The sequence below is a fragment of the Pseudomonas asiatica genome (assembly GCF_009932335.1).
Classification (GTDB): Bacteria; Pseudomonadota; Gammaproteobacteria; order Pseudomonadales; family Pseudomonadaceae; genus Aquipseudomonas; species Aquipseudomonas asiatica.
This window is the reverse complement of record NZ_BLJF01000001.1, coordinates 2945184-3060161: the sequence shown is the minus strand read 5'-3', so window position 1 is coordinate 3060161 and position 114978 is coordinate 2945184. Positions and strand designations below refer to the sequence as shown.

Here is a 114978-nt window from a genome sequence, read left to right as displayed (position 1 = left end):
CCGAAGCGTTCAAGATCATTCTGTCCGACAGCAATGTCGCGGCCGTTCTGGTCAACATCTTCGGAGGCATCGTTCGCTGCGACATGATTGCCGAAGGCATCATCGGTGCAGTGAAAGAAGTCGGCGTGAAAGTTCCGGTTGTCGTTCGCCTTGAAGGCAACAACGCCGAACTGGGCGCTAAAGTACTGGCAGAAAGCGGTTTGAACATCATTGCGGCAACCAGCCTGACCGACGCTGCTCAACAAGTTGTCAAAGCTGCGGAGGGCAAGTAATGAGCGTCCTGATCAATAAAGACACCAAAGTCATCTGCCAGGGCTTCACTGGCTCGCAGGGTACTTTCCACTCCGAACAGGCCATCGCCTACGGCACCAAGATGGTCGGCGGCGTAACCCCAGGCAAGGGTGGCACCACCCACCTGGGCCTGCCAGTGTTCAACACTGTGAAAGAAGCTGTGGAAGCTACCGGCGCCGACGCTTCGGTGATCTACGTTCCGGCTCCTTTCTGCAAGGACTCGATCCTGGAGGCTGCCTTCGGCGGCATCAAGCTGATCGTGTGCATCACCGAAGGCATTCCTACCCTGGACATGCTGGATGCCAAGGTCAAGTGCGACGAGCTGGGCGTGACCCTGATCGGCCCTAACTGCCCAGGTGTCATCACCCCGGGCGAGTGCAAGATCGGCATCATGCCTGGCCACATCCACCTGCCAGGCAAGGTCGGTATCGTTTCGCGTTCCGGCACCCTGACCTACGAAGCTGTGAAGCAGACCACCGACGCCGGCTTCGGCCAGTCGACCTGCGTCGGCATCGGCGGTGACCCGATCCCGGGCTCCAACTTCATCGACATCCTGAAGCTGTTCCAGGAAGACCCGAAGACCGAAGCGATCGTCATGATCGGTGAGATCGGCGGTTCGGCTGAAGAAGAAGCTGCGGCCTACATCAAGGCCAACGTCACCAAGCCTGTCGTTTCCTACATCGCTGGTGTTACCGCACCTGCGGGCAAGCGCATGGGCCACGCTGGCGCCATCATCTCCGGCGGCAAGGGTACTGCGGACGAGAAGTTCGCGGCCCTGCAGGACGCTGGTGTGAAGACCGTGCGTTCCCTGGCTGACATCGGCAAGGCCCTGGCCGAGCTGACTGGCTGGGAAGTCAAGAAGTAATACTGCTACACCCCCCACGCGCACAGAGGCCACCTCGGGTGGCCTTTGTCGTTTCTGGGGCTTGGGTAATCCTGCACTGGCCCTATCGCCGGCAAGCCAGCTCCCACAGGAGATCACCACAGGCCCTGATTGTGAAGGTCTCCTGTGGGAGCTGGCTTGCCGGCGATAGGGCCAGTGCAAACTGCGAAGAACTTTCGATGGGTTTGATAGGGATTTTCACGCAGACAAACTTCCCAATATCGGGATAATTCTCGCTGTCCTCGGTTGCACAGACGACAAACATGTACGCACATCGGACAAGCAGCACTGTGCCAGTGCGTTTGCCTGACAAAACAGTTACATTACGCGCTCACTCTGTGCCCGTACCCCAAAAGGGAACGACACGCTAAACGGGTCTGGCCTATCAAGCCGGGCAGCATTTCCCCTCATCCAAAGGGAAATCCCCTCTCGAATCCCGATTTCAGCAGTGTGGTACTACCTTAAATGAAAGTTCTCAAAGGCCAGGATATCCTGGCGCTTGGCTTTATGACGTTTGCGCTTTTCGTGGGCGCTGGCAACATCATCTTCCCGCCTATCGTCGGTCTGCAGTCTGGCCCGCACGTATGGATGGCGGCCCTTGGCTTCCTGGTTACCGCCGTGGGCCTGCCGGTCATCACCGTGGTCGCCCTGGCCAAGGTCGGCGGCGGCATGGATGCCCTGAGCAGCCCGATCGGCAAGTTCTTCGGTGGCCTGCTGGCGGCCGTGTGCTACCTGTCGGTCGGCCCGCTGTTCGCCACCCCGCGCACCGCGACCGTATCGTTCGAAGTGGGCGTTGCGCCGCTGACCGGCGAAAGCCCGCTGGCGCTGTTCATCTACAGCCTGGTGTACTTCCTCGTGGTACTGGCCGTGTCGATGTACCCGGGCAAGCTGCTCGACACCGTGGGCCGCTTCCTGGCGCCGCTGAAGATCATCGCCCTGGCGGTGCTGGGCATCGCCGCCTTCGCGCTGCCTGCCGGCACCATTGGTGAAGCGCAGCCGGCCTATGCCGCCGCAGCGTTCTCCAAGGGCTTCTCCGATGGTTACCTGACCATGGACACCCTGGGTGCCCTGGTGTTCGGTATCGTCATCGTCAACGCCATCCGCTCGCGCGGTGTCGAGTCGCCGAAACTGATCACCCGCTATGCCATCATTGCCGGCCTGATCGCAGGCGTCGGTCTGGCCCTGGTGTATATCAGCCTGTTCCGACTGGGTGCAACCAGCCACGAGATCGCGGCTGACGCTACCAACGGTGCGGCGGTACTGCATGCCTACGTGCAGCATACCTTCGGTTCGCTGGGCAGCGGTTTCCTCGCCGTGCTGATCGCGCTGGCCTGCCTGGTGACCGCCGTTGGCCTGACCTGTGCTTGCGCCGAGTACTTCAGCCAGATCCTTCCGCTGTCGTACCGCGCTCTGGTGGTGATTCTGGCGGGCTTCTCGCTGTTGATCTCCAATCTCGGCCTGACCAAGCTGATCATGTTCTCGATCCCGGTGCTTACGGCGATCTACCCGCCGTGCATCGTGGTGGTCGGGCTGAGCTTCGTGAAGGACCTGTGGAACTCGCCGACCCGCATCCTGGCACCAGTGATGCTGGTATCGCTGCTGTTCGGCATGGTCGATGCGATCAAGGGCAGCAGCATTGCCCACGTGCTGCCGGACTTCATGGCTCACCTGCCGCTGAGCGACCAGGGCCTGGCCTGGCTGGTGCCTTCGGTGGTGACCCTGGTTGGCGCCGTGGCCTGCGACCGCATGCTCGGCAAGCCGCGCGAAGCGCTGGCCTGATAGTCGAAGCCTGAGGGCGGCACCGGCCACAAGCCGAAGGGTGCTCGCCAAGGGTGGAAACTCAAGAGCCCCGTATCCGAAAGGATGCGGGGCTTTTTCTTTGCCTGCACTGGCCTCTTCGCAGCACAAGGCTGCTCCTACAAGTGCAGTGCCGTACCTGTAGGAGCAGCCTTGTGCTGCGAAGAGGCCAGAACAGGCAGTGCGGATTTCTGGGTGGATGTGTGCCTTTTACCGCTTGCCAGCGTCGAAATCCGGTCCCTATCCTTCAGGTATCTGGCCCTCCCGGGAACCGTGCATGAACTTCATCCAAAGCAACTTCAACAATCTTTTGGCCATCATCTGGTTCGCCCTGTGCTGGGGCGGTTACACCCGTTATGCCATCTGGAAGGGCCGCGACACCGCGTGCCTGGCCAGCGTGCTGCACCTGTACCGCGAAGACTGGATGCGCCGCATGCTGCTGCGCGACAACCGCATTGCCGATGCGAGCGTGATCGGCAACCTCGAGCGCAACGCCTCGTTCTTCGCCTCCAGCACCCTGATCATCCTCGCCGGTATCCTCACCGTGCTCGGGGCTTCCGACCGGGCGCTGTCGCTGCTGGCCGATCTGCCGCTGGTGCAGCAGACCTCCCAGGGCATGTCGGAGATCAAGCTGCTGTGCCTGGCCATGGTCTTCGTCTATGCCTTTTTCACCTTCAGCTGGTGCATGCGCCAATACAACTTCGCGGCAGTACTGGTGGGGTCGGCGCCGATGATCGGTGAACGGCTGGTCAATGAGCTTGAACGCAAGGCATTCGCCTCGCGGGCGGCGCGGGTGCTGTCGCTTGCCGCCAACCAGTTCAACCTGGGCCTGCGTTCCTATTACTTCGGCATGGCCATGTTGAGCTGGTTCATCAGCCCATGGTTATTCATGGTCATGAGTGTCGGGGTGGTGCTGATTCTGTACCGCCGCGAGTTCCATTCGGATGTATTGGATGTGATGGTGTTCACACCTACCGAAAGTGTTTCGATCGAACCCGCCAAGGAAAACACCGCTCCTGGTACCTGAAACGTTTAATCCATAAGTTTCAGGCACAAAAAAACCCGACAATGTCGGGTTTTTTTGTTTTAGCCGATTACTGCTTGGCAGGTTCGGCTGGAGCAGCTGGGGTAGCTGGAGCGGCTTCCGGAGCCGGAGTAGCCGGAGCGGCTTCTTCGGCGGCCTTCTGCTCGGCTTCGGCCTGATCTTTGGCGGCTTCGGCGTTTTCCTTGGCAGCCTCGTTCATTTTATCCTGAGCTTCGCCCGCTTTTTCCTGGGCTTGCTCGGCGTGTTGCTGTGCGTCCTGGGCTTTGTCTTCGCTCGCTTTATCGCAAGCGGCCAGGCCCATGGCAGCGGCCAGCATCAGAGCAAAAGCAAAAGGTTTACGCATGGGGGTGTTTCTCCTTGGTGGAATAAGTGACTTGTTCCTTCGAGTGCAACTACGCGGAATAAGTTCCGCGAAGATTACACATATATAACGTCCCGTTCTATATAGACTTTTTAACGATTTTATGCCGCTGCGGCAATGCGCAGGGAAACAGCCAATGAGTGATTCAACCTTGATGGCCATGGCCGAGCGTTTTCTCTCGGCCCTGAAACATTGTCAGTTGTTGCAAATGCGTGTGGTGCAAACCAATGCCGATGGCATGACCCTGGTGCTGCCCTGGTCTGCGGCCATTGTCGGCAACCCGCAGACCGGCGCCGTGCATGGCGGCGCGCTGACCACGCTGATGGACACCACTTGCGGCATGGCCACGCTGTGCGTGCTGCCGCGCTTCGAAGTGTGCCCGACACTGGACCTGCGCATCGACTATATGCATCCGGCCAAGGCCGGCAAAGACATCTACGGCCATGCCCAATGCTACCGGGTCACCCGCGATGTGATCTTCACCCGTGGCACGGCCTACCAGGATGACCCCGCTCAGCCTATCTGCCAGGTGGTGGGCACGTTCATGCGCCTGGGCCAGGAGATCAAGGGTGGCATCCGCTTCGGCAACAGCCTGAAGGAGGGCGGAGCATGATTCCGCACAATGTTCGCCAACAGCTCAACGCTGCTCATGCGGTGGGAGACTATCGGCCCTTGCTGGCGCTGATCCCCTATGCCGGCCTGATCGGCATTGAATGCGAGCGTCAGGGCGATGACCTGCTGTTCCGCCTGCCGGCCAACCAGGACAACATCGGCAACCCGCTGCTGCCGGCCATCCACGGCGGGGTGATCGCGGGCTTCATGGAACTGTCGGCAGCGCTGTACCTGCTGATATTCAGCGAGAGCGCAAGCATTCCGAAGATCATCGACTTTTCCATCGATTACCTGCGCGCCGGGCACTTTCGCGATACCTACGCCCAGTGCCAGCTTTGGCGCCAGGGTCGGCGGGTGACCAATGTGGCCATCACCGCCTGGCAGGGGGACAGGCAGTCGCCGATCGCCACGGCTCGGGCCCATTTCAAGATCGAACCGGAAAAGCCCTTGAAATCATCCGGGCAGCCCCCATCTGCATGACATCCGCCGCTAAACGCTGGCCAACCTGGCCGCCAGGCGTCAACTGCCATCAGATCGGAGTTTTGAAGACCATGAGTGTGGAGACTCAAAAAGAAACGCTGGGCTTCCAGACCGAGGTAAAGCAGCTGCTGCACCTCATGATCCATTCCCTGTATTCGAACAAGGAGATCTTCCTGCGTGAATTGATCTCCAACGCCTCCGACGCCGCCGACAAGCTGCGTTTCGAGGCCCTGGCCAAGCCAGAGCTGTTCGAAGGCGACGCCGACCTGAAGATTCGCCTGAGCTTCGACAAGGACGCCGGTACCGTGACCCTCGAGGACAACGGCATCGGCATGAGCCGCGAAGACGTCATCACCCACCTGGGTACCATCGCCAAGTCCGGCACTGCCGACTTCATGAAGAACCTCACCGGTGACCAGAAGAAGGACTCGCACCTGATCGGTCAGTTCGGTGTGGGCTTCTACTCCGCGTTCATCGTTGCCGACAAGGTCGACGTGTACAGCCGCCGTGCCGGCCAGCCGGCCGCTGAAGGCGTGCACTGGTCGTCGAAGGGCGAAGGTGAGTTCGAAGTCGCCACCATCGACAAGCCACAGCGCGGCACCCGCATCGTCCTGCACCTGAAGAAGGGCGAGCAGGAGTTCGCCGATGGCTGGCGCCTGCGCAATGTGGTCAAGAAGTACTCCGACCACATCGCCATGCCGATCCAGCTGCTGAAAGAGCAAGCTACCGCCGAAGGCGAAGAGCAGCCGGCCGAAGAGTGGGAAACCGTCAACCGTGCCAGCGCCCTGTGGACCCGTCCGCGTACCGAAATCAAGGACGAGGAATATCAGGAGTTCTACAAGCACATCGGCCATGACTTCGAAAACCCGCTGGCCTGGAGCCACAACAAGGTAGAAGGCAAGCTCGAATACAACTCGCTGCTGTACGTGCCCGCCCGCGCGCCGTTCGACCTGTACCAGCGCGAAGCGCCACGCGGCCTGAAGCTGTACGTGCAGCGCGTGTTCATCATGGACCAGGCCGAATCGTTCCTGCCGCTGTACCTGCGCTTCATCAAGGGTGTGGTCGACTCCAACGACCTGTCGCTGAACGTGTCGCGTGAAATCCTGCAGAAAGACCCGATCATCGACTCGATGAAGACCGCGCTGACCAAGCGCGTGCTGGACATGCTGGAGAAGCTGGCGAAGAACGAGCCCGAGCAGTACAAGGGCTTCTGGAAGAACTTCGGTCAGGTGCTGAAGGAAGGCCCGGCCGAAGACTTCGCCAACAAGGAAAAGATCGCCGGCCTGCTGCGCTTCGCTTCCACCCAGGACGACAGCGGCGAGCAGAGCGTCGCCCTGGCCGACTACCTGGCTCGCGTCAAGGAAGGCCAGGACAAGATCTACTACCTCACCGGCGAGTCGTACGCGCAGGTCAAGAACAGCCCGCACCTGGAAGTCTTCCGCAAGAAAGGCATCGAAGTGCTGCTGCTGACCGACCGTATCGACGAGTGGCTGATGAGCTACCTGAACGAGTTCGACGGCAAGGCCTTTGTCGACGTCGCCCGTGGCGACCTGGACCTGGGCAAGCTGGACTCGGAAGAAGACAAGAAGGCCCAGGAAGAAGTCGCCAAGGACAAGGAAGGCCTGGTCGAGCGCCTGAAGGGCGCGCTGGGTGACAGCGTGGCCGAAGTGCGCGTATCGCACCGCCTGACCGACTCGCCGGCGATCCTGGCCATCGGTGAGCAGGACCTGGGCCTGCAGATGCGCCAGATCCTCGAAGCCAGCGGGCAGAAGGTGCCGGAGTCCAAGCCGATCTTCGAGTTCAACCCGACCCACCCGCTGATCGAGAAGCTGGACAACGAGCAGAGCGAAGACCGCTTCGCCGAGCTGTCGCACATCCTGTTCGATCAGGCAGCCCTCGCGGCCGGTGACAGCTTGAAGGACCCGGCGGCTTACGTTCGTCGCCTGAACAAGCTGCTGGTCGAACTGTCTGCTTGAGTTGATGCATAGGAAAGCCCGCTTCGGCGGGCTTTTTTCATGGCGAGCATATTGATGACGAGTGCCAAAGGAGTGCTTGATGAGCAAAGTAATCGTCGAATCGCTGGTCTATCACCTGTCCGGCAAGGCGTATGAAAGCCGCCTGGTATACGAGCCGGGCGCGCTGGGGCGGCCAGGTCTGGTGATGGCGCCGAACTGGATGGGTATAGGCGAAGGTGCCGAGCGCATCGCCAAGGAAGTGGCCGAGAAGGGCTATGTAGTGCTGATTGCCGACCTGTACGGGCAATCGGTGCGTCCGTCCAATGCCGACGAGGCCGGCGCGGCGATGATGCCGTTGAAGAATGACCGAGGCGAGCTGCGCAAGCGCATGCAGGAAGCCCTGGCGCAACTGTTGGGGCAGTCGAAGGCGCTGCTGGAACCGGGCAAGGTCGGCACGTTTGGTTTCTGCTTTGGTGGCTGCTGTGCACTGGAGCTGGCCCGTACTGGCGCCGATTTGCGTGCGGCGGTGTCGTTCCATGGCACCCTGGATACCCCGAACCCGGAAGATGCCAAGCGCATCAAGGGCTCGGTGCTGGTGCTGCACGGCGCTTCCGATCCACTGGTGCCGAAGGAGCAGTTGCCGGCGTTCGAGGAGGAGATGAACGCGGCCAAGGTTGACTGGCAATTGCTGAGCTATGGCGGCGCGGTGCACTCGTTTACCGACCCGAGTGCCAATGTGCCGGGCAAGATGCAGTATGATCGGCGTACCTCGGAGCGGGCGTTCCGCTCGATGCATAACCTGCTGACCGAAGTGTTCCAGCGCTGATGGCGCATTGGGGCTGCTGCGCAGCCCTTCGCGGGCTTGCCCGCTCCCACAGGTACGGAACTGCCCGTAAGTGCAACGCCGTCCCAGTGGGAGCGGGCAAGCCCGCGAAGGGTCGCAAAGCGGCCCCAATTACCGCGGCAACTCGATTCTGGAGGTTTCCCCCGGCACCACCGGCCATTCCCCAGCAGCCCACTTGGCCCGGGCCTGTTCGATCAGCTCCACATCACTGGCGACAAAGTTCCAGTTCATCCGCCGCGGCCCATCCAGTGGTGCGCCACCAATCAGCACCAGCTGGCACTCACCCTCCGCATACAGCGTCACCTCTTTACCCTCGGGCAGGACCACCAGGCTGCAGGGTTCCACATCCTCATCGTTCATCACCAGCTCACCATCGAGCAGGTACAGCGCCCGCTGCGCATGCTCGTTCGGCACCAATAGCGTGGTTGCCGGTTGCATCTGTACATGCGCGTACAGGGTAGGGGAGAGCACCGGCACCGGCGATTCCAGGCAGAACCCGCTGCCGGCGATCATGCAGATGCGTACTCCCAGGCTGTCGCTGACCGGCAGGCTCGCCGCCGGGTGATGGCTGTAGCTTGCCGGGCCTTGTTCCTGCTCGCGTGGCGATGCCAGCCATACCTGCAGCCCGTGCAGGCGTGAGCCATGGGCCAGGGCATCTTCAGGAGTACGCTCGACATGGGCCACACCGCTGCCTGCGGTCATCCAGCTGACGTCGCCCGGCAGCACCCGCTGCACCGAGCCGAGGCTGTCCTTGTGCAGGATTGCCCCTTCGAACAGGTAGGTAAGGGTCGACAGGCCGATATGCGGGTGCTGGCGGATGTCCATACCATGCCCCGGGGCATAGTCGGTTTCGAGCATGTGGTCGAAAAACACGAACGGGCCGACGCTGCGACACTGGGCCGATGGCAGCGGGCGCAGGATCGGCTGGCCCTCGACCGATTCGGCACGTGGGCGGATGACCAGGGGGCTGCTCATGGGAAGGCTCCAGGCAAGGTGGAAATGCCCCAAGCATAGCGGTTTGCCCGCCCCGGCTGAACCGTCTCGTAGGCCGGCCGGTCTAGAGATCTGATACCCGGAAAAGGAAGCTTCATCATGATCGTGAGAGCGTTGGCCTGCGTGCTGTTATCCACCTGGCTGTGCCAAGCGGCGCAGGCACGCGACTACCGCTACAGTGATGCCCACCTGCACTACGTCGACTTCTTCCAGGAAAGCGAAGGCATGCCTGCGCTGATCAAGGCCATGGATGCCGCCGGTATCGAGCAGTCGATGATTTCCGGCGTCCCGGTGGCCAAGAAGTGGCATGAAGACGAGCCCAAGCGCCCACGCTATTACGCTGGGGATGACGCCGAAGCCTACTGGTACAGCGCCACCGATACCTACGTGGCGGCGGCGCTACAGCAACTGCCCGACGAGCAGCGCAAGCGCTTTCATCCGTTCCTGGCCGGCTTCAATCCGGTGGACAAGAACGCCGCCAGCCATATCGAGCGCATGCTCGATCTGCATCCGGGGCTGTGGCAGGGCATTGGCGAGGTGTTCACCCGCCACGATGACCTGACTGCTCTGACCAGCGGTGACACGCCGCGCGCCAACAACGAAGCCATGGCGCGTATCTACCACCTGGCGGCCGAGCGCGACCTGCCGGTGCTGCTGCATTCCAACATCACCTCCAAGCGCGAGCGCAACCCGCTGTACCTGGCGGAGATCGAACAGCCGCTGCGCAATCACCCGCACACGCGGTTCATCTGGGCGCATGCAGGCAGCAGCATGGAGATTCACCGGCACCAGACGCAGATGGACTTTCTGCTGCCGGTGCTGACGCGGTTGCTGGAGGATTACCCGAACCTGTATGTCGATTTGTCGTGGAGCGTGCTGAAACCCTATCTGCTGGATGACCGGGGTGTGCCGCGCAAGGCGTGGCTGGCACTGGTCGAGAGGTTCCCGGAACGGTTCATGCTGGGTTCGGATGTGGTGGGGCGGTTTGGCAGCCTTGGGGAGCAGATGCATGGGTTCAGGCCGTTTCTGGACGCATTGCCGGAACAAGTTGCCAACAAGGTGGCCAGGGAGAATTTTCTGGCTGTACTGCCCAGGCGGAAATAAGGGTTTTCCTGTGCCGGCGATAGGGCCGGTACAGGCAATACAAATGAAAACGCCCCGAATCAGTCGGGGCGTTTTCGTTTACCGCAGCAGCGTCTTACTTGCCTTCCCAGCGCTTGAGCACCAGGGTGGCGTTGGTGCCGCCGAAGCCGAAGCTGTTGCTCATGACCGTGTCGATCTTGGCGTTTTCTTCGGTCTTGCGCAGGATCGGCAGGTCGGCGACTTCCGGGTCCAGCTCGTCGATGTTGGCGGAGCCGGCGATGAAGTTGTTTTCCATCATCAGCAGGCAGTAGATCGCCTCGTGTACGCCGGCAGCGCCCAGCGAGTGGCCCGACAGGCTCTTGGTCGAGCTGATCTTCGGCGCCTTGTCGCCGAACACGGCGCGAACGCCCTTGATCTCGGCAACGTCACCGACCGGGGTCGAGGTGCCGTGGGTGTTCAGGTAATCGATCGGAGTGTCGACGGTCGACAGCGCCTGCTGCATGCAGCGGATAGCACCTTCGCCGCTCGGGGCAACCATGTCGTAGCCGTCGGAAGTGGCGCCGTAGCCGACGATTTCCGCGTAGATCTTGGCGCCACGGGCCAGGGCGTGTTCCAGCTCCTCGACCACCACCATGCCGCCACCGCCAGCGATGACGAAGCCATCACGGTCGGCGTCGTAGGCGCGCGAGGCCTGTTCCGGGGTTTCGTTGCGCTTGGTCGACAGGGCGCCCATGGCATCGAACAGGAACGACTGGCTCCAGTGCTCTTCTTCACCGCCACCGGCGAAGACGATGTCCTGCTTGCCCCACTGGATCTGCTCCAGGGCGGTGCCGATGCAGTGTGCCGAAGTGGCGCAGGCCGAGGAGATCGAGTAGTTGATGCCCTTGATCTTGAACGGGGTGGCCAGGCACGCCGAAACGGTGCTGCCCATGGTGCGGGTAACGCGGTACGGGCCGACGCGCTTGACGCCTTTCTCACGCAGGGTGTCCAGCGCTTCCATCTGGTTCAGGGTCGAGGCGCCGCCGGAGCCCGCCACCAGGCCGGTACGCGGGTTGGAAACCTGCTCTTCGGTCAGGCCGGCGTCCTTGATCGCATCCTGCATCGCCAGGTAGGCGTAGGCAGCAGCGTGGCCGACGAAGCGGTAGACCTTGCGGTCGATCAGTTCTTCGAGGTTGAGGTCGATGGACCCGGAAACCTGGCTACGCAGCCCCATTTCCTTGTATTCCGGGTTGTAACGGATACCCGGACGGCTGTTGCGCAGGTTTTCGGTGACGGTAGCTTTGTCATTGCCCAGGCACGATACGATGCCCAGACCAGTGATAACGACGCGGCGCATGCGAATAACCCTTAGAAATTGTCAGTGGAGGTGAACACGCCGACCCGCAGGCCTTCGGCAGTGTAGATCTCGCGGCCGTCGACGCTGACCGAGCCATCGGCGATGGCCATGTTCAGCTTGCCCTTCAGGACGCGCTTGATGTGAATGTTGTAAGTGACTTTCTTGGCTTCCGGCAGTACCTGGCCGAAGAACTTCACCTCGCCCGAACCCAGGGCGCGCCCGCGGCCTGGCAGGCCCTGCCAGCCGAGGAAGAAACCTACCAGCTGCCACATGGCATCAAGCCCCAGGCAGCCCGGCATTACCGGGTCGCCTTCGAAGTGGCAGGCGAAGAACCACAGGTCCGGATTGATATCCAGCTCGGCGACCAATTCACCTTTGCCGTACTTGCCGCCTTCTTCGCTGATATGGGTGATGCGATCGACCATCAGCATGTTCGGCGCGGGCAGTTGCGCATTACCTGGGCCGAACAGCTCACCGCGACTGCAGCGCAGCAGGTCTTCCCGAGTAAAGGCGTGTTGTTTGGTCATGCGAGCTCCTCAATAACCCCCTGCGGCAGGGGATGAATCTTCCCGGCCGGCCCGATACGCATCGCGTTCGGGGCGGCAGCCTACAGGTAGACTATTGCGTTGTGGTGAAAGTCACAGTGCACCCGGTGAAAGAAGTACAGGTGTGCACTGAAACGTCTATTTTCAGGTCCGATGAAGGTCCTGTCCAGTGTTTAAGACTGCCGCACTTTAGCATTTATCGCCAGTCGCGGTTGTCTGACCGGGTAGCCAGCGCTGCAGCACGCGCTGCAGTTCAGTGCGGCGCAAGGGTTTGCTCAGGTAGTCGTCCATGCCGGCCGCCATGCAACGCTCGCGGTCGCCCTGCAAGGCGTTGGCGGTCAGGGCGATGATCGGTAGCCTGGCGCCGTTGGGCAGCTGGCGGATACGCCGGGTGGCTTCATAGCCGTCCAGGTGCGGCAGGCGGCAGTCCATCAGCACGGCGGCAAAACGCTGCTGGCTGACCCGTTCGACCGCCTCCAGGCCGTCCTCGGCCGTGCATACCGCCAGCCCCAGGCTACGCAGCATGGCCTCGATGACACTTTGGTTGACCGGATTGTCCTCTACCAGCAGCACCTGATCATTGTCGGCCACCGCCGGTGGCGCAGCGCTTGGTTGCGTCAGCGAGAGCGGGGCAGGGCTGGCCAGGGCCAGAGGCATCTCCAGGGTAAAGGTCGAGCCCAGGCCCTCACGGCTTTCGCCACGCAGCTTGCCGCCCATGCGTTCGGCCAGGGTGCGGGCGATCGACAGTCCCAGCCCGGTGCCGCCATAGCGGCGGGAAATCGAGCTGTCGGCCTGCTGGAAGGCGACGAACATCATTTCCAGGCGTTCGTTGTCGATGCCGATACCGGTGTCGCGCACACTGCAGGTCAGCCAGATCAGTTGGCGGTCCAGCACCTGCCAGCGCGCCTCGACCTGAACCTGGCCGCGTTCGGTGAATTTCAGCGCGTTGCCGACCAGGTTCAGCAGGATCTGGCGGATGCGCGTGGGGTCGCCGTTCACCTGCAGCTGCTCGATACCCGCCGGCATTTGCAGGTGCAGGGCAAGGCCGCGCTGTTGGGCGCTGTGCTGGAACGACTGGACGCTGCTGGTGATCAGTTCGCCCAGGTTGAAGTCGATGTGTTCCAGTTGCAGCGCGGCGCGTTCGATGCGCGAGAAGTCGAGGATGTCATTGATGACCTTGAGCAGGTGCCCGGTGGATTCGCTGGCCACCGCGGTGTACTCGGCCTGCTCGCTGTTCAGCTGCGTGGTTTCCAGCAACTGCAGCATGCCCAGTACGCCATTCATCGGCGTGCGCAGTTCGTGGCTCATCATCGCCAGGAAATCCGATTTGGTGCGGTTGGCCTGTTCGGCCTCCTCGCGGGCCTGGATAAGCTCGGCAATCGCCTGCTTCTGTTCATTGCTGGCCTGCGCCAGGCCATGGGCCAGGTTATTGATGTGGCGTGCCAGATGGCCCAGTTCGCTGTCATCGACCACCGGCAACAGGGTGTGGTACTCGCCCTGCTGGATGGCCTTGACCGCGTGCCCCATGTCGCTGATCGGCTTGGCGAGGCTAAGGGCCAGGCGGCGCGCCAGCAGGAAAGTGAACAGCAGGGCGAACAGCGCGAGGATACCGGCCTTGATCACGATTTCCTGCTGGCGCTGGCTGAAGGCGTCATCGGACATGCCGACGATGACCCTGCCCAGGTAATCGTCGCCAATGGCCGGGCTGGTGGCCTTGCCCTGTTGCAGGAAGTCGCTGTCCAGGCGGATCTGCTGCAGGCGGATGGGCGCCTGGAACACTTCGACGCGCTGCGCGCGGTTGGCGCTTTCGTCGGACTGCTCCACATAAACCAGTATGTGGTTGCGGCTGTCCTGCACCTCGAGGAAGCGCACGTGGGGGATGCTGAGCGTGGCGCGCATCAGGCCCTCGAGCACTTCGTTGTTGCCCGAGATCACCCCGTATTCCGAGGCTGGCGCCAACTGGTTGGCGATCAGTTGCCCGGTGTGGTTCAGTTCCTGGCGCAGGTCCTGGATACGCACGAAGGTGAAGAAGCTGATCAGCAGCAAGGTCAGCAGCAGGGCAGGGCCGAGGCTGATGATCTGGGTGCGGGTGTGAATGTCCCAGCTCAGGCGCTTGCTCATGGGGTGGGTTCTCCTTCGGCCAGGGCCTTGGCGGCGGCGTTCGGATCGATCGGTTCAAGGCCCAGGGCGCGCGCCACCTGCTGGTTGCCGCTGACGCCGAAGCGTACCGGGTACAGGCTGCGTGGCCAGCGCGCCGGTGGCTGGTCGAGCAACTGGTCGAGCACAGCCAGCCAATCGTCCTGGTCGCTGAAGGTGCTGGCCAGGGCGCCGGCGCGGACGAACCCGGCGTTCGGGCCGATCAGCGCCATCTGCCGGCCATAGCTGCTCAACAGCAGGTTTTTCGCAGTCTTGGAGTTGTACAGGTCGGCATCGTCCAGGCCCAGCAGCACGTCACTGTTGGCCAACAAGTGTTGCAAAGGGCGGCTGTCGCGCGGGTCGGGCCAGTCCTGGGCAATGATCTCCAGGCCCAGCGGGCGGGCGGCGTGGCGCAGCTCTTCGAGCAGAAAGCTGCTGTGCTCACCGTACAGCACACCAATGCGCTGGGCCTGCGGCAGCAGGTAGCGCGCCAGGCGCAACTGCCGGCCCAGCGGCGGATCGCTCCACAGCAGCGTGAGGAACGCGGGCCGCGACTTTCCCAGGCGCTGTTCAGCCTGCACCCGGCTGACCCTCATGGCCAGGGCCGGCGGGCCGGCAGTTTCCCCGAGGCGCCATTCCAGTGCGGCGTTGTCCAGCAGGATCAGGCGCTGGTCAGCCTTGAGCTTGCCCGGGGGTGGCAGGTCGGCGGTGGTCTGGAAATGTACATGGTCGTGCGGCCGGCGGCTTTCCAGCGCGGCGACGAAACTGCGAATGCCAGGCTGGTCTTCCGCGCCTACCAACAGGATTTCGCTGGCGAACAGTGGCCCCATCGGCCACAGGCACAACAGCAACAGGCGCAGCAGCAGGGCCATCAGAACTCCAGCTCCGCGCTGATGCTCAGGCGGTGGCGGCTGTCGTAGCGGTTCTGAATTGCCGTGGTCGGCTCATCGTCCAGGCGCTGTTGCCACAGCGCCGCCAGCTCCAGGTTGCTGCCATGCACCCGGAAACGTTTGGCCAGGCGCAGGTCCAGGCGCTCGTAGCGATACTGGTTGAGTGCATCGTCACCGTAATAGAACAGCGCGCTCGACCAACCGGCACCCCACTCGCGCATCCATCCGGCCGAGCCGCTGTTGCGCGCGCTGAGGCGGCGGTCGGCGGGGTTGCTGGCCCAGGCATCCACGTAGGCGTAGGTCACCCGCAGGCGGTCGCGCAGGGTCGGGCGCCAGTCCAGTTGCGCCTCGCTGCCGCTGAAACGGGCCTTGTTGGCATTGCTGGCGATGTACTGGTTGTTCTTCAGGGGCTCGCTGATCATGCCGGTGATCTCGTCATAGAACAGCTTCACATCCATGTTCAGGTCGATGTCGCTGAAGTAGCCGTTGTAGCCGAGTTCGCGCGAGCGCATGCGTTCCTGGTCGAGGTCGCCCGGGCCGCGGGTCTTGACGAAGTATTCGCCGTTTTGCAGGCCAAAAGCGTTGGGGGTCAGGTTCTTGACCGTGTAGCTCCAGTTGACGTTGTTCTCGAACATGTCTGGCGAGCGCACTGCCTCGGAATACACTGCACGCAGGCCATGGCGCGGGGTGATCAGGTAGTTGACCGCCACGCGTGGGGTCAGCGAGCTGCCGGACAGGCGCGAGTCCTCGAACATGGCACCACCCTGCAGGATCCAGTGTTCGTCGGCGCGCCACTCCAGCTGGCCGAACAGGCGCCAGGTCTGGTCGTCGATGCTGCCATTGAAGTAGGTCTGCGAGTCGGCACGATCATAGCGGTAGTTCATGCCGCTGAGCAGGCGCAGGCTGTCGGTCAGGCTCAGGGTGTCCTGGATTTCCAGGTCGTAGCGGGTTTCGCGGGTGCTCTGGTCGACGTCGCCGCAGACCTGCTGGTTGCCACCGTTCGCCCATTGCTGCTGGACCTTCTCCAGAAGCCCTCTCATGACGGGATCGTTGGTCGAAAGTGGCGCGCCGGTAGCAATGCCGCGTGCCACTTTTTCGGCGAAATCGGGGTTCATTTGCCAGAGCTGGGTCAATTCCGGGCTGAACGACTGCAAAGCGTCACAGGCACGCCACACCTGCTGACGGTCGAAATGTTGGGCAGAGCCTTGGATATACAGGCTGTGCTCAGAACTGAAGTCCTTGGTCCAGCGCAATGAGCCGGCGTAGTCCTTGGCACTGACGTCAGCGTTGTTACCGGCTTCGTATTTGGCGAACACCGGCTGGTAGGTATAAGGCCGCTGGTTGCTGCCTTCCTTCGCAGCAAGTTGCCATTCCAGGGTCTGGTCGTGTGCCAGGCTGTGGCTGGCGTTGATATTGAAGCGGGTCAGCCGGCGGCTGTCGCGGTAGTCCTGGCCGAACTGGTTCTCGTCGAAGCCATCGTCCTGCTGGCCTGACAGCGACAGGCGCATGTCGCCACTCTCCCAACCGAAGCCGTGGCTGGCGTAGAAATCGTTGATGCCGTCCTGGCCGCGGGTCATCTTCAGCCGCGTGCCATGGCTGTCGGCAGGGTTGCGGGTAAGGATGTTGACCACCGCCATCAGCGCGTTGGCGCCATAGCTGACCGTGTTGGGGCCGCGGAACACCTCGATGCGCTCGATATCCTCCATGGCCAGGGGGATGTCGCTCCAGTCCACCGTGGCCAGGCCGGCGCGGTACACCGAACGGCCATCGATCAGCACCTGCATGCGTCGGGCATCGTTGACGTTGCTGCCGTGGTAGTTGACCGTGGGTTGGTTGCCGGCGTTGTAGCCCACCATCATGCCCGGCACCAGGCGCAGCAGCTCGGGGATGTCACGGGCACCGCTGGCCCGGATCAGCTCGCTGTCGAGCACGGTCATGCTGCCCGGTACTGCGGCGGGGGATTGTTTCAGGCGCGTGGCGGTCAGAACCTGCGGCAGGTCCGTGTTGTCGATGAACAGGTCATCGGCCACGGCCGGGCCGCCGAGCAGGGCAGTCAGTATGAGCAGGCGCGGGTACGAGGGCGTGCCAGGGAACACAAAGCGGCCTTGTATCAGGATTGAAACAGGCATGGTAACTGACCGTGGGGGTTTTGCCAGTGATCTGCTTGCCAGTGAAGCCCGATCTAAGGACATGCACGGTACCTGTAGGAGCAGCCTTGCGCTGCGAAAGGGCCGGTACTGACACTGGTTCTGTAGCAGGCGAGCCGTATAATGGCTGGGTCGCCACTTAACTTTTGGCTTTAACGGATTGGATATGACTGAACAGCAACCTGTTGCAGTTCTGGGAGGCGGCAGCTTCGGCACCGCCGTGGCGAACCTGCTGGCAGAAAACGGTGTGCCGGTGCGCCAATGGATGCGCGATCCGGAACAGGCCGAGGCCATGCGGGTCAATCGCGAGAATCCCCGCTACCTCAAGGGCATCCGCTTGCACGACGGCGTCGAGCCGGTCAGCGACCTGCTGGCCACACTGCAGGCCAGCGAGCTGATTTTCGTCGCCCTGCCATCGAGCGCCTTGCGTAGCGTGCTGGCTCCGCATGCCGAGTTGCTGCGCGGCAAGGGCCTGGTCAGCCTGACCAAGGGCATCGAAGCGCAAAGCTTCAAGCTGATGAGCCAGATCCTCGAGGAAATCGCCCCCGAGGCGCGCATCGGCGTGCTGTCCGGCCCCAACCTGGCCCGTGAAATCGCCGAACATGCGCTGACCGCCACGGTGGTCGCCAGCGAGGACGAAAAACTGTGCCAGCAGGTGCAGGCCGTGCTGCATGGGCGTACCTTCCGCGTCTACGCCAGTGCCGACCGCTTTGGCGTCGAGCTGGGCGGGGCGCTGAAGAACGTCTACGCCATCATTGCTGGCATGGCGGTGGCCCTGGGCATGGGCGAGAACACCAAGAGCATGCTGATTACCCGCGCCCTGGCCGAGATGACCCGCTTCGCCGTCAGCCAGGGGGCCAACCCCATGACTTTCCTCGGCCTGGCCGGTGTCGGTGACCTGATCGTCACCTGCTCCTCGCCAAAGAGCCGCAACTACCAGGTCGGCCACGCGCTGGGCCAGGGCCTGAGCCTGGAGCAGGCGGTCAGCCGCCTGGGCGAAGTAGCCGAAGGCGTCAACACCCTCAAGGTGCTCAAGGCCAAGGCGCAGGAAGTGCAGGTATACATGCCGCTGGTGGCAGGCCTGCATGCCATCCTGTTCGAAGGCCGCACGCTGAACCAGGTGATCGAGCACCTGATGCGTGCCGAGCCGAAGACCGATGTCGATTTCATTTCCATCAGCGGTTTCAACTGAGCCTTCAGCGGCTCTGACAACAGCAAGGAGCAACACATGAACGATACGCCCGAACGCGCCCAGCGCGAGTCGATCATCCTGCGGGCCCTGTGGATGCTGGTGTTCCTGGTGGTCTGGCAGCTGGCCGAGCTGCTGCTCGGTGGCCTGGTGCTGGTACAATTGATCTACCGCCTGGTGTACGGCGCCCCCAGCGCCAGCCTGATGAACTTCGGTGACAGCCTGAGCCAGTACCTGGCGCAGATCGGCCGCTTCGGCAGCTTCCACAGCGACCAGAAGCCCTGGCCGTTCGCCGACTGGCCGGCACCGCGTGCCCCGGAAGGCGAGGCGCCGCATGCGGTGGCCCCGGCCCCGCACCCGGTGCGTGACGAGGAGCCCAAACTGTGAAGCTGTGGGTTCTGCGCCACGGCGAAGCGGAGCCGCGCGCCAACAGCGATGCCGAGCGCCGGCTGACCGCCCATGGTCGCGAACAGGTGCTGCATAGCGCCGCCCGCCTGCTGGGCCAGCCGCTGCAGGCGATCATCGCCAGCCCTTACGTACGCGCCCAGCAAACGGCTGCCCTGGTGCATGACACCCTGGGCTTCGCCGAACCGGTGCGCACCGTGCCCTGGCTGACGCCTGACAGTGATGTGCAGCAGGTTATCGGTGAAATCGAGCGCCTGGGCCTGGAGCATGTGCTGCTGGTCAGCCACCAGCCGCTGGTGGGTACCTTGGTAGGGGCGTTGCAGCATGGCCACCAGCAGCAACCAGCGGGCATGAGCACTGCAAGCCTGGCGGAGCTGGAAGGGGACTGGCCGCTGGCTGGGTTGATGACCCTTCGGGCGATCAACTCGCCGGCCTGAGTTCTCAGGCTATCTAGGTTTCCTGTAGGAGCAGCCTTGTGCTGCGAAGAGGCCAGTAGGGCAATAGCTCTTCTCCGGCAGTTATGGCCTCTTCGCAGCACAAGGCTGCTCCTGCAGGCAGTGCCCGCGCCCACAAGCCTGACCTGATAGCCCTCGCCGATGACCTTTCCGGACGTTGCCGAACCGCCCCGCGATACCGACAATGGGCCATCATCTCGCATCCGGACCCGGCGCCATGTCGCAGCAGATCTTCTTCGCCCATGCCAACGGTTTCCCGTCGGCCACCTACGGCAAGCTGTTCGCCGCCCTGGCACCGGACTACCAGGTGCAGCACCTGGCCCAGCACGGCCACGATCCGCGTTTTCCGGTGGACGACAACTGGCAGAGCCTGGTCGATGAACTGCTGCACCACCTGGCTCGGCAAGACCAGCCAGTATGGGGCGTCGGCCATTCGCTGGGCGGCGTGTTGCACCTGCACGCAGCCTTGCGCTGCCCCGAGTATTATCGCGGCGTGGTGATGCTCGACTCTCCGGTGCTCACCCGCGCCGACCAGTGGCTGCTGCGCACCGCCAAGCGCTTCGGCTTCATTGACCGTATCACCCCGGCTGGCCGCACCCTGGGGCGCCGCGAAACCTTCAATGACCGCGACAGTGCCCGGGACTATTTCGCCGGCAAGTCACTGTTCCGCCATTTCGACCCCGACTGCCTCGATGCCTACATAGAGCACGGCCTGCAGGCGATGGAGCAGGGGCTGCAGTTGCGCTTCGACCCGGCCACGGAAATCAGCATCTACCGCAGCATCCCGCATACCAGCCCTGCGCCCGCGCGGCAATTGCAGGTGCCGCTGGCCATGGTCCGCGGCGAGCGCAGCAACGTCATTCGCCGCCACCACACGCTGGCCGTGCGTGGCATGCCCAGGGGCGAATACCACAGCGTGCCGGGTGGGCACATGTTCCCGCTGGAGCGGCCAACCGACACCGCCAGCCTGATCAAGGGCCTGTTCGACCGCTGGAGCCAGGCATGAGCGCGCAGGTCGAGGAAATCCGACTGAGTCTGGGCCATATCGAACTGGCGGCGCACCTGTTCGGCCCGGAGCAGGGGCTGCCGGTGATCGCCCTGCATGGCTGGCTGGATAACGCCAACAGCTTCGCCCGCCTGGCGCCGCAGCTGAAAGGCCTGCGCATCGTCGCCCTGGACCTGGCCGGGCATGGTTACTCCGAGCACCGGCCGCTCGGTGCCGGCTATGCTCTGGCCGACTACGCCCATGACGTGCTGCGGGTGGCCGAGCAGCTGGGTTGGCAACGTTTTGCTCTGCTGGGCCATTCGCTGGGGGCAATCATTTCCGTGCAACTGGCTGGCGCGCTGCCGGATCGGGTCAGCCATCTGGCCCTGATTGACGGCGTCATCCCGCCGACCGGCGCCGAGCAGGATGCCGGTGAGCGGCTGGGCATGGCACTGCAGGCCCAGTTGCGCCTGGATGGCAAGCGCAAGTCGGTATACACCACACTGGAGCAGGGCGTGCAGGCACGCATGAAAGGCATGGTCGCAGTCAGCCGTGAGGCGGCCGAGCTGTTGGCCCAGCGTGGCCTGATGCCGGTGCCCGGCGGTTACAGCTGGCGCAGCGACAGCCGCCTGACCCTGCCTTCGCCAGTGCGCCTGAGCGAGGCCCAGGCCATGGCCTATGTGCACCGGGTGAGTTGCCCGACGCGCCTGGTCGTGGCCGCCGACGGCATGCTGGCGCGCCACACCGGGTTGCTGGAGCAGCTACCCTTTGAGCAGGTGACGCTGCCCGGTGGCCATCACCTGCACCTGAACGATGAGCAGGGCGCGGCCCTTGTCGCAGACTGTTTCAATCGCTTCTTTGGCTTTGCTTGACTTGCATCGGACAAGTGTCGAGGCTTGGCGGGTTGAACAGGGAGACAACCATGCAACTGCCAGACATCCTGGAGCTTCATCTCGGCGCTGAGCGCCGTCTGGTTCGCCAATGAGCGCGCCTGTTGCCATCCGTAATGCCTTCGCGGCCTGCCTGGTGTTCGCCAGCCCCGTTTTGTGGGCCGGCAGCCTGCCGGTACCGGTGGACGCCAAGGTGGTCGACCAGCGCCCGGCCGTGGAGCAGGAGCGCGTCTACCCCATGGGCCCACTGCGCAAGATCAGCGGCCGCCTGAGGGTCGAGGACAAGGTCGAAAGCCGTGGCCAGGTCAGCTCGGTAACCTACGAACTGCCGGTCGAGCGTACTGCTCGCGAAGTCTTCACCAGCGCTCGCGAAGCACTGCAGCGCGACGGCGGCTACCCGCTGTTCTGGTGCCAGGGCCGCGATTGCGGCGAGGCCAGCCTGTGGGCCAATGATGTGTTCGGCAATGCCCGCCTCAACGGCGGCGACGAGCAGCAGGCGTTCATCCTGCTGCGCCGCTCGGCGGAGCAGGCCGACACCCTGGTCGCGCTGTACAGTGTCACCCGCGGCAACCGCCGCGCCTACTTGCACGTGGAAGAGTTCGTCGCCGGCAGCCCGCTGGGCGAACTGCTGCCGACCGCCGCCACGGTGCTGCGCGAAATGCGCGACACCGGCAAGCTCGACTACCCTGACCTGGCCGCGCCGCAAGACGCCTGGGCGAACCTGCTGGCCCGCAGCCTGAACCTCGACAGCACCCTGCGTGCCAGCCTCAGTGGGGCCCAGGCTGAAGCCTGGCGCGAGGCGCTGGTCAAGGCGGGCGTGCGCAATGGCCGCCTCGAAGTCGGTAGTGCACCTACCGACGGCCTGCACCTTGAACTGATCCGTTGAACGGGCACCACCATGGCTAACAATGACCGCTTGCTGGTCCAGATTCTGCTACTGGCGCTGCTGGGTGCCGGCCTGTGGGTAATGGCACCTTTCATTTCAGCGCTGTTGTGGGGAGCCATCCTGGCCTTTGCCAGCTGGCCCTTGATGCGCTTGCTGACGCGAGCGCTGGGCGGGCGCGAAACCCTGGCGGCAAGCCTGCTGACCACTGCCTGGATCCTGATCGTGGCGCTGCCGCTGGTGTGGCTGGGGTTCAACCTGGCCGATCATATTCGCGACGCGACGGCGTTCGTGCGTGACGTGCAGGTGGACGGCCTGCCCGACGCTCCGGCGTGGCTGGGTGGCATCCCGGTGGTTGGCGAGCGCCTGGTCAGCTGGTGGCAATCGCTGGACCAGCAGGGCGCGGCCTTGCTGGCCTCGGTCAAGCCGCACCTGGGGCAGGTGGGCAACTGGTTGCTGGCGCGCAGCGCGCAGATCGGCAGCGGCGTGCTGGAACTGACCCTTAGCCTGGTGTTCGTGTTCTTCTTCTACCGCGATGGCCCGCGCTTGTCGGCGTTCGTCCTGCGCTTGCTGCACCGCCTGATGGGCGACCGTGCCGAGTACTACCTGGAGCTGGTCGCCGGTACGGTGCAGCGGGTGGTCAACGGGGTGATCGGTACGGCCGCAGCGCAGGGCGTGCTGGCGTTGATCGGCTTCCTGATTGCCGGTGTGCCCGGGGCCATTGTGCTGGGCCTGGTGACCTTCATGCTCAGCCTGATCCCCATGGGCCCGCCACTGGCATGGATTCCGGCCACCGGCTGGCTGGTATGGAAAGGCGAATACGGCATGGCGGTGTTCCTGGGAGCCTGGGGCACCTTCATCATCAGTGGCGTGGACAACGTACTCAAACCGTACCTGATCAGCCGTGGCGGCAACCTGCCGTTGGTGATCGTGCTTCTGGGCGTGTTCGGCGGCCTGATCGCCTTTGGCTTCATTGGCCTGTTCATCGGGCCGACCTTGCTGGCGGTCGGCTACAGCCTGCTGCTGGACTGGAGCCGCAACGCCGTCCCGCAGCCGCCTCAGCAGTAAACCTGTACTGGCCTCTTCGCGGGTGAACCCGCTCCCACAAGGATCTCCACAGCCCGGGAGAGCGGTGCGGTCCCTGTAGTAGCGGGTTTACCCGCGAAGAGGCCGGTTCAGGCAACCTCAACTCCCGATCTTTACGCCTTCTTTATCGCCATCCCCACCTCCCAGTCTCGCCCCTTTACGCCCCTCGCTCGGACAATTTCCCCAAAGCGGCCCAAGCCGCACCACGGGGAGAACCACACATGAACATGCTCGACGGGCTGTCACTGCTGCTGGCAGTGGCATTGGCGTTTTATCTGCTGGTGGCGCTGCTGCGCGCCGATCGCAGCTAGGGAGTGGCCATGCACAGTTACGATTTCGCCTTGCTGTTGGCATTTTTCGCCATCGTGCTGCTACCGGCACCCTGGCTCGGGCGGTTCTACTTCAAGGTCATGGAAGGCCAGCGGACCTGGCTGTCGCCCGTGCTGGGCCCGGTCGAGCAAGCCTGCTACCGGCTGGCGGGCGTGCGCGCCAGCCAGGAACAGAACTGGCAGCAGTACACCCTGGCCCTGCTGGCCTTCAACCTGGCCGGGTTCCTGCTGCTGTTCGCCGTGCTGCTGTTGCAGGGCTACCTGCCATTCAACCCGCAGCATCTGCCCGGCCAGGAATGGTCGCTGGCGTTCAACACCGCGGTCAGCTTCGTCACCAACACCAACTGGCAGGCCTACAGTGGTGAAGCGTCGGTCAGCTACCTGAGCCAGATGCTCGGCCTGACCGTGCAGAACTTCGTCAGCGCCGCCACCGGCCTGGCCGTGCTGGTCGCCCTGTGCCGCGGCATCGCACGGCGCAGCGCCACGACGCTGGGCAACTTCTGGGTCGACATGACCCGCGCCACCCTCTACGGCCTGCTGCCGCTGTGCCTGCTGCTGGCGTTGCTGCTGGTATGGCAGGGCGTACCGCAAACCTTGGCCGACTACGCTCATGCGCTCACCCTGCAGGGCACCGAGCAGACCATCCCGCTGGGCCCGGCCGCCAGCCAGATCGCCATCAAGCAATTGGGTACCAACGGCGGTGGCTTCTTCGGAGTCAACTCGGCGCACCCGTTCGAAAACCCCACGGCCTGGAGCAACCTGTTCGAGGTGGCTTCGATCATCCTCATTCCGGTGGCGCTGGTGTTCACCTTTGGCCACTACGTGAAGGACCTGCGCCAGAGCCGCGCCATCCTCGCCTGCATGCTTGCGCTGTTCCTGATCGGCGGCAGCACGGCGTTGTGGTCCGAGTACCAGCCCAACCCGGCCCTCGAGAGCGCGCAGGTACAGCAAAGCGCCCCGATGGAGGGCAAGGAAACCCGCTTCGGCACCACCGGTTCGGTGCTGTGGACAGTGACTACCACCTCTGCCTCCAACGGTTCGGTCAATGCCATGCACGACAGCCTCAACCCGCTGACCGGCATGGTGGCAATGGTCAACATGATGGTCGGTGAGGTGATCTTCGGCGGCGTCGGTGCAGGGCTTTACGGCATGCTGCTGTTCGTGCTGATCGCGGTGTTCCTGGCCGGGCTGATGATCGGCCGCACCCCGGAATACCTGGGCAAGAAACTGCAGGCCCGCGAGGTGCAGTTGCTGGTGGCGACCCTGCTGGTGATGCCGGTCGGCGTGTTGGTGCTCGGCGCCATTGCCGCCAGCCTGCCAGGCCCGGCAGGTGCAGTCAGCAACCCGGGTGCGCATGGCTTCAGCCAGCTGCTGTATGCCTACACCTCGGGCACGGCCAACAACGGCTCGGCCTTTGCCGGCTTTGGTGCCAACACGGTGTACCACAACCTGATGATCGGCCTGGCCATGCTCATCGGCCGCTTCGGCTACATCCTGCCGGTACTGGCGCTGGCTGGCAGCCTGGCGGCGAAGAAAAGCGCGCCCCAGGGGCTTAACAGCTTCCCCACCCATGGCCCGCTGTTCACCAGCCTGCTGCTGGTCACCATCCTGCTGGTCGGTGGCCTGACCTTCCTGCCGACCCTGGCCCTTGGGCCGATCGCCGAACATTTGAGTCTGGGTTTTTGAGGACCGACCATGAACATGCCCATTGCTGAAGTAAAAGCCCGGCAAAGTGCCAAGGATCAGACCCGTTTCGCCGCATTGTGGCGCCCGGCGCTGGTGCAGGCATTCGTCAAGCTCGACCCGCGCCAACTCAAGCGCTCGCCGGTGATGCTGGTGGTCGCCCTGACTGCGGTACTGACCACCGTCCTGTGTTTCGCTCCCGGCAGCGGTGTGAGTACCGGTGTGGCCGTGCAGATCGCCCTGTGGCTGTGGTTCACCGTGCTGTTCGCCAACTTTGCCGAGGCTCTGGCCGAAGGCCGTGGCAAGGCCCGAGCCGACAGCCTCAAGGCTGGCAGCCAAGGGCTTACCGCGCAGCGTCGCAAGCGCGATGGCAGCTACGAAACCGTAGCGGCCAGCGCGCTGCGCAAGGACGATGTGGTGCGCGTGGTAGCTGGTGAAATGATTCCCGGTGACGGCGAGGTGCTTGAAGGTATCGCTGCGGTCAACGAGGCCGCCATTACCGGCGAGTCCGCGCCGGTGATCCGCGAGTCCGGCGGCGATCGCTCAGCGGTGACCGGCAATACCCGGCTGGTCTCAGACTGGTTGTTGATCCGCATCACCAGCAACCCGGGCGAATCGACCCTCGACCGCATGATTGCCCTGGTCGAAGGCGCCAAGCGGCAGAAGACGCCCAACGAGATCGCCCTCGACATCCTGCTGATCGGCCTGACCCTGATCTTCCTGATCGTGGTGGTGACCCTGCAGCCGTTCGCCCACTTTGTCGGTGGCAGCCTGCCGCTGATCTTTCTCGCCGCATTACTGGTAACGCTGATCCCCACCACCATCGGCGGCCTGCTGTCGGCCATCGGCATTGCCGGCATGGACCGGCTGGTGCGGCTGAACGTCATCGCCCGCTCGGGCCGGGCGGTGGAGGCGGCCGGTGACGTGCACACGCTGATGCTCGACAAGACTGGCACCATTACCTTCGGCAACCGCCGCTGCAGTGCGCTGCACGCGGCACCGGGCATCACTGCCCGCGAGCTGGGGGAGGGCGCCTTGCTGGCCTCGCTGGCGGACGACACCGCCGAGGGCAAGTCGATCGTCGAATATCTGCGCCAGCTGCGTGATTTTGTCGAACCGTCCGCCGGCCAGTTCGAGGCCGTGGCTTTCAGCGCCGAGACGCGCCTGTCGGGGATCGACTTTCAGCAACACCGCTACCGCAAGGGCGCTGTCGATGCCGTACTGGCGTTCGTCGGCATGCAACGCCTGGAAATGCCACCGGCACTGGCCCGTGAAGTGGAGCGTATTGCCCAGAGCGGCGGTACACCGCTGCTGGTGTGCCTGGACAAGCGCCTGCTTGGCGTGATCCACCTCAAGGATGTGGTCAAACCCGGCATTCGCGAGCGCTTTGCCGAGCTGCGCAAGCTCGGCATTCGCACGGTGATGGTGACCGGCGACAACCCGCTGACCGCCGCCGCCATCGCTGCCGAGGCCGGCGTGGATGACGTGCTGGCCGAGGCCACGCCAGAGAAGAAGCTGGCGCGCATCCGCCAGGAGCAGAACGACGGCCGCCTGGTGGCCATGTGCGGCGATGGCGCCAACGACGCCCCGGCACTGGCCCAGGCTGACGTGGGCATGGCCATGAACGACGGTACCCAGGCCGCGCGCGAGGCGGCCAACATGGTCGACCTGGACAGCGACCCGACCAAGTTGCTGGATGTGGTGCAGGTCGGCAAGGAGCTGCTGGTGACCCGTGGCGCGTTGACCACTTTCTCCATCGCCAACGATGTGGCCAAGTACTTCGCCATCCTGCCGGCGCTGTTCGCCGCCATCTACCCGCAGCTGGGCGTGCTCAACCTGATGCACCTGGCCAGCCCGCAGAGTGCGATTCTGTCGGCCATCGTATTCAACGCGCTGATCATCATCGTGCTGATCCCGCTGGCGCTGCGCGGCGTGCGGGTGCAGGCGGCCAGTGCGGCGCACCTGCTGCGGCGCAACCTGCTGATCTACGGGCTGGGTGGCATTGTCGTGCCGTTTGCCGGGATCAAGCTGATCGACCTGCTGCTCAATGCTCTGCACCTGGTCTGAGGAGGCCACCATGAATGCTTATGTACGCCCGGCATTGAGCCTGGCCCTGTTGATGACCTTGGTGACCGGCGCGCTGTATCCGCTGGCGGTGACCGGTATTGCCCAGGTGATTTTCCCCAGCCAGGCCAATGGCAGCCTGGTGCGCGATGACCAGGGCCAGGTACGTGGCTCGGCGCTGATCGCCCAGGATTTCCAGGGCGATGGCTGGTTCCACGCGCGGCCATCGGCAGGCGCCTACGCCACCGTGGCCAGCAGCGCCAGCAACCTGTCGCCGAGCAACCCGGCGCTGGCCGAGCGGGTCAAGGGCGATGCGGCTGCGTTGTACCAGGCGCAGCAGGGGCCGGTGCCCCAGGCGCTGCTCACCACCTCGGGCAGCGGCCTCGACCCGCACCTGCCTCCGGAGGCCGTGGCCTACCAGATCCCTCGGGTGGCCGCGGCACGGCAGTTGCCGGTGGAGCGCTTGCAAGGCTTGCTGGAAGAGGCCACCCTCCACCCATTGATCGGCCCGCCGGTGGTCAATGTGCTGGCCTTGAACCAGGCACTTGAGCATCTGGGCCACTGATATGGGGGCCGCTTTGCGGCCCTTCGCGGGCTTGCCCGCTCCCATAGGTACAGCGCAGCTTCCGAGTATTGCGATCACCCTGTGGGAGCGGGCAAGCCCGCGAAGGCCTGCGAAGCAGGCCCAAAAGAGGCTGCAGGACGCCGCCACACCAAAGGATGAAAGATGAGTGACTCCGCCCGCGCAGACGCGCTGTTGGCTACCCTCCCGCGAAGCGGCCGGGGGCGGTTGAAGGTGTTCCTTGGCGCCGCCCCCGGCGTCGGCAAGACCTTCGCCATGCTCCAGGCTGCCCACGCCCAGCAACGCCAGGGCGTGCAGGTGCTGGCCGGGGTGGTTGAAACCCATGGCCGTGCCGAAACCGAGGTATTGCTCGCTGGCCTTCAGCAACAGCCCCTGCTGCGCAGCCAGTACCGCGGCGTCACCCTCGAGGAAATGGACCTCGACGGCCTTCTCAAGGCCGCGCCGGCCCTGGTGCTGGTCGACGAACTGGCCCACACCAATGTGCCCGGCAGCCGCCACGCCAAACGCTGGCAGGACGTACAGGAACTGCTGGCCGCCGGCATCGATGTGTACACCACGGTCAACGTCCAGCACCTGGAAAGCCTCAACGACAAGGTCCGCGACATTACTGGCGTGCAAGTGCGCGAAACCCTTCCGGACTGGGTGCTGCAGGAAGCCTTCGAGCTGGTGCTGATCGACCTGCCACCCCGCGAGCTGCTCGAACGTCTGCGCGAAGGCAAGGTGTACGTGCCCGAGCAGGCGCGGGCCGCCATTGATGCGTTCTTCTCGCAAACCAACCTTACCGCCCTGCGCGAGCTGGCCATGCAGACCGCTGCCGCCCAGGTGGATGCCGACCTTGCCCACGGCTATCGCCAGCGCGGCCAGGAAGCCCCGGCCCTGCGTGGGCGCTTGCTGGTGGGCGTGGATGGCGACGACCAGGCGGAACGTTTGGTGCGCCATGCCAGCCGCGTGGCGCAACGCCGCCACCTGCCCTGGAGCCTGGTGCACGTGGACAACGGCCGCCTGCGCGACGAAACCGCACGCCAGCGCCTGCAAGCTGCCCAGCAACTGGCCGAACGCCTCGGCGGGGAGGTGGTACTGCTGCGTGCCGGCGAAGTGGTGCGCACACTGATCCAGCATGCCGCCGAACGGCGGGCCAGCCTGGTGTTGGTCGGGCAGTCCCGCGACCGCCTGCGCCGGCGCCTGTTCGGTGCCGGTGTGGCCGCGCGGCTGCTGCGCGAAAGCCACGGCCTGGAAATCAACGTGCTGGACCGCGACGCGCAGCCGCAAGCGCCGCGTTCGGCGGTACGGCGGGTGTGGGTCTGGCGCCATTACCTGCTGGCGCTGCTGGCCACGGTCATGGCCGCAGGCCTGGCCTGGGCGGTGTCGAGTGTGCTGGCGCTGCCCAACATATCGCTGGTGTTCCTGGCCGCGGTGTTGCTGGTGGCAGTGCGCAGCAGCCTGGGGCCTGCGCTGGCCTGCGCGGTGCTGTCGTTCCTGACCTACGACTTCCTGTTCATCCCGCCCAACCTGTCGTTCAGGATCCAGCGCGAAGAAGACGTGCTGACCCTGGTGTTCTTCCTGTTGATGGCCGCGCTCACCGGCAACCTGGCCGCCCGCCAGCGCCGCCAGTTGCAGGCGCTGCGCGAGACCCAGGCGCAGACCAGCCAGTTGCTCGACCTGTCGCGCCGGCTGACCGTGGCCACCGACCGCCAGGCGGTGTTCAACGCCGCCGGCCAGCACCTGGACGGTTGGCAGGACATGCAGGTGTGCCTGCTGGAGCGCAATGTCGAAGGCCAGTTGCAGGTGGTCAGCGGCGAAGCCCATGCTTTCAGCGATAACGAACGCGCCGCTGCAGAATGGGCCTGGCAGCACGGCCAGGCCGCCGGTCATGGCAGCGACACCCTGCCCAATGGCCGCTGGTGGTGGTGGCCACTGGCGGTGGATGAGCAGCCCCTGGCATTGCTTGGTGTGCGCTCACGCTCCGGCCAGCCTCTCAGCGACCCGCGCCGGCGCCTGCTCACCGCCCTTGGCCAACCACTGGCCCAGGCCCTGGCCCGCGCCCGGCTGGCCGAACAACTGGAGGCCGCGCGGCTGCATGGCGAAACCGAGCAGCTGCGCAGCGCCTTGCTGGCGTCCGTTTCCCATGACTTGCGTACCCCGCTGACCGCCATGCGCGGTAGCATCGACAGCCTGCTGGCGCTGGGCGAGGCGATCCCCGCCGCCGACCGCCGCGAACTGCTGGAGGGCACCCGCAACGAGGCCGAACGCCTCGACCGCTACATCCAGAACCTGCTCGACATGACCCGCCTGGGCCACGGCGGCCTCAAGCTGGCCCGCGACTGGGTGGCGCCTGCCGACATCGTCGGCAGTGCACTCAACCGCCTGCGCGCGGTGCTGGCGCCGCTGCGGGTACACACCGACGTGCCGGCCGAGCTGCCGTTGCTGTTCGTGCATGCGGCGTTGATCGAGCAGGCGCTGGTCAACGTGCTGGAAAATGCCGCGCGCTTCTCGCCAGCCAATGGCCGGCTGGAGCTGCAGGTGTCGGTGCAGGACGCCCGGTTGTGCTTTGCCGTCAGCGACCAGGGCCCCGGTATTCCCGTGGAAGACCGCGAGAAGATCTTCGACATGTTCTACACCGCCGCTCGCGGTGACCGCGGCGGGCAGGGCACCGGCCTGGGCCTGGCGATCTGCCAGGGCATGATCGGCGCCCATGGCGGCCAGATCCTCGTGGGCGAAGGCATCGATGGCCAGGGCACCAGCATCACTTTATGCTTGCCGCTGCCCCCTCAACCTGAAACCGAAAGCGAAACCCCATGAGTCAGTCCGCCACCCTCCTGGTCATCGACGATGAACCGCAGATCCGCAAGTTCCTGCGCATCAGCCTGGCCTCGCAAGGCTACAAGGTGCTCGAGGCCGCCACCGGCGCGGAAGGGTTGGCCCAGGCGGCGCTGGGCAAGCCGGACCTGGTGGTACTCGACCTGGGCCTGCCGGACATGGACGGCCAGCAGGTACTGCGTGACCTGCGCGAATGGAGCGCGGTGCCGGTGCTGGTGTTGTCGGTGCGCGCGAGTGAAGTGCAGAAGGTCGATGCGCTGGATGGTGGAGCCAACGACTATGTGACCAAGCCGTTCGGCATCCAGGAGTTTCTGGCGCGGGTGCGTGCCTTGCTGCGCCAGGTGCCGCAGGCCGGTGGCTCGGAAGTGGCGGCCAGCTTTGGGCCGCTGATGGTGGACTTTGCCTTTCGCCGGGTGACCCTGGATGGCGTGGAAGTGGCGCTGACCCGCAAGGAGTATGCGTTGCTGGCGCAACTGGCCGGGCACCCGGGGCGGGTGATTACCCAGCAGCAACTGCTCAAGGATATCTGGGGGCCTACCCATGTGGATGACACCCATTACCTGCGGATAGTGGTCGGGCATCTGCGGCAGAAGTTGGGAGATGACCCCACGGCGCCGCGGTTCATCATCACCGAGCCAGGGGTGGGATACAGGTTGGTGGCGCCCACCATGTAATCCCTGTGGGAGCGGGCGTGCCCGCTCCCACAGGGTCCCTGCTAATTCAATGAGTTATGTGCAGTTCTATGAGAGCTGGCATGCCGGCGATGGGGCCAACGCAAGCAGCGCAACACAGTAAGTTCAGGGGGCGGTTCTCGACTCCAGATCCATTTCCGCTGGCCACTCTACTCGGGGTGCCAGGCGCAGGGCGAACTCACACCAGAGCACATCGTTGTGATCCTTGGGTTCCCCGGGTGGTGGCAGGGCTGAGGGGCCTTCCTGCATGTAGGTGCAGATGTAGGCCCAGGCATGCTGGTCGGCCCCCATCGTAACCAGAGGAAAACGGTCGATGACATTGTTTGTGCCTGGTGCAACGATGGAGAGTGTGACACCCCATTTGAAAATTAACCCACCGTTTGGCAGTGCGCCGGCCTGGGACCAGCGCTCGGCGCGGACTTGGGACCAGTCGTAGCAAACTGTTTCTACTTTCCAGTTCGTGAAGGGGTTCCACCAGCAGTACTTGAAATTGTATGCATACAATTTTTTACGTACTCGGTTGAAGCGAAGGGGTTCATCTCGGGGTGGGGATATGCTTACTCGAAGGCAAAATACGGATGCCCATACTCCGCATGCAAGTATTAATATATCAATTAGCACGGATTCGAAGTCTCTCCGTTCTAAGTTGGAGTTTATGAAACTGAACAGAGGGGTGGTGATGGCGATAGTTGGAAGCGAAAGGAAAGCCATTACTTCTCTTGCCCAACCGAGGGGTCTGGGTACTTCAAGGTAGATAAGATCCTGATGGTTAGGGGATTGATTGCCCAGGCTGGCTTCGATCGCAATGGGAATGTCAGGATGGGGTAGGTCCTCTATCCATCCTGTACATGGCGGGTTAAGGTGCGGGCGGGCCATTAGAATAGACTCCTTAGCGAGGATAGATTGTTTTCTCTCATTGTCACTTTTGCATAACCTGACATGTCATGCTTGTTGGGCCAATAAGTGAGCGTTAGCTCAATAGCTTTTGTACAATGGTTTTCCAGTAGTGGAATTGAAGTGCTGATGTGCAGGGTCTTATCGGTGGTTTTAAAAATTATTCGTTCGCTGACGCTTTCAGGGCTAGCAAAGATTTTTTTGGTTTCTTCGGGCACGTATTCGACTACTTTTGGATGTGAACTATTACCAGAGAGATAAAAAGGCAGTCGATTTTGCCCTGCTGGGTATACAGTCAGTTGCCATTTGTACTGTGCGTCTTCAGTACTGAAATTTGGCAAGCTTATGTACAAATCGAGATAAAAGCCTGCCGCGACAGCAGCGTCATCGCTGATGAAGGCTTTTGTTTGGTCTGGCGTGTGCGTACTGTGAGTTGGTTGAAATCTTGTCTCAATTGAAGCCTGCGCTTGAACTCCCAAGGCTGCCGCGTTCAGTGAGCCAATTGCGGTATCCAGATCTTGTGGATTCATCCAGCGCCGATGTTCCTCTGGTGTTCCCCATCTACTATGTCGGGACCAAAGCTCTAATAGTGAAGATTCTTGATTTTTGGCATCCATCGCCAGCGTATAGGCTGCCAGACCAAGGATGATCGTAAAGCCTAAGGGGCCGAGTAGCGAACTTGCGAATAATGCCGAGTAAATACCAGAGACAGTGGAAACTGTAGCAAGCACGGCCGCGCGAGCGTACTGGTTTGCAGAGGTGCTGTCCCCTTGGTTATTAGTTCTGGCGAGCGCATTCACGTATTGCACTGCATCCATGGCATTGGCGAGTGCAGTGATGGCGCCGCCATACTTGGCTAGGTTCTTTCCTAGTGAAGCTATGGTTACCGTTCCGGGCCACGGTATCTTCGGTCGTACAAGTGTGACAGCAAGGCCTGCCACTTCGACACTCACTCCCAACAACCCAAGCGATGAAGACCAGATCGCCGCAAGCGCCTCTGGATTGTTCTGATGTGTTTCTTGCAACGCCCGATAGTTCTTGCCCAGACTATCCTGCTGGAACCATATGCCCCCCAAGGCAAGCATCAGCTTCACACTTCCACTGCTCGCTGCAGCATCCCGCAGGCTGCGCATCGCATCGCTTGCCACGCTTTGCGCGGCCGTAGAACTGATCTTCAAACCACCCGTAACCTGCGCACGCAGCGTACCCGCACCAATCGCAACATTGCGTACCAGCGCCCCGACGCCGCCGGCTGCACCCTCGCGCAACTGCACCAGCCGCGCCTGCAGGCTCTCGGCGCTTTCGAGCGTCCAGAGCATCACCTCGATCATCTGGCTACGGTTACCCGCTGCCGCAATATTGATCGCCCCACTCAGCACCATGGCCCGCACCTTGCGGCCCAGGGGATCACGGAACTGCTTGTCTACCTGCTGCAGAAACGCATCGGTCCGCGCTTCCAGGGCTTCATTGAGCAGGCTCATGTATTCGCCCACTGTCAGCGACACCCGCAGCGGCGTTACCTGCTGCCCGGCGAACAGTGCAAACGCCGAGCGATGCACATGACCGATCAGGGTCTTGGTCCGTTCACTCAGGTGCTGGCTGAGCGCATTCCCTGCGCTGTTGGTCGCGGCCAGCAACTGGCCAACGGCATCCTGTATCGGCTTGATCATCAGCAGTTGGCCATCGGCGGTACCGGCGATGCCCTTGATGATGTCGTACACCTTGCCGAAGTCGTCCCCGGACAGCGCCCTGGCCACCTGCTGCATCAGCTTCTGATTCTTGGCCAGCAGTGCCTGGTACAACAGGCTGCGGTCGTCTTCCAGCAGCTGCTGCCAGATATGCTGGGTGATCCCGAGCGGCTGACCCTCCTGCGGCAAGGTTTCAGTGGGCCCGCCGGCCAGGCAGGCGGCCATCATCTGGATGAAGTACTCCACCGAAACGGGGGAGGTCGCGTCATAGTCGTAGTAGCCGATCTGCTGAAAAGCCCGCTTGGCATAGTGCCGCGCATACAGATCGCCAACCTGGTCGATCATCGACTGCCAGTTTTTCAGTTCGCGGTCGTAATCGGCCTGGAACGCGGCGCGGGCGCTTTCGTCGTAACGCTCTTCCAGCCGCTCGCGGGCGTCCTGCTGCTTGCGCGCGGTGTTGCGTTCGGTCTGCGCGTCGATGTCCACCGGCGGCAGATACGCCTTGGCCGCGATCGGGCTGTCGTTCCACTGCTCGATCTGCCGGGCTTCCCGCTGCGCGTCCTCGGCACCTTGCACGGCAGCCATGGCCGCGTGCAATTCGCGGATGCCCAGTAGTGCTTGCGAGGTGAAGTATTCGAAGTGCCGCTGCGGCTGCGCCCGCCATTCCTGCAGGGCCTGCACCCAGCCAGTGCGTTGCGCGTTGAGCTCCATGACCATGCCGACCGGGTCGGGCAGCGTCAGCGCCAGCACGCCATTGGGCAGTTGTTCCTGCTGGATGACATTGCGCACATGCGTGCGGGTTTCATGCCAGCGGCCCAGGCGGCTGTAAAAGCCATGGACGCTGGTAAACCTGGCAGAAGAAAAGGTCGAGAACTCCAGCACCTGTTCCAGGCCGAAGCGAAAGCTGTCGGTCATGGCGATGCCGAGGCTGGCAGGGTCGTTGCGTGCGGTGTTCAGGTCCACCTCGACGAAGCGGGCGAGGGTGCCCGGGTCACTGTCGGCGATGCCTTGCCGATAGCGGTCGAGTACCGAACGGGGCCAGGGGTCGTTGGCGAAGGCGATCCAGGCCTTGCGGTAGAGCAGGGTATCGATGTTGATGAACGAGGCAATCACATCGTGGCCTTCGGTGGCGCATACCTTGGGTAACGACCTGGGTGGCCCAAAGGGCATCTGCGACACCGGGAAGCGCCGCAAGGTACCTTCCGCCGCCACCTCGTAGGCCTGCCAGATTTCCTGGTCGAGCAGTACGTAGACATAACCTTGGCGCAGGAGGCGCAATTGGTCGGTGTGCGCCGGGTGGAAGATGATTTCGCTGTCGTCTGCCAGGCGATAGGGGCGCCCTGTGTCCGGGCGTGGGGCGTAGGCCTCGCGCAGCAGTAGAATCGGCAGGCCGGAGCGTTCGCAGGCATTGCAGGTGCCGTAGGTGTTGGGGATCTCTTCCTGCATGGCGATGTGGATGGCTTTGCTGATACTCATGGGTAACTCCTTGCCTTCGGCAGGCCGGCGACGATGTGCGACCAGGTGCAGTCGTCGTAGCTGGCGAAGCGGTCCGCCAGGCGCTGCTCGCCGGCCGCGGCCCTTTCCACCTCGTGCTGGATGGTCGGGTGCTGAAGGAGCAGTGGGTGAATCATGAGCATGTGCAGGCACATGCACTGGATATCGGCACGGTCGCGCAGGCCTTGCCTGAAGGCCTTGAGGATCAGGTTCATGGCATGGGTGGGTGCGTTTTCCGGCAGGCCTGATGAACCTGGGAAGTGCCAGGGTGCATGGGGATGCTGCACGGCACTCAGGCGATGCCAGGCACCGAGCAGTTGAATGATCTGCGGTGCGACGTGCTGGGTCGCCCTTACGGCCTCGGGGACGGCCAGTTCGCCAGCCATGGGTTCTCGCTCGAATACCTCGCAACTGCCAGAACCATCGGGATGTAGCCAGCTGCGAACAGGCCCGAGGACTTCGCCTGCGTTTTTCAGGGTCGCGCGTAGCAGCGCCAGCCGCACGGGTTCGAACCAGGCGGTGATACCGTGCGGTTCTGGTTGGTGCAGCACCTGACACTGTTGGCTGATGTGCTGGGCGATGAGGTCGGCGGGTTGATCGCTGATCAGCCAGCCACACACGTGGTGCCAGGTAGCTGCCGATTCACGAGCGGCGCAGGTCGCGCTTAATAGGGCAAGGGCTGTGGGCGCATCGCCGGGTTCGGCGAGCCGCACCAGAGCTGGCCAGCACTCGGGATCCTGCACCAGGCGGCTGCAGTCGATGCGCGTTACGGCATCACTACCCAGCGCTTCGCTGAGGGCAGCGATGGCCAGCGGGTGCTCAGGCGGGCAGCCGGCGAATGGGTCCAGTAAAAGGTAGAGGGCTTCTTCTGGTTGGCGCTGCTGGTTGGCGAAGTGATCGACCGACTGCACGTAGCCCTGCGTGGACTGGCTCGACATGAGAAGTTCCTTTTCTTCTTGATGGCGAGCAGAAACCTAACGGGGAATCAATGCTGCAGGTAGTTATCGGCTTCCTAACCAGCTGTAGGATTTTTCGCTGTCGGACGAGGCAGTCGTATCGCTCAGGACCTCGGGGATTCTGTTTCAAAGCATTGGCGCATCACGTCAAGGTAACGCCGCGCGCCCAGGCCCAACGGGCGCGACTTGACCCAGATGATGTCCACCCACAAGCGCAATCGGCTGGCCATGTTGTCGAAACGCACCTCCGCCAGCGCGCCCGAAGCAATCAACGGCTCGACCAAAGGCTGCGGCAGGTAGGCCCAACCAAGGCCCGATTGCACCAGGTCCAGCGTGGCCAGGTAGCTGTCGGTCAGCCAGATGCGCCGCGACAGCACCATGCGTGGGTCCGACCCGGTGGCCTTGCCCGACGCCACGATGATCTGCCGCTGTTCGGCGAAAGTCTCTTCCGGCAACGGCGTGCCGCTGTTCTGCCCGGCCGGATGGCGGGGGGAGGCGACGGCCACCAGCAACTGGCTGCCGGCTTCCAGGAATGACTCGCGCTCGTCGATGCCAGGCCTTTCGAAGACCAGTGCCAGTTGCACGCTACCGTCATGCAGCAGGCGGATGGCTTCGGCCTGGGTGGCCGAACGCACCTCGATTTCCAGGCTGGGAAATTCCTGGGCGAGGGTTTCCAGCGGCTGGCTCCAGCGGCCGGTCTGCAGCTCGGGGGCCATGGCGATAGTCAGGCGCTTTTCCAGCCCCTTGTGCAGTTGCAGGGCTTGGGCATCGAGCAGGTTGAGCTGGCAGATCACCTGCCTGGCCTGGGGCTCCAGGGCCAGGGCGGCGCTGGTTGGCAAGGCTTTGCGCGTGGCCCGGTCGAACAGCACCAGGTCCAGCTCCGCCTCCAGCTGGGCGATGGCCATGCTCACGGCCGAAGGCACACGCCCCAGCTTGCGCGCGGCGGCAGAGAACGAGCCTGCCTCCAGCACCGCGAGGAAGATTGCCAGGGAGTCGCTGGTAAAGGCCATTGTCAGTAAACCTGATGACGGGGAGTGTTATGGAAGAAAATTATGGGGCTTTTGTTTGAGAATGCACCAGGGTGCCGAGCGGTTCGGCGGGGGATTGTCAGCGCCTGTGAGATCGAGCGCCGCCCGCGCGGCGCTTCGCAGCACAAGGCTGCTCCTACATCTGTTTCGGGCCAGTAACGCCTGTACCAGTGCACGCGACCGCCTTGTTTGCCCGACACGATATCGAGGTGGACACCAAGGGGCCGCGCGCCCTCGCCTCAGGATTTATTGGCCCGAAACAAATGTAGGAGCAGCCTTGTGCTGCGAAGCGCCGCGCGGGCGGCGCTCGATCTCACAGGCGCTGAAAAACCAAAGCCAAGCACCTACAGCCCTTCACCCAGCACCCGATCAATGCTGTCGACAAAGTAGTCCACGCTCGCCCGGGTGGTGCACATCGGCGGCTTGATCTTGAGGATGTTCAGGTAATCACCGGTCGGCTGCATGAAGATGCCCAGGTCACGCAGGCGGTTGCACAGGGCCATGGTTTCCTCGGTTGCCGGTTCCAGCGTTGCGCGGTCGCGCACCAGTTCCAGCCCCAGGTAGAAGCCCGAACCATGCGCCGCGCCGGCCAGCGGGTGCTTGTCGACCAGTGCCTGCAGGCGCGCCTTGAAATAGCGCCCGGTATCGCGCGCGTTGTCCCACAGGCCTTCTTCCTGCATCACATCCAGCACCGCCATGCCGATGCGGCAGCTGACCGGGCTGCCGCCGGCCGAGGAGAAGAAGTAGCCCTCGGCCTCCAGCGCTTCGGCGATCTCGCGACGGGTGATGACTACGCCCAGTGGCTGGCCGTTGCCCATGCCCTTGGCCATGGTGATGATGTCGGGCACCACGCCCTGTTCCTCGAAGCCCCAGAAGTACTCGCCCAGGCGGCCATAGCCGACCTGCACCTCGTCGGCGATGCACACACCGCCCCGGGCGCGGACCTTGGCATAGGCCTCGCGCAGGTAACCGGCCGGCAACGAAATACCACCGGCATTGCCGTACACCGGTTCGCAGATGATGCCCGCCAACTGGCGGCCACGGGCGTCGAGGTCGGCCAGCTTGGCGTCGACGTCACGCAGGTAGTGGGTGGCGCTGTCGGCGCCACGGAAGCGGCCGCGGAAGGTGTTCGGCGCCTCGACCGGGTGCACCCAGTCCGGGCGGGTTTCCAGGGCCTGCGGGTTGTCGGCGATGGAAGTGGAGATGGCATCGGTGGCCACCGACCAGCCGTGGTAGGCCTCCAGCACGCTGAGCAGGTCGCGCCCGCCGCTGTAGGCCCAGGCCAGGCGAATCGCCAGGTCGTTGGCTTCGGTACCGCTGTTGACCATGAACACCCGGTCGAAGCCTTCGGGTGCCAACTCCAGCAGGCGTTCGGAGAACTCGGTGATGGCCGCATAGTGGAAGCGCGAGTTGGTGTTCAGCAGCGACCACTGCCGTGCCGACTCGGCGACCATGCGCGGGTGGCCGTGGCCCAGCACTGCGACGTTGTTGAGCATGTCGAGGTACGAGCGGCCCTGCATGTCGATCAGGTAGTTGCGCCAACCGCGTTCGATGTGAGGCGGTTGCGCGTAGTAGTGCTTCTGCGAGCGGGCGAAGCTGGCGTCGCGGCGGGCCAGCAGTGCCTGCGGGTCGGGCAGCGGCTCGGCATTGCAGTCGAAGCCCAGCAACGCAGCTGGCGACGGGCACAGGGCCAGCCAGGCGGTTGCCTGGGATGGGGTGGCGAAGAACGGCGGCTGGATGCCGCTATCCAGGCACAGTTGCACGCTGAGGAAGCCACAACTGCTGCCCAGCGACTGGCCTTTTTCCACGGCCTGGCCATCTGCAGGCGCGTCTTCCAGGCCTTGCAGCCACAACGCCCAGTGCGCGCTGCGCAGGCAGCCACGGCCGTCGCCATGGCGCTGCCAGGTGCCGGCATCTGGCGCTTGCACCAGGCTGCCGTTGGGTACATGCAGCTCGACGCCCAGGGCACAGGTGGCAGGCTCTTCGGGGCGATCGATATGGGTTTGCGACAGGCGATACTGCCCGTGCAGGCTGCAGGCCGGGGCCTGTTGCGTGGTCAGCAGGTGCTGGTCGAAGCCCGGTTGCTCCCAGTTGCCCGCCTCGCAATGCACGCTGAGCACGCCCAGATCGACGCGCGTCACTGCCTGCCGACCCAGTTCAGGGAGCAGAAGGGCGCAGCCGCTCAGGTCCGGCGTGGCTGGCTGCAGGCCCGCAGCTTGCAGGATGGCCGCTTCCATCAACGCGAAAGGTACGGCGGTGGCAGTGTCGAAGATTTCCCATTCATGGGCGATGTTGTCGCGGGTGTACTGGTTGCCGGGGTCGACGGTGAGTTGCTGTTCGCTGCTCAGCACCAGCACGGCAGCGCGGTTGAGCACCAGTGGCCACAGCGCCCGCAGTTCGGCTTCGCTCAGCGGATTGAGCGCCTGGTAGGCACGCACGGCCGGCAGGATGCGCAGCGGGTCGCCCTCGGCGTGGTGCAACAATGCGGCGCAGGTCACCGACAGGTCGGCGATGCGCCATGTGCGCAACAGGTCGCCGAAATCGATCACCCCTTGCAACTGCCACTGGCGCTCGACATCGCGGGCCCAGACGGCATTGTCGTCGGTGATGTCCAGGTGCACGGCCTGGCTTGGCAGCTGGTCGACCAGCGGCGCCAGGTGCTCGGCGGCCAGCTGGGTGGCCCGTTCGATACGGGCGCGTTGCTCGGCGTTGCCCAGCACGGGCAGCAGGTGCTGGATCAGTGCCTGGGCATGTTGCGGGTCCCATTGCAGGGTGCGCGCCAGGCCCGGGTGGTCGAAAGTGGCCAGGGCCTTGTCCAGCCGCGCGCAGAGCCCGCCGAGTTCGGCGATCAGGCGTGGCTCCATGTGCTTGAGGCGGGTCAGTGGCTGGCCTTCGATGTAGTCGAGCAGGCGCATGCGCAGCGGTTGCCCGTCTATTTCCAACGCCAGCAGCATCTGGCCATCGCTAGCCGGGCGCACGGCGGGCACAGGCAAGCCCTGTTCGCGCAGGTAGGCCAGGGCGGCGTGCTGGGCCTCCAGTTCCACCTGGGCGTAGCTGCCGTGGCAGGCCTTGAGCACGAAACGGCCTTGTGGAGCGTCTACTCGGAAGTTCAGGTCCTGTTGGCTGCCCAATGCCGAGAGGTTGCCGGCAATGCCGTAGTGCGTTTGCAGCACGGCATGTGCCTGGGCTTCGCCGAGCGCAGGGCTGGGCAGGCCGGAGCGCTGGATCAGCGTGGTCAGGGCAGGGGAGGCGGGCTGGTGTTGTGGGCTGGACATGGGGCTCTACCGTTGCTGCTGGGGTTGACGGTGGAGAATTTATGTCCGATCTGGCTGATGATGGAAGACGATTGTTGTCAGAAAATTTGATAATTGGATTCGCTGCCCGGAGCAGTGGTTGCCAGCTATCACCTGTCTAGCGGGCGTATGCTTCCACTGTGGGAGCGGTCTTACCAAACACCCTTCAGACCAAGAAAGCGTCTGAGTAGCATGTTCAGAGGAGGAATTTGAATTCTGAAAGCAACTTCACCGACTCGGGAAGCTTTTGCTGAAGCAGTCTGTCGAGATACTGCTGCACGCTGTGAGGTGGGTTTTTCAAGGACATTCGCTGCCGCTGGGCAGCCTCAAGTACTGCTGCCTTGTCCAGGTCCCACAGGTCGGCGATGAAGTCATCCGGGTGTAAGGGCTCGATATCGAAAACGTCGAGAGCCGTTTCGGGGAAATCCTTCAGGTTGAAGGTGACGATGACGGAAGCGTTGCACTTGATTGCAGCAGCGAGGACATGTCGATCATCCTTATCTGGCAAGTCCAGCCCTTCTACCAGCGACTCGTAGTCAGTTACGAGTGCGTCAGGTACAGCAGCGTCCATTCGCCGTGACGTCCGATCTACTTGCTCGAGGGTGAGGTCAGGCCGGTTGAGCAATAAATTGCGTTTCCACTCGTCATGAATCTTCGTTGACCAACGTGCTCGGTAAATACCTGTCAATGCAAGGTTCATCAGGAAATCACGGAGTGGGGCAGGATAAAGAACGTTCGCGTCGTAAATGGCCGTGAAGGGCGAGTGCTTCATTCGTACCCCATCCGTAACTCCTGGGCTTCGGCTGCCAGCGCGTCCATTGCGGCACGGCTTACCTCGTCACGTTTGTCCTTGTAGGCAACCAGGTCGGAGAATTTGACCCGACGATGGCGACCCGTTTTTGTGTGAGGAATCACAGATTCGTCTAGCAGTTTTACCAAGTACGGCCGAGAGACGTTGAGTAGGTCTGCTGCCTCTTGGGTAGTCAATTCGGCGTGGATTGGAACGACTTTGACCGAGTTCCCCAGAGCCAGCTCGCTGAGAATCTCGCCAAACAGACGCAGCGCGAAGGTAGGTACTTCAACAACCTGGCGCTGATTCTCTTCATTGAGCAGCTCAATCCGTTGGGTATCTGATTTTGTCGAGAGGAAGGCTGCTAGCGTTCGGCTCGATTCGACTGCCACGGCAATCTCTTTCTCATCGGGAAGCATCTTGCGAGAGAGGTCGGCGGTGGTCATGGGCATCTCCAGTGGGATATCGATCGTGGCGCTGCTGCGACGGTGCAACAGCCTAACCGAGTTATATTCGAAATATTCGAAAATCGCAATAAACGAAACGATACCTCATGATGGCTGGGTGCCTGGGTAGCGTGACTTTCCTTCGAGGCGTCACAACATTCGGTCCCAGGCATTCCCGGCATCAGCGCATCATGCCCAGCTCGGCGTCATCCATGAGGGCCTTGGCCATCGCACTCAGGTAGTGGGCAGCCCAGATCATCATCGGTTTTTCATCCATCAGGCCGGTGATGGTCAGTTCGCGTACATAGCCCATCAGCTCCGAAGATTGCTCGCGGGCATCGCGACAGGGAATGCCGGGCTCTATGCGGAACAGTGGGTGGGTGCCGTGTTCGCCTTGGTAGAACGTGGTTTTACCGACAGTGAATTGGGTGTCTTCTTTGGTCATTTTTGAATTCCCTCAAAATTCTCGACTGCCCGGACGGGCCCTTTCGCGGGTGAACCCGCTCCCACAGGTACTGCATCTACCTCAAGGCCTGTGGAGATACTGTGGGAGCGGGTTTACCCGCGAAGAGGCCAGCCCAGACAACGCAACACTAAAGCCTCAGTGCAAAGTCCGAGGCTCAGCGGGCATCTGCACCTTAACCAGTGCCGACTCAAGCAAAGTCCGAAGCGCCTCCAGCTCATGCATCGAGGTCATCATCAGGATCGAAGCCGGCGATTTGGGCTGCAGTAGCAAGGCCTGATGCACCACAGTGGCCGCGCATAGCGCGTAGTCGGTGGCCTGGATCAGGGTGTCTTCGAGGGAATGGGTGTTGTGGGGTGGATCGGGGACAATGTTCAGCATCGTGATTAACCATTGGCTGTGCGGCCACCTGTCTGCTGTCAAACAGTCGGGTGGCAGCTGTACGTGGGTTGACAGACCGGCGGTAAATCACGCAAAAGTTCCGGCGCACGCAAGCGTGCCCACACGCACAGCCACCATGAAGCGGAGACTGCCTGCGTGAATTAACCGTCACAGCCTGTCAAAGCTGTATCGCTGATCTTCAGCGACCAACCGAGACTAGAGCTCAGCCAGAGCAGCCGCAACGGAAAACACGCGGCAGGAGTATGTTTGGGAAATGGCCTACAGGGAAGGGGTTAAATCTGACATGGCAGGTGTTCTGCGCCCGATTGCGTCAGGGCGGGAGGTGACCGGTTTGATTTCTGTGGTGGCGCTCGGTCTCACAGGCGCAGAAAGTGTCAAGACGAACACCCGCGAAGCGCCGCGCGGGCGGCGCTCGATCTTGAGGACTCTACAAAACTTAAGGCGAACCTGCCTCAACTTCCAAGAACGCCGCCTCCAGCAACTGCCGGGTATACGGATGCTGCGGCGCATGGAAGATCGCCTGTGCATCCCCTTGCTCCACCACATGCCCATGCTTGATCACCATCAACTGGTGGCTCAACGCCTTGACCACCGCCAGGTCATGGCTGATGAACAGGTAGGTCAGGTTGTATTTCTGCTGCAGATTGCGCAGCAATTCCACTACCTGCCGCTGCACCGTGCGGTCCAGCGCCGACGTAGGTTCATCCAGCAGGATCAGCGCCGGCTTCAATACCAACGCCCGGGCAATGGCAATGCGCTGGCGCTGCCCACCGGAAAACTCGTGCGGATAGCGATGCCGTGTGCGTGGGTCCAGCCCGACTTCCTCCAGGGCCGCAATAATCGCTGCTTCCTGTTCCTGCGCCGTGCCAATGCGGTGAATGCGCAACCCTTCACCGACGATATCCTCCACGCACATGCGTGGGCTCAGGCTGCCGAACGGGTCCTGGAACACTACCTGCATCTCGCGCCGCAACGGGCGCACGGCCTTCTGGTTCAGCCCTTCCAGGTTCTGCCCATGAAAGCGAATGCCGCCCTGGCTGGAGATCAGCCGCAAGATCGCCAGGCCCAAAGTCGACTTGCCCGACCCGGACTCGCCGACAATCCCCAGCGTCTGCCCTTGCGGCAAGCTGAAGTTGATCCCGTCCACCGCCTTCACATGGTCGACCGTGCGCCGTAGCAGGCCCTTCTTGATCGGGAACCACACCTTGAGGTCATCCACCTCCAGCAATGGCGCGCCCACCGGGTTGTGCGCCGGCAGCCCGCTGGGTTCGGCATTGATCAGCATCTGCGTGTAGTGGTGCTGCGGTGCGCTGAACAACCTGGCGCATTCGGCCTGCTCGACAATCTGCCCGTGCTGCATCACGCACACACGGTGGGCGATGCGTCGCACCAGGTTCAGGTCATGGCTGATCAGCAGCAGGGCCATGCCCAGACGCGCCTGCAGTTCCTTGAGCAGTTCGAGAATCTTCAACTGCACAGTCACGTCCAGCGCCGTGGTTGGCTCATCCGCAATCAGCAGTTCCGGCTCGTTGGCCAGGGCCATGGCGATCATCACCCGCTGGCGCTGCCCGCCCGACAGCTCATGGGGCAAGGCCTTCAGGCGCTTGCGTGGCTCGGGAATGCCGACCATCTCCAACAGCTCCAGGGTGCGCGCCGTGGCCTCCTTGCCGGTCAGGCCCTTGTGCAGCAGGAGGATTTCGTTGATCTGCTTCTCGATGCAGTGCAACGGGTTCAGCGAGGTCATCGGCTCCTGGAAGATCATTGCAATGCGGTTGCCGCGAATGCGCTGCATGGTCTTCTCGTTCTGCTGCAGCAGGTCCTTGCCCTCGTAGCGGATGCTGCCGCTGGGGTGGCGGGCCAGGGGGTTGGGCAGCAGGCGCAGGAGCGAGTGCGCGGTGACCGATTTGCCCGAGCCACTCTCGCCCACCAGTGCCAGCGTCTCACCCTTGCGGATGTCGAAGCTGATGCCGTTCACAACGCGGTGGGCCTGGTCACCGGTGACGAACTCCACCGCCAGGTCGCGCACTTCGATCAGGTTCTGTTCACTCATGTCACTTCCTCGGGTCGAAGGCATCGCGGGCGGATTCGCCGATGAATACCAGCAGGCTCAGCATCAGCGCCAGCACGGCGAAGGCGCTGATGCCCAGCCATGGGGCCTGCAGGTTGGACTTGCCCTGGGCCACCAGTTCGCCCAGCGATGGTGCGCCCGGCGGCAGGCCGAAACCGAGGAAGTCCAGGGCGGTGAGGGTGCCGATGGCGCCGGTGAGAATGAATGGCATGAAGGTCATGGTCGAGATCATGGCGTTGGGCAGGATGTGCCGGTACATGATCGCGCCGTTGCGCATCCCCAACGCGCGAGCAGCGCGTACGTATTCCAGGTTGCGCCCGCGCAGGAACTCGGCGCGTACCACATCCACCAGGCTCATCCACGAGAACAGCAGCATGATGCCCAGCAACCACCAGAAGTTGGGTTGCACGAAACTGGCGAGGATGATCAGCAGGTACAGCACCGGCAGGCCCGACCAGACTTCCAGGAAACGTTGCCCGGCCAGGTCGACCCAGCCGCCATAGAAGCCCTGCAAGGCGCCGGCGATCACGCCGACGATGGAGCTGAGCAGGGTCAGCGTCAGGGCGAACAGCACGGAAATGCGGAAGCCGTAGATCACCCGTGCCAGCACGTCGCGGCCCTGGTCATCGGTGCCCAGCCAGTTGTCCGCCGACGGTGGGGCCGGGGCGGGTACGCGCAGGTCGTAGTTGATGCTCTGGTAGCTGAACGGGATCGGTGCCCACAGCACGAAGCTGTCTTTCTTCTCCAGCAGTTCGCGGATGTACGGGCTCTTGTAGTTGGCTTCCAGCGGGAATTCGCCGCCGAAGGTGGTTTCCGGGTAGCGCTTGAATGCAGGGAAGTACCATTCGCCGTCGTAGCGCACGGCAATCGGCTTGTCGTTGGCGATCAGTTCGGCGCCCAGGCTCAGGCCGAACAGGATCAGGAACAGCCACAGCGACCACCAGCCACGGCGGTTGGCCTTGAAGCGCTCGAAGCGCCGGCGGTTGAGGGGGGACAAGGCCATGTCAGTGCTCCCGGCTGGCGAAGTCGATGCGTGGATCGACCAGGGTGTAGGTCAGGTCGCCGATCAGTTTCACCACCAGCCCCAGCAGGGTGAAGATGAACAGGGTGCCGAAGACCACCGGGTAGTCACGGTTGATGGCCGCCTCGAAACTCATCAGGCCGAGGCCGTCGAGGCTGAAGATCACTTCGATCAGCAAGGAACCGGTGAAGAAGATGCCGATGAACGCCGAAGGGAAACCGGCAATCACCAGCAGCATGGCATTACGGAACACATGGCCGTAGAGCACCCGTGGTCGGCTCAGGCCCTTGGCCTTGGCGGTGACCACGTATTGCTTGTTGATCTCGTCGAGGAAGCTGTTCTTGGTCAGCAAGGTCATGGTGGCGAAGTTGCCGATGACCAGCGCGGTGATCGGCAGCACCAGGTGCCAGAAGTAGTCCAGCACCTTGCCGGTGGTGCTCAGCTCGTCGAAGTTGTTGGAGGTGAGGCCGCGCAGCGGGAACCAGTCGAAGTAGCTGCCGCCGGCGAACAGCACGATCAGCAGGATGGCGAACAGGAACGCCGGGATGGCATAGCCGACGATGATCGCCGAACTGGTCCACACGTCGAAATGGCTGCCGTGGCGCACGGCCTTGGCGATGCCCAGCGGGATCGACACCAGGTACATGATCAGCGTGCTCCACAGCCCCAGCGAAATTGACACAGGCATCTTCTCGATGATCAGGTCGATGACCTTGGCATCGCGGAAGAAGCTGTCGCCGAAGTCCAGCCGGGCGTAGTTCTTGATCATGATCCACAGGCGCTCGGGCGGCGACTTGTCGAAGCCGTACATGCGTTCGATCTCGGCGATCAGTGCCGGGTCCAGGCCCTGGGCTCCACGGTAGTTGGAGCCGGCCACGGACACTTCGGCACCGCCACCGGCAATGCGGCTGGTGGCGCCTTCGAAACCTTCGAGCTTGGCGATCATCTGCTCGACCGGGCCGCCGGGGGCGGCCTGGACGATGATGAAGTTGATGATCAGGATGCCGAACAGGGTCGGGATGATCAGCAGCAGGCGGCGCAGGATGTAGGCCAGCATGTTATTCGGCCTCGTCCGCAGCGGCTGCGTTGGCGGCCGGGGTTACGCCGGGCTTGATCCACCAGGTGTCGATGCCGATGTCGTACTTGGGCGAGACGTCCGGGTGGCCGATGTGGTTCCAGTAGGCCACGCGCCAGGTCTTGATGTGCCAGTTGGGGATCACGTAGTAGCCCCACAGCAGCACGCGGTCGAGGGCCCGGCAGTGGTCGATCAGGCTCTGCCGCGAATCGGCATTGATCAGCTGTTCCACCAGTTGGTCGATGGCAGGGTCGCGCAAGCCGATGAAGTTGCGGCTGCCGGGGTTGTCGGCGGCGGCACTGGACCAGAACTCGCGCTGCTCGTTACCCGGCGAGTTGGACTGCGGGTAGCCACCGACGATCATGTCGTAGTCGCGCGAGCGCAGGCGGGTGATGTACTGGGACACGTCGACCCGGCGGATGTTCAGGTCGATGCCAAGGTCGGCGAGGTTGCGCTTGAACGGCAGCAGGATGCGTTCGAACTCGGTCTGTGCCAGCAGGAACTCGATGCTCACCGGCTTGCCCTGGGCGTCGACCATCTTGTCGTCGACGATTTTCCAGCCGGCTTCCTGCAGCAGCTTGTAGGCCTGGCGCTGCTGTTCGCGGATCATGCCGCTGCCGTCGCTGACCGGGTTGCGGAAGGCTTCGCTGAATACCTGCTCGGGGACCTTGCCACGTAGCGGTTCGAGGATTTTCAGTTCGCTGGGGCTGGGCAGGCCGCGGGCGGCCATTTCCGAGTTTTCGAAGTAGCTGCCGGTGCGGGTGTAGGCGCCGTTGAACAGCTGCTTGTTGGTCCACTCGTAGTCCAGCAGCAGGCTCAGCGCCTGGCGCACGCGCACGTCCTGGAACACCGGTCGGCGGATGTTGAAGATGAAGCCCTGCATGCCCGTGGGGTTGCCGTTGGGCAACTCTTCCTTGATCAGGCGGCCATCGCGCACGGCGGGTACGTTGTAGGCGGTGGCCCAGTTCTTCGCGCTGACTTCCAGCGCATAGTCGAACGCACCGGCCTTGAGTGCTTCCAGGGCGACAGTGGTGTCGCGGTAGGAGTCGAAGGTCATCACGTCGAAGTTGTAGAAGCCGCGGTTGATCGGCAGGTCCTTGGCCCAGTAGTCCTTGACTCGCTCGTAGCGCACCGAGCGCCCGGCCTTGACCTCGGCAACCTTGTAAGGGCCGCTGCCCAGCGGGATTTCCAGGTTGCCGCGGTTGAACTCGCGGCTTTCGTACCAGTGCTTGGGCAGTACCGGCAGTTGGCCGAGAATCAGCGGCAGCTCGCGGTTGTTCTTGTGCTTGAAGGTGAACACTACCGTCAGCGGGTCTTCGGCGACTACTTCAGCGACGTCGGCATAGTACTGGCGGTACAGCGGCGCGCCGTCCTTGATCAGGGCATTGAAGGTGAACACCACGTCGTCGGCGCGCATCGGGTGGCCGTCGTGGAAGCGTGCCTCGGGGCGCAGGTAGAAGCGCACCCAGCTGTTGTCCGGGGCTTTTTCGATCTTGCCGGCCACCAGGCCGTACTCGGTGAACGGCTCGTCCTGGCTTTGGCGCATCAGGGTGTCGTAGATGCTGCCGATGTTCTCGGCCGGCACACCCTTGTTGATGAACGGGTTGAGGCTGTCGAAGCCGCCGAAGCTGGACTGGCGGAAGGTGCCACCCTTGGGTGCGTCAGGGTTGACGTAGGCGAAGTGCTTGAAGTCGGCGGGGTATTTTGGGGGCTCGTCGTACAGGGTGAGCGCGTGTTGCGGTGCGGCCAGGGCGGGAAGGCTCAGGCAGGCAAGCAACAGGCTGCCGGCCAACCGGCGCAGTCGGTGCGTTGGCGTCATTGGGCTTTCTCCGAAGTCTTGATCCACCACCGGTTCAGCCCAAGGGTGTAGGGCGGCGTGGTGACGAAGGCGAACCGGTTGCGGTAGGCCAGGCGATGATTGTCGAGGTACCAGTTGGGGATCATGTAGTACTGCCATGAGAGCACGCGGTCCAGGGCGCGGGCGGCGGCGACCTGGTCATCGCGGGTGCGGGCGGCCAGCAGGGTGTCGAGCAGATGGTCGACCACCGGGTCCTTGACCCCAGCATAGTTCTTGCTGCCCTTGGTGGTTGCCTGGCTGGAGTGGAAGTACAGCCACTGTTCGAGGCCCGGGCTCAGGGTCTGGTTCAGGGTCATCAGAATCATGTCGAAATCGAACTGGTCCAGGCGTTGTTTGTACTGGGCGCGGTCCACGGTACGCAAGCGCGCATCGATGCCGATGCTGGCCAGGTTTTCGACATAAGGTTGCAGGATGCGTTCAAGGTTGGGGTTTACCAGCAGCAGTTCCATGCGCAGCTGCTGGCCCTTGCTGTCGACCAGACGTTGGCCGTTCAGCTTCCAGCCGGCCTCGGCGAGCAGGCCGAGGGCCTGGCGCAGGGTCTGGCGGTTGATGCCACGGCCATCGGTATGGCTGACCTTGTAAGGTTCGCTGAACAGGCTGGCCGGCAACTGGTCACGAAACGGTGCCAGCAACAGCCATTCCTTGCCGGTGGGCAGGCCGGTGGCGGCGAATTCGCTGTTGGGATAGTAGCTGGTCGAGCGGCGGTAGGCGCCGCTGAACAGCGCGCGGTTGGTCCACTCGAAGTCGAGCATCAGCCCCAGCGCCTGGCGTACCCGTGGGTCGCTGAAGGTGGCCCGGCGGCTGTTCATGAACAGGCCCTGGGTTTGCGTGGGGATGCGGTGCGGGATCTGCGCCTTGATCACCTCGCCCCGGCGCACGGCCGGGAAGTTGTAGCCGTTGGCCCAGTTCTTCGCCTGGTGCTCGATATAGATGTCGAACTCGCCGGCCTTGAATGCTTCGAAGGCGACCGTGGCGTCGCGGTAGAACTCGTATTCCACGCGGTTGAAGTTGTACTTGCCACGGTTCACCGCCAGGTCCTTGCCCCAGTAGTTCTTTACCCGTTCGAACACCAACCGGCGCCCAGGCTGGACCTGGGTGATGCGGTAGGGGCCGCTGCCCAGTGGAGGCTCGAAGGTGGTGGCCTTGAAGTCACGCTTTTGCCAGTAGTGCTTGGGCAGCACCGGCATTTCGCCCAGGCGCAGGATCAGCAGCGGGTTGCCGGCGCGCTTGAACACGAAGCGGATGCGCAGCGGGCCAAGGATGTCCACCCGCTGCACTTCCTGCAGGTTGGTGCGGTAGATCGGGTGGCCATCCTTGAGCAGCGTGCGGTAAGAGAAGGCCACGTCTGCCGAGGTGATCGGCTTGCCGTCATGCCAGCGGGCCTCCGGGCGCAGGTTGAACACCACCCAGCTGCGGTCCTCGCTGTACTCCACCGAGCGGGCGATCAGGCCGTAGCTGGAGGTCGGTTCGTCGCCGGACGGGTCGTACTGGCCGGTGCCGACCATCAGCGGCTCGTTCAGCTCGCTGATGCCGTACTGCTGGAAATTGGGCGTGGTAATCGGGCTCGACCCCTTGAAGGTGTAGGGGTTGAGGGTGTCGAAGGTTCCGAAAGCCATCGCCCGCAAGGTGCCGCCCTTGGGCGCTTGCGGGTTGACCCAGTCGAAATGGGTGAATGTGGCTGGGTACTTGAGCGTGCCGAACTGCGCGTATCCGTGGCTTTCGCTCACCATCGCGGCTGCGGGAAAGCTCAAGGCCAGGCTGAGAGACAGCAGGAGGGGACGTATCAAGTCGGCATCCGATCCAGAGGCGTTGGGCTTTGATCGGGGTACAGTAACAGCTTGGTGGGGTTGGAAAAAGAGAGGTTTTGAAGGTGGGGTTGGCGGGCGTGCCTGCTTCTGTCCAATGGGAATGACGCGGTAGCTGTAGGAGCGGCCCTGTGTCGCGATCGGGCTGCGTAGCAGCCCCAGCGATATCGGCATCACCTCCAATAATCTGGGGCTGCTGCGCAGCCCTATCGCGACACAAGGCCGCTCCTACAGCCACCGCGTCAATGCGGTAGGCGGGGATCAATGCGAGAGGTAGACGGTCAGGGTCTGGCCTGGCTTCAGGGCATGGCCGCTGCGCGGGTTCCAGCGCTTGAGGTGTTTCATTTCCACGTTGAAGCGCTTGGCCACCAGGTACAGCGAATCGCCTTTGCGTACCTTGTACTGCGTGGAGCGCTGCCCGGAGGCGGCTACCCGATTGCCAGCAGCGCTCGGCGCGCTGCCGCCGCGCAGGGCCAGGACCTGGCCAGCGCGCACGTTGTTGCCGGAGAGACGGTTCCAGCGCTTGATGTCCTTGACCGAAACGCGGTTGGCCTTGGCGATGGCGCCCAGGTTGTCGCCGCGCTTGACCCGGTAGCTGCGCGCCGCCACTGGGGCCTTGGCTTCGGCCACGGCGCGGGCGAACACGGCCTTGTTCGGCTGCAGGCTGACCAGCTGCTCGGGTTTGAGGTTGGACAGGCTGTCGCTCAGCAGCTGCGCCTTGGCAGTGGGTACCAGCAGCTGCTGCGGGCCGTCCACGGTCATGCGCTTCTTGAATGCCGGGTTGAGCTGGATCAGCTCGTCCTCGTCGATGTTGGCGAAGGCCGCTACCCGTGACAGGTCCAGGCGGTCGTTGACGGCCACCGCCTCGAAGTAGGGTTCGTTGGCGATCGGGTTCAGGTTCACGCCATAGGCTTGCGGCGTGAGTACCACCTGCGACAGGGCCAACAGCTTGGGCACGTAGTCGCGGGTTTCCTGCGGCAGCGGCAGGTTCCAGTAGTCGGTGGGCAGGCCGAGCCGCTCGTTGCGCTCGATGGCGCGGCTGACCGTGCCTTCGCCGGCGTTGTAGGCAGCCAGGGCCAGCAACCAGTCGCCGTTGAACATGTCGTGCAGGCGGCTGAGGTAGTCCAGTGCGGCGTTGGTCGAGGCGGTCACGTCGCGACGGCCATCGTAGAAGTTGGTCTGGCGCAGGTTGAAGTGACGACCGGTGGACGGAATGAACTGCCACATGCCCGCGGCATGGGCGCGCGAGTAGGCCATCGGGTTGTAGGCGCTTTCGATGGCTGGCAGCAGGGCCAGCTCCAGCGGCATGTCGCGTTCTTCGAGGCGCTCGACGATGTAGTGCAGGTAGAGGCTGCCACGCTCACCGGCGCTTTCGATGAAGCTTGGATTGCTGGCGAACCACAGGCGCTGCTGCTCGATGCGCGGGTTGACGTCGATGTTGTCCTGCAGGGCGAAGCCCTGGCGCATGCGTTCCCACACGTCCTGTGGTGCCTGTTCGGCCGGCTTTACCAGCAGCGGTGAAGGCTTGTGCTTGATCCGCGCCTGGTAGTTGTGCGCGCGAACGCTATCGGATTCGTCGAGCTGACGGGTGCTCTGGCAGCCCACCAAGGTGGCGGCCAGGGCCAGCGCACTGATTTGGGCCAGGCGCGTCAGGGCGACGGAATGAGAGGTTCTGCGGCTACGTGAAGACATCGGCTGACACAGGTTTCCGGGCGAAAAATTTCGGCGATTCTAGGAACCGCTCCGGGCCTGGTCAACCTTTGACCATCGCTTGCGATATATCTTGAGGTTATCAGAAGGTGTCCTTCCAAGACCTCAAGGCAGCAAAAACAGCGACATGCGAGGGGTTTGAATGTCCCTTCCATTCGTCTGCTTTTTGTTTAACTAATGTTTCAGAGGTGCGCAGGAAGGGGTTGGTCAGGCGCTCCAGACCGATCGTTGATGGCAATGTGATGCGATTTTCGGCACGCAAACGGGTAACGTCCTCGAACCGCTGCTGAACGTGCGGGTTCTCGGGTTCCACCGCCTTGGCGAAACGCAGGTTGCTCATGGTGTATTCGTGGGCGCAGTACACCTCGGTCTGCTCTGGCAGGGCTGCCAGGCGGGCGAGGGCTGGCTGCATCTGTTCGGGAGTGCCTTCGAACATGCGCCCGCAACCGGCGGCGAACAGCGTGTCGCCACTGAACAGCACCGGCGTTGCCGGCTGGTCGCTGAACAAGGCGATATGCCCCAGCGTATGGCCGGGCACGGCCAGCACCTGGAAGGTCACGTCCAGCACGGTCACCTGGTCACCTTCGTCCAGCGCCAGGTCACGGCAGGGAATGCGCTCGTGGGCCGGGCCACAGACCCGGGCGCCGGTCAGCTGCTTGAGCCTTTCCACGCCGCCGACGTGGTCGTTGTGGTGGTGGGTGACCAGGATGTCACTCAGCACCCAGCCGGTGTTGGCCGACAGCCAGCGTTCCACTGGGCCGGCGTCACCCGGATCGACCACCGCGCAGCGGCGTTTGGCAGTATCCTGTAACAACCAGATGTAGTTGTCGGAGAAAGCGGGGAGAGCATCGATCTGTATCATGGTGCGGATCCGATTCGCCTAGCGTGGCACATGAAGGCATCTTATCCGCGATGGCGCGGTGCGAGAACCTTCGAGGGAGAGCGCAATGACCGACCAAGCCTTTGCCCAGGCCGACCCGGACTGGGTCAAGCTGATCAGCCTGGCCCGTGAGTGGTTCAACGGCCCACTCGGCCAACTGATGCTCAGGGAGGAGGAAAAACTGCTGGAAGAAGAGCTCGGGCGCTTCTTCGGGGGTTACCTTGTGCACTACGGGCCCTGCGCCGAGCCACCGCCCAGCGCGCCCCAGGTGCAGCGCAACGTGCGCCTCGGTGCACCGCTGCCGGGGGTGGAGATTGTTTGCGAGGAGCAGGCCTGGCCGCTGAGCGAGCACGCCGCCGACGTGGTGGTGCTGCAGCATGGCCTGGATTTCTGCCTTTCGCCTCACGGCCTGCTGCGCGAGGCGGCCAGCGCGGTGCGCCCTGGCGGGCACCTGCTGATCGTCGGGATCAACCCCTGGAGCAGCTGGGGCATGCGCCATTTCTTCAGCCACGGCGCCCTGCGCAAGGCCCGTTGCATCTCGCCGTCACGGGTGGGCGACTGGCTCAACCTGCTGGGCTTCGCGCTGGAGAAACGCCGCTTCGGGTGCTATCGTCCGCCGCTTGCCTCACCGGCCTGGCAGCAGCGCCTGGCGGGCTGGGAACGGGTGGCTGGCGGCTGGCAGAGTTCCGGTGGCGGGGTGTACCTGCTGGTAGCGCGCAAGATGGTGGTGGGCCTGCGGCCGTTGCGCCAGGAGCGTCGCGAGCCGATGGGCAAGCTGCTGCCGCTGCCACTTGCCAAGGTCAACCGCACGGCGGCCAACCCGGATACTGAAAAGCACTGAACATGAGTGGTACATGAGCGAAAGCGTCGAGATGTTTACCGATGGTGCCTGCAAGGGCAACCCTGGCCCTGGCGGCTGGGGCGTCCTTATGATCTACAAGGGCGTCGAGAAGGAACTGTGGGGCGGCGAACGCGAAACCACCAACAACCGCATGGAACTGATGGCCGCGATCCAGGGCTTGATGGCGCTGAAGCGCGAATGCGAAGTGGTGCTGACCACCGACTCGCAGTACGTGATGAAGGGCATCAACGAATGGATGACCAACTGGAAGAAGCGCGGCTGGAAAACCGCGGCCAAGGAGCCGGTGAAGAACGCCGACCTGTGGCAGCAGCTGGATGAGCAGGTCAACCGCCACAAGGTGACCTGGAAGTGGGTGCGCGGGCATATCGGCCACCCCGGCAACGAACGCGCCGACCAGCTGGCCAACCGTGGGGTCGATGAGGTGCGCGCCAAGCGTTGAGCTGGGGTACAATTCCGGCCTTTGTAACTGATGCAAGTTGGAGCGCCCCGCGTGGAGCAGCAGCAAGATAAACGGTTCGTCATTCTCGATACCGAAACCACGGGTATGCCGGTCAGCGAAGGCCACCGGATCATCGAGATCGGCTGTGTCGAGGTCATCGGCCGGCGCCTGACCGGGCGGCACTTCCACGTCTACCTGCAGCCAGACCGCGAGAGTGACGAGGGCGCCATCAACGTCCACGGCATCACCGATGCCTTCCTGGTCGGCAAGCCACGCTTTGGCGATGTCGCAGAGGAGTTCTTCGAGTTCATCCAGGGCGCCACGCTGGTCATCCACAACGCGGCGTTCGACGTTGGCTTCATCAACAACGAATTTGCCTTGCTGGGCCAGCAGGACCGCGCGGACATTTCGCAGCACTGCACCATCCTCGACACCCTGCTGCTGGCGCGCGCGCGCCACCCGGGGCAGCGCAACAGCCTGGATGCCCTGTGCAAACGCTACGATATCGACAACTCGGGCCGTGAGCTGCACGGCGCATTGCTCGACTCGGAATTGCTGGCTGACGTCTACCTGGCAATGACCGGTGGCCAGACCAGCCTGTCGCTGGCCGCGCATGGGGCAGAAGCCGAGGATGAAGGGTCGGGTGCTGGTGGCAGCGAGATTCGCCGTATTAGCGGGCGTGTGCCAGGGCGAGTGATCATGGCCAGTGCCGAAGAGCTGGAAGCGCATGCCGAGCGCCTGGCGGCCATTGCCAAGTCGGCGGGTGGGCCATCCATGTGGCAGGCTCTGACCGAGACACCTGCTGGCTGATCTTTCGCCTGCTCCGGCCCTTTCGCGGGTGAACCCGCTCCCACAGGTTCATCACAAGTTCCGAAGCCGGTGATGTACCTGTAGGAGCAGCCTTGTGCTGCGAAGAGGCCGTTAGGGCAACAGATCTTCTTCAGCAGAAATGGCCTCTTCGCAGCACAAGGCTGCTCCTACAGATCCTGCGCATGTCTTGAAGGCGATACCGGTCCTGATCACACAGGTTCTACTACCCTGAAATAGACGCCATGTCCTTCGGAGGTAGCCACCTGATGTACAAGGACCTCAAGTTCCCCATCCTCATCGTGCACCGCGCCATCAAGGTTGACAGCGTCGCTGGCGAGCGTGTGCGGGGCATCGCCGAGGAACTGCGCCAGGACGGCTTTGCCGTCCTCGCCGCCGCCGACCATGCCGAGGCCTGCCTGGTCGCTGCCACCCACCATGGCCTGGCCTGCATGCTGATTGCCGCCGAGGGCGTCGGCGAGAATACCCACCTGCTGCAGAACATGGCCGAGCTGATCCGCCTGGCCCGCCTGCGCGCCCCCAGCCTGCCGATTTTCGCCCTGGGCGAACAAGTAACCCTGGAAAACGCCCCCGCCGAAGCCATGAGCGAGCTCAACCAGTTGCGGGGCATCCTCTACCTGTTCGAAGACACCGTGCCGTTTCTTGCGCGCCAGGTGGCGCGTGCCGCACATATCTACCTGGACGGCCTGCTGCCGCCGTTCTTCAAGGCCCTGGTGCAGCACACCGCGCAGTCCAATTATTCCTGGCACACCCCGGGCCACGGCGGCGGCGTGGCCTATCGCAAAAGCCCAGTGGGCCAGGCCTTTCACCAGTTCTTCGGGGAAAACACCCTACGCTCGGACCTGTCCGTTTCCGTGCCGGAGCTGGGCTCGCTGCTCGATCACACCGGCCCCTTGGCCGAAGCCGAAGCCAGGGCTGCGCGCAACTTTGGCGCCGACCACACCTTTTTCGTCATCAACGGCACCTCCACGGCCAACAAGATCGTCTGGCACGCCATGGTCGGCCGCGACGACCTGGTGCTGGTGGACCGCAACTGCCACAAGTCGGTGGTGCATGCGATCATCATGACCGGTGCCATTCCCCTCTATCTGTGCCCCGAGCGCAACGAACTCGGGATCATCGGCCCGATCCCGCTCAGCGAGTTCAGCCCCGAGGCGATCCAGGCGAAGATCCAGGCCAACCCTCTTGCTTGCGATCGCGGGCAGCGCATCAAGCTGGCGGTGGTGACCAACTCCACCTACGACGGCCTGTGCTACCACGCCGGGCTGATCAAGCAGACCCTGGGCGCCAGTGTCGAGGTGCTGCACTTCGACGAGGCCTGGTTCGCCTATGCGGCATTCCACGAGTTCTTTACCGGGCGCTATGCCATGGGCACGGCCTGCGCGGCAGACAGCCCGCTGGTGTTCAGCACCCATTCCACCCACAAGCTGCTGGCCGCGTTCAGCCAGGCCTCGATGATTCATGTGCAGGACGGGGCCAGGCGCCAGCTGGACCGTGACCGCTTCAACGAAGCGTTCATGATGCACATCTCGACCTCGCCGCAGTACAGCATCCTCGCTTCGCTGGACGTGGCCTCGACCATGATGGAAGGGCCGGCCGGGCGTTCGCTGCTGCAAGAAATGTTCGACGAGGCGCTGAGCTTTCGCCGTGCCCTGGCCAACCTGCGCGAGCACATCGCCGCCGACGACTGGTGGTTCAGCATCTGGCAGCCGCCGAGCGCCGAAGGCATCCACCGCCTGGCCGCGCAGGACTGGCTGCTGCAGCCGGGGGCGGAGTGGCATGGCTTTGGCGAAGTGGCGGATGACTATGTGCTGCTCGACCCGCTGAAGGTGACCCTTGTGATGCCGGGCCTGAGCGCGGGCGGTGCACTGGGCGAGCATGGCATCCCGGCGGCAGTGGTCAGCAAGTTTCTCTGGGAGCGGGGGCTGGTGGTGGAGAAAACCGGCCTGTACAGCTTCCTGGTGCTGTTCTCCATGGGCATCACCAAGGGCAAGTGGAGCACCCTGCTCACCGAGTTGCTGGAGTTCAAGCGCCACTATGACGGCAATACCGCCCTGAGCAACTGCCTGCCGAGCGTGGTGGCTGCCGATGCCTCGCGCTATCAGGGCATGGGCCTGCGCGACCTGTGCGACCAGTTGCATGGCTGCTACCGCGCCAATGCCACGGCCAAGCAACTGAAACGGTTGTTCACGCGCTTGCCGGAGGTAGCCGTGAGCCCGGCCCGGGCCTATGACCAGATGGTGCGCGGTGAGGTGGAGGCGGTGCCGATCGAGGCGCTGCTGGGGCGGGTGGCAGCGGTGATGCTGGTGCCGTACCCGCCTGGTATTCCGTTGATCATGCCGGGGGAGCGGTTTACCGAGGCGACCCGCTCGATAGTCGATTACCTGGCCTTCGCCCGGGCGTTCAACCAGGGCTTCCCAGGTTTCGTCGCCGACGTGCACGGCCTGCAGAATGAAAGCGGCCGCTACACGGTGGACTGCATCAAGGAATGCGAATGATCTCGACGCCGCTGCGCGCCAGTTCGAAGCGGTTTTCACCCAGATGGTTGACCTTGTCGCCGATGGCCAGGCGATAGGTGGTGATGGGCGCGCCCAGCGTGCTGCCGTCGGTTTGCAGGGTCGACTCCTGGAACTCGTGCACGGGGTAGATGCGGCCTTCGGCGTCACGGGCGTGGAATTGGTCGACCATTACTGCTGCCATTTGGGTGGAAACCTCTGAATTACGTGGGAAATGTCTGCAGGCATAGACCGTGTAACAGCGTCGGAAGTTTTCGCCCCGTGGAAAAAAAACCAAGGCGCCGAGGAACGGTCATCTATAACTACAACGTCCCTTTACCCAGCAGAGGTTGGAAATTGCCATGAGCCAGGTGTATTCGGTAGCGGTGGTCGTCGGTAGCTTGCGCAAGGACTCCTACAACCGCAAGGTCGCCCGCGCACTCTCGGAGCTGGCGCCGTCCAGCCTTGCCCTGAAGATCGTGGAGATTGGTGATCTGCCGTTGTACAACGAGGATATCGAGGCCGACGCGCCGGACGCGTGGAAGCGTTTTCGCGACGAGATCCGCCGCAGTGATGCGGTGTTGTTCGTTACCCCGGAGTACAACCGCTCGGTGCCTGGCGGCCTGAAGAATGCCATCGATGTAGGCTCGCGGCCCTACGGGCAAAGCGCCTGGAGTGGCAAGCCGGCGGCGGTGGCCAGTGTGTCGCCGGGGGCCATTGGTGGCTTCGGCGCCAACCATGCCGTGCGCCAGTCGCTGGTGTTTCTGGACATGCCGTGCATGCAGATGCCCGAGGCCTACATTGGCGGCGCGGCTAGCCTGTTCGAGGATTCGGGCAAGCTCAATGACAAGACCCGGCCGTTCTTGCAGGCGTTTATTGACAAGTTCGCTTCCTGGGTGAAGTTGAACAGGGCGGTTTGATTCGCGATCGTTGAATGGACGGTCTCTTTGTAGGAGCAGCCTTGTGCTGCGAAGAGGCCGGTACAAATCACACATCAATAGGATCTGTACCGGCCTCTTCGCAGCACAAGGCTGCTCCTACAGAAGCGGAGCGCGGCATGTTCTAGCGGAAGCTGTAGGAAACCCCGGCATACACGCCAAAGCCTTCGCCTGGCGTCGAACGGGCCTCATCCTTTCCGGCATCGTTGTAGCCAGGTGTCACCGTCGCCGCATAACGCTTGTTGGTCAGGTTGCGCAGGTCCAGCCAGGTCTGCCAGTCCTGCTTCGGTGAATCCCAGCCCAGGCGTGCGCCGAGCAAGGCATATTCATCGGCGTGGTAACTGTTGGCGTAGTCCACCTGCACCTTCGACGCCATCTGCGTGTTCACCCCGGCGTAGAAACCGCTCGGCCAGTCATAGCGCAACTCGGCCTGGTAGTAGTGCATGGGGATGCCCGGCAGGCGGTTATCGCCGAACTTGTCGTCATCGCGGTAGTGGAAGTCACTGAAGGTGTAGGCCTGGCGCAAACTCAGCCTGCCAGTACCGGCGCGTTCCCACAGGGTACTGTCGAGGCCGGCTTCCACGCCCTGGTGCACGGTGGCGCTGGCGTTGAATTCCTTGGCCGGAGCGCCTTGCACGATCTCAACCGCCAGCAATTCATGGCGAACCTGCGAGTAGTACCACGCCAGGTCCCAATGCCCCAATGCCGATTCGCCGCGTGCACCCATTTCCAGTGTGGTGGCCGTCTGGTTTTGCATCTCGATCGGTTGGTTGGCTGTGGGCGCACTCCAGATCAGGGCCCAGGGATGGGGTGGTTCGACCGAGCGGCTCAGGTTGCCGTACACCTGCAAGTCCGGGCTGATGTCATAGCGCAGCCCCAGGCGTGGTGCATAGTCCCAGTCATGCTGGCTCACTTTGCCGCCCCCGGCAGGGTGGTAAGTGACATCACTTTCACGGCGGGTATAGATCATCGCCAGGCCAGTGGTCAGCCACAGGTTCGGTACCAGCTCCAGGTCATTGCCCACATGCAGCACGGTGTCCGAGCCCTGGTAGGTGAAGTCACGGATGCGCTCACCGAACACGTCGCCATTACGGGTGAACTGTGAAGCACCGCTGTTGGGCAGATGTTTGGTGGTGCGCCAGCCGACGGTGGTCTTGCTCTCGTGGCCGAACAAAGTGTCACGGCGGAAGTAGTTCAAGGTGCCGCTCACATCGGTATAGGCCACCTTCAGGCGCATCGGGCCTTCGCGCAGGTCCATCGGGTAGTCGTGGTAGACCAGGCCAGCTTCCAGGAGCGCATCGTCGTCGAGGTAGAAGGTGGTCTTGTTGCCCACCCAGGTACTGCCCGGTTGCGGGCGGCTGTCGTCGCGGGCCAGGTAGGCCGGGTTCGCGGCGCGGGGGTGGTGCTTGATCTGTTCCTTGGTCAGGCGCCCGGCCAACTCGTTCTCGGTTTCCCGGTAGCGCAGGTAGAAGCGGGTTTCCAGGTTCGGGTTGAAGCGGTAGCCGACATTGGCCGCCACACCCTTGGCACTGCCGCTGCTGTGCGCCTGGTAGCCGTCATATTCCGAATCGGTCAGGGCCACGTAGTAGTCGAGGTTGCCCAGTACCTGCCCCGAGCTGATGTGCCGATGCTGGTAGCCGCGGCTGCCGACTTCGTAGCGCACCTGCAGCGGCGCGGCGTCGTAGCCGGTGTGGGTGACGTAGTTGATCGCACCGCCCAGGGCGAGGGAACCCTGGTCGAAGCCGTTGGCGCCGCGCAGCACTTCGGCACGGCTAAGCCACAGCGGCTCGAACAGCTCGTAGGGCGTGCCGCCCGGGCCGGTCAGGGGCAGGCCATCGAACATCGTGTACACCCCGGAACCGTGGGCCCCCGGTGCGCGGTTGATGCCCGAACCGCGGATCGACAGTTTGATGCCATCGTTGCCCGCCGATTGGGCGAATACCCCGGGCTGGTAGGCCAGTACATCCTGGTTGCTGGCAACCCGGCCTTGTCCCACGCGCTGCATGTCCACCAGGTTGCTTGCGCCCGGCACTTCGTGCAGGCGTTCGCTGGCTGCAGTCAGGTCGTTCTGCTCCTCATCGGTAATCAGCACCTGGCCCAACTCGACCGGAGGTGCCGCCAGGGCGGGCTGGGAGGCAGCGAAAGCAGCCAGCAGGCCGAGGCAGGATGGTGGGGGCAAAACGCAACGCATTGTACGACTCCAGGCGAAAGGCGAATGGACAACGGCGTTGAGACGAGCGAAATGCCGCTTGGAGCACGAGGAAAGTCGACAAATATCGCGCAACCTTCGTCAGACGGTTTTGTACGAAAGTTCTTTACAAGCCGCAGCGATGGAGCAGGGCGACCTGCGCTTCGTAAGGTGATTGCAGACCGGCAGCGATGCCTCGCTCAATCACCCGTGGAGTTCAAACATGACTGACAACGCACGACACTCGCAGCAACCCCTGGCGGACGCCCCGGTTCGCCTGACGCCACGTGAACGGCAAGTGCTGTTGTGGTGTGCCTACGGAAAGAGCTCGTGGGAGATTGGCCAGATCCTGGAATGCAAGGAATCGACGGTGAACTTCCATGTGTCGAACATCCTGCGCAAGTTCGATGTGCCCACGCGGGTGGCTGCGGTGATCAAGGCCATTCGCTACGGCATGCTGGCCGAGCAGTGAGGGGGTGAAGCATGGGCAACGATCCTCGGTTACGGCGTTTTGCCGATTGCCATGACCCCTTCTGGCCACGGGTGGAACTGGACAGGCTGCGTGAGCGCCTGAACCTGAAGCGGCCTGTCAGTGAGGCTGTGCTGGAAGTGGCCGCACGCTGCGCTGCCATCGACGCGGCACGCGAATTTGCGCGCTGGCGCGCGGTGTTGCGAGAACGGGGCTACAAGCGCCTCGAGGATGTGGCCGGGCATGACCACGGGCGTGCATTGCGGGTGTGCTACATCCGCTTTGTCGAAGCCGCGGTCATGCGTAACCTGGGCTCGACCGCCTACCTGCCCGCCGCACACCGAGGGGCTGCCCATGACTGAAAAATCTGTTGTCGACAGCCTGGCCCCGGCGCTGGTGGAGTTGCTGGGCGTGGATGGCAATGTCCTGTTCGCTGCGCTGCTGGGGGCTTTGCTGGTGAGTGCGGCGCGCGACCGCTTGATCACCAACACGGCCAGGCGCCTGACGCTGGGCAAGAAACTCTTGTTGGTGTTCGTGACCGTGGGGGTTGGCCATCTGTTCGAGCCGCTGGTTTCGTCACTGGTGCCCTTGCTGAGCCGTGGCATGGCGGGGTTCGTGGCTGCCGTGGTGGTGATCCCCATCAGCCTCAAGGTGATGGTCTGGCTGGATACGCTGGACCCGCGTGAACTCATCCAGCGCTGGCGCCGCCGGGGCTAGCCGCTGGCGGCATTGGGCGAGCGACTGGTCAGCGCGCTCAATTGCCGCTCCAGCTGCTGGATGCGTTGCTTGTCCTGAACCAGCAGGAGAACGGCTTGGCGATCGGCAAGCGACAGGGTGCGCAGGCGCGCGAGCATGTCCTGTTCCCAGCCTTCGTCGTCCAGGCCTGCGCGATGTCGTTCGGGTTCACCCAGCAGAAGCCAGTCCAGTGAGCATGCATACTGCCTGGCGATGTCTATGCAAAGTGAATAAGGAATGCTGTCGCGCACCTTCCAGCTGCTCAATGTCTGCGGGCTGATCGAGAGCGCTCTGGACAGCTCGGCGTCAGATTCCGTAGCGGTCAGAAGCTTCAGCCTGGTCAGCACCGAAGCAAGTACGTGGGTACTCATAACAAATATCCATGACTGGTTTAATGATATTCCATGGGCTTAAACTACTCGTTATGAATACAGCCCTGCGTTTTAAGGAGCATTCCTGCAATGAGAAGCATCAAACTGAAGAATACACCTATATATGCAGCCAATACTGACAAAACCGGACGACTATTCTCACAGAAGGTAAGCCCGAACAATGCTTGCAGGTACTTGCCGTGAGTACATACAAGCTGGTTTGCCCGCATTGCCACAGCCGGATGCGTATACGCACCAGTGAAGGGCGTCATATTTTCCTGCGGATCGCCTATTTGCAATGCACCAACGAGGCCTGTGGCTGGTCGGTGCGTGCCGAGTTCGAGATGACCCATGAGCTCTCGCCCAGCGGCATGCCCAACCCGGAAGTGTACCTGCCTTCGGCCAACGGTGATTTACGCAAGGCAGCGCTGCCGGGGGCCGTCCAGGACAATCCTGGTGAATAAGCCTTCATGCTCACGGATAAAAGCGTGCAGATAAAAAAACACCCCGCATAAGCGGGGTGTCTTGTTTTGCCGAGGCGATCAGCCGATCAGTTGCAGGCCGGCTTGCTGGACCATTTCCAGCAGCGGTTGCGGGTACACACCCAGCACGAAGGCGAGAATGGCGATGGCCAGCAGCATGACGCCGCCGGTGCGCTGTTCCCACTTCAGCGGGGCGTCGTGGCGACGCAGGTTCGGCTCGACCAGGTACAGGGTGACCATGACGCGCAGGTAGTAGTAGACGCCGATGGCGCTACCGATCACCAGGGCACCGACCAGCCACCACAGGTGCGACTCGACGCCAGTGGCAATGATGTAGAACTTGCCGATGAAGCCGGCGGTCAGCGGGATACCCGCCAGCGACAGCATCATCACGGTCAGTACCGCAGTCAGGTACGGACGGCGCCAGAACAGGCCGCGGTACTCGTACAATGCATCGGCGTCACGGCCGCCGTAAGGCGAGGACATCAGGGTGATGACACCGAATGCGCCCAGGCTGGTGATCACGTAGGTGACCAGGTACACGCCCATGGCTTCCAGGGCCAGGCCCTTGCTGGCGACCAGGGCGATGACCAGGTAACCGAAGTGGGCGATGGACGAGTAACCGAGCAGGCGCTTGAGGTTGCTCTGGGTAAGTGCCAGCAGGTTGCCGATCAGGATCGAGGCCACGGCAATCACCGCCAGTACGGTGCTCAGCGCGCCGCTGCTGGCAGCAGGGGAGAGCATGAACAGACGCACGACAACGGCGAACACCGCAACCTTGCTGGCGGTTGCCAGGAAGGCGGCGACCGGTGCCGGGGCGCCTTCGTACACGTCCGGGGTCCACAGGTGGAACGGTACCAGCGACAGTTTGAAGGCCAGGCCGACCAGCATCATGCCCAGGCCCAGCTGGGCCACCAGGCTTGGCATGCTGGTGGCGGCCAGGGCCTTGCCGATCTGGTCGAAGCTCAGGCTGCCGGCGTCGGCGTACAGCAAGGCCATGCCGAACAGCAGGAAGGCCGAGCCTGCGGCCGACAGCACCATGTACTTGATGCCGGCTTCCAGCGAGCGCTTGTTGAAGAAGGCATATGCTACCAGGCCATAGACCGGTACTGACAGCAGCTCCAGGCCGATGAACAGGCCGGCCAGGTGGTTGGCGCTGACCAGCACCAGGCCACCGAGGGCCGACATCAGCAGCAGCAGGTACAGTTCTTCACGGTTGCCCGGGAAACCCTTGGAGCCTTCACCGAGGTAGGCGTGGGCAAGGGTGACGCAGGCTAGCGTCGCCACCAGGATGATCGCCATGTACAGGCAGGCGAACTTGTCGATGGTGATCAGCGGGGTGACCGCCAGCGGCGCAACCTTCAGCGCCGGCAGGATCGACAGCAGGGCCAGGTTGAGGCCCACGGTGGACAGCAGGAAGGTCTGCGAGTGGTTGCGCTTCCAGGCGATCGCCAGCATCACCACCACCGTGGTGATGGTGGTGATCAGCATCGGCGCCAATGCGATGAAGTGTTGAGTGGTGAATTCCATAGCGCTCTTACCGGGCCGAAGCGAGTTGAGTGAAAGCGGAACCGAGCCACTGCTGCACACCACTCATGGTGGCGGCAGAGGTGTCGAGGAACGGCTGCGGATACACGCCCAGCAGGATCAGCAGTACCGCCAGACCCAGGACCATGATCAGTTCGCGTCCGTCCATGCCGGCCAGCACGGTGTCGGTCTTGGCCGGGCCGAAGTAGGCGCGGTGGATCATGATCAGCGAGTACACCGAACCGAACACCAGGCCAGTGGTGGCGATCACGGTGATCCAAGGCACGCTGGCGAAGCTGCCGATCAGGATCAGGAACTCGCCGACGAAGTTGCCTGTACCGGGCAGGCCCAGGGAGGCGGCGGCGAAGAACAGGCTGATGGCTGGCAGGTAGGCGATGCGGTGCCACAGGCCACCCATCTGGCGCATGTCACGGGTGTGCAAGCGCTCGTACAGCTGGCCGGCCAGGATGAACAGCGCGGCAGCGGACAGGCCGTGGGCCAGCATCTGGATCACCGCGCCTTGCAGGGCCTGCTGGCTGCCGGAATAGATACCGATCAGCACGAAGCCCATGTGCGAGACGCTGGAGAAGGCGACCAGGCGCTTGATGTCGGTTTGCGCAAAGGCCAGGAAGGCACCGTAGAAGATACCGATCAGGCCCAGGGTCATGGCGATTGGCGCAAACTCGGCCGAAGCGTTCGGGAACAGCGGCAGGGCGAAGCGCAGCAGGCCGTAGGCCGCAGTCTTCAGCAAGATACCGGCCAGGTCCACGGAACCTGCGGTCGGTGCCTGGGCGTGAGCGTCAGGCAGCCAGGAGTGGAACGGCACCACCGGCAGCTTCACCGCGAAGGCGATGAAGAAGCCCAGCATCAGCAGGTATTCGGTACCGGCTGGCAGTTCGGCCTTGAGCAGGTCGCTGTAGTTGAAGGTGATCACGCCGGTGTTGGTGTAGTTGACCAGCACCAGGCCGAGGATCGCCACCAGCATGATCAGGCCGCTGGCCTGGGTGAAGATGAAGAACTTGGTCGCCGCGTAGATCCGGGTCTTCTTGCCGTCCGACGAGCTGTGACCCCAGAGCGCGATGAGGAAGTACATCGGCACCAGCATCATTTCCCAGAAGAAGAAGAACAGGAACAGGTCCAGCGCCAGGAACACACCGACCACGCCGCCAAGGATCCACATCAGGTTGAGGTGGAAGAAGCCGACGTGACGCTGGATCTCTTTCCAGGAACACAGTACCGACAGCACACCGAGCAGGCCGGTGAGCAGGATCATCAGCAGCGACAGGCCGTCGAGGGCCAGGTGGATGCTGATGCCGAAACGCTGGATCCACTGGACTTTGTATTCCAGGGCCCAGGCAGGCTCGGCGCCCGGAGCGGGGGCCAGGGTGTAGTCGCCGTTACCCCACAGCCACAGGCCGATGCCGAGCAGAAGGGACATGGTCAGCAGCGCGATCCAGCGCGGCAGGGTGGCGCCGAAGCGCTCACCCAGCCAGCACAGGAAGCCGCCGATGAAGGGGATCAGGATCAGCCAAGGCAAAATCATGACGGGTTCGTTTCCTTTTGCAGGGTCGCAAGGTTCGCAAGGTTCATGGTCATACCGCGGCCACTACCACAGCGCCGAGTACCAGCACTGCGCCAACGGCGATCGAAGCGGTGTACCAGCGCAGCTGGCCGGTCTCGGTCTTGCTCATGGCGACGTGGCCGCCGCGAGCCAGGCGAGGAATCAGGCCGATGCTGCGGTCAACCGGATCCTTGCGCAGGATGTGGCTGATCAGCAGGTAAGGTTTGACGAACAGCTTGTCGTAGATCCAGTCGAAGCCCCAGGCGGCGAACCACCAGGCCGACAGGACACGACCGATACCGCTGTTGGCGACGGCGCTGACGAAGCGGCGCTTGCCCAGGAACAGCAGGGCCGACAGCAGGATACCGGCGATGGCGATGGCGCCCGAAGTGATCTCCAGCGCGTGCTTGGCTTCGCCACCGGCGTGGCCGGCGCTTTCAGGCAGCACACCTGCCAGCGGCGGGGTGATCCAGGCGCCGACGAAGGTCGACAGCACGATCAGCACGCCCAGCGGCAGCCAGTGGCTGATGCCGTGGCCAGCGTGGGCTTCGGTCTTGGCTTCGCCGTGGAAGGCGATGAAGATCAGGCGGAAGGTGTACAGCGAGGTCATGAACGCACCGACCAGGCCGGCGTACAGCAGGCCGGTGTTGCCGCTGGCGAAGGCTTCCCAGAGGATCTCGTCCTTGGAGTAGAAGCCCACGGTCACGATCGGCAGGGCAGCCAGGGCAGCGCCACCGACCACGAAGCTGGCGTAGGCCAGCGGCAGTTTCTTCCACAGGCCGCCCATCTTGAAGATGTCCTGCTCGTGGTGGCAGGCAACGATCACCGCACCGGAGGCAAGGAACAGCAGGGCCTTGAAGAAGGCGTGGGTCATCAGGTGGAAGATCGCCGCGTCCCAGGCGCCAACGCCCAGGGCCAGGAACATGTAGCCGATCTGGCTCATGGTCGAGTAGGCGAGGATACGCTTGATGTCGGTCTGCACCAGCGCGGCGAAGCCGGCCAGTACCAGGGTCACGCCACCGACCACCCCTACCAGGTGCAGGATGTCCGGCGCCAGCAGGAACAGGCCGTTGGTACGGGCGATCAGGTACACGCCCGCGGTCACCATGGTTGCCGCGTGGATCAGCGCGGAGACCGGAGTAGGGCCGGCCATCGCGTCGGCCAGCCAGGTCTGCAGTGGCAGCTGGGCCGATTTACCGACCGCACCACCCAGCAGCATCAGGGTTGCCAGCACCATCCAGGTGTCGCCAGCCTGGAACTTCTGCGGTGCCAGCACCAGCAGTTCCTGCACGTTCAGGGTACCCAGCTGGACGAACAGGATGAACAGGCCGATGGCCATGAACACGTCGCCGATACGGGTGACGATGAATGCCTTGAGTGCCGCGTTACCGTTGTTGCGGTTGCTGTAGTAGAAACCGATCAACAGGTACGAGCACAGGCCCACGCCTTCCCAGCCGAAGTAGATGAACAGCAGGTTGTCGCCCAGCACCAGGAACAGCATGCTGGCGATGAACAGGTTGGTGTACGCGAAGAAGCGCGAGTAACCGGCTTCGCCACGCATGTACCAGGAAGCGAACAGGTGGATCAGGAAGCCGACACCGGTGACAACGCCGAGCATGGTGACCGACAGGCCGTCCAGGTACAGGGTGAAGTTCGGCGCGAAGCCGTCCACCGACATCCACTGCCACAGCAGCTGGCTGTACCCGCCGCCTTCAGGCGGGGCGACATTGAATTGCCAGATGACGTAGGCGGCGGTGGCGGCCGAAAGGCCTACCGAGCCGACGCCGATCAGGGCGGACAGGTTCTCCGAGAACCGCCCGCGCGAGAACGACAGCAGCAGGAAGCCGACGAGGGGGAAGACGAAAGTCAGGAAGAGAAGGTTCATCCGCGCATCTCACTGGCAGCATCGATGTCGAGAGTGTGGAAGCGGCGATACAGCTGCAGCAGGATGGCCAGGCCAATACTGGCCTCGGCGGCTGCCAGGCTGATCACCAGAATGAACATCACCTGGCCATCGGGCTGGACCCAACGGGCACCGGCGACGACGAACGCCAGGGCAGAGGCGTTCATCATGACTTCCAGGCTCATGAGCACGAAGAGGATGTTGCGGCGGACCATCAGGCCAACCAGACCTAAGCAGAACAGGATGCCGGCGACCGCCAGACCATGCTCGAGAGGGATAGCACCCATGATTTACTCCTTCGCCTCGTTGCGGCCCAGGTGGAAGGCGGTGACGGCCGCGGCCAGCAGCAGCATCGAAGCCAGTTCGACCACCAGCAGGTAAGGGCCGAACAGGCTGATGCCGACTTCTTTCGGGCCCACGGTGGTACCGCTGATGCCGGCGCCGCTCGGGGTGACGAACAGCACGTACAGCAGCTCCAGCAGCAGCAGGGCGGCGAGGATCACCGGCCCGGCCCAGATACCGGGCTTGAGCCAGCCCCGTTCCTGGGCGACCGAAGCCGGCCCGAGGTTGAGCATCATCACCACGAACACGAACAGCACCATGATGGCGCCGGCGTAGGCGATCACTTCCAGGGCGCCGGCGAACGGCGCACCCAGGGCGAAGAAGATCATGGCCACGGAAATCAGCGAAATGATCAGGTAAAGCAAGGCGTGCACGGGGTTGGTGCCGGTCACCACCCGAAGGGTGGAGACCACGGCGATCCCGGATGCGAAGTAGAAAGCGAATTCCATCTTTCTGTCCTTATGGGAGCAAGCTCTTCACGTTGATCGGCTCGGCTTCGTTCTGTGCAGAGCCCTTCGGCTTGCCAGCGATTGCCATGCCGGCAACACGGTAGAAGTTGTAGTCAGGGTTCTTGCCGGGGCCGGAGATCAGCAGATCTTCTTTCTCGTACACCAGGTCCTGACGCTTGAACTCGGCCATTTCGAAATCCGGAGTCAGCTGGATCGCGGTGGTCGGGCACGCTTCTTCACACAGGCCACAGAAGATGCAGCGCGAGAAGTTGATGCGGAAGAACTCCGGATACCAGCGGCCGTCCTCGGTCTCGGCCTTCTGCAGCGAGATGCAGCCGACCGGGCAGGCCACCGCGCAGAGGTTGCACGCTACGCAGCGCTCCTCGCCATCGGGGTCGCGGGTAAGGACGATGCGGCCGCGGTAGCGCGGCGGCAGGTACACGGGTTCTTCGGGGTACTGCAGGGTGTCGCGCTTGCGGAACCCGTGGGAGAACACCATTGCCAGGCTGCGCAGCTGGGTGCCGGTGCCCTTAACGATGTCGCCGATATACTTGAACATGGGTCAAATCCTCACTGGGCCGCGACGGCTGGCGTGTTGTAGAGCACGATCGCAGCGGTCACCAGCAAATTGATCAGGGTCAGCGGCAGGCAGAACTTCCAGCTGAAGTCCATCACCTGGTCATAGCGTGGGCGCGGGATCGATGCGCGCAGCAGGATGAACAGCATGATGAAGAACGCGGTCTTCAGCGCGAACCACAGGAACGACAGTTGCGGCAGGATGCCGAACGGGCCGTGCCAGCCGCCGAAGAACAGGGTTACCAGCAGCGCCGAGATGAGGATGATGCCGATGTACTCACCGACGAAGAACATGCCCCATTTCATGCCGGCATACTCGATGTGGTAGCCGTCGGCCAGTTCCTGTTCCGCTTCGGGTTGGTCGAACGGGTGACGGTGAGTCACGGCGACGCCAGCGATGAAGAAGGTACAGAAGCCGAAGAACTGCGGAATGATGAACCACAGGTTCTGGGCCTGGTATTCAACGATGTCGCGCATGTTGAACGAACCCACCTGCACCACCACGCCCATCAGCGCCAGGCCCAGGAACACTTCGTACGACACGGTCTGTGCCGAGGCGCGCAAGCTGCCCAGCAGGGCGTACTTGTTGTTCGACGACCAGCCGGCGAACAGCACCGCGTAGACCGACAGGCCGGCCATGGCGAAGAAGAACAGCAGGCCGATGTTCAGGTCGGCGACGCCCCAGGTCGGGGTGATCGGGATGACCACGAAGGCGATCAGCAGGGCGCTCATGGCCACTACCGGTGCCAGGGTGAAGATCACGCGGTCGACGAAGGGCGGGTTCCAGTCTTCCTTGAAGAACATCTTCAGCATGTCGGCAGCGATCTGGAACATGCCGAACGGGCCGACGCGGTTCGGACCGTAACGGTCCTGCCACCAGCCCAGCAGGCGGCGCTCGACGAAGCTGAGCAGCGCGCCGCAGACCACCACCGCCAGCAGGACCACGATGGCCCGCAGCACGGTCAGGATCACATCGATCACTTCGGGGGTGAACCAGCTCATTGTGCTGCCTCCTGCAGACCTTCGACGGATGCACCGAAGATGGCAGGCGGAATGCCGGCCAGGCCTTTCGGCAACGCGACCAGGCCAGCGCCCAGCTCTTCATTGATACGCAGCGGCAGGCGCAGAGCCACACCGGCAACGTTCAGGCTCAGCAGGGCACCGTCGTTGACGCCCAGGCGATCGGCTTCGGACTTGGCCAGGGCCACGTAGGCTGCCGGGATGCGCTCTTGTACCGGTGCGGCGCGCGAGGAGCTTTCTTCGCTGCCGAACAGGTGGAAGAACGGCACGGCAGTCCAGGTACCACGGGCCGGGTTGAAGGCGCCCGGAATGGTATTGAACCAGTGCAGGCGGTCGCCTTGCGGTTCGATCAGGCGTACGCCCGGGTCACCTGCACGCAGGTGGCCACCGACCTCGTCCTGGAACTTGTTCCAGGCTTGCGGCGAGTTCCAGCCCGGCGACCAGGCGAACGGCACTTGCTGACGCGGTTCGGCCGAACCCGAGTAGCCTTCCATGGAGAAGGCGAACGCGGTGTCCTTGTCTTGCGGAGTACGCGGCTCGTGCACGCTGATGTTGGCGCGCATGGCGGTACGGCCGGAGTAGCGCAGCGGCTCACGGGCCAGTTTCATGCCCTTGATGCGGAACGCGGCGCTTGGCGCGGCGTTGACGATACCGGCCAGTTGCGGGGCGGCTTCGGCGCAGGCGCTGGTGACGTGATCCAGCTGGGTCCAGTCGACCGGCTTGTTCAGCAGGGTGGCACGCAGGGCGTGCATCCAGCGCCAGCCTTCGTGGATCTGGATGCTGCTGTCCAGGTATTGCGGGTCGAAGACCTGGAAGAAGCGCTGGGCGCGGCCTTCCTGGCTGACCAGGGTACCGTCGCCTTCGGCGAACGAGGCGGCCGGCAGCACCAGGTGGGCGCGGTCGACAGTCGGGGTTTTCGAGTGGTCGGCAACGATCACTACCTTGGCCGCGGCCAGGGCTGCATCGACCTTGGCGGCCGGTACGCGGGCGTACAGGTCGTTTTCCAGCACGACGATGGCGTCGGCCTTGCCGCTGATGACCGCGTCCAGCGCGGCATCGACCGACTCGCCACCGAGCATGGCCAGGCCGAGGCTGTTGGCTTCAGGCACCACCAGGCTCAGCGAGCCGTTCTTCTCGCGCAGCTTCAGCGCCTTGGCGATGTTGGCGGCGGCTTCGATCAGCGCGGGGTCGGCCAGCGAGGTACCGGCTACGACCAGTGGGCGCTTGGCCGCGACCAGGGCGTCGGCGATGCGCTGGGCCAGGGCTTTCGCTTCGGCGTCCAGGCCTTCGACGGCAGGGGCGCTCGGGTCGATGGCGTGGGCCACGGCGAAACCGATGCGGGCCAGGTCGGCCGGGGCGGCGTGCACGCATTCTTCGGCGACGTCGTCCAGCTTGGTTTCAGCCAGCGAAGCGATGAACAGCGGGTACAGCGCGTGCTGGCCGATATTCTTCACGGCGGCGTCGAGCCACGGCTGCACCTTCATCGCTTCGGCCATGGCCTCGGCCTTGCCCTTGGTGGCCTGGCGCACGGCCAGGGCGACGCGGGCAGCGGTCTGGGTCAGGTCTTCACCGAGCACGAACACGGCGTCGTGGTCTTCGATGTCGCGCAGGGTCGGGACCGGCAGCGGGCTGTTGTTCAGCACGTTCAGGGCCAGGCGTACGCGGGCCAGTTCGCCGGCTTCCATACCCGAGTAGAAGTACTCGGCACCGACCAGCTCACGCAGGCCGTAGTTGCTTTCCAGGCTGGCGCGTGGCGAGCCGATACCGACGATGGTACGTCCGCGCAGCAGGTCGGCGGCCTTGTCCAGGGCGGCGTCCAGGCCAAGCTTGGTGCCGTCGGCCAGGTGTGGCTGGCGTGGGCGATCCTTGCGGTTGACGTAGCCATAGCCGAAGCGGCCACGGTCGCACAGGAAGTACTGGTTTACCGAGCCGTTGAAGCGGTTTTCCACCCGACGCAGTTCGCCGTAGCGCTCGCCCGGGCTGATGTTGCAGCCGCTGGAGCAGCCGTGGCAGATGCTCGGGGCAAACTGCATGTCCCACTTGCGGTTGTAGCGCTCGGAGTGGGTCTTGTCGGTGAACACGCCGGTCGGGCAGACCTCGGTCAGGTTGCCGGAGAATTCGCTTTCCAGCACGCCGTCTTCGACGCGGCCGAAGTACACGTTGTCGTGGGCGCCGTAAACGCCCAGGTCGGTACCACCGGCATAGTCCTTGTAGTAGCGCACGCAACGGTAGCAGGCGATGCAGCGGTTCATCTCATGGGCGATGAACGGGCCGAGGTCCTGGTTCTGGTGGGTACGCTTGGTGAAACGGTAGCGGCGCTCGTTGTGGCCGGTCATTACCGTCATGTCCTGCAGGTGGCAGTGACCGCCTTCCTCGCACACCGGGCAGTCGTGCGGGTGGTTGGTCATCAGCCATTCGACGACGCTGGCGCGGAACGCCTTGGACTCTTCATCGTCGATGGAGATCCAGGTGCCGTCGGAGGCAGGGGTCATGCAGGACATGACGATACGACCGCGGGTGTCGTTCTCGTCGGTGTACTGCTTGACCGCGCACTGCCGGCAGGCGCCAACGCTACCAAGCGCCGGGTGCCAGCAGAAATAAGGGATGTCGAGGCCGAGCGACAGACAGGCCTGTAACAGGTTGTCTGCACCGTTGACTTCGAGCGCTTTGCCGTCTACGTGGATAGTGGCCATTGTTCAAAGTTCTTCGTTGGCCCGCGTGAGCGGGCGTGGCTAATGGAAATCGGTGAGCTTGCGACACGCCACGATTTCTCGGGCCTGCCGGCAAGCTGGCGAGTGGCACGGACCACCCGCCTAATCATCTTGTTATGCGCCGACCACGATCGGCCCGGCCTGGATTGGCTTGGCCAGGTCGGGGCGCAGGGCATCGCCAGCCGCAGCTGGAGCGACACCGGCCTCGAACTCGGACCGGAAGTATTTGATGGCACTGCCCAGCGGCTCGACGGCACCTGGTGCGTGAGCACAGAAGGTACGGCCAGGGCCGAGGAAGTTGACCAGGCCCAGCAGCGTCTCGATGTCTTCGGCGCGGCCCTGGCCTTTCTCCAGTGCGCGCAGCATCTTCACGCTCCATGGCAGGCCGTCACGGCATGGGGTGCACCAGCCGCACGATTCGCGGGCGAAGAACTCTTCCATGTTGCGCAGCAGCGAAACCATGTTGATGCTGTCGTCCACCGCCATTGCCAGACCGGTACCCATACGGGTGCCGACCTTGGCGATGCCGCCGGCGTACATCTGCGCGTCGAGGTGCTCGGGCAGCAGGAAGCCGGTACCGGCGCCACCTGGCTGCCAGCACTTGAGCTTGAAGCCGTCGCGCATGCCGCCGGCGTAGTCTTCGAACAGTTCGCGGGCGGTGACGCCGAAAGGCAGTTCCCACAGGCCCGGGTTCTTCACCTTGCCGGAGAAGCCCATCAGCTTGGTGCCGTGGTCTTCGCTGCCTTCACGGGCCAGCGACTTGTACCAGTCGTTGCCGTTGGCGACGATGGCCGGGACGTTGCACAGGGTTTCGACGTTGTTCACGCAAGTCGGCTTGCCCCACACGCCCACGGCGGCAGGGAAGGGCGGCTTGGAGCGCGGGTTGGCGCGGCGGCCTTCCAGCGAGTTGATCAGTGCGGTTTCTTCACCGCAGATGTAGCGGCCGGCACCGGTGTGCACGAACAGCTCGAAATCGAAACCGCTGCCGAGGATGTTCTTGCCCAGCAGGCCGGCGGCCTTGGCTTCCTCGATGGCGCGGTTCAGGTTCTTCGCTGCGGTGGTGTATTCGCCACGCAGGAAGATGTAGCCACGGTAGGCCTTCAGGGCGCGGGCGCTGATCAGCATGCCCTCTACCAGCAGATGGGGCTGTTGCTCCATCAGCATGCGGTCTTTCCAGGTGTTCGGCTCCATTTCGTCCGCGTTGCACAGCAGGTAGCGGATGTTCATGGATTCGTCTTTGGGCATCAGGCCCCACTTCACGCCAGTGGGGAAGCCTGCACCACCGCGCCCCTTGAGGCCGGAGTCCTTGACGCTTTGCACGATGTCGTCGGCCGACATCTGCGCCAGCGCCTTGCGGGCGGCAGCGTAGCCGTTCTTCGATTCGTACTCGGCAAGCCAGACCGGCTCGCCGTCGTCACGCAGGCGCCAGGTCAGCGGGTGGGTTTCGGCCGTGCGCGCGATGCGGTTGGCCGGGCCGAAGGAAGTAATGGTCATACGTAACCCTCCAGCAATTTGGAAACACCAGCCGGCTGCACGTCACCGAAGGTGTCGTCGTCGATCATCAGCGCCGGGGCCTTGTCGCAGTTGCCCAGGCAGCATACCGGCAGCAGGGTGAAGCGGCCGTCGGCGGTGGTCTGGCCCAGGCCGATGCCCAGTTCGCTTTGAATCTGGCTGACCACGGATTCATGGCCGCCGATGTAGCAGACCATGCTGTCGCACACGCGGATGATGTGGCGGCCGACCGGCTGACGGAAGATCTGGCTGTAGAAGGTGGCGACACCTTCGACGTCGCTGGCCGGGATGCCCAGTACTTCGCCGATGGCGTGGATGGCGCCGTCCGGCACCCAGCCACGTTCCTTCTGGACGATCTTCAGGGCTTCGATGGACGCCGCGCGCGGGTCCTCGTAGTGATGCATTTCGTGCTCGATGGCCGAGCGCTCGGTTTCGCTCAGGGCGAAACGGTCTGTCTGGATAAGCGTGCTGTTCATGCTTAGCGGTCCACGTCAGCCATAACGAAGTCGATACTGCCCAGGTACGCAATGAGGTCGGCGACCATGCTGCCTTTGATCACCGAAGGGATCTGCTGCAGGTGCGGGTAGCTCGGGGTACGGATCCGGGTGCGGTAGCTCATGGTGCCGCCATCGCTCGTCAGGTAGTAACTGTTGATGCCCTTGGTCGCCTCGATCATCTGGAACGACTCGTTGGCCGGCATGACCGGGCCCCACGAGACTTGCAGGAAGTGCGTGATCAGGGTTTCGATGTGCTGCAGGGTGCGCTCTTTCGGCGGCGGCGTGGTCAGCGGGTGATCCGCCTTGTACGGGCCTTCCGGCATGTTGCGCAGGCACTGGTCGATGATGCGGATACTCTGGCGCATCTCCTCGACACGGACCATGCAGCGATCGTAGGCATCGCCGTTGTGGGCCAGCGGTACTTCGAACTCGAAGTTCTCGTAGCCGGAGTAGGGGCGGGCTTTACGCAGGTCGAAGTCGCAACCGGTGGCACGCAGGCCGGCACCGGTGGTACCCCAGGCCAGGGCTTCCTTGGTGTTGTACGCGGCAACGCCGATGGTACGGCCCTTGAGGATGCTGTTCTGCAGGGCGGCCTTTTCGTACTCGTCGAGGCGCTTGGGCAGCCATTCGACGAAGTCCTTGACCAGCTTGTCCCAGCCGCGCGGCAGGTCGTGGGCAACGCCACCGATGCGGTACCAGGCCGGGTGCAGGCGGAAACCGGTGATCGCTTCGATCACGGTGTACGCGCGCTGGCGGTCGGTGAAGGTGAAGAACACCGGGGTCATGGCGCCGACGTCCTGGATGTAGGTACCCAGGAACAGCAGGTGGCTGGTGATACGGAAGAACTCGGCCAGCATCACGCGGATGGTGTCGACCTTCTGTGGCACCTTGATGCCGGCCAGCTTCTCGACCGCGAGCACGTACGGCAGGTTGTTCATTACCCCGCCGAGGTAGTCGATACGGTCGGTGTAGGGGATGAAGCTGTGCCAGGACTGGCGTTCGGCCATTTTTTCGGCGCCACGGTGGTGGTAGCCAATGTCCGGTACGCAGTCGACGATCTCTTCACCGTCCAGCTGCAGGACGATACGGAAGGCACCGTGCGCGGAAGGGTGGTTGGGGCCGAGGTTGAGGAACATGTAGTCCTCGTTGGCGCCCTGGCGCTTCATGCCCCAGGCTTCAGGGTTGAAGCGTGCCGATTCCTCTTCAAGCTGCTGCTTGGCCAGGGTCAGGCTGTAGGGATCGAACTCGGTAGCGCGGGCCGGGTAGTCCTTGCGCAGCGGGTGGCCTTCCCAGGTGGGCGGCATCATGATGCGGCTGAGGTGCGGGTGGCCGGCAAAGTCGATGCCGAACATGTCCCAGACTTCGCGCTCGTACCAGTTGGCGTTCGGCCAGATACCGGTCACGGTCGGCAGGTTCAGGTCGCCTTCGCTGAGCGACACCTTGATCATCACATCGCTGTTACGCTCGATCGACAGCAGGTGGTAGAACACGCTGAAGTCGGCGGCTGGCAGGCCGCGGCGCTGGGTGCGCAGGCGCTCGTCGACGCCGTGCAGGTCGTACAGCATGCTGTACGGTTTGGCTACGCCGCGCAGGAAGCTCAGCACTTCCTTGAGCTGCTCGCGCTTGACCCACAGCACGGGCATGCCGGTGCGGGTTTCCTGGGCGACGAATGCTTCGGCGCCAAAACGGTTGTGCAGTTCGACGACCACATCCTGGTCGTCAGCCTTGTAGGGCGGAATGAAAATAGCGTTGTCCGCTGTCATGGTCTCGGTCGCTTTGGGTCAACGTTAAGAATGAAGCCAGGCCGCCGGCTCCAGGGGAGCGGGCGGCAGGTCGCTGGATCAGACTTCGTCGGGGCTGCGCAGGTTGGTTACTGCAATGCGCTGCTCACGACGCAGGTCTTTCTGGGCTGGCATCTCGGCACGGTAAATACCTTGATCACCAACAACCCAGGAAAGCGGGCGTCGTTCTTGGCCGATCGACTCCTGCAGCAGCATCAAGCCTTGCAGGAAAGCCTCAGGGCGTGGCGGGCAGCCGGGCACATAGACGTCCACGGGGAGGAACTTGTCGACCCCCTGAACGACCGAGTAGATGTCGTACATGCCGCCGGAGTTGGCGCACGAACCCATGGAAATTACCCATTTCGGCTCGAGCATCTGCTCGTACAGGCGCTGGATGATCGGCGCCATTTTGACGAAGCAGGTACCGGCGATGACCATGAAGTCGGCCTGACGCGGCGATGCCCGGATGACTTCGGCGCCGAAGCGGGCGATGTCGTGGGGTGCCGTGAAGGCCGTGGTCATTTCCACGTAGCAGCAGGACAGGCCGAAGTTGTACGGCCAGAGGGAGTTCTTGCGACCCCAGTTGACCGCGCCACGCAGCACATCTTCAAGCTTGCCCATGAAGATGTTCTTGTGGACCTGGTCCTCCAGCAGTTGATCGGTGACGGTTTCCCGTTCACCGACCGGGTACTGCTCGTTGGGCGCATCCGGATCGATTCTGGTGAGATTGTATTGCATGCCAAAGCCTCATTGTTTCAGCTTCGCTTGCCGCTTGCGGCGACCTTCGGGAGCCCAATCAAGTGCCCCGACGCGCCATAGGTAGACAAGACCAGCCAACAGAATTGCTATGAAAACGAGTGCTTCGACGAATCCGGTCCAGCCGCTTTCGCGGACGGACACAGACCATGCAAAGAGAAAGAGGGCTTCGATATCGAAGATCACGAACAGCATCGCGACCAGATAGAATTTGGCGGACAGGCGCAGGCGGGCGCTGCCGACGGGCAGCATGCCGGATTCGAAGGGTTCGTTCTTGGCGCGGCCCCAGGCCTTGCTACCGAGCAGGCTGGAAAGGCCGAGCATGAAGGCGCACAGGCCGACGACACCCAGGAGGAAGATGGCAAAGCCCCAGTTGTGGGCGATGAGTCCTGCCGAATCGGACATGCTAGAGATCCTTATACAGAGACCCAGCTCTGCAGTCTGAAATAAGTGTAGAGCGGCGACCTGGTGTCGCACATGCAGTGACCAAATGTCGCAGCTGAATCAATCGCGCTGATTTTATGGGTAAACCCCGTGCAAGTAAAATTTCTGTAGCAAATTTATTCGTAGGATTAAGTACAAAAGCCGCTTGTAACTGGCTGAAAGCCTTGAGATTCGGGCATTGCGTGCGGTTTTGTTAATTATGTTTCCTGCGAATGGTAACGAATTGCAAGTTTCGAAATGATAATTAATATCATTTGATCTGATGTCTGATATTTCCGTTGTTCTGTGTCTTGTAAAGTTCATCTGGCGATTCCCCCTACTTGCAAATGCAAAAAACGCCTGTTCTAGCAGCTTCTGACGCCGCTTGCCCCGCCCTGGGTCAATACTTTACCGATTGAGCGATGACTGGCTGATGAAGCGATCGCCCATTGGCCGAGCCAGTAGGTGAGGATGATCAGGTACGGCGCGGCGGCGAACGGGCTGACGAAGCGGTCGATACCGATCAGGCTGTCGGAAAGCACGAACAGGCAGGCGCCGAGCGCGGCGAGCCCGCCACAGGCCAGGGCGCGCCAGAGCATGGCGCTGATGGCCAAGGCGTAGAGCACGACCGGGATCAGTAGTGGGCCGAGGCCGCGGCTGGCCAGTACGCCGAGCAGAGTGATGCCGGTGATGCCGCTCAGCAGCAGTGCGGGCAGGGCTGGGCGCAGGGTCTGGCTGCAATAGGCGCGCAGGTAGGCCAGGTGGGCGCAGAGGAAGGCAGCAAGGCCGAACACGAACAGGTCGGCGGGGATGGCCAGCAGGATGTCGCCGAGTACCGAGAGTGCCAGGCCTAGGGTGATCCACTGGCGATAAGGTGTGGCAGGGGTGCTGCGCAGCCAGGCGATCAGGGTCAGTACCGGGATCGGTTTGGCCAGGAGGGCGAGCAAGGTGTTGTCGCTGGCCAGTGCATATATATAGAGGGTGGCGGCGGCCAAGGCGAGAATCATCAGGTGGCTTGGGCGAGGCATGGGCGGTCCTTGCGGCTGGGCTGCCTCAAGCATAGACCTGATCGTGGGTTTTGCCGGTGATGCCTTTGGATTGTGTTGGGGCTGCCATGGGCTTGATGAAAGGAATGTGGCGCCTGTGAGACCGAGCGCCGCCCGCGCGGCGCTTCGCGGGACAAGCCCGCTCCCACATTTGTTGCAACGTGCCGAACCTGTCAGGCCATGGTTGTCAGCCTGGTTGCCCTGGCCTGATTTCTCGACTGGAACTGCTGCCGTCCCATCTGTCTCAAGTCATGCGCCAAGGCGGACAACGCCTCTCCCACAGGCATGGCCACGTTGCAACAAATGTGGGAGCGGGCTTGTCCCGCGAAGCGCCGCGCGGGCGGCGCTCGATCTATGCAACACCGCAAAAACCAAGGCAGGCACCTCGCCGCCCTGACGCAACCGGGCGCAGAACACCTGAGATGTCGGATTTAACCCCTTCCATGTAGGCCATTTCCCAAACATACTCTTGCCGCCTTTTTTCCGTTGCGGCTGCTGTGGCAGCGCTCTAGTCTCGGCGTGCCGTTGCACATCAACGACACGGCTTTGACAGGCCGGAATTGAAAGAAGGTGCACTCGCTTTGCCTCAATGGCGGCTGTGCGTGTGGGCACGCTCGCGTGCGCCGGTCTTTCTTTCTTTCCACCGGTCTGTCAACCCGCGCATAGCTGCCACCCAACCGTTTGACAGCGGGCGGATGGTAGCCAAACAGGAAAGAAAGGAGCGAGTCATGCTGAAAGTTGTCCCCGATCCACCCCACAACCCCCATTCCCTCGAAGACACCCTGATCCAGGCCACCGACTACGCACTGTGCGCGGCGACCGTGGTGCATCAGGCCTTGCTGGTGCAGCCCAAATCACCGGCGTCGATCCTGATGATGACCTCGATGCATGAGCTTGAGGCGCTGCGGGCTTTGCTTGAGTCGGCATTGATCCAGGTGCAGATGCCCGCTGAGCCTCGGACTTTGCACTGAGGCTTGAGTGATGTGTTGTCTGGGCGGGCCTCTTCGCGGGTGAACCCGCTCCCACAGGATCACCACAGTCTTCAAGGCTTGCACAGTCCCTGTGGGAGCGGGTTTACCCGCGAAAGGGCCCGTCCAGGCAGTCGAGAATTTTCAGGGGATTCAAAAATGACCACAGAAGACACCCAATTCACTGTCGGCAAGACCACGTTCTACCAAGGCGAAAACGGCACCCACCCACTGTTCCGCATCGAGTCAGGCATTCCCTGTCGCGACGCCCGCGAGCAGTCTTCGGAATTGATGGGTTACGTGCGCGAACTGACCATCACCGGCCTGATGGATGAGAAACCGATGATGATCTGGGCCGCCCACTATCTGAGCGCGATGGCCAAGGCGCTGATGGATGATGCGGAGCTGGGCATGAAGCACTGAGGTATTGCAGGGCTTCGCGATTGCTTTGTAGGAGCGGCCTTGTGTCGCGAAAGGGCCGCAGAGCGGCCCCAGGATTTAAGCATCGAGGCAAAAAATGCTGGGGCTGCTTTGCAGCCCTTTCGCGACACAAGGCCGCTCCTACAGGTTCCGTGTATTTCTGGGTACAGGCCCAAAAGAAAGGCCCGGGGCTTTAACAAGCCTCGGGCCTTTCTTCAACAGCAACCCACTATCAGTGGAACTGCTCTTCCTCGGTCGAACCGGTCAGTGCAGTCACCGACGATGCGCCACCCTGAATCACGGTGGTCATGTCGTCGAAGTAGCCAGTGCCCACTTCCTGCTGGTGCGCCACGAAGGTGTAGCCTTTGTTGGCGTCAGCGAATTCCTGCTCCTGCAGCTTCACGTAGGCGGTCATGTCGTTGCGGGCGTAGTCGTGCGCCAGATTGAACATGCCGTGCCACATGTTGTGGATGCCGGCCAGGGTGATGAACTGGTGCTTGTAGCCCATTGCCGACAGCTCGCGCTGGAACTTGGCGATGGTCGCGTCGTCCAGGTTCTTCTTCCAGTTGAAGGAAGGCGAGCAGTTGTACGACAGGATCTGGTCCGGATACTCCTTCTTGATCGCTTCGGCGAAGCGGCGGGCTTCGTCCAGGTCCGGCTTGGCGGTTTCGCACCAGATCAGGTCGGCGTACGGCGCGTAGGCCAGGCCGCGGGCGATGGCCTGGTCGAGGCCGGCGCGTACCTTGTAGAAGCCTTCACGGGTGCGCTCGCCAATCACGAACGGCTGGTCGTACGGGTCGCAGTCGCTGGTCAGCAGGTCGGCGGCGTTGGCGTCGGTACGGGCCAGGATGATGGTCGGCACGCCCGATACGTCAGCTGCCAGGCGCGCTGCCACCAGCTTTTGCACGGCTTCCTGGGTCGGTACCAGTACCTTGCCACCCATGTGGCCGCATTTTTTCACCGAGGCCAGCTGGTCTTCGAAGTGCACACCGGCGGCGCCTGCTTCGATCATGTTCTTCATCAGTTCGTAGGCGTTCAGCACGCCACCGAAACCGGCTTCGGCGTCGGCCACGATCGGTGCGAAGTAGTCGATGTAGCCATCGTCACCCGGGTTCTTGCCGGCTTTCCACTGGATCTGGTCGGCGCGGCGGAAGGCGTTGTTGATGCGCTTGACCACGGTCGGTACCGAGTCGACCGGGTACAGCGACTGGTCAGGGTACATGGACTCGGCCGAGTTGTTGTCGGCGGCAACCTGCCAGCCGGACAGGTAGATGGCCTGGATGCCGGCCTTGACCTGCTGCACTGCCTGGCCGCCGGTCAGGGCGCCCATGCAGTTGACGAAATCTTTTTCTGGGCGGAAGGACGGGTGGGCACCTTCGGTGACCAACTTCCACAGTTTTTCTGCACCCAGGCGGGCCAGGGTGTGCTCCGGCTGCAGGGAGCCACGCAGGCGAACGACATCAGCGGCGGTGTAGGTACGGGTCACGCCTTTCCAGCGCGGGTTCTCGGCCCAGTCTTTCTCGAGGGCTGCAATTTGCTGTTCGCGTGTCAGTGCCATGGAAATAAACCTCGTCGCATCGATCTTGGGGTAATTGTGCTGATGCTCGGAGCAGATCAGGAGCTGGCGGCTGTCCTGTTCGCAGGAGTGCGGCGGCGAACGCGAAGGCTCGAAGGGGAAGGGTGTGCAGGCCAGGCGAAAGGATGCTCCGGCAGGTTGGCTCGTGGTTGCCTTGCTGCGGTGCTACGCGATTGCCAGTACTGCGGTGATGCGCTTCCGTCCCTCGGGACAACTTCTTCGTTGCAGTCGCAATCCCGTCGAACCGCCTTGTGGGCCGTATAGACACGAGACGCCTCCAGGGGTGGGAGGAGCGCGCCTCGAAGGCCCTTGCCAGGGCCCCTGATTAGCGGGAGCGAGGCCATCATGCCCTTGGGAAAAAGACCCTGTCAAATGTTTTGTAGTGGTTTTTTTCACTTACTACATCTTTGGTCTAATGCGACTTGGCAGTCAGTTTCAAGGCCTTTGGTCGAGGCCTTGAATTGCCTGGGATCAGTCGAGAAGGTCGACTTTGACGCGCAAAGTCATGTTTTCACCCCGTTGGGTGCTGTAACTGTGGCTTGAGGCGCTACGGTCGGCTTGGCTCTGCTGGTTGTAGCCGGCCAGGGTGATCCATTCTCCGAGCTTGCCGGTGATTGTCGTGTCGGTGCTTTGTACTTTCACTACATCAGCACGTTCCTGGCTGATACGGTCATTATTGGTGCTTATTTGCAGACGAACCGTATCGCCACTCAAGCTGGGGGTGACGTAGAAACCTTGGGTCACGTTGCGGTATTCGGTGTTGCTCTGGATGCGCCCGTAGCCGTCGGTGCTGGTGCTGGTGATCGGGATGCTCTGGCCAATCTGGATCAGCGCCGGCTGGCCTTCGCTGGCCTGAATCTGCTGCATGCCGCCGTCACGGTTGCTGGTGCCATAGTGGATGACGCGCGCGTTGCCACGGTTGTCCTGGAAGTTGCTGTCGTTGTTGTCGACGCTGATCAGCAGGCGCTTGGGTGCGGTATCCAGTTGTTGCAGCAGGGTGCGCAGGTCGTCAATGCGTTCGGGGCTGGCGTTTACGATCAGCTTGTTCTCGAAGGCGCTGACCGTGCCGTCCTTGCCGATGAATGCCTGGGCGGCGGGCAGCAGTTCGGCGCTGCTGCGGTGTTGTAGCGGCAATACCTCGGTGGCGGCCTGGGCAGTGAGGCTGGCGGCCAGCAGCAAGGCGGCGAATAGGGGGCGTAGCGGCATGTCCATGATCTCCGCAGGTGGAATGTTCATGATGGCAAATTTGCCCAGCTTCTGCTGGTTTCACGTTACAGAACCCCTTGAGCGGTGGCCGCTGTCAGACAAATTCCGTAACATCGCGCCCCTTGTTTTTGTACCGTCCGCCCGGATTGCCTCACAGGATGCCCATGAAACCCGCCCGACTTCGCGCCGACGTGCTCGCCGGCCTGACCACCTCGTTCGCCTTGGTGCCCGAGTGCATCGCCTTTGCCCTGGTGGCTCACCTGAACCCGCTGATGGGCCTGTATGGCGCCTTCATCATCTGCACCCTGACGGCGCTTTTCGGTGGTCGACCGGGGATGATTTCCGGTGCCGCCGGCTCGATGGCGGTGGTGATCGTTGCCCTGGTGGTGCAGCACGGTGCGCAGTACCTGCTGGCCACGGTTTTGCTGGGCGGCGTGGTGATGATGCTGTTCGGCTTGCTGCGCCTGGGCAAGCTGGTGCGGTTGGTGCCGTACCCGGTGATGCTCGGTTTCGTCAACGGCCTGGCGATCGTTATCGCCTTGGCCCAACTGGAACACTTCAAGGAGGGCGGGCACTGGCTCAGCGGTACGCCGCTGTACCTGATGATTGGACTGGTGGCGCTGACCATGGCGGTGGTCTACGTGCTGCCGAAGTTGACCCGTACGGTGCCGCCAGCGCTGGTGGCGATCCTTGGCGTTGGTTTGCTGGTGTACCTGCTTGGCCTGCCCGCACGCACCCTGGGCGATATGGCGCGCATCGCCGGTGGCCTGCCGCAGCTGGCCCTGCCGGACGTGCCGTGGAACCTCGAGACCCTCAAGATCATCGCCCCCTATGCGGTGCTGATGGCCATGGTCGGCCTGCTGGAGACCCTGCTTACGCTCAACCTGACCGATGAAATCACCGAGAGCCGTGGCTACCCGGACCGCGAGTGCGTGGCGCTGGGCGCGGCCAACATGGTTTCCGGCCTGTGCGGTGGCATGGGTGGTTGCGCGATGATCGGCCAGACCATGATCAACCTCAGCTCCAATGGCCGTGGTCGGCTATCGGGGGTGGTGGCCGGGGTTATGGTCTTGCTGTTCGTGTTGTTCCTGTCGCCGTTGATCGAGCGTATTCCGCTGGCGGCGCTGGTCGGGGTGATGTTCGTGGTGGCGCAGCAGACCTTTGCCTGGGCGTCTTTGCGGGTGCTGCACAAAGTGTCGCTGAGCGATGTGCTGGCGATCATTGCGGTGACCGTGGTCACGGTGTTCACCGACCTGGCCGTGGCGGTGCTGTTCGGCATCGTCATCGCGGCGGTGAACTTTGCCTGGCAGCATGCGCGGGAGCTGTATGCCGACAGCCATGAGGATGCAGAGGAGGGCAAGCATTACCAGGTGCATGGCACGCTGTTCTTTGCCTCTACTACGGTGTTCCTGAACCAGTTCGACCCGGCTAACGACCCGGACAAGGTGACCCTGGATTGCCAGCATTTGAGCTTTGTCGATTATTCGGCGATTGCGGCGTTGAAAACCTTGCGGGAGCGGTATGCGAGGGCGGGCAAGCAGTTGCGGGTGGTGCATTTGTCCGAGCGCTGCAAGAAGCTGCTGAAGCGGGCTGGGGAGCAGCACTGAGAAGGGTTGGTGCGTGTGCTGGCCTCTTCGCGGCTAAAGCCGCTCCTACAGGGGGTATGCATTCCCTGTGGGAGCGGCTTTAGCCGCGAAGAGGCCAGCACAGGCGAACGAATCACTCCCCGCGGTTCTTCTTGACGATGGCATCGGCAATGCTCGCCGGTGCCTCGGCATAACGGGTGAACTCCATCGAGAAGCTGGCCCGGCCCTGGGTCATGGAGCGCATCGAGGTGGCATAGCCGAACATCTCGCCCAGCGGCACCTCGGCACGGATCACCTTGCCGGCCGGTGTTTCGTCACCGTCCTGGATCATCCCGCGGCGCCGGCTCAGGTCACCGAGGATGTCACCCTGGTACTCCTCCGGGGTCACCACTTCCACCTTCATCACCGGCTCCAGCAACACCGCCCCACCTTTCTGCGACAGCTGCTTGGTGGCCATCGAGGCGGCGATCTTGTAGGCCATTTCGTTCGAGTCGACATCGTGGTACGAGCCGTCGTACACCGCCGCCTTCAGGTTGATCAGCGGGTAGCCGGCCAGCACGCCGTTCTTCATCTGCTCCTCGATGCCTTTCTGGATAGCCGGGATGTATTCGCGTGGGACCACGCCGCCAACGATCTCGTTGATGAACTCCAGGCCTTCCTTGCCCTCGTCGCCGGGGGCGAAGCGGATCCAGCAGTGGCCGTACTGGCCCCGGCCGCCGGACTGGCGGACGAAGCGGCCCTCGATCTCGCAGGTGTTGCGGATTTTCTCTCGGTAGGCCACCTGTGGCTTGCCGATGTTGGCCTCGACGTTGAACTCGCGGCGCATGCGGTCGACGATGATGTCCAGGTGCAACTCGCCCATGCCCGAGATGATGGTCTGGCCGGTCTCCTCGTCGGTGCGCACGCGGAATGACGGGTCCTCCTGGGCGAGCTTGCCCAGGGCGATGCCCATTTTTTCCTGATCGGCCTTGGTCTTTGGCTCCACCGCCACGGAAATTACCGGGTCGGGGAAGTCCATGCGCTCGAGGATGATCGGCTTGTCCATGTCGCACAGGGTGTCGCCGGTGGTCACGTCCTTCATGCCGATGAGCGCGGCGATGTCGCCGGCGCACACATCCTTGATTTCAGCCCGCTGGTTGGCATGCATCTGCACCATGCGGCCGATGCGTTCCTTCTTGCCCTTTACCGAGTTGAGCACCGCGTTGCCGGAGCTGAGCACGCCGGAGTAGACCCGGGCGAAGGTCAGGGTGCCGACGAACGGGTCGGTGGCAATCTTGAATGCCAGGGCCGAGAACGGCTCGCTGTCGTCGGCGTGTCGCTCCAGGTGCTTTTCTTCGTCATCCGGGTCGGTGCCCTTGATGGCCGGGATCTCCGACGGGGCGGGCAGGTAGTCGATGACCGCGTCGAGCATCAGCGGCACGCCCTTGTTCTTGAACGACGAGCCGAGGATGGTCGGCACGATTTCGTTGGCGATGGTGCGTTGGCGCAGTGCGGCCTTGATTTCGTCGACGCTCAGTTCCTGACCTTCGAGAAACTTCATGGTGAGCTCGTCATTGGCCTCGGCCGCTGCCTCGACCATGTGCGCGCGCCACTCGTCGGCCAGTGCCTGCAGCTCGGCAGGGATGTCTTCTTCGCGGTAGCTGGTGCCCTGGTCGGCATCGTTCCAGTAGATGGCCTTCATCTTCACCAGGTCGATCTGGCCGATGAAGTTCTCTTCACTGCCGATGGCCAGCTGGATCGGCACCGGGTGGTGGCCCAGGCGCTGGTCGATCTGCTTGACCACGCGCAGGAAGTCGGCGCCCTGGCGGTCCATCTTGTTGATGTAGGCCAGGCGGGGCACGTGGTACTTGTTGGCCTGGCGCCATACGGTCTCGGACTGCGGTTCGACCCCGTCCGCGCCGCTGAACACCACTACCGCGCCATCGAGCACGCGCAGCGAGCGCTCCACCTCGATGGTGAAGTCGACGTGGCCCGGGGTGTCAATGATGTTGAAGCGATACTTGTGGGCGAACTGCTTGGTCGAGCCCTGCCAGAAGGCAGTGGTCGCCGCCGAGGTGATGGTGATACCGCGCTCCTGCTCCTGGGCCATCCAGTCCATGGTCGCGGCACCATCGTGCACTTCGCCCATCTTGTGGTTGACCCCGGTGTAGAACAGGATCCGCTCGGTGGTCGTGGTCTTGCCGGCGTCCACGTGGGCGACGATACCGATATTGCGGTACAGCTCGATGGGCGTTGTACGGGCCATGGCGGACTACCTGCGGATGAGCGGATTCTCCCACGGTAGCAGAACGGGAGAATCCTGCTTTACCGCCGGGCCGTCAGTCGGCCTGGGCTTGCAGCTGCCACTGGCCATCCACTTCGCGGGCCAGGCCGCTGGCTGGCAGCAGGGCCAGCAGGCGCGTGTGCAGGGCGGCTTCGGTGAAGGTCTTGAGAGTGGCCAGGTCCAGTGCGCCGACCAGGTTGAGATCGGCCTTGGTGTACGAAAGCCAGGCCTTTTTCAGGGCCTGGGCGACGTCGCTGCCGGAGGTGCTGGCAAAGCGGCGGTGCCATTGGCGACCGTCGAAGGTGAAGGTGTGGGCGTGGCTGTAGGTGCCTTGGTCGCCCCCTTCGGTGCAGCGATGGCAACGGCACGGGCCTTCGCCGAAGGCGTTGCGCAGGTAGCTGTTGAAGTCCACCACGGGCTTGAGGGACAGGCGTTTGTCGACTTCGAACAGGTCGGCGATCAGGGGTTCTTCGGCGCTCACTCGGGATCCTCGTGTGGTGTGGCGTGCATCGGCGGGCACCCTAACAGATCGGGGCATTCAGATCACCTTTTGCAGGCCCGGCCTCTTCGCGGGCTCGCCCGCTCCCACAGGTGCTGTGCACGACCTGAGCAACATGCGATCCCTGTGGGAGCGGGCGTGCCCGCGAAGAGGCCAGTAGAGACAATGGAGATCACCTGCCGTACTCTACGCGCCCATACGCCTACACACCCACAGAGGTAACCCGCTTGAGCACCAAGTACCCGTACATCGCCACCATCACCGTCAGCGCCGAAGACCGTGGCGGCGACGCCGAGGCCTCGGAAAACCCCAATATGCGCGTTGGCCTGGAAGCGGTGACCGAAACGCTGAAGAAGGTGCATTTCGTCGGTACGCTCGCAGCCCCCGAAAAGAACGCCACGCACATCTGCGTGACCCTGGAGAACGGCCTGACCTACTACGGCCCGATCGTCAACGGGCACGCCGAACTCGAAGGCGGCTGGATTGCCTTCGAGTCCGACATGCTCACTCCCGCAGAGCTGGGCTTGTAAGTATCAGTTCAGCTCGGCCAGGCACTGCTCGAGGATATCCAGGCCTTCCTCGAGCACTTCGGCCTCGATGGTCAGCGGTGCCAGCAGGCGGATGATGTGCCGCGCCTTGCCGCTGGGCATCAGCAACAGGCCCTTGGCCCGCGCCGCGTCCATCACCTTGGCCAGTTGCGCCGGTGCCGGGCTGCCGTCGGCATTGACGAACTCGATCCCGCGCATGGCGCCGACGCCGGTGAGGCGGCCGATGAACGGGCTCAGGCCCGAGGCCTTCCAATGCTCGAAGCGGCGCACGATTGCCTGCTCCTGGCGCTCACCCCAGGTAGCGATGTTCTCGTCGGTCATCTGCGCCAGGCTGGCCAGGGCTGCCGCACAGGCGATCGGGTTGCCTGAATAGGTGCCACCCAGGCCGCCCTTGGGCAGCGCTGCCATCAACTCCTTGCGCCCGACCACCGCACCCAGCGGCATGCCGCCAGCAATGCTCTTGGCCAACAGCAGCAGGTCGGGCTCGAGCCCTAAGCGCGGGAAGGCGAAGCGCTGGCCTGTGCGGCCGAAACCTGACTGGATCTCGTCGATGATGATCAGGATGCCGTGCTCGTCGCAGAAGCGGCGCAGGGCCTGGGCGAAGGCTGGGTCAAGGGCGAGGAAGCCGCCTTCGCCCTGCACCGGCTCGAAGATGAACGCCGACACGTCTTCCACTGCCAGCTCGACGCTGAACAGGCGGTCCATGGCCTTGAGGGCCTGTTCGCAGGTAACCCCGGTGTCGGCGCTGGGGTAGGGCAGGTGGTACACCGGCCCCGGCAATTCACCGACCCGCTGCTTGTACGGGGCGACCTTGCCGTTGAGGTTCAGGGTGGCCAGGGTGCGACCGTGGAAGCCGCCGTCGAAGGCGATGATGGCGCGTTTGCCGGTGGCAACGCGGGCCACTTTCAGGGCGTTTTCCGCAGCTTCCGCGCCGCTGTTGGTGAGCATGCCGGCCAATGGGTAGCTGACCGGTACGAATTGGCTCAGTTGTTCCATCAGCGCCAGGTATGGGCCGTGGGGGGCTGCGTTGAAGGCGTAGTGGGTCAGGCGAGCGGCCTGGGCCTGGATCGCCTCGACCACGGCCGGGTTGCAGTGGCCCAGGTTGAGTACACCGATACCGCCGACGAAGTCGATGTAACGTTTGCCGTCGGTGTCCCAGACTTCGGCATTGCGGCCATGGGAAAGTGTGATCGGGTGAACGATGGCAATGGATTGGCTGATACTTTCCTGATTCATGGGCACGCGGACCTTTGTTCGAATTTCTTATTATCCAAGCGTGTTGGCAGGTTATTCCGCAAACGAATTATTCGATTGCGGTCATTCCCTGGATTCTTGAACTAGCTGGTTTTTGTATCTGCCATTCCGGCCCTATCGCCGGCAAGCCAGCTCCCACAGGTACGGCACAGGTCTTGATGGCTGTGGAGTACTTGTGGGAGCTGGCTTGCCGGCGATAGGGCCAGTGCAGGAAGTAATCAATCCCCCTCGGCCACCCGCTCCCGAATCCACTGCACGAAGGCCCTGACCTTGGGCACTTCGGCCGCATGCTCGGCATGGGCGATGAAGTGCCGGCCATTGCTCGCCACCGGGTGGTCCCAGGCCACCACCAGCTTGCCCTCGCTCAACTCTTCGGCCACCAGGTAGCGCGGGATCAGGGCGATGCCGCAGCCGGCAATGGCTGCGCGGATGCACAGGTAGAACGTGTCGAAGCGGGGGCCGTGGTAGCTGTTCTGGCTATGCAGCCCCAGCCCCAGGAACCATTCATGCCAGGCCTCCGGGCGCGACACGCACTGCAACAGGCGGTGTTCGGTCAGCGCCTGGGCGCTGTCGAACCGGTGGTTGGCCAGCAGCTGCGGGCTGCACACCGGCACCACTTCCTCGCTGAACAGTTCGATGCAGGTTGCCCCGGGCCAGGTGCCCTGGCCGAAGAAAAACGCAATGTCGGCCTTGGCCTGCACCAGGTCGAACGGCTCCAGCTCATTGCGGATATCCAGGTGAATGCGCGGGTAGCGGTCGCCAAAACCCTTCAGCCGGGGTACCAGCCAGCGCGCGCCGAAGGTGGGCTGGGTGGCGATGCGCAGCACTTCGGTCTCGTCGCCGTAGCTGAGGATGTAGCGGCTGGAAATGTCGATCTGGGTGAGGATCTTGTTCACTTCGGTGAGGTATAGCGCGCCAGCCGGGGTCAGGTGCAGGCGCCGGCGAATGCGCTGGAACAGCGAGTGCGACAGCATGTCCTCAAGCTGCGCCACCTGCTTGCTGACGGCGCTCTGGGTCAGGTGCAGTTCCTGGGCCGCGCGGGTGAAACTCAGGTGGCGGGCGGCCGCTTCGAAGCACTGAAGGGCGGTGGTCGAAGGCATCAGGCGTTTGGACATGACGGGCAAATACCGAGCAAAAAAGGAAGGAGTTCATTCCATAACGGAATCATGTGTTTCGAAAAGGTCGTTTGTTGACCTCGGCCTATAGATTAATACTGACCTGGATCAACGATTACAACCGGTCGTGCGAAGAGGAGGTCAGTACCCGCTTCCGGCATCTGCAAAACAACAAAAACGAACATCAGAAATTTATAAGAATTCTGCTCCAGTCTTCAGCCGCCCCGCTGCGGCCGACCCATTCGAGGGTTCTTCATGGCTTCGCCAAACAACAACAAACAGCGCTCCCTGCAGCACGGCCTGACGTCCCGTCAGGTATCCATGATCTCCATCGCCGGCATCATCGGCGCCGGCCTGTTCATCGGTTCCTCCAACGCCATCGCCACCGCCGGCCCGGCCATCCTCATCTCCTACGCCATGACTGGCCTGCTGGTCTTGCTGGTGATGCGCATGCTTGGTGAAATGGCCATCGCCAACCCCAACAGCGGCTCGTTTTCCACCTATGCCTCCGAAGCCATCGGCCCTTGGGCGGGCTTTACCATCGGCTGGCTGTACTGGTGGTTCTGGGTACTGATCATTCCGGTCGAGGCCATTGCCGGCGCCGACATCCTGCATGCCTACTTCCCTGGCGTGCCGTCGTGGCTGTTCGCCTTCCTGATCATGCTGGTGCTGTCGGGTACCAACCTGATCAGCGTGAAGAACTTCGGTGCCTTCGAGTACTGGTTCGCGCTGGTCAAGGTGGTGGCGATCATCGCCTTCATCGTGGTCAGCAGCCTGGCGGTGTTCGGCGTCTGGCCGCTGGCCGAGGTGTCCGGGGTCAGCCGGTTGTGGGACAACGGCGGCTTCATGCCCAACGGTTTCGGCACCGTGCTCGGTGGCGTGCTGATCACCATCTTCTCGTTCTTCGGCGCCGAAATCGTCACCATTGCCGCTGACGAAACCGCCAACCCGAAAGACAAGATCCGCCGCGCTACCAACCTTGTTGTGTACCGCATCGCCATCTTCTACCTGGCGTCGATCTTCCTTGTGGTGTCGCTTGTGGCGTGGAACGACCCGGGCCTCAAAGCGGTAGGTTCGTTCCAGCGCGTGCTGGAAGTGCTGAACGTGCCGGGCGCCAAGCTGCTGGTGGATATCGTGGTGCTGGTGGCCGTGACCAGCTGCATGAACTCGGGCCTGTACACTGCGTCGCGCATGCTCTATTCGCTGGGCGCCCGTGGCCAGGCGCTGAGCGTTACCAAGCGTATCTCCGGCTCGGGCGTACCGACCGTGGCGGTCATCTTCTCGACCCTGGCCGGCTTTGCCGGGTGCTTCGTCAACTATGTGTTCCCGGGCAAGGTATTCGGCTTCCTGCTGTCCACCACCGGCGCCATCGCCTTGCTGGTGTACCTGGTGATTGCCGTTTCGCAGCTGCGCATGCGGGCCCGTGCCGAGCGCGAAGGGCGGCCGCTGGAGCTGAAGATGTGGCTGTTCCCATGGCTGACCTGGCTGGTGATCGGCACCATCGTCATGGTGCTGGGCTACATGCTGTTCAGCGATGCCTACCGCTACGAGACGCTGATGACCGCCGGGGTGACCGCGTTCATCCTGCTGGTTTCGCTGACCCAGCGGCGCGCCAGGGTGGTTGCCCAGACGGCCTGATGTTTCTGTTTTAATGTGGGGGCGTTGCGCGCCCCCCCATATCAATAAGCACAGGAAGCGTATGAACGACCACTCCCTTTCCCTCCAGGCCCTCGCCGCACCCGACGGCACTTGCTACGGCTGCGGTTGTTCCCACCCCAGCGGCCTGCACCTGCAAAGCCATTGGGACGCCGACGGCATCCACCTGGTGTGCCGGCACGCGCCCGACAGCACCTTCATCGGCTGGCCCGGCCTGGTCTATGGCGGGCTGCTGGCGATGCTGGTCGACTGCCACTCCAACTGGACGGCAATGGCTTACCACTACCGCAACGAAGGTCGCGAAGCGGGCAGCCTGCCGCGCATCGACTGTGTCACTGGCAGCCTTGGCCTGAACTACCTCAAGCCCACGCCCATGGGTGTCGAATTGTTGCTCAAGGCGCGTGTGGAAGGTGAGGTAGGGCGCAAGACCCGGGTGCTCTGCGAAGTCTGGGCCGACGATGTGCTGACAGTGACTGCCGACTCGGTGTTCGTTCGCGTCGATACCGAAAAGCTCAAGCTCAAGGCCCACGGCCAGGCCTGAGCCGCTGGTGCTGATGAGTGGTCGGTGATGGTCAGCGGCCGGGGATGTCTCTAGAGTGAGAGGTTCATTCCCCAGGCCAGGTTGATCATGACCGATCTCAGTGCTTTTCCCATTACCCGCAAGTGGCCCGCCAGACACCCCGAGCGCCTGCAGCTGTATTCGTTGCCGACGCCCAACGGCGTCAAGGTGTCGATCATGCTCGAAGAGATCGGCCTGGCCTATGAGCCGCACAAGGTCAGCTTCGACAACGATGACCAGCTGAGCCCCGAGTTCATCTCGCTCAGCGCCAACAACAAGATCCCCGCCATCCTCGACCCCAATGGCCCTGGCGGCCGGCCGCTGCCGCTGTTCGAGTCGGGGGCGATCCTGCAGTACCTGGCAGAGAAGAGCGGCCAGTTGCTCAGCCAGGACCCGGCCCAGCGTTACCAGACCTTGCAGTGGCTGATGTTCCAGATGGGTGGCATCGGGCCGATGTTTGGCCAGGTCGGATTCTTCCATTTCTTTGCTGGCAAGGAATACGAGGACAAGCGCCCGCGGGACCGTTATGTCAACGAGTCCAAGCGCCTGCTCGGTGTTCTGGACCGGCATCTGAAAGGCCGGGAATGGATGGTCGACGAGTACAGCATTGCCGATATCGCGATTTTCCCGTGGGTGCGTAACCTGGTTGAGCGTTACAACGCCAGAGATTTGGTAGGCTTCGATCAGTTCAAGGAAGTGCAGCGGGTGCTGGCGGCGTTCCTCGAGCGGCCGGCCGTGCAACGCGGGCTGAAAATTCCAGGTTGAGGTTGGCTGTAAGGGCCCTATCGCCGGCAAGCCGGCTCCCACAGGTAATGAATGCACAGGGCTTGAGGTCTGTGGTGTTCCTGTGGGAGCTGGCTTGCCGGCGATAGGGCCAGTGAAGACGAAACTGTTTTCAGGCTCAGAAAATGTGGTGCAGCAGCCAGTACAGGCTGCCGGCCAACAGCATTGCTGCCGGCAAGGTCAGCACCCAGGCCATCAGCAGGTTGACCAGCGTGCGCTTCTGAATCCCCGACCCGTTGGCCACCATGGTCCCGGCCACCCCGGAACTCAGCACATGGGTAGTCGACACCGGCAACCCGAACATGTCCGCCGCACCAATGGTACACATTGCCACCACTTCGGCCGAAGCCCCCTGGGCATAGCTGAGGTGGGTCTTGCCGATCTTCTCGCCTATCGTCACCACGATGCGCCGCCAGCCGACCATGGTGCCCAGCCCCAGTGCGATGGCCACGGCCACTTTCACCCACAGCGGGATGTAGCGGGTGGCATCATCCAGCTGGGTCTTGAACAGCAGCACCTGGCTGCGTGTACCTGCATCGAATACCACCAGCTGGTTCTTCTCGATCAGGCGGATGGCTTCGCTGGTCAGGTACATGTCGTTGCGCACGTTGGCCATGGCTTCGGCCGGTACCCGCTTGAGCGAGCCATAACCTTTGACCTCTTCGCCGATCATGCCGGTCAGCGCCGCCAGCGCCGGTATCAGTTGCGGGTTGGCCCTGGGCTCGGCAATGAACGTGGTCAGCACCTGGCGTGGGTCGGCCGGTGCTGCTTGCGGGGCGCCGCGCACCAGTGCCTGGCGGGTTACCTCGGCGACCGCGGAAAACTGCAGGGCCTGTTCATTGGGCATGGTCTTGTTCAATGCGTAAGCCATCGGCAGGGTGCCAACCAGGATCAGCATGATCAGGCCCATGCCTTTCTGGCCGTCGTTGGAGCCGTGAGCAAAGGACACCCCGGTGCAGGTCAGGATCAGTACGCCGCGGATCCACCACGGTGGCGGTCTCTGGCCTTCCGGCGCCTGGTACAGCGCTTTGCGCTTGACCAGCGCGCGCAGTGCCAGCAGCAAGAGGGCGGCACAGGCAAAGCCGAGCAGTGGCGAGAACAGCAGGGCATAACCGACCTTGCTGGCCTGGGCCCAGTCCACGCCACTGGTGCCGTCGCGCCCATGCATCAGGGCATTGGCCACGCCCACGCCGATGATCGAACCGATCAGGGTGTGCGAGGATGAGGCCGGCAGGCCCAGCCACCAGGTGCCGAGGTTCCAGATGATCGCTGCCAGCAGCAGGGCGAAGACCATGGCGAAACCGGCCGAGGAGCCGACCTGCAGAATCAGCTCCACCGGCAGCAGGGCGATGATGCCGAACGCCACCGCGCCACTGGAAAGCAGCACGCCGAGGAAGTTGCACAGCCCGGACCAGACCACGGCGACGGGGGCAGGCAACGAGTGGGTGTAGATGACGGTGGCCACTGCGTTGGCGGTGTCATGGAAGCCATTGACGAACTCGAAGCCCAGGGCAATCAGCAACGCCAGGCCCAGCAGCAGGAATGGTGTGACTGTGGTGATTACCGTGCCGCTGGCCGTCACATCCTGTTTAAGGCTCCAGGCGGTGTAGGTAATGCCGGCCAGCAACAGGCCGAAGAACAACACCAGGGTGGCACGCCCGGGCTTGTGGGCAAGTTGCGGGCGGGCATCGCGTTCGGCCAGTTGCGGCAGACTGGCCAGTGAAGGGGTTGCCATGATGGCTCCGGTTGGGGTGTGGCAAGGGTGCCGAAGGCCTTGAGCATAGAAACAATTCGTAACCCGGCCGTGACCTCGATCAATGATTTATCTAGGCTCAAGACGGACGGTAGTGGCAGGAGAAACCCATGATTCGCTGCAAGCGTGTCTACGATGCGGTTGAGCAAGACGACGGTCAGCGCGTGCTGGTCGATCGTCTGTGGCCGCGTAACAAGCGCAAGGAAGACCTGCACGGGCAGTGGTTGCGCGAAGTTGCACCCTCGGATGAGTTGCGCAAGGCGTTTCACCAGGGTGAAGTGGATTTCGCGGGCTTCACCCAGCGTTACCAGCAAGAGCTGGCGGCCCACCCCGAGCACTGGTACCCGCTGCTGGACCTGGCCGGAAAGGGCACGCTGACATTGCTTTATGCGGGCAAGGATACCGAGCACAACAATGCCCGGGTGTTGGCTGAATGGCTGGAGGACGAACTGGACCGGCGTGGGCCCGGCAGTTCGCCCGTGTGCTACGCCCAATGATTGGTGTTCGTTGTACTGGCCCTATCGCCGGCAAGCCAGCTCCCACAGGTACTGCGCTGCCTTCAAGGCTATCGCTGTACCTGTGGGAGCTGGCTTGCCGGCGATAGGGCCGGGCCTGGCAAACCGAAGAGTATGAAATGTGATGTCACTGAAACTGACCCCCGCCAACGACACCCACCGCACCTTCGCCCGCGACCTCACGCGCCGCGCCATGCTGCCGTACTACCGCGAATATGACCTGCTGTGGCTAGAGGAAGCCTTCGACGAAGCCTGGGGCTGGCGCGAGCAGTGGCTGGTGACCGAAGGCGACGCGGTACTCGGCTTCTGCAGCCTCAGCCAGGACCGCCAGGCGCTGTTCATCCGCGAGTTGCACCTGTTACCCGAGCACCGTCGGCGTGGAGTCGGCAGCTGGGTGCTGGAGCAGTTGGCACTGTGGGCCCGCCAGCGGCACCTGCCGCTGCTGCGGCTGATGGTGTTTCGCAGCAACCCGGCGCGCGTGCTCTACCAGCGCCACGGCTTCGTCGAAATGGGTGAGGACGAATGCTTTGTGCGCATGCAGCGCACGATCGACTAATAGCTCAATGATGGCTTGTCGCGACTGGTGAGCATCGGCATAGTGAACTCAGGCGTTCACGGCTGCCTGCAGGTGGGTAGGCCGTACATGAGTGTGATCAGGGATAAGGAGCCCCCCATGAATGGAATCGGTCCGCGGCTGCGGGAAGAGCGTGAGCGTCTGGGGATGACCCAGCGCGTGTTTGGCGATATCGGTGGGGTCGAACCCAATGCCCAGGGCAAATACGAGAGTGGTGAACGCTCGCCGCGGGTCGATTACCTGGCGGCATTGGCAACCCGGGGCGTGGATGCACTCTATGTGCTCAGCGGTATCCGCACCCCGGCACCGCTCGAGGGGCTGAGCGCCGATGAGTCCGGTTTGCTGGGGGCTTTCCGGCAGTTGTCGTTCGACGATCAGGCGGCACTCTGGCACTTGTTGCGGCGTTTGACCAACAACGACAAATCCCGGCAGACAGTGAGGCCGCTTACGGTTGAACGTCAGGGGTTTCTTACGGAAGGAATGCGTTAGGTCCGCCGTGAAAAATTTTGTTAAGGTGGCGGGATCCAATCGCCCTGCTGACGAGGTGTGTGCTTGATTAGGGTCTTAGTGGTCGACGATCACGATCTGGTACGAACCGGTATTACACGCATGCTGGCCGACATCGATGGCCTGCAGGTGGTGGGTGAGGGCGATTCGGGCGAGTCGGCACTCAGGCTGGCCCGTGAACTGAAGCCGGATGTGGTGCTGATGGATGTGAAAATGCCCGGCATCGGCGGCCTGGAGGCCACCCGCAAGCTGCTGCGCAGCCACCCGGACATCAAGGTGGTTGCCGTGACCGTGTGCGAGGAAGACCCGTTCCCCACGCGCCTGTTGCAGGCCGGCGCTGCTGGCTACCTGACCAAGGGCGCCGGCCTTGACGAAATGGTCCAGGCCATCCGCCTGGCCTTCGCCGGCCAGCGCTACATCAGCCCGCAGATTGCCCAGCAGATGGCGCTGAAGCCATTCCAGCCACAGGGCTCGCCGTTCGATGCCTTGTCGGAGCGGGAAATCCAGATTGCCCTGATGATCGTCGGCTGCCAGAAAGTGCAGATCATCTCCGACAAGTTGTGCCTCTCGCCCAAGACCGTCAATACTTACCGTTATCGGATCTTTGAAAAACTCTCGGTCACCAGCGACGTCGAACTGACGTTGCTGGCCGTTCGCCACGGCATGGTCGACGCAAGCCTGTAAAACCTCATGTCCCAAGTTTTCGATGCCAGCGCATTCCTGGCTACCTGCAGTGGTCGCCCGGGCGTCTACCGGATGTTCGACGGCGAAGCCCGGCTGCTTTATGTGGGCAAGGCCAAGAACCTCAAGAAGCGCCTGGCCAGCTATTTCCGCAAGACCGGCCTGGCGCCCAAGACCGCCGCGCTGGTGGCCCGCATCGCCCAGGTCGAAACCACCATCACCGCCAACGAAACCGAGGCGCTGCTGCTGGAGCAGAACCTGATCAAGGAGTGGCGGCCGCCGTACAACATCCTGCTGCGCGATGACAAATCCTACCCCTACGTGTTCCTTTCCGACGGCGAGTTTCCGCGGCTGGGCATTCACCGTGGGGCAAAGAAGGCCAAGGGCCGCTACTTTGGCCCGTACCCCAGCGCAGGCGCCATTCGCGAAAGCCTCAGCCTGCTGCAAAAGGCCTTTTCGGTGCGCCAGTGCGAAGACAGCTACTACGCCAACCGCACCCGGCCATGCCTGCAGTACCAGATCAAACGCTGCAAAGGGCCCTGCACGGGCCTGGTGACCGCCGAGGAATATGCCGAGGACGTGCGCCACTCGGTGATGTTCCTCGAAGGGCGTAGCCAGCAACTGGGCAACGAGCTCAATGCCGAGATGGAGAAGGCCGCCATGGCCCTCAATTTCGAGAAGGCCGCCGAGCTGCGCGATCAGATCGCCTTGCTGCGCCGCGTCCAGGACCAGCAGTACATCGAAGGCGGCAGCGGCGACGTCGACGTTATCGCCGCCTTCGTCAACCCCGGTGGCGCCTGCGTGCACCTGATCAGCGTGCGTGGCGGGCGGGTGCTGGGCAGCAAGAACTTCTTCCCGCAGGTGGGCATCGAGGAGGAGGTGGCCGAAGTGATGGCCGCTTTCCTCTCCCAGTATTACCTGGGCAATGCCGAGCGCGAATTGCCGGGCGAACTGATCGTCAACGTGGTGCACGAAGACTTCGCCGCCATCAGCGAAGCCCTGCAGACCCTGCGCGGCCGCGAGTTGACCATCAGCCACCGGGTACGCGGTACCCGCGCCCGCTGGCAGCAGCTGGCGGTGACCAACGCCGAGCAGGCGCTCAATGCGCGCCTGGCCAACCGCCAGCACATGGCCGCACGTTTCGAGGCCCTGGCCGAGGTGCTGGGCCTGGACGAGGTGCCGCAGCGCCTGGAGTGCTACGACATCAGCCATTCCAGCGGCGAAGCCACCGTGGCCAGCTGCGTGGTGTTCGGCCCCGAAGGCCCGCTCAAGTCCGACTACCGCCGCTTCAACATCGAAGGCGTCACCGCTGGTGACGACTACGCCGCCATGCACCAGGCCCTGACCCGCCGATACGGGCGCATCAAGGATGGCGAGGGCAAGCTGCCCGACGTGCTGCTGGTGGACGGCGGCAAAGGCCAGCTGAACATGGCCCGTGACGTGATGCAGGAGCTTGGCTTCAGCGACCTGACCCTGCTTGGCGTGGCCAAGGGCGTGACGCGCAAGGCCGGTTTCGAAACCCTGTACCTGAACGACGTGCACCATGAGTTCACCCTCAAGGGCGACTCACCGGCCTTGCACCTGATCCAGCAGATCCGCGACGAGGCCCACCGTTTCGCCATCACCGGCCACCGCGCCCGCCGCGGCAAGGCCCGCCGGGTGTCCAGCCTGGAGGATGTGGCCGGGGTAGGGCCCAAGCGCCGGCGCGACCTGCTGAAACATTTCGGCGGCCTGCAGGAGCTCAACCGCGCCAGTGTCGATGAAATCGCCAAAGCACCCGGCATCAGTAAAAAGCTTGCCGAGTCGATTTATGCCAGCCTGCATAGCGAGTAGAATGCGGGCTCAACTTGCGGCCAGTCGTACCGATGAATATTCCAAACCTGCTCACCGTTCTACGCGTCCTGCTCATCCCGATCTTCATCCTGCTGTTCTATATGCCCTACCACTGGAGCTACATGGCCGCCAGCAGTGTGTTCGCCGTTGCCGCCGCCACTGACTGGCTGGATGGCTACCTGGCGCGTCGTCTTCAGCAGAGCACGCCGTTCGGTGCCTTCCTCGACCCAGTGGCCGACAAGCTGATGGTGGCGGTGGCCCTGGTGCTGCTGGTGCAGACCCACGCCAACTTCTGGCTGACCCTGCCGGCCGCGGTGATCATCGGCCGCGAGATCGTGGTTTCGGCGTTGCGCGAGTGGATGGCCGAACTGGGCGCGCGGGCGCATGTGGCGGTGTCCAACCTCGGCAAGTGGAAAACCGCGGCGCAGATGCTGGCGCTGGTGATCCTGCTGGCCAACCCGCCGGCGGTGACCTTCTGGGTAATCCTCGGTTACGCGCTGCTGCTGGTGGCGGCGGGGCTGACCCTGTGGTCGATGGTGCACTACCTGCTGGCCGCCTGGCCTCACCTGCGCGAAGGCTCTGAGCAGAAATAAAAGTTTTTTTGAATCAAGGGGTTGACGCTGTTTTAGAAATCGCTAGAATGGCACCCATCACGACGCGGGAATAGCTCAGTTGGTAGAGCACGACCTTGCCAAGGTCGGGGTCGCGAGTTCGAGTCTCGTTTCCCGCTCCAAATATAGATTTACAGGGTTCTTTGGAAGTCTGTAAATCATTGAAAAAAGACGCTTCGGCGTCTGTTTTCGTTTCAGTCAGATCCATCAGGATCCATGGGCATTCGGGCCTTTCCAGGCTTTGTACGAAATCCCAAATAACCCAATCACCGCCCCGAACGCTGAAACTTTGCAGAATTCCCCGGCATCGACGGAAAGGCATTCTGTGATGGCTAAGCGTTACGAATACTCGGACGAGGTGTGGGGTGTGGTCTCCGAGCTCTTCATCAAGCCCTAGCAGCTACCGGCCTAGCCTTAGGATACCCGCCCCAACAGGAGCTAAACTCGTTGTTCTGGCTTTCACGGTCCCAGGGAAAGCTGACCTTTACTCGGCCCCACTCATCGCAATAGATCTCTTCTCCCTTCGGGCCGACCACGGTAGCTATGTGCGGACCGTCAACGCGTAGTTTTGGCAGTGGGGCAGGGCGCCATTCGGTCCGGCCGGGGACCAGCACGGCCGTCTGTTAGTAGCGCGTGCTTACATCTGCGCCGGCGGCTTCTTCCTGCAGGCTGGTGAGTTGTTTGCCTTTGTGTGCAACCGGGTTCACCCGCCAATACGTTGAGGTCGTCACTTGGTAGCCTGTCGCCGCTTTGCTATGAAACCTAGAGTTGACCGTCGCTATCTTCGTAGAACCCTTCGTCGTCATACTCGGTCTCGCTATCGCCGCTTGGCCAAGAATACGACGCAACTGACGACATTGTTTGCGCTGTCGAATCTGTCGATGGCGCGTCGGCAGTTATTGAGCGCTGTAGGGTGAGGTGCGCCTGTGGTACCCGCGAACCAGGGCAAAGCCTTGGCTTTGAGGCAATTGACGTCAGAGAAATCGGCGCTAAGGCGTCAATATATTGCTCATTGAGCGCTCGGGCTAACTTGTTCGGAGTTTTCATAGGGGTGACCAATGTATATGATTTCCGACGACGATCTTCTCGAGATTTTCTACGGTGTTATAAATAAAATCATAATCTAATTGATGATGCCAAGTTGCGGCCATGATCGTGCTTCTATGTATTTTGTCTTGTTTGATTAGGTTTGTTCTAATGCTCCAGTTGTGTGGTGGGTTTATAGTTATATAGTATTGTATGTTTTCTTGGTGAATTATTTTGGTGATAGATGAGAGTCTATCCTTTTTGTGGTCTACTGGAAAGATTTGACAGTTTAATATCAGGTCGTCATATTTGAATCTCACAATTTCGCCAAATTTATCAATATTCTTGTCCAGGCGGCCTATTGATAGGATCGGTTCTCCGGTAGCGTCAAGCCCGTACTTCATTAGGTTCTTTGATCTCAAGTCTGATTTTGTGGGTTTGCTAATTGCTCGAAATTTTGTATTAAGTATGCTGGGGATTATAAGTTCAAACGGTATTAATTCTAGGGATTTGCCAAGTGAGAGTCGCCATTCGGTAACGTGTAGTTTGCATGCTTCAAGTGTAGGTCTGACCATTGTGGTGTATTGATCAAATTCGTCTTTTAGGGTTAATATTTGGCTCTGTAGGAAGGGGGCTGTAATTTTCATTATCCACCGCATGCGTAAAAGTTTTTCCATCGCCCTGTCTCCATGCGTCTTGTGATGTCGCATCAAGATGCGGATAGAGTTGATTCCTTTCTTTTTTGCGTTTCGTAAAATTTGGTATATTTGTTTGTCGTTGTATTTCCCATGTATATGTTTTCCAGCATGGTAATTGCCATCTGTTTCCGCTAGAGTTTTTCCTGGGTTGTCAGGTTGAGCTAGTTTTGTTGGCTGCATTCCCCAAAGTCGTGCGCCATTTTCGGCGATGTCTGGGGTCGCACCGCCTTGAGCCAAAATTCCGCGTGAGCCATTCGCATATACACTATTCGTGTTTAAAAGTTCTCTATGAAGTACTGCCTTGTCCCCGAACTTGCCCGTGTGTGAGATTGCTAGTTGTGCTTGCTATAATGATTGGTAGAGCTTTATTCTCGAGTCATCCAGCGGGAAAAAATCTTCTGATAACTCATAGAGGCGCATGACCCAAAAGTTATTCTCATCAGCCATGGCTCTCCTGTCTATCTCGGAATAAAGCTTTTCAAGTGTGGCGATCTGCTTGTCGGTATCTAATATTTCAATGCTAATTATTCTAGTTATTAGGTTTATAAATAGGTTGTGAAAGGTTATGAAGAGATTTATTGTGGAGTTGCAATATGCAGTGTTGGTCAGCTCGTCGTTTTCAAACATGTATCCGATGGATGAGTCCTCTTTGTTGACAAAGAAACATCCGGTGAAGTCGTGCCCAAAGAAAGCAAAGTGCTTATTCAGTGCTGGGATGTGGTATAGCGTATTATAGAACTCTGTTTTGTTGTTTTTGTAGGGTGGCAATAGACAGGCTTTGCTCCGTACGTCGGAAAGTACGACGGAATTATCAATTGCACCATTTTCCATGTTGGTGTATTGGGCTTGAAATTTCACGAAAGGAAGCTCCATGTTTTTCTCCTACGGGCAAGTGGTTTTCTTTATGCTGTTCAAGGCTTGCTGCAATAGGCTTCTGCCAGAGCTGCTGTATTGGAAGCTGTATGTGTTTTTAGCGGAGTAGCGATTCACAAGAGAATTGCAGCCGGTACAGGGTCGTCTTTCAGAGTATATTTCAATAATTTTCACCTCTTTCCTGTTGGCGTATTTTGAGATGAGTCTTTCTTCTGAGTGGAGTGGTCCGTGATTTCTCATTACTTCTACGTACTCCTTGTCGTTAATAGTGTATCTGATGGCTGCATAATTTGTCTTTGCTGCGGTGTGGTTTCCGTCGATAGCTCTTTGGTTGATTACATTTTGACTTAATCCGCTTCCGTATGGAATTTGCTCTACGGCCAGCCCTAGCGGGTCGATATGGGTTAGTGTGTTAGGGGCGTATATATTAAGATTTATGCCGCCAGCCAAACCTATGGGGTCTACCTGCGTAAACCTGCCTATATCCGGATCATAGAATCTAAAAGTGTTGTAGTGAAGCCCCGTCTCTCGGTCAAGGTATTGCCCTTGGTATCTCAGATTCTGCTCACGCTCTTGTCGTGGACTGTGCCATTCATCCCGTATGGCGCCCGAACCCTGATAGTCACTGCGCCAGAGTGTATGGCCCTGTTCATCCGTCAACTGCTCGGGCAACTCGGCCAAGTTGGTGTGGAAATACTGTATGTCTTCCTGACCCGGTTTCCCGTCTATGCGTACCAACGGCCCATAGCCGTACAAACTCGCATGGACAAAAAGGCTGGGCAGCCCGCTTTGCACCTCCTGCAGTAACCGCAACCCCTGCCAGTGAAACAGCGTATGGCGTACCGGCTCGGCTTCGCCGTGCCTGTACACCGCCTTGCTGATCCGCCGCCCCAGAGGGTCGTAGCCGAACACAATGCGTTCGGTCTCCTCGTATCGCGCTTGCTCCACGCATACCAACCGCTGCTCGGCGTCATACTCGAAGCGCTGCACTAGATGGCTGCCGATTCGTTTTTCACACATACGCCCAAATCGGTCATAGCGGTAGCGCTTGTCCTGATAGACCAGCACACGGTTGTGCTTGATCAGGCCGTGGAGCTTCGGTCCGTCGAATAGGTTGCCAGCCTTGTCGTACTTGAAATCCTCAACCTGTGTCGCTCGCCAGTTGGGGCGAGACTGGTGAGTACTCTGTAGCTGCTCGTTCGGGTCGTAGCCATAACGGTTGCTACCGGTGTAGCTCTTGCCTGTGTTAGGTGAACGATGAAAATGGCCAATAATCTGCTCAAGATGCGCGATGTCATCAGCTGCAATGTCGCCAAAGGGCTGGAGTGTTCCTTATGAAGTTGAACTGGTCCGCGTCCCGCATCCTGAAGGCGGCGAGTTGTGGATTTACGTCGATGAAGAAGGCAATCGCCTGGAACTCGGGCGCCTGCGCGCCGGCGATGCCTTTGTCAGTGTTGTGGACGGCTTGGCTTTCTTCCAGTTGGAGGATGGCCAAACAGTTGTCGAGGACATTCATGAGGGGCGCTACAAGGTTTTTGATGTCGACCCGCACGAGCCCAGTCGTTCAAGACTAATCAGGCTGAGCGACCGCAATCTCAATTACATAGATGTGCTTTACGACAAACAAGGTCGCCTTCAAGCACTCTATGACAAGTACGGCCAGACGGTTGTCCAGCTTCACTATGATGCTGCGCATACAAGGCGTGTATGCAAGGTGTCGCGGCTCTTCCTGTCAAATAACGGTGAGCCCGCTATCGAGCGGAACGAGCTGCTGGTCAGCTACGGCTATACCGACAGTGGGCAGTTGCAAGAAGTTCTGGATGCAACGGGCCAGGTGGTGCGTAACTTCGGTTATACCGAAGAGGGCTATCTGAAGCGTCACCAACTGGCCAGCGGCGCCGTCCGCGAGTACGAATGGGCACGCTACACCATTCCTGAAAAACGTCCTACACCAAGACGGGCGGACGGAACACCCTATCGCCTGCCGCCTTTGCTTGAGCCGCAACCTGACCACGAATGGCGGGTGGTTCGTCACTGGGGTAGCGATGGGGAGGAGTACAAGTTCGAGTACAACCTCGAAGAAGGCGAAACCCTCGTAACAGACGGACTGGGACGTATAGACCGCTATTTCTGGGGCCCGCTGTACGACGTTTACAAGCATGTCGATGCACTTGGGAACTGCTGGCAAGCAGAGATCGTCGCCGGCCAGTTGGTCAAACGAACTGATCCGCAGGGCGGCGAGTGGGGATACAGCTATGACGATATCGGGCGTCTGATCGAGACACGTGACCCGCTTGGGCGAAGCGAACGCATAAGCTATCTGCGCCACTGGGCTTTGCCCGTTCAGGTCACAGACGGAGCAGGACGTACCCGGCGCTACGGCTACGATGCTCATGGCAATTTGCTGTGGGAGCAGGACCCACTGGGCCGGAGCACACAGTATCAATACAACCCGGAAGGGCGGAAATGACCAACGGACTCCACCACGGCCATTGCCGGTTCATGCGGAAGTTGCTTGGGGCGACGTTGGTGTATGGGTCGCAGACGGTCTCCGGAGTCGGGCCGCGCAGTTCTCGGATAATCCCGTGGAGTTGGTGTATCAGTGCGTTGAGGGATTCTTCGCCCTTCGGGGCGATGGCGTACTTGCCTTTCAAACCAAGGCACAGCGCGAAGTACATGAACTCCAGCACGTCCTGATAACGTATGGGTTCCTGCATGAGGCGCGACAGTACGGTGAAGACTTTCTCTCCACCCCAAGTTTCGTCGTGGAAAATGCTGAGCAGGGGTTCCTGGCTCCAGCAGCTGGTTTTACCCCAAGGCCTGTCCATGACAGCTTCATCGATGAAAAGGCAAAGACCGTATGAGTACGCCAGCAACTGAGCGGGCTCGTAGCCGTGCTGGCGCATCTCTTCCCGCACGTTTTCGATCTGGTTACGCACTTGCTGATGCACGTCCTTGATGTTGGGCAAGGCATCTAGGGTACGCAGGCGTATCACCAGGCCGAATAGAGGGGCGGCGGCATCCAGCATCAGGTTGTCGTAGCCGCCACGTAGCTGGAAGTCTGGGTCTGCCGGGTAGCCTTCATACACCGGCTCTGCCTTTGGCGTTCGCTCAGGGCCATCAGCCGCTGTTGGTGCGGGTGAGTCGTTGGACAATGACGCCTCGAGCATCGCGTGCAGTTGCTCGCTTTCGACCTGTTCGGCATCAGTTGGGGGGCTGTTTTCTTGTTTCATTTCATTCGCTCCTGATCGCCCAGAACTGCAGTTCCAGCCCCGGGAACTCCCCCGCGACGTGGATACCGAAGCCACTGGATGCCTCCATGCCCGCCCAAGCCGGGGAACGACGGTCCAGCTCGAAGTAGGTGAAGCCTGCATGGAAGGGCAGATCCCGAGGTGCCACGGGCAGCGGCACCAGTGGAATCCCCGGATCCGTCACCAAACGGTCGAAAAATCCACTCATTGGGTATCAAGCCGGCCGACCAGGGAGATCTCGAAATTCGCCCCCATGTACTTGAAGTGCGGGCGCACGGCGAGCGAGACCTGATACCAACCCGGGTCACCGGCAACGTCCGACACCTCGACCCTTGCAGCACGCAACGGGCGGCGGCTGCGCACATCGGCTGACGGGTTCTCCTGGTCGGCCACGTACTGCCTGATCCATTTGTTCAGTTCGGACTCAAGGTCCTTGCGCTCTTTCCAGCTACCGATCTGTTCGCGCTGCAGCACCTTGATGTAGTGGGCCAGCCGGTTGACGATGAACAGGTAGGGCAGCTGGGTGCCGAGCTTGTAGTTGGTTTGCGCTTGCAGGCCTTCCGGGGTCTTGGGGAAGTTCTTCGGCTTCTGTACCGAGTTGGCCGAGAAGAACGCGGCGTTGTCGCTGTCCTTGCGCATGGTCAGGGCGATGAAGCCCTCTTCGGCCAGCTCGAACTCCTTGCGGTCGGAGATCAGGACTTCGGTCGGAATCTTGGCCTGCAGCTGACCCAGTGACTCGTACAGGTGCACCGGCAGGTCCTCGACGGCACCACCCGACTGCGGGCCGATGATGTTCGGGCACCAGCGGTAGCGGGCAAAGCTGTCATTGATGCAGCTGGCCAGCAGGAAGGCGGAGTTGCCCCACAGATAGTTGTCGTGCTGCCCGGCGATGTCCTCGTCGTAGGTGAAGCTCTGGACCGGGTTTTCTTGCGGGTGATAGGCAGAGCGGAGCATGAATCGCGGCCCGGTCAGCCCGGTATGACGGGCATCCTCGCTTTCGCGGAACGCACGCCACTTGGCATGCCGGGGGCCGGCGAAAATGTCCTTGATCTCCTTCAGATTGGGCAGTTCTTCAAAGCTGCTCAGATTGAAGAACTCAGGAGAGGGCGCCGCGAGAAAAGGTGCGTGTGCCATGGCACCGACCGAGGCCATGTAACTCAGCAGTTTTATATCGGGAGAAGAGGGGCCGAAGCTGTAGTTGCCAACCATCGCAGCAACGGGTTCACCACCAAATTGGCCATAACCTGCGGTGTAAACATGCTTGTATATGCCGCTGCAAGTGATGTCGGCGGCATTCTCGAAGTCATCGAGCAAGTCATCTTTGCTGACATGCAAGACTTCAAGCTTGATGTTCTCACGAAAGTCGGTTCGGTCGACCAAAAGTTTGAGGCTGCGCCACGCGGATTCAAGTTGCTGAAACTTGGGTTGATGCAGGATGGCATCCATCTGCTTGCTGAGCACTCGATCCAGTTCAGCGATCATCTGGTCGACACGATGTTTGTTGATGAGTTGATCAGGGTCATGGCTTTTAAGGATCTCGGCAATAAAAGCAGATACACCCTGGCGAGCGACTTGATAGCCCTCTTGAGTAGGTGCCAACTTGGTTTCTGCCATGATCTGGTCGAGCAGGGTGGCGTTGCTCAGTGGTTCGGTTGTTGTTTCAACCGCGACGGTCGTGCTGTTTTGCTTTGGCATGGGGACGCTCCATTGTCTCAGTCTTCTTTTGGCGCCTCGAGCACCAGGTCAAGTTCTTCAGCCAGTTGTTTGCGTGCCTGTTCGTTATTCAGCAGGTGCTGCAGTTGCTTGCGGAACGTGGGCACGTTGCCCAGTGGGCCTTTCAGCGCGACCAATGCCTCGCGAAGCTCCAGCAGCTTGTTCAGCTCCGGTACCTGGCGGGCGATGCTGTCTGGCCCGAAATCGTTGATGGACTTGAACTGCAGGTTGACCGCCAGCTCTGCGTCGGGGGCAGTGCTGAGCATGGATGGCACGGACATGGCGAGGCTGACATCGGCGTCGTTCAACACATTGTTGAAACTGTGTTTGTCGATTCGCATGATCGAACGGTCTTCCAGCGCGCGGGCATCATCCAGGCCGAAATCGCCTAGTACCAACATCTTGTGCGGCAGCTCTACCTCGGCTTGTTCGCCGTCGGTGGCCGGTACGTACTTGATGTTTATGCGTTCTTTGGGTGCAACGGAGCCTGAGCTTTTATTCATGGATGTCAGCCTTCGTGAAGTTTGGATATATGTAGGAAGCGTCCTACAAAGTTATGTTTAAATTTAAACGTAATTGGAGTCTCGCTATGTGCGTGTAAAAAACCATGCACCGAAAAAATATTGTGCGTCGAGTGTGAAAGTGTAAGGAAATATTTGGTTGTGAATATGATTTTTTCTGTACTAGCCTTTGTTTCGTTTCGGTGCTCCACTATTCGGTAGTTGTGTGGATGACTGCTATTAAACCGTGACTGGCCAGTCGGGTGGCACTGTTGCAATATTTTACGAGTGAGTAAAGCCAATATGATTCTTCGCTATGCATATGGCGTTGGCCTTTCGATGTTGCTCTCCCTGGCGCCAAGTTTGGCAAGCCAGACCAGGGACTGCCCGCAGATCGTCTCCAACGTCGAGCGCTTGGCTTGTTTCGATCAGGCCGCTGGCACCCCGGCACATGTGACGAAACTGCAATGGTCCGCGCCGGAGCAGGATTCGCCCACGCTGCGTCGTGTGATGACCCATGAGGCGGGGCGGTCGCCGGAGGAGCTGACGTTTCGCCTCGAAAAAGGGGATGACGGGCTGATGATCTCGGCGCCCGCAATCGCTTCGGTCGCACCGCACCCCTACCTGGTGATCAGTTGTGTGCAGAACATTTCCAGGTTGCAACTGGTTACCGCACAACCCGTCGATGCCGGCCGGGTGATGGTGCGATTGCAGGGGGAGCGTGGCTCCACCCTCGCTACACCCTGGCAGGTGACGGAGAACGGCCAGGTGCTTGACGCTGGCAGGGGCTTGCCGGGCATCGAGCAGATCAAGCCACTGATCGGGGCCCATCGCATTCAGGTCGAGAGCGACAACCCAGCCGTTGATGGGCTGGTTTTCGACGCTCAGGGGCTGGACCCACTCATCGATGAGGCGCGCAAGGCATGTCGCTGGTAGCAGAGGTCACCGCACAGGAAATTGCCCGGTTGCTTGCCCCCATCGACGCGCAGAACCGTGCCGGCCTGTTCGATGTGGAGAACGAAACCTACCAGGCCATTGACCAGGAAATGGTCAAGCTGGGTGGGCTGCAGGAGCCTTCCATCGACTGGGCCTATATCGAAGAAGCGTCCCGCCAGTACCTGGGCCAGGAGTGCAAGCACCTGCGCATTGTCGCGCACCTGGGTGTCGCTTGGCTGCGCAGCCAATGCTGGGAGCGCTGGGGTTTGACCCTCGCACTGCTGGCCGGCATGGTCGAAGCCTATTGGGAAAGCGCATACCCGAAACCGGGCCCCAAAGGGTTCCTCGGCAAGCGCAAGCTGGTTGGCATGATGCTCAACCGTTTGCTCGTGGCGTTGCCGCGCCTGGACCGCTTCACGTTCAGCCCCGCGCACGCCGCGGCGGCTCAGGGCGCGCTGCAACGCCTGCAACAGCAGCGGGAAGCAGCGCAGCTCGATGAAGCGGCCCTTGGCGAACTGGAGCGCCTGCTACGCAAGCACACGGAACTTTCAAACGGCCTTGCCGAGCCCACCACGGACAAGCCCCCTGCAAAGGGCATCAAGTCTGCGCCACTGGCCGAGGTCATTGCCACGCCGACGCCCCGTGTGTCGTTGGGCAACGAGCGCGAATCACGAAGGGCCATGCTGACCATGGCCGAGCTGATCAATCAACAGGACCCTTACGATCCTGCTGGCTACCAGTTGCGTCGGTTCGGCTTGTGGGCGCACATCCAGACGCCGCCTCAAACCAGGCAGGGCAACCGCACGGAGCTGATGGCGGTGCCGCAGGACATTGCCGGGGACTATGAAGATGCCATTGCCGCTACTGCAATCGACGCGGCCCTGCTGCAGCGGATCGAAAAGAGCGTGACGGCTTGCCCCTACTGGATTCGCGGCAGCTTTCTGGCAGCGAGCGCTGCCACGCGGCTGGCGATGGGCGAGGTGGCTGAGGCCATTCGCGCTGCGACCGCGCGGTTTGTGCAGCGCATGCCCGCGCTGCAGCAGTTGTGCTTCAGCGACGGCAAGGTATTTGTCGATGACCAATGTCTGGCGTGGCTCAGGGGGGCGCAAGGGCAATCCGATTCGGACGCAGCCTCTCAGGAATTCGCCACGTTGCGAGAGGAGTTGGCCTGCCAACTGGAAACCAGCGGCGTGGAAGCGGTGTTGCTCAGGCTGCAGGGCATGCAGGCGGACTTCCGCAGCCTGCGTGAGCGCTGCCATATCACGGTGATCGCGGCTGATCTGCTGGCTGCTCGGGGCGTGTCCTGGTTGGCCCAGGACTTGTGCGCAGGCGTTGCCCGAACGATGCAGGAAACCACCGCCAGCGCCTGGGAGCCTGCGGTGTTTCAACGCCTTCAGCAGTACGCGTGCACGGTCCATCAAGGGCTGATTGGAACAAGGAACGGGAGTCAGGATGAATCAACTGTGGAAGCATCTTAAACGTTGGGGCTTGCCCCTGGTGGCCCGTATCGGCCTGGCCATGCCGCTGCTGCTCGGGTTGGGTGCCGCATTGATGCTGGTTGCAATCTGGTGGCTCGGCCCGCAATGGGTCTGGCGCGGGCAGCAGCCGCTGGCTAGCGTGGCGCATCGCGGTTTGGCCAGCCTGGCGCTGGTGTTGGTGCCGCTACTCTGCTGGCTTGTGGTGCTGCGCAGGCGTTTTCGCCGTTTGCAGGCCGAACGCAAGCAGGCGGTGGACGCTGAACTGGACAACGTGTTGCCTTTCGTCCAGGCACAGGAGAAAGCCTTGGACCAAGGGCTGGCACGCTATCTGGACAATGCGGGTGGCAGGCGTGCCTTGTACCGACTGCCGTGGTATCTGGTGGTGGGCGACCAACAGGCCGGCAAGACCAGCTTCATCGACCGTACCGAACAGAGTTTTTCCCTGACCCGCATCGACAAGGCACAAGCGCGAGGCAGGCAAGCGCAGGTGCTGGCTTATCCGATAGGCTGGTGGGTCAGTAACGATGCGGTGATCATCGACCCGCCGGGCGCTTTCGTCCGTCAGGAATCGTTGGCAGGTTCATCAGCCGAGGAGTCAGACACGTCGAAAGCGCCACCCGCCACCTCGGCCAGGTTGTGGGAACACATGCTGGGCTGGCTGGTACGTAACCGAAGCCAGAGAGCACTAAATGGCTTGCTGTTGGTCGTTGACCTGCCTGCGCTACTGCATGGCACGCCTGAGCAACGTGTCGCCTTGGCGCATGTGCTACGCACGCGGCTGTATGAAGTGAGCAGTCAGTCGGGCTCGCGCCTGCCGCTGTATGTGGTACTGGCCAAATTCGATCTGCTGGACGGTTTCGACCAGCTGTACGCTGGGCTTCCTGCCGCCATGCGGGAAAACATGCTGGGCTTCACCTTCAAACTGGATGCGGTCGGCACGTTCGATGCCTGGCTGGATGAATATGGCGATCATTACGATCGGTTGATAAGGCAATTGTTTGAACAGGTAGTGGACCGGCTCGATGTATTGGCCGGTGCGCCGTTGCGAGTTCGCTTGTTTTCGTTGCATGCCCAGTTGATCGGGCTGCGTCCGATACTGTTGGCCTTCCTGAAAGAAACCCTCGCAAGTGACCGTTTCACCACGCCTGCCTTGGTACGTGGCGTGTACTGGTCTTCGGTCTTGCAGCAGGGCGACATGCTCAATGCGTTCGTGCGTGAGGCGGCACAGCCGTACAAGACCGAGTTTCCGCTGCGTGAAGGCAAGGCGCAGGGGCAGGCGCTGGTCTACTTCATTCAGCACGCCTTCCGGCGAGTCATCTACCAGGAGGCCGGCCTTGCCGGGGACAACATCAAGGTAGCGCGCAGCAAACGTCGGTTGCTCTGGGTGGGGTCTGCAGTAGGCGTGCTGGCCTTCAGTGTCGCCATCGCCAGTTGGCAACGCTACTTTGACATCAATGGCGCCAAGGCCGCCAACGTGCTCGCCAAGAGCAGAGAGTACAGTCATCACGAAGTGGACCAGCGTCTGGACCCCACCGGGCGCAACCTGCTGGAACCGCTGGACCAGATACGCGATGCCGTGTCGGTGTTTGGCAACTATCGTGCCGCGTGGCCAGGTGTTTCCGACCTTGGCTTGTATCAGGGGCGCGCCATTGGCCCTCGCGTCGATGAGGCCTACCTGAGCTTGCTCTCCAGGCGCTTCCTGCCAGCCTTGGCCAGCGGTGTGATCGATGCCATGGACGCTGCGCCGCCGGGCAGTGAACAGCAGATGGCTGCGCTTCGGGTTTATCGAATGCTGGAGGACCGCCAGAGCCGCCGCCCCGAATGGGTCGAGGACTGGATGGCCCGCCAGTGGCAACAGAAGTTCCCCGGGCAGGGGCAATTGCAAGGCGACCTCATGCGGCACCTGCAGTATGCCTTGGCCTATGCCGATACCGATCTGCCGCAGTATCGCCAGCGTATTGCAGAGGTGCAGCAGGTCCTGCGCAAGGTACCTTTGCCAGAGCGGGTGTACGCGAGCCTGAAACAGCAGGCTGGAGAGCAGTTGAATGCCGGCCTGGACCTGCGTCATCAGGTGGGGCCAGCGTTCGATGTGGTGTATCACTCCTCACCCGGCTTCAGGCAGGGGGAGGGTGTCCTGATAGCGCCAATGCTCACCGCCAAGGGCTTCAAAGAGTACTTCGAACCACGTAGTCAGCGGTTTGCAGATATGGCCATGATCGACCAGTGGGCACTTGGAGAGCGTGGCCAGCTCGATTACTCGGATGCCGACCGGGAGGCGCTGGGCGAACGGCTGCGTAACTTGTACAGCGCCGATTTCATTGACAGTTGGCGTCGTGCCTTGAATGCCTTTTCGGTGGCTGACTTCCGCGACCTGGATCATGGCGTAGCGATCCTGGGGCAGTTGACCGGGCCAGCAGCGCCCCTGCATCGGTTGCTGGACACAGTGAGGGACAACACTTCGCTTTCATCAGCCGTTGTCGCTGAGGCACCCGGGGAGGTCGAAGCGTTGCGACCGACAAGTGGCAGGCCTGATCAACAACAGGCCTGGGCCATTCAGCGGGCCTTTGCCGGGCTGAGTGCCATGCTGCAGGCAACCGGTGAGAAACCCAGCTACTACGATGAAACTCTTGGTGCCATCGCGGCCGTGCACGACTATGCCAAGGCGGTGCAAGACAGCCCCGACCGAGGCAAGGCCGCGCTGCAGGCCGTGCATCAGCGATTCTCGATGACAGGGCAAGACCCCATCGGCACCCTGCAGCGGGTGGCCACCGGCTTACCGGAACCGATCAACCAACAGGTCAGAAAGATGGCCGATCAAGCAGCACAGGTGCTGAATGTCGAAGCCCTGCGCGAATTGGAGCGACGCTGGGACGCCGAGGTATACAGCTTCTTCCAGCAGCGCCTGGCAGGGCGCTACCCCTTTGTCGTGAAGGCTCCCGACGCCTCGCTGGACGACTTTGAGGCCTTCTTCGGGCCGAAGGGGCGGCTGCAGCAGTTCCATGATCAATACCTGAAGGTCTTCCTGAGGGATAACCTCGAAGCCCTGCAGGCCGGCCAGCAGGGGCAGTCGCTGATCCGCAGTGATGTGCTCGAACAGCTGGAGCGGGCAGACCGTATCCGCGAGACCTTCTTTGATCAGCGCGGCAACCTGAGTGTGCAGTTCAGCATCGAGCCGTTGGGCCTGAGTGCCAACCAGCGTACAAGCTTGCTGGACCTGGACGGCCAATTGATTCCCTACACCCATGGCCCGAGCCAGATCACCGGTATCGTCTGGCCCAATACCTTGGGGCAGCAGGTGCGCAGTAACCTGACCTTGCTTCGGCAGAACGGGAACAGCAGCAGCCTTGAGTACCGTGGCCCCTGGTCGATGTTCCGCTTGCTCAGCCGTGGCTCGCTCAATGGGCGCACGGCGACCAGCGTGGACCTGAGCTTCAGGACCGGCGATGGCGTGATGCGCTACAGGCTTAACGCGCAGAAAGCCTTCAACCCTATTACGCAAGAGCCTTTCAAAGGTTTCCAGTTGCCACGAGGGTTGTTGCAGAAGTCGCCCAAGCTGGGGCCGACCACGCAGGCCGGCTTGTGAGGGTTGGCTTGGGAATACGGTGCGAACCGGTCACCCATTGCGCTGGCGCCCCCAAAGTTGCGCCGACAGCAGTTGAAGGCGCTCGGCCAGCTTGGCGACATGGGCTGCAGTGGTTCGACTCTGGTTGCTGGCGAGCACGCTTTTCTGGGTGGTTTGACTGATATCGGCCAGGTTGCACTGGATGCTGTCACCCACCGCGCTCTGCTCCTCTACGGCGGCAGCGATCTGTACGCTCATGCCGCTTATTTCATCTACGCGCTGGGTGATCCCGTCCAGCGCCCGGGCAGCCAGCAGTGCCTGTTCTACACTGACACCGGCCATGCTGTGACTGCGCTGCATCGCAAGCACGGCATCCCCCGTGGAGCGCCGCAGGGTGTCGATGGTGCCCTGGATGTGAGCAGTGGATTGCTGAGTCCGCGAAGCCAACCCGCGCACCTCGTCGGCGACCACCGCAAAACCCCGGCCCGCCTCTCCAGCGCGGGCAGCCTCGATGGCGGCGTTGAGGGCAAGCAGGTTGGTCTGTTCGGCGATGCTTTGAATGACCTCGAGTACGCGGTCAATTTCATTGCCATGCTGTTCCAGTTGATGAATCACCATGCTGGTCTGTTGCACTTCGCTGGCGAGGCTATCAATGTGCTGGCGGGTCTGCTCGACCAGTTGGTGGCCGCGGTCGGATTCCTGGTTGGCCAGGTTCGCGGCGCTGGCGGTGAGCTGAGCGTTGCGCGCTACTTCCTGCACACTGCTGGCCATCTGGGTTATTGCGCTGGCAACC

Annotated in this window: 101 protein-coding genes, 1 tRNA gene and 3 pseudogenes (2 of these 105 running past the window's edge); 49 read left to right on the top strand and 56 right to left on the bottom strand. The window is 62.3% G+C overall.

The window, feature by feature from the left end; genetic code table 11:
* The 4 genes from sucC to GYA95_RS14160 all read left to right on the top strand — a co-directional run.
* Window positions 1-272 carry the 3' end of an ADP-forming succinate--CoA ligase subunit beta gene (gene sucC / locus GYA95_RS14175; protein WP_003254205.1) on the top strand. 895 nt of this gene lie to the left of the window's left edge, so 272 of the gene's 1167 nt are visible here — the last part of the coding sequence; its start codon lies off the left edge, out of view; its stop codon occupies window positions 270-272.
* The gene (sucD, locus tag GYA95_RS14170) at window positions 272-1156 is read left to right on the top strand and encodes a succinate--CoA ligase subunit alpha (protein WP_004376004.1); all 885 of its coding nucleotides are present in this window, start codon (window positions 272-274) and stop codon (window positions 1154-1156) included. The genes sucC and sucD overlap by 1 nt, the downstream gene beginning before the upstream one ends.
* 483 nt (window positions 1157-1639) lie before the next feature.
* Entirely contained in the window at window positions 1640-2953 is a 1314-nt protein-coding gene (brnQ, locus tag GYA95_RS14165; protein ID WP_015271095.1) for a branched-chain amino acid transport system II carrier protein, read from the top strand.
* A 295-nt stretch (window positions 2954-3248) separates the two neighbouring features.
* Window positions 3249-3998, top strand: coding sequence for a DUF599 domain-containing protein (locus tag GYA95_RS14160; protein WP_015271094.1), 750 nt, complete (start codon window positions 3249-3251; stop codon window positions 3996-3998).
* Window positions 3999-4065: 67 nt separating this feature from the next.
* Here GYA95_RS14160 and GYA95_RS14155 read toward each other — a convergent pair whose 3' ends face one another.
* A complete protein-coding gene (locus GYA95_RS14155; RefSeq protein ID WP_015271093.1) occupies window positions 4066-4359 on the bottom strand; it encodes a hypothetical protein in 294 nt (97 codons plus the stop codon).
* A 154-nt stretch (window positions 4360-4513) separates the two neighbouring features.
* On the opposite strand from GYA95_RS14155, the gene GYA95_RS14150 reads away from it, so the two are divergent.
* The 4 genes from GYA95_RS14150 to GYA95_RS14135 all read left to right on the top strand — a co-directional run bounded on the left by GYA95_RS14150 (window position 4514) and on the right by GYA95_RS14135 (window position 8250).
* On the top strand, window positions 4514-4990 hold the full coding sequence (locus GYA95_RS14150; RefSeq protein ID WP_004375991.1) for a PaaI family thioesterase: 477 nt from the start codon (window positions 4514-4516) through the stop codon (window positions 4988-4990).
* Window positions 4987-5469, top strand: coding sequence for a PaaI family thioesterase (locus GYA95_RS14145; RefSeq protein WP_015271092.1), 483 nt, complete (start codon window positions 4987-4989; stop codon window positions 5467-5469). Before GYA95_RS14150 ends, GYA95_RS14145 begins: the two co-directional genes overlap by 4 nt.
* A 71-nt stretch (window positions 5470-5540) precedes the next feature.
* The gene (htpG, locus tag GYA95_RS14140; protein ID WP_015271091.1) at window positions 5541-7445 is read left to right on the top strand and encodes a molecular chaperone HtpG; all 1905 of its coding nucleotides are present in this window, start codon (window positions 5541-5543) and stop codon (window positions 7443-7445) included.
* A 79-nt stretch (window positions 7446-7524) separates the two neighbouring features.
* The gene (locus tag GYA95_RS14135) at window positions 7525-8250 is read left to right on the top strand and encodes a dienelactone hydrolase family protein (protein WP_015271090.1); all 726 of its coding nucleotides are present in this window, start codon (window positions 7525-7527) and stop codon (window positions 8248-8250) included.
* Window positions 8251-8379: 129 nt separating this feature from the next.
* On the opposite strand, the gene GYA95_RS14130 is transcribed toward GYA95_RS14135, so the two are convergent.
* Complete coding sequence (locus GYA95_RS14130) at window positions 8380-9243, bottom strand: pirin family protein (protein WP_015271089.1); 864 nt, start codon at window positions 9241-9243, stop codon at window positions 8380-8382.
* A 117-nt stretch (window positions 9244-9360) separates the two neighbouring features.
* On the opposite strand from GYA95_RS14130, the gene GYA95_RS14125 reads away from it, so the two are divergent.
* Window positions 9361-10365 carry an amidohydrolase family protein gene (locus GYA95_RS14125; protein WP_015271088.1) on the top strand — a complete coding sequence of 335 codons (1005 nt, stop codon included), beginning with the start codon at window positions 9361-9363 and terminating at the stop codon, window positions 10363-10365.
* A 94-nt stretch (window positions 10366-10459) separates the two neighbouring features.
* On the opposite strand, the gene fabB is transcribed toward GYA95_RS14125, so the two are convergent.
* The 5 genes from fabB to GYA95_RS14100 all read right to left on the bottom strand — a co-directional run bounded on the left by fabB (window position 10460) and on the right by GYA95_RS14100 (window position 17380).
* On the bottom strand, window positions 10460-11680 hold the full coding sequence (gene fabB, locus GYA95_RS14120) for a beta-ketoacyl-ACP synthase I (RefSeq protein ID WP_013973429.1): 1221 nt from the start codon (window positions 11678-11680) through the stop codon (window positions 10460-10462).
* Window positions 11681-11691: 11 nt separating this feature from the next.
* Window positions 11692-12207 carry a 3-hydroxyacyl-[acyl-carrier-protein] dehydratase FabA gene (gene fabA / locus GYA95_RS14115; RefSeq protein WP_003251509.1) on the bottom strand — a complete coding sequence of 172 codons (516 nt, stop codon included), beginning with the start codon at window positions 12205-12207 and terminating at the stop codon, window positions 11692-11694.
* Between the two features lie 207 nt (window positions 12208-12414).
* Entirely contained in the window at window positions 12415-14346 is a 1932-nt protein-coding gene (locus GYA95_RS14110; RefSeq protein ID WP_015271087.1) for an ATP-binding protein, read from the bottom strand.
* Window positions 14343-15233, bottom strand: coding sequence for an ABC transporter substrate-binding protein (locus GYA95_RS14105; RefSeq protein WP_015271086.1), 891 nt, complete (start codon window positions 15231-15233; stop codon window positions 14343-14345). The genes GYA95_RS14110 and GYA95_RS14105 overlap by 4 nt, the downstream gene beginning before the upstream one ends.
* On the bottom strand, window positions 15233-17380 hold the full coding sequence (locus tag GYA95_RS14100) for a TonB-dependent receptor plug domain-containing protein (protein WP_015271085.1): 2148 nt from the start codon (window positions 17378-17380) through the stop codon (window positions 15233-15235). Before GYA95_RS14100 ends, GYA95_RS14105 begins: the two co-directional genes overlap by 1 nt.
* A gap of 184 nt (window positions 17381-17564) precedes the next feature.
* Between GYA95_RS14100 and GYA95_RS14095 the strand changes: the two genes are divergently transcribed.
* The 13 genes from GYA95_RS14095 (at window position 17565) to GYA95_RS14035 (ending at window position 31441) form a co-directional block, all read left to right on the top strand.
* Entirely contained in the window at window positions 17565-18590 is a 1026-nt protein-coding gene (locus tag GYA95_RS14095) for an NAD(P)H-dependent glycerol-3-phosphate dehydrogenase (protein WP_013973425.1), read from the top strand.
* A gap of 36 nt (window positions 18591-18626) precedes the next feature.
* Window positions 18627-18974 carry a DUF4389 domain-containing protein gene (locus GYA95_RS14090; protein ID WP_013973424.1) on the top strand — a complete coding sequence of 116 codons (348 nt, stop codon included), beginning with the start codon at window positions 18627-18629 and terminating at the stop codon, window positions 18972-18974.
* Window positions 18971-19429 (top strand): phosphohistidine phosphatase SixA, encoded by a 459-nt coding sequence (gene sixA / locus GYA95_RS14085; protein ID WP_015271084.1) that lies wholly within the window; start codon window positions 18971-18973, stop codon window positions 19427-19429. The genes GYA95_RS14090 and sixA overlap by 4 nt, the downstream gene beginning before the upstream one ends.
* Before the next feature lie 235 nt (window positions 19430-19664).
* Complete coding sequence (locus GYA95_RS14080; protein ID WP_015271083.1) at window positions 19665-20453, top strand: alpha/beta fold hydrolase; 789 nt, start codon at window positions 19665-19667, stop codon at window positions 20451-20453.
* Window positions 20450-21304 carry an alpha/beta hydrolase gene (locus GYA95_RS14075; RefSeq protein ID WP_015271082.1) on the top strand — a complete coding sequence of 285 codons (855 nt, stop codon included), beginning with the start codon at window positions 20450-20452 and terminating at the stop codon, window positions 21302-21304. The genes GYA95_RS14080 and GYA95_RS14075 overlap by 4 nt, the downstream gene beginning before the upstream one ends.
* A gap of 109 nt (window positions 21305-21413) precedes the next feature.
* Window positions 21414-22208, top strand: coding sequence for a DUF4892 domain-containing protein (locus GYA95_RS14070; protein WP_054572520.1), 795 nt, complete (start codon window positions 21414-21416; stop codon window positions 22206-22208).
* 12 nt (window positions 22209-22220) lie between these two features.
* Window positions 22221-23273, top strand: coding sequence for an AI-2E family transporter (locus tag GYA95_RS14065; RefSeq protein ID WP_015271080.1), 1053 nt, complete (start codon window positions 22221-22223; stop codon window positions 23271-23273).
* Window positions 23274-23512: 239 nt separating this feature from the next.
* Window positions 23513-23602 (top strand): K(+)-transporting ATPase subunit F, encoded by a 90-nt coding sequence (gene kdpF / locus GYA95_RS14060; protein ID WP_003251485.1) that lies wholly within the window; start codon window positions 23513-23515, stop codon window positions 23600-23602.
* 9 nt (window positions 23603-23611) lie between these two features.
* Entirely contained in the window at window positions 23612-25306 is a 1695-nt protein-coding gene (kdpA, locus tag GYA95_RS14055) for a potassium-transporting ATPase subunit KdpA (protein ID WP_015271079.1), read from the top strand.
* Window positions 25307-25315: 9 nt separating this feature from the next.
* Window positions 25316-27370, top strand: a complete 2055-nt coding sequence (gene kdpB, locus GYA95_RS14050) for a potassium-transporting ATPase subunit KdpB (protein WP_015271078.1) — start codon at window positions 25316-25318, stop codon at window positions 27368-27370.
* 10 nt (window positions 27371-27380) lie between these two features.
* Window positions 27381-27932, top strand: coding sequence for a potassium-transporting ATPase subunit KdpC (kdpC, locus tag GYA95_RS14045; protein ID WP_015271077.1), 552 nt, complete (start codon window positions 27381-27383; stop codon window positions 27930-27932).
* 162 nt (window positions 27933-28094) lie between these two features.
* Entirely contained in the window at window positions 28095-30749 is a 2655-nt protein-coding gene (locus GYA95_RS14040) for a sensor histidine kinase (protein WP_015271076.1), read from the top strand.
* Entirely contained in the window at window positions 30746-31441 is a 696-nt protein-coding gene (locus GYA95_RS14035) for a response regulator (RefSeq protein ID WP_013973414.1), read from the top strand. Before GYA95_RS14040 ends, GYA95_RS14035 begins: the two co-directional genes overlap by 4 nt.
* A 123-nt stretch (window positions 31442-31564) precedes the next feature.
* On the opposite strand, the gene GYA95_RS28205 is transcribed toward GYA95_RS14035, so the two are convergent.
* The 16 genes from GYA95_RS28205 to gloB form a co-directional block, all read right to left on the bottom strand.
* A complete protein-coding gene (locus GYA95_RS28205; protein ID WP_308700760.1) occupies window positions 31565-32170 on the bottom strand; it encodes a DUF6708 domain-containing protein in 606 nt (201 codons plus the stop codon).
* Between the two features lie 164 nt (window positions 32171-32334).
* Entirely contained in the window at window positions 32335-35517 is a 3183-nt protein-coding gene (locus GYA95_RS14030) for a T6SS effector BTH_I2691 family protein (RefSeq protein WP_161551413.1), read from the bottom strand.
* Window positions 35514-36473, bottom strand: a complete 960-nt coding sequence (locus tag GYA95_RS14025) for a hypothetical protein (protein WP_015271074.1) — start codon at window positions 36471-36473, stop codon at window positions 35514-35516. Before GYA95_RS14025 ends, GYA95_RS14030 begins: the two co-directional genes overlap by 4 nt.
* 122 nt (window positions 36474-36595) lie before the next feature.
* A complete protein-coding gene (locus GYA95_RS14020; protein WP_013973410.1) occupies window positions 36596-37501 on the bottom strand; it encodes a LysR family transcriptional regulator in 906 nt (301 codons plus the stop codon).
* A 362-nt stretch (window positions 37502-37863) separates the two neighbouring features.
* Entirely contained in the window at window positions 37864-40794 is a 2931-nt protein-coding gene (locus GYA95_RS14015) for an aminotransferase (RefSeq protein WP_015271073.1), read from the bottom strand.
* 214 nt (window positions 40795-41008) lie between these two features.
* Complete coding sequence (locus tag GYA95_RS14010) at window positions 41009-41584, bottom strand: PIN domain-containing protein (RefSeq protein WP_015271072.1); 576 nt, start codon at window positions 41582-41584, stop codon at window positions 41009-41011.
* Window positions 41581-42048, bottom strand: coding sequence for a helix-turn-helix domain-containing protein (locus GYA95_RS14005; RefSeq protein ID WP_015271071.1), 468 nt, complete (start codon window positions 42046-42048; stop codon window positions 41581-41583). The genes GYA95_RS14010 and GYA95_RS14005 overlap by 4 nt, the downstream gene beginning before the upstream one ends.
* Before the next feature lie 181 nt (window positions 42049-42229).
* A complete protein-coding gene (locus tag GYA95_RS14000; RefSeq protein WP_015271070.1) occupies window positions 42230-42493 on the bottom strand; it encodes a DUF3077 domain-containing protein in 264 nt (87 codons plus the stop codon).
* 156 nt (window positions 42494-42649) lie between these two features.
* The gene (locus tag GYA95_RS13995; RefSeq protein ID WP_015271069.1) at window positions 42650-42892 is read right to left on the bottom strand and encodes a hypothetical protein; all 243 of its coding nucleotides are present in this window, start codon (window positions 42890-42892) and stop codon (window positions 42650-42652) included.
* Between the two features lie 457 nt (window positions 42893-43349).
* Entirely contained in the window at window positions 43350-44963 is a 1614-nt protein-coding gene (locus GYA95_RS13990) for an ABC transporter ATP-binding protein (RefSeq protein WP_161551412.1), read from the bottom strand.
* A gap of 1 nt (window position 44964) precedes the next feature.
* Window positions 44965-45984 carry an ABC transporter permease gene (locus tag GYA95_RS13985; RefSeq protein ID WP_013973404.1) on the bottom strand — a complete coding sequence of 340 codons (1020 nt, stop codon included), beginning with the start codon at window positions 45982-45984 and terminating at the stop codon, window positions 44965-44967.
* A 1-nt stretch (window position 45985) separates the two neighbouring features.
* Window positions 45986-47059 carry a microcin C ABC transporter permease YejB gene (locus GYA95_RS13980; RefSeq protein ID WP_009686399.1) on the bottom strand — a complete coding sequence of 358 codons (1074 nt, stop codon included), beginning with the start codon at window positions 47057-47059 and terminating at the stop codon, window positions 45986-45988.
* Window position 47060: 1 nt separating this feature from the next.
* Window positions 47061-48896, bottom strand: coding sequence for an extracellular solute-binding protein (locus GYA95_RS13975; RefSeq protein WP_015271067.1), 1836 nt, complete (start codon window positions 48894-48896; stop codon window positions 47061-47063).
* On the bottom strand, window positions 48893-50722 hold the full coding sequence (locus tag GYA95_RS13970; RefSeq protein ID WP_202982205.1) for an extracellular solute-binding protein: 1830 nt from the start codon (window positions 50720-50722) through the stop codon (window positions 48893-48895). The genes GYA95_RS13975 and GYA95_RS13970 overlap by 4 nt, the downstream gene beginning before the upstream one ends.
* A gap of 279 nt (window positions 50723-51001) precedes the next feature.
* Window positions 51002-52432: a lytic transglycosylase domain-containing protein gene (locus tag GYA95_RS13965; protein WP_015271065.1), complete on the bottom strand. Its 1431-nt coding sequence runs from the start codon at window positions 52430-52432 to the stop codon at window positions 51002-51004.
* A gap of 100 nt (window positions 52433-52532) precedes the next feature.
* Window positions 52533-53312 carry a hydroxyacylglutathione hydrolase gene (gene gloB / locus GYA95_RS13960; RefSeq protein ID WP_015271064.1) on the bottom strand — a complete coding sequence of 260 codons (780 nt, stop codon included), beginning with the start codon at window positions 53310-53312 and terminating at the stop codon, window positions 52533-52535.
* An 85-nt stretch (window positions 53313-53397) separates the two neighbouring features.
* Between gloB and GYA95_RS13955 the strand changes: the two genes are divergently transcribed.
* The 4 genes from GYA95_RS13955 to GYA95_RS13940 all read left to right on the top strand — a co-directional run bounded on the left by GYA95_RS13955 (window position 53398) and on the right by GYA95_RS13940 (window position 57957).
* A complete protein-coding gene (locus GYA95_RS13955; protein ID WP_013973399.1) occupies window positions 53398-54171 on the top strand; it encodes a class I SAM-dependent methyltransferase in 774 nt (257 codons plus the stop codon).
* Between the two features lie 13 nt (window positions 54172-54184).
* The gene (rnhA, locus tag GYA95_RS13950; protein ID WP_003261021.1) at window positions 54185-54631 is read left to right on the top strand and encodes a ribonuclease HI; all 447 of its coding nucleotides are present in this window, start codon (window positions 54185-54187) and stop codon (window positions 54629-54631) included.
* Between the two features lie 51 nt (window positions 54632-54682).
* A complete protein-coding gene (dnaQ, locus tag GYA95_RS13945; RefSeq protein WP_015271063.1) occupies window positions 54683-55441 on the top strand; it encodes a DNA polymerase III subunit epsilon in 759 nt (252 codons plus the stop codon).
* A 266-nt stretch (window positions 55442-55707) separates the two neighbouring features.
* Entirely contained in the window at window positions 55708-57957 is a 2250-nt protein-coding gene (locus GYA95_RS13940) for an Orn/Lys/Arg family decarboxylase (RefSeq protein ID WP_161551476.1), read from the top strand.
* On the opposite strand, the gene GYA95_RS13935 is transcribed toward GYA95_RS13940, so the two are convergent.
* The gene (locus tag GYA95_RS13935) at window positions 57941-58159 is read right to left on the bottom strand and encodes a hypothetical protein (RefSeq protein WP_015271061.1); all 219 of its coding nucleotides are present in this window, start codon (window positions 58157-58159) and stop codon (window positions 57941-57943) included. The two genes, GYA95_RS13940 and GYA95_RS13935, sit on opposite strands and share 17 nt — an antisense overlap.
* Window positions 58160-58316: 157 nt before the next feature.
* Here GYA95_RS13935 and chrR point away from each other — a divergent pair, with 157 nt between their 5' ends.
* Complete coding sequence (gene chrR / locus GYA95_RS13930) at window positions 58317-58874, top strand: class I chromate reductase ChrR (protein ID WP_015271060.1); 558 nt, start codon at window positions 58317-58319, stop codon at window positions 58872-58874.
* 142 nt (window positions 58875-59016) lie between these two features.
* Here chrR and GYA95_RS13925 read toward each other — a convergent pair whose 3' ends face one another.
* On the bottom strand, window positions 59017-61083 hold the full coding sequence (locus tag GYA95_RS13925) for a TonB-dependent receptor family protein (protein WP_015271059.1): 2067 nt from the start codon (window positions 61081-61083) through the stop codon (window positions 59017-59019).
* A gap of 220 nt (window positions 61084-61303) precedes the next feature.
* On the opposite strand from GYA95_RS13925, the gene GYA95_RS13920 reads away from it, so the two are divergent.
* The 3 genes from GYA95_RS13920 to GYA95_RS13910 are packed head-to-tail and all read left to right on the top strand — an operon-like array spanning window position 61304 to window position 62266.
* Window positions 61304-61552 carry a helix-turn-helix domain-containing protein gene (locus GYA95_RS13920; RefSeq protein WP_003261017.1) on the top strand — a complete coding sequence of 83 codons (249 nt, stop codon included), beginning with the start codon at window positions 61304-61306 and terminating at the stop codon, window positions 61550-61552.
* An 11-nt stretch (window positions 61553-61563) separates the two neighbouring features.
* On the top strand, window positions 61564-61911 hold the full coding sequence (locus GYA95_RS13915; RefSeq protein WP_015271058.1) for a head completion/stabilization protein: 348 nt from the start codon (window positions 61564-61566) through the stop codon (window positions 61909-61911).
* The gene (locus GYA95_RS13910; protein ID WP_015271057.1) at window positions 61904-62266 is read left to right on the top strand and encodes a hypothetical protein; all 363 of its coding nucleotides are present in this window, start codon (window positions 61904-61906) and stop codon (window positions 62264-62266) included. Before GYA95_RS13915 ends, GYA95_RS13910 begins: the two co-directional genes overlap by 8 nt.
* Here GYA95_RS13910 and GYA95_RS13905 read toward each other — a convergent pair.
* Window positions 62263-62655: a helix-turn-helix domain-containing protein gene (locus GYA95_RS13905; RefSeq protein WP_003261013.1), complete on the bottom strand. Its 393-nt coding sequence runs from the start codon at window positions 62653-62655 to the stop codon at window positions 62263-62265. The genes GYA95_RS13910 and GYA95_RS13905 overlap by 4 nt on opposite strands.
* Window positions 62656-62855: 200 nt before the next feature.
* Here GYA95_RS13905 and GYA95_RS13900 point away from each other — a divergent pair, with 200 nt between their 5' ends.
* Entirely contained in the window at window positions 62856-63119 is a 264-nt protein-coding gene (locus GYA95_RS13900; protein WP_023662582.1) for an Ogr/Delta-like zinc finger protein, read from the top strand.
* Window positions 63120-63197: 78 nt separating this feature from the next.
* On the opposite strand, the gene nuoN is transcribed toward GYA95_RS13900, so the two are convergent.
* The 14 genes from nuoN to GYA95_RS13830 all read right to left on the bottom strand — a co-directional run bounded on the left by nuoN (window position 63198) and on the right by GYA95_RS13830 (window position 79223).
* Window positions 63198-64667, bottom strand: coding sequence for an NADH-quinone oxidoreductase subunit NuoN (nuoN, locus tag GYA95_RS13895; RefSeq protein WP_013973390.1), 1470 nt, complete (start codon window positions 64665-64667; stop codon window positions 63198-63200).
* 7 nt (window positions 64668-64674) lie between these two features.
* Complete coding sequence (gene nuoM, locus GYA95_RS13890; RefSeq protein ID WP_015271056.1) at window positions 64675-66207, bottom strand: NADH-quinone oxidoreductase subunit M; 1533 nt, start codon at window positions 66205-66207, stop codon at window positions 64675-64677.
* Window positions 66208-66256: 49 nt separating this feature from the next.
* Entirely contained in the window at window positions 66257-68110 is a 1854-nt protein-coding gene (gene nuoL, locus GYA95_RS13885) for an NADH-quinone oxidoreductase subunit L (protein ID WP_015271055.1), read from the bottom strand.
* Window positions 68107-68415 (bottom strand): NADH-quinone oxidoreductase subunit NuoK, encoded by a 309-nt coding sequence (gene nuoK, locus GYA95_RS13880; protein ID WP_003251446.1) that lies wholly within the window; start codon window positions 68413-68415, stop codon window positions 68107-68109. The genes nuoL and nuoK overlap by 4 nt, the downstream gene beginning before the upstream one ends.
* 3 nt (window positions 68416-68418) lie before the next feature.
* Window positions 68419-68919: an NADH-quinone oxidoreductase subunit J gene (gene nuoJ, locus GYA95_RS13875; RefSeq protein WP_003261007.1), complete on the bottom strand. Its 501-nt coding sequence runs from the start codon at window positions 68917-68919 to the stop codon at window positions 68419-68421.
* Between the two features lie 10 nt (window positions 68920-68929).
* A complete protein-coding gene (nuoI, locus tag GYA95_RS13870) occupies window positions 68930-69478 on the bottom strand; it encodes an NADH-quinone oxidoreductase subunit NuoI (protein WP_003251442.1) in 549 nt (182 codons plus the stop codon).
* A gap of 11 nt (window positions 69479-69489) precedes the next feature.
* On the bottom strand, window positions 69490-70497 hold the full coding sequence (gene nuoH / locus GYA95_RS13865) for an NADH-quinone oxidoreductase subunit NuoH (RefSeq protein ID WP_003251440.1): 1008 nt from the start codon (window positions 70495-70497) through the stop codon (window positions 69490-69492).
* The gene (nuoG, locus tag GYA95_RS13860; RefSeq protein WP_015271054.1) at window positions 70494-73208 is read right to left on the bottom strand and encodes an NADH-quinone oxidoreductase subunit NuoG; all 2715 of its coding nucleotides are present in this window, start codon (window positions 73206-73208) and stop codon (window positions 70494-70496) included. The genes nuoH and nuoG overlap by 4 nt, the downstream gene beginning before the upstream one ends.
* A gap of 132 nt (window positions 73209-73340) precedes the next feature.
* Complete coding sequence (nuoF, locus tag GYA95_RS13855; RefSeq protein WP_015271053.1) at window positions 73341-74720, bottom strand: NADH-quinone oxidoreductase subunit NuoF; 1380 nt, start codon at window positions 74718-74720, stop codon at window positions 73341-73343.
* The gene (gene nuoE / locus GYA95_RS13850; protein ID WP_003251433.1) at window positions 74717-75214 is read right to left on the bottom strand and encodes an NADH-quinone oxidoreductase subunit NuoE; all 498 of its coding nucleotides are present in this window, start codon (window positions 75212-75214) and stop codon (window positions 74717-74719) included. Before nuoE ends, nuoF begins: the two co-directional genes overlap by 4 nt.
* 2 nt (window positions 75215-75216) lie before the next feature.
* Window positions 75217-76998: an NADH-quinone oxidoreductase subunit C/D gene (gene nuoC / locus GYA95_RS13845; RefSeq protein WP_013973384.1), complete on the bottom strand. Its 1782-nt coding sequence runs from the start codon at window positions 76996-76998 to the stop codon at window positions 75217-75219.
* A 78-nt stretch (window positions 76999-77076) separates the two neighbouring features.
* Window positions 77077-77754, bottom strand: a complete 678-nt coding sequence (locus GYA95_RS13840; protein ID WP_003251429.1) for a NuoB/complex I 20 kDa subunit family protein — start codon at window positions 77752-77754, stop codon at window positions 77077-77079.
* Window positions 77755-77763: 9 nt separating this feature from the next.
* Entirely contained in the window at window positions 77764-78177 is a 414-nt protein-coding gene (locus GYA95_RS13835; protein ID WP_003251427.1) for an NADH-quinone oxidoreductase subunit A, read from the bottom strand.
* 383 nt (window positions 78178-78560) lie between these two features.
* On the bottom strand, window positions 78561-79223 hold the full coding sequence (locus tag GYA95_RS13830) for a lysoplasmalogenase (protein ID WP_015271052.1): 663 nt from the start codon (window positions 79221-79223) through the stop codon (window positions 78561-78563).
* 746 nt (window positions 79224-79969) lie between these two features.
* Between GYA95_RS13830 and GYA95_RS13825 the strand changes: the two genes are divergently transcribed.
* Together GYA95_RS13825 and GYA95_RS13820 are read left to right on the top strand one after the other, a co-directional pair.
* Complete coding sequence (locus GYA95_RS13825) at window positions 79970-80212, top strand: hypothetical protein (RefSeq protein ID WP_015271051.1); 243 nt, start codon at window positions 79970-79972, stop codon at window positions 80210-80212.
* 156 nt (window positions 80213-80368) lie between these two features.
* Window positions 80369-80632 carry a DUF3077 domain-containing protein gene (locus GYA95_RS13820; RefSeq protein ID WP_015271050.1) on the top strand — a complete coding sequence of 88 codons (264 nt, stop codon included), beginning with the start codon at window positions 80369-80371 and terminating at the stop codon, window positions 80630-80632.
* A 229-nt stretch (window positions 80633-80861) separates the two neighbouring features.
* On the opposite strand, the gene aceA is transcribed toward GYA95_RS13820, so the two are convergent.
* Complete coding sequence (gene aceA, locus GYA95_RS13815) at window positions 80862-82187, bottom strand: isocitrate lyase (protein WP_013973380.1); 1326 nt, start codon at window positions 82185-82187, stop codon at window positions 80862-80864.
* Window positions 82188-82676: 489 nt separating this feature from the next.
* Window positions 82677-83411 (bottom strand): secretin N-terminal domain-containing protein, encoded by a 735-nt coding sequence (locus GYA95_RS13810; protein ID WP_024087406.1) that lies wholly within the window; start codon window positions 83409-83411, stop codon window positions 82677-82679.
* A gap of 164 nt (window positions 83412-83575) precedes the next feature.
* Between GYA95_RS13810 and GYA95_RS13805 the strand changes: the two genes are divergently transcribed.
* A complete protein-coding gene (locus tag GYA95_RS13805) occupies window positions 83576-85018 on the top strand; it encodes a SulP family inorganic anion transporter (RefSeq protein ID WP_161551411.1) in 1443 nt (480 codons plus the stop codon).
* 112 nt (window positions 85019-85130) lie between these two features.
* Here GYA95_RS13805 and fusA read toward each other — a convergent pair whose 3' ends face one another.
* On the bottom strand, window positions 85131-87242 hold the full coding sequence (fusA, locus tag GYA95_RS13800) for an elongation factor G (protein ID WP_100413758.1): 2112 nt from the start codon (window positions 87240-87242) through the stop codon (window positions 85131-85133).
* Window positions 87243-87315: 73 nt separating this feature from the next.
* Window positions 87316-87741, bottom strand: a complete 426-nt coding sequence (locus GYA95_RS13795) for a hypothetical protein (RefSeq protein ID WP_015271047.1) — start codon at window positions 87739-87741, stop codon at window positions 87316-87318.
* Window positions 87742-87986: 245 nt separating this feature from the next.
* Between GYA95_RS13795 and GYA95_RS13790 the strand changes: the two genes are divergently transcribed.
* Window positions 87987-88289 (top strand): hypothetical protein, encoded by a 303-nt coding sequence (locus GYA95_RS13790; protein ID WP_015271046.1) that lies wholly within the window; start codon window positions 87987-87989, stop codon window positions 88287-88289.
* Between the two features lie 3 nt (window positions 88290-88292).
* Here the strand turns inward: GYA95_RS13790 and GYA95_RS13785 are convergent, their stop codons facing one another.
* Both GYA95_RS13785 and gcvA read right to left on the bottom strand, forming a co-directional pair.
* Window positions 88293-89543, bottom strand: a complete 1251-nt coding sequence (locus GYA95_RS13785; RefSeq protein WP_015271045.1) for a 2-aminoadipate transaminase — start codon at window positions 89541-89543, stop codon at window positions 88293-88295.
* 236 nt (window positions 89544-89779) lie between these two features.
* Window positions 89780-90676 (bottom strand): transcriptional regulator GcvA, encoded by an 897-nt coding sequence (gene gcvA / locus GYA95_RS13780; protein ID WP_015271044.1) that lies wholly within the window; start codon window positions 90674-90676, stop codon window positions 89780-89782.
* 255 nt (window positions 90677-90931) lie between these two features.
* On the opposite strand from gcvA, the gene GYA95_RS13775 reads away from it, so the two are divergent.
* The 3 genes from GYA95_RS13775 (at window position 90932) to GYA95_RS13765 (ending at window position 93656) form a co-directional block, all read left to right on the top strand.
* A complete protein-coding gene (locus tag GYA95_RS13775; RefSeq protein ID WP_015271043.1) occupies window positions 90932-92314 on the top strand; it encodes an amino acid permease in 1383 nt (460 codons plus the stop codon).
* Window positions 92315-92375: 61 nt separating this feature from the next.
* A complete protein-coding gene (locus GYA95_RS13770; protein WP_015271042.1) occupies window positions 92376-92873 on the top strand; it encodes a PaaI family thioesterase in 498 nt (165 codons plus the stop codon).
* 87 nt (window positions 92874-92960) lie between these two features.
* Window positions 92961-93656, top strand: coding sequence for a glutathione S-transferase N-terminal domain-containing protein (locus GYA95_RS13765; protein ID WP_015271041.1), 696 nt, complete (start codon window positions 92961-92963; stop codon window positions 93654-93656).
* 136 nt (window positions 93657-93792) lie between these two features.
* Here the strand turns inward: GYA95_RS13765 and GYA95_RS13760 are convergent, their stop codons facing one another.
* Window positions 93793-95409, bottom strand: coding sequence for an inorganic phosphate transporter (locus GYA95_RS13760; protein ID WP_161551410.1), 1617 nt, complete (start codon window positions 95407-95409; stop codon window positions 93793-93795).
* Between the two features lie 128 nt (window positions 95410-95537).
* On the opposite strand from GYA95_RS13760, the gene GYA95_RS13755 reads away from it, so the two are divergent.
* From GYA95_RS13755 to GYA95_RS13725, 7 genes are all read left to right on the top strand, one after another.
* Window positions 95538-95924: a DUF488 domain-containing protein gene (locus GYA95_RS13755; RefSeq protein WP_015271039.1), complete on the top strand. Its 387-nt coding sequence runs from the start codon at window positions 95538-95540 to the stop codon at window positions 95922-95924.
* Between the two features lie 142 nt (window positions 95925-96066).
* Window positions 96067-96498, top strand: coding sequence for a GNAT family N-acetyltransferase (locus tag GYA95_RS13750; RefSeq protein ID WP_015271038.1), 432 nt, complete (start codon window positions 96067-96069; stop codon window positions 96496-96498).
* A gap of 117 nt (window positions 96499-96615) precedes the next feature.
* A complete protein-coding gene (locus GYA95_RS13745) occupies window positions 96616-97005 on the top strand; it encodes a helix-turn-helix domain-containing protein (protein WP_054572496.1) in 390 nt (129 codons plus the stop codon).
* A 63-nt stretch (window positions 97006-97068) separates the two neighbouring features.
* Window positions 97069-97707 carry a response regulator transcription factor GacA gene (gene gacA / locus GYA95_RS13740; RefSeq protein WP_015271036.1) on the top strand — a complete coding sequence of 213 codons (639 nt, stop codon included), beginning with the start codon at window positions 97069-97071 and terminating at the stop codon, window positions 97705-97707.
* 6 nt (window positions 97708-97713) lie between these two features.
* Window positions 97714-99537: an excinuclease ABC subunit UvrC gene (gene uvrC, locus GYA95_RS13735; protein WP_013973365.1), complete on the top strand. Its 1824-nt coding sequence runs from the start codon at window positions 97714-97716 to the stop codon at window positions 99535-99537.
* Window positions 99538-99569: 32 nt separating this feature from the next.
* Entirely contained in the window at window positions 99570-100130 is a 561-nt protein-coding gene (pgsA, locus tag GYA95_RS13730) for a CDP-diacylglycerol--glycerol-3-phosphate 3-phosphatidyltransferase (RefSeq protein WP_015271035.1), read from the top strand.
* A 64-nt stretch (window positions 100131-100194) separates the two neighbouring features.
* Window positions 100195-100270, top strand: a tRNA-Gly gene (locus GYA95_RS13725).
* Between the two features lie 306 nt (window positions 100271-100576).
* Here the strand turns inward: GYA95_RS13725 and GYA95_RS28165 are convergent.
* Window positions 100577-100883 (bottom strand): annotated as a pseudogene (locus GYA95_RS28165) (type VI secretion system Vgr family protein); the annotation flags it as partial.
* Between the two features lie 77 nt (window positions 100884-100960).
* On the opposite strand from GYA95_RS28165, the pseudogene GYA95_RS28325 reads away from it, so the two are divergent.
* Window positions 100961-101065: pseudogene (locus GYA95_RS28325) on the top strand (IS5/IS1182 family transposase); the annotation flags it as partial.
* A gap of 126 nt (window positions 101066-101191) precedes the next feature.
* Here the strand turns inward: GYA95_RS28325 and GYA95_RS13720 are convergent.
* The 7 genes and pseudogenes from GYA95_RS13720 to tssB form a co-directional block, all read right to left on the bottom strand.
* Window positions 101192-102052, bottom strand: a complete 861-nt coding sequence (locus tag GYA95_RS13720; protein ID WP_137188563.1) for a hypothetical protein — start codon at window positions 102050-102052, stop codon at window positions 101192-101194.
* Window positions 102053-102217: 165 nt separating this feature from the next.
* On the bottom strand, window positions 102218-102745 hold the full coding sequence (locus GYA95_RS13715) for a hypothetical protein (protein ID WP_015271034.1): 528 nt from the start codon (window positions 102743-102745) through the stop codon (window positions 102218-102220).
* Between the two features lie 9 nt (window positions 102746-102754).
* Window positions 102755-103813 (bottom strand): RHS repeat-associated core domain-containing protein, encoded by a 1059-nt coding sequence (locus GYA95_RS27925; RefSeq protein WP_232914213.1) that lies wholly within the window; start codon window positions 103811-103813, stop codon window positions 102755-102757.
* A gap of 1280 nt (window positions 103814-105093) precedes the next feature.
* Window positions 105094-105978 (bottom strand): type IVB secretion system protein IcmH/DotU, encoded by an 885-nt coding sequence (gene icmH / locus GYA95_RS13700; RefSeq protein WP_015271030.1) that lies wholly within the window; start codon window positions 105976-105978, stop codon window positions 105094-105096.
* Between the two features lies 1 nt (window position 105979).
* Window positions 105980-106171: pseudogene (tssK, locus tag GYA95_RS13695) on the bottom strand (type VI secretion system baseplate subunit TssK); the annotation flags it as partial.
* A gap of 29 nt (window positions 106172-106200) precedes the next feature.
* Window positions 106201-107691, bottom strand: a complete 1491-nt coding sequence (gene tssC / locus GYA95_RS13690; protein ID WP_015271028.1) for a type VI secretion system contractile sheath large subunit — start codon at window positions 107689-107691, stop codon at window positions 106201-106203.
* A gap of 17 nt (window positions 107692-107708) precedes the next feature.
* A complete protein-coding gene (gene tssB, locus GYA95_RS13685; protein ID WP_003258364.1) occupies window positions 107709-108212 on the bottom strand; it encodes a type VI secretion system contractile sheath small subunit in 504 nt (167 codons plus the stop codon).
* Between the two features lie 360 nt (window positions 108213-108572).
* Here tssB and vasI point away from each other — a divergent pair, with 360 nt between their 5' ends.
* From vasI to tssM, 3 genes are read left to right on the top strand one after another with little or no spacing between them, the layout of a single operon-like run.
* On the top strand, window positions 108573-109145 hold the full coding sequence (gene vasI / locus GYA95_RS13680; protein ID WP_226989588.1) for a type VI secretion system-associated protein VasI: 573 nt from the start codon (window positions 108573-108575) through the stop codon (window positions 109143-109145).
* Complete coding sequence (gene tssA, locus GYA95_RS13675; RefSeq protein ID WP_161551409.1) at window positions 109133-110623, top strand: type VI secretion system protein TssA; 1491 nt, start codon at window positions 109133-109135, stop codon at window positions 110621-110623. The genes vasI and tssA overlap by 13 nt, the downstream gene beginning before the upstream one ends.
* The gene (tssM, locus tag GYA95_RS13670; protein ID WP_043935747.1) at window positions 110598-114206 is read left to right on the top strand and encodes a type VI secretion system membrane subunit TssM; all 3609 of its coding nucleotides are present in this window, start codon (window positions 110598-110600) and stop codon (window positions 114204-114206) included. Before tssA ends, tssM begins: the two co-directional genes overlap by 26 nt.
* Before the next feature lie 30 nt (window positions 114207-114236).
* Here tssM and GYA95_RS13665 read toward each other — a convergent pair whose 3' ends face one another.
* On the bottom strand, window positions 114237-114978 hold the end of the coding sequence (locus GYA95_RS13665; protein WP_015271024.1) for a methyl-accepting chemotaxis protein. It continues 848 nt past the right edge of the window; 742 of the gene's 1590 nt are visible here — the last part of the coding sequence; its start codon lies beyond the right edge, outside the window — the gene reads right to left on this strand; it ends in the stop codon at window positions 114237-114239.

Coding starts and splice junctions, on each gene's coding strand:
- htpG (WP_015271091.1), top strand. CDS start 5,541: ATGAGTGTGGAGACTCAAAAAGAAACGCTGGGCTTCCAGACCGAGGTA.
- GYA95_RS14150 (WP_004375991.1), top strand. CDS start 4,514: ATGAGTGATTCAACCTTGATGGCCATGGCCGAGCGTTTTCTCTCGGCC.
- GYA95_RS13750 (WP_015271038.1), top strand. CDS start 96,067: ATGTCACTGAAACTGACCCCCGCCAACGACACCCACCGCACCTTCGCC.
- GYA95_RS13975 (WP_015271067.1), bottom strand. CDS start 48,896: ATGACGCCAACGCACCGACTGCGCCGGTTGGCCGGCAGCCTGTTGCTT.
- GYA95_RS13980 (WP_009686399.1), bottom strand. CDS start 47,059: ATGCTGGCCTACATCCTGCGCCGCCTGCTGCTGATCATCCCGACCCTG.
- nuoF (WP_015271053.1), bottom strand. CDS start 74,720: ATGACCATTACTTCCTTCGGCCCGGCCAACCGCATCGCGCGCACGGCC.
- GYA95_RS13940 (WP_161551476.1), top strand. CDS start 55,708: ATGTACAAGGACCTCAAGTTCCCCATCCTCATCGTGCACCGCGCCATC.
- GYA95_RS13805 (WP_161551411.1), top strand. CDS start 83,576: ATGAAACCCGCCCGACTTCGCGCCGACGTGCTCGCCGGCCTGACCACC.
- GYA95_RS13830 (WP_015271052.1), bottom strand. CDS start 79,223: ATGCCTCGCCCAAGCCACCTGATGATTCTCGCCTTGGCCGCCGCCACC.
- nuoI (WP_003251442.1), bottom strand. CDS start 69,478: ATGTTCAAGTATATCGGCGACATCGTTAAGGGCACCGGCACCCAGCTG.
- GYA95_RS14155 (WP_015271093.1), bottom strand. CDS start 4,359: ATGCGTAAACCTTTTGCTTTTGCTCTGATGCTGGCCGCTGCCATGGGC.
- pgsA (WP_015271035.1), top strand. CDS start 99,570: ATGAATATTCCAAACCTGCTCACCGTTCTACGCGTCCTGCTCATCCCG.
- nuoE (WP_003251433.1), bottom strand. CDS start 75,214: ATGAACAGCACGCTTATCCAGACAGACCGTTTCGCCCTGAGCGAAACC.
- GYA95_RS14130 (WP_015271089.1), bottom strand. CDS start 9,243: ATGAGCAGCCCCCTGGTCATCCGCCCACGTGCCGAATCGGTCGAGGGC.
- GYA95_RS14105 (WP_015271086.1), bottom strand. CDS start 15,233: ATGGCCCTGCTGCTGCGCCTGTTGCTGTTGTGCCTGTGGCCGATGGGG.
- GYA95_RS14040 (WP_015271076.1), top strand. CDS start 28,095: ATGAGTGACTCCGCCCGCGCAGACGCGCTGTTGGCTACCCTCCCGCGA.
- GYA95_RS14110 (WP_015271087.1), bottom strand. CDS start 14,346: ATGAGCAAGCGCCTGAGCTGGGACATTCACACCCGCACCCAGATCATC.
- GYA95_RS14005 (WP_015271071.1), bottom strand. CDS start 42,048: ATGACCACCGCCGACCTCTCTCGCAAGATGCTTCCCGATGAGAAAGAG.
- GYA95_RS14075 (WP_015271082.1), top strand. CDS start 20,450: ATGAGCGCGCAGGTCGAGGAAATCCGACTGAGTCTGGGCCATATCGAA.
- kdpB (WP_015271078.1), top strand. CDS start 25,316: ATGAACATGCCCATTGCTGAAGTAAAAGCCCGGCAAAGTGCCAAGGAT.
- GYA95_RS13925 (WP_015271059.1), bottom strand. CDS start 61,083: ATGCGTTGCGTTTTGCCCCCACCATCCTGCCTCGGCCTGCTGGCTGCT.
- GYA95_RS13720 (WP_137188563.1), bottom strand. CDS start 102,052: ATGCAGCCAACAAAACTAGCTCAACCTGACAACCCAGGAAAAACTCTA.
- sucD (WP_004376004.1), top strand. CDS start 272: ATGAGCGTCCTGATCAATAAAGACACCAAAGTCATCTGCCAGGGCTTC.
- GYA95_RS14090 (WP_013973424.1), top strand. CDS start 18,627: ATGAACGATACGCCCGAACGCGCCCAGCGCGAGTCGATCATCCTGCGG.
- GYA95_RS14135 (WP_015271090.1), top strand. CDS start 7,525: ATGAGCAAAGTAATCGTCGAATCGCTGGTCTATCACCTGTCCGGCAAG.
- rnhA (WP_003261021.1), top strand. CDS start 54,185: ATGAGCGAAAGCGTCGAGATGTTTACCGATGGTGCCTGCAAGGGCAAC.
- GYA95_RS13820 (WP_015271050.1), top strand. CDS start 80,369: ATGACCACAGAAGACACCCAATTCACTGTCGGCAAGACCACGTTCTAC.
- kdpC (WP_015271077.1), top strand. CDS start 27,381: ATGAATGCTTATGTACGCCCGGCATTGAGCCTGGCCCTGTTGATGACC.
- fusA (WP_100413758.1), bottom strand. CDS start 87,242: ATGGCCCGTACAACGCCCATCGAGCTGTACCGCAATATCGGTATCGTC.
- GYA95_RS14125 (WP_015271088.1), top strand. CDS start 9,361: ATGATCGTGAGAGCGTTGGCCTGCGTGCTGTTATCCACCTGGCTGTGC.
- tssB (WP_003258364.1), bottom strand. CDS start 108,212: ATGAATAAAAGCTCAGGCTCCGTTGCACCCAAAGAACGCATAAACATC.
- GYA95_RS13745 (WP_054572496.1), top strand. CDS start 96,616: ATGAATGGAATCGGTCCGCGGCTGCGGGAAGAGCGTGAGCGTCTGGGG.
- uvrC (WP_013973365.1), top strand. CDS start 97,714: ATGTCCCAAGTTTTCGATGCCAGCGCATTCCTGGCTACCTGCAGTGGT.
- GYA95_RS13755 (WP_015271039.1), top strand. CDS start 95,538: ATGATTCGCTGCAAGCGTGTCTACGATGCGGTTGAGCAAGACGACGGT.
- GYA95_RS13910 (WP_015271057.1), top strand. CDS start 61,904: ATGACTGAAAAATCTGTTGTCGACAGCCTGGCCCCGGCGCTGGTGGAG.
- GYA95_RS14010 (WP_015271072.1), bottom strand. CDS start 41,584: ATGAAGCACTCGCCCTTCACGGCCATTTACGACGCGAACGTTCTTTAT.
- nuoC (WP_013973384.1), bottom strand. CDS start 76,998: ATGACAGCGGACAACGCTATTTTCATTCCGCCCTACAAGGCTGACGAC.
- fabA (WP_003251509.1), bottom strand. CDS start 12,207: ATGACCAAACAACACGCCTTTACTCGGGAAGACCTGCTGCGCTGCAGT.
- GYA95_RS13840 (WP_003251429.1), bottom strand. CDS start 77,754: ATGCAATACAATCTCACCAGAATCGATCCGGATGCGCCCAACGAGCAG.
- gcvA (WP_015271044.1), bottom strand. CDS start 90,676: ATGTCCAAACGCCTGATGCCTTCGACCACCGCCCTTCAGTGCTTCGAA.
- GYA95_RS14000 (WP_015271070.1), bottom strand. CDS start 42,493: ATGACCAAAGAAGACACCCAATTCACTGTCGGTAAAACCACGTTCTAC.
- GYA95_RS13995 (WP_015271069.1), bottom strand. CDS start 42,892: ATGCTGAACATTGTCCCCGATCCACCCCACAACACCCATTCCCTCGAA.
- gloB (WP_015271064.1), bottom strand. CDS start 53,312: ATGATACAGATCGATGCTCTCCCCGCTTTCTCCGACAACTACATCTGG.
- GYA95_RS13785 (WP_015271045.1), bottom strand. CDS start 89,543: ATGAATCAGGAAAGTATCAGCCAATCCATTGCCATCGTTCACCCGATC.
- chrR (WP_015271060.1), top strand. CDS start 58,317: ATGAGCCAGGTGTATTCGGTAGCGGTGGTCGTCGGTAGCTTGCGCAAG.
- GYA95_RS13825 (WP_015271051.1), top strand. CDS start 79,970: ATGCTGAAAGTTGTCCCCGATCCACCCCACAACCCCCATTCCCTCGAA.
- aceA (WP_013973380.1), bottom strand. CDS start 82,187: ATGGCACTGACACGCGAACAGCAAATTGCAGCCCTCGAGAAAGACTGG.
- kdpA (WP_015271079.1), top strand. CDS start 23,612: ATGCACAGTTACGATTTCGCCTTGCTGTTGGCATTTTTCGCCATCGTG.
- GYA95_RS14160 (WP_015271094.1), top strand. CDS start 3,249: ATGAACTTCATCCAAAGCAACTTCAACAATCTTTTGGCCATCATCTGG.
- GYA95_RS14020 (WP_013973410.1), bottom strand. CDS start 37,501: ATGGCCTTTACCAGCGACTCCCTGGCAATCTTCCTCGCGGTGCTGGAG.
- nuoG (WP_015271054.1), bottom strand. CDS start 73,208: ATGGCCACTATCCACGTAGACGGCAAAGCGCTCGAAGTCAACGGTGCA.
- GYA95_RS14145 (WP_015271092.1), top strand. CDS start 4,987: ATGATTCCGCACAATGTTCGCCAACAGCTCAACGCTGCTCATGCGGTG.
- GYA95_RS14100 (WP_015271085.1), bottom strand. CDS start 17,380: ATGCCTGTTTCAATCCTGATACAAGGCCGCTTTGTGTTCCCTGGCACG.
- nuoM (WP_015271056.1), bottom strand. CDS start 66,207: ATGATTTTGCCTTGGCTGATCCTGATCCCCTTCATCGGCGGCTTCCTG.
- GYA95_RS14030 (WP_161551413.1), bottom strand. CDS start 35,517: ATGAGTATCAGCAAAGCCATCCACATCGCCATGCAGGAAGAGATCCCC.
- GYA95_RS13765 (WP_015271041.1), top strand. CDS start 92,961: ATGACCGATCTCAGTGCTTTTCCCATTACCCGCAAGTGGCCCGCCAGA.
- nuoJ (WP_003261007.1), bottom strand. CDS start 68,919: ATGGAATTCGCTTTCTACTTCGCATCCGGGATCGCCGTGGTCTCCACC.
- kdpF (WP_003251485.1), top strand. CDS start 23,513: ATGAACATGCTCGACGGGCTGTCACTGCTGCTGGCAGTGGCATTGGCG.
- GYA95_RS13985 (WP_013973404.1), bottom strand. CDS start 45,984: ATGGCCTTGTCCCCCCTCAACCGCCGGCGCTTCGAGCGCTTCAAGGCC.
- GYA95_RS13835 (WP_003251427.1), bottom strand. CDS start 78,177: ATGTCCGATTCGGCAGGACTCATCGCCCACAACTGGGGCTTTGCCATC.
- GYA95_RS28205 (WP_308700760.1), bottom strand. CDS start 32,170: ATGGCTTTCCTTTCGCTTCCAACTATCGCCATCACCACCCCTCTGTTC.
- GYA95_RS14035 (WP_013973414.1), top strand. CDS start 30,746: ATGAGTCAGTCCGCCACCCTCCTGGTCATCGACGATGAACCGCAGATC.
- GYA95_RS14080 (WP_015271083.1), top strand. CDS start 19,665: ATGTCGCAGCAGATCTTCTTCGCCCATGCCAACGGTTTCCCGTCGGCC.
- nuoN (WP_013973390.1), bottom strand. CDS start 64,667: ATGGAATTCACCACTCAACACTTCATCGCATTGGCGCCGATGCTGATC.
- tssA (WP_161551409.1), top strand. CDS start 109,133: ATGTCGCTGGTAGCAGAGGTCACCGCACAGGAAATTGCCCGGTTGCTT.
- GYA95_RS13935 (WP_015271061.1), bottom strand. CDS start 58,159: ATGGCAGCAGTAATGGTCGACCAATTCCACGCCCGTGACGCCGAAGGC.
- nuoL (WP_015271055.1), bottom strand. CDS start 68,110: ATGAACCTTCTCTTCCTGACTTTCGTCTTCCCCCTCGTCGGCTTCCTG.
- GYA95_RS13915 (WP_015271058.1), top strand. CDS start 61,564: ATGGGCAACGATCCTCGGTTACGGCGTTTTGCCGATTGCCATGACCCC.
- GYA95_RS13990 (WP_161551412.1), bottom strand. CDS start 44,963: ATGAGTGAACAGAACCTGATCGAAGTGCGCGACCTGGCGGTGGAGTTC.
- GYA95_RS13905 (WP_003261013.1), bottom strand. CDS start 62,655: ATGAGTACCCACGTACTTGCTTCGGTGCTGACCAGGCTGAAGCTTCTG.
- icmH (WP_015271030.1), bottom strand. CDS start 105,978: ATGAAACAAGAAAACAGCCCCCCAACTGATGCCGAACAGGTCGAAAGC.
- GYA95_RS13965 (WP_015271065.1), bottom strand. CDS start 52,432: ATGTCTTCACGTAGCCGCAGAACCTCTCATTCCGTCGCCCTGACGCGC.
- nuoH (WP_003251440.1), bottom strand. CDS start 70,497: ATGAGCTGGTTCACCCCCGAAGTGATCGATGTGATCCTGACCGTGCTG.
- GYA95_RS13715 (WP_015271034.1), bottom strand. CDS start 102,745: ATGGAGCTTCCTTTCGTGAAATTTCAAGCCCAATACACCAACATGGAA.
- brnQ (WP_015271095.1), top strand. CDS start 1,640: ATGAAAGTTCTCAAAGGCCAGGATATCCTGGCGCTTGGCTTTATGACG.
- GYA95_RS13810 (WP_024087406.1), bottom strand. CDS start 83,411: ATGCCGCTACGCCCCCTATTCGCCGCCTTGCTGCTGGCCGCCAGCCTC.
- tssC (WP_015271028.1), bottom strand. CDS start 107,691: ATGCCAAAGCAAAACAGCACGACCGTCGCGGTTGAAACAACAACCGAA.
- GYA95_RS14025 (WP_015271074.1), bottom strand. CDS start 36,473: ATGTCGAGCCAGTCCACGCAGGGCTACGTGCAGTCGGTCGATCACTTC.
- GYA95_RS14095 (WP_013973425.1), top strand. CDS start 17,565: ATGACTGAACAGCAACCTGTTGCAGTTCTGGGAGGCGGCAGCTTCGGC.
- GYA95_RS14015 (WP_015271073.1), bottom strand. CDS start 40,794: ATGTCCAGCCCACAACACCAGCCCGCCTCCCCTGCCCTGACCACGCTG.
- fabB (WP_013973429.1), bottom strand. CDS start 11,680: ATGCGCCGCGTCGTTATCACTGGTCTGGGCATCGTATCGTGCCTGGGC.
- GYA95_RS13760 (WP_161551410.1), bottom strand. CDS start 95,409: ATGGCAACCCCTTCACTGGCCAGTCTGCCGCAACTGGCCGAACGCGAT.
- GYA95_RS13920 (WP_003261017.1), top strand. CDS start 61,304: ATGACTGACAACGCACGACACTCGCAGCAACCCCTGGCGGACGCCCCG.
- GYA95_RS13955 (WP_013973399.1), top strand. CDS start 53,398: ATGACCGACCAAGCCTTTGCCCAGGCCGACCCGGACTGGGTCAAGCTG.
- nuoK (WP_003251446.1), bottom strand. CDS start 68,415: ATGGGTGCTATCCCTCTCGAGCATGGTCTGGCGGTCGCCGGCATCCTG.
- GYA95_RS13775 (WP_015271043.1), top strand. CDS start 90,932: ATGGCTTCGCCAAACAACAACAAACAGCGCTCCCTGCAGCACGGCCTG.
- GYA95_RS14065 (WP_015271080.1), top strand. CDS start 22,221: ATGGCTAACAATGACCGCTTGCTGGTCCAGATTCTGCTACTGGCGCTG.
- tssM (WP_043935747.1), top strand. CDS start 110,598: ATGAATCAACTGTGGAAGCATCTTAAACGTTGGGGCTTGCCCCTGGTG.
- GYA95_RS13770 (WP_015271042.1), top strand. CDS start 92,376: ATGAACGACCACTCCCTTTCCCTCCAGGCCCTCGCCGCACCCGACGGC.
- GYA95_RS14070 (WP_054572520.1), top strand. CDS start 21,414: ATGAGCGCGCCTGTTGCCATCCGTAATGCCTTCGCGGCCTGCCTGGTG.